This window comes from Micromonospora sp. DT81.3, from assembly GCF_049847225.1.
GTDB lineage: Bacteria > Actinomycetota > Actinomycetes > Actinomycetales > Microbacteriaceae > Microbacterium.
Genome location: NZ_JBNCNY010000001.1, coordinates 1 through 114,219, shown reverse-complemented (window position 1 = coordinate 114,219; position 114,219 = coordinate 1). Strand labels below are relative to the sequence as shown.

Below are 114,219 nucleotides of genomic sequence, written 5' to 3'. Positions count from 1 at the left end.
GCTCGTCGACGCTCGCGCACGGCTGCTCGACGTACTCGAGGTCGCAGTCCGCGAGCGCGTGCACGGCGTGCTCGGCCTCGTCCACGTTCCAGGCGCCGTTGGCGTCGATCCGCACGCGGCCCTCCGGACCGAGCGCCGCCCGGACGGCTCGCACGCGGGCCACGTCGTCCGCGAGCGACTGTCCTGGTTCGGCGACCTTGACCTTCACGGTCCGGCATCCGTCATAGCGCGCCAGCACCTCGGGAACGGAGGCCGCCGGCACCGCCGGCATCGTGGCATTCACGAGCAGCGAGTTCCGCAGCGGGGGCGGCTGGCTGCGCCACCCGAAGTCGAGCGCCGCCGCGAGCCACGACGAGGCTTCACGGTCGTCGTACTCGGCGAAGGGCGAGAACTCGGTCCAGCCCTGCGGACCCTCGAGCAGCAGCGCTTCGCGCGTATCGACCCCGCGGAACCGCGTGACGAGGGGGAGAGCGACCACGCGCGCGGTGGCGAGCAGTTCGTCGAGGGACGGGATGGATGCCGCGGCGTCGTTGCTCACGGATCCATCATGCCCGCTCGGCCCGCCCCCCTCGCGCACGCACCGGTAGTCCGCATATGCATCCCCAGAAGCCCGTCCCCTCTCGCGCGCACCGGCATCCGCCGGCACCGTCACTCGCCCTTCGACGGGCTCGCGCTGCTCTTTCCTGCACACGAGGCGCGAATCGACGCCGCGTCGTCTGGGAAGTGCAGCGCCAACACCGGCGGTGGTCACTGCGCATGCGATCCCGATAACAATGCGCGATTGACAATGATGTGCGACGCACAGTAATGTGACGGACATGAGCGATGACGACATCCTGGCGATGCACCTGCAGGAACTGCGCCGCGGCACCGTGGTGCTGGCGTGCCTGCAGCTGCTGCGCACCCCCGGTTACGGGTACGGGCTGCTGGAGACGCTCGATGCCGGCGGGTTCGCCACCGACGCCAACACGCTGTACCCCCTGCTTCGTCGCCTGGAGAAGCAGGGCTACCTCGAGAGCGAGTGGAACACCGACGAGGCGCGGCCTCGCAAGTTCTACCGCACCAGCCGGGCGGGCATCGCGCTCGCCGAATCCCTCACCGCCGAATTCCGCGCGATCGCCACGGCGATCGACACTGTCACCCCGGAGAACTGACATGACGAACCTCACCGAGCGCTACATCTACGCGGCGACGCGCAGCCTGCCCGAGAAGAGCCGCGCCGACCTCACGACCGAGCTCGAGGCATCCATCGGCGACGCCATCGACGCCCGCGTCCACGGCGGAGAGCCGCGCGCCGACGCGGAACGCGCCGTGCTCACCGACCTCGGGGACCCGGACAAGCTCGCTGCCGACTACACCGATCGGCCGACGTTCCTCGTCGGTCCCCGCTACTACTTCGAGTGGTTGCGGCTGCTGAAGCTGCTGCTGTGGATCGTGCCGGCGTGCGCGGCCTTCGGCATCGCCCTCGGCCAGGTGCTGAGCGGGGCGCCGGTCGGGACCGTCATCGGCTCGACGGTGGTCGGCGTGCTCGGCGTCATCGTGCACATCGGGTTCTGGGTGACGCTGGTGTTCGCGATCCTCGAGCGCAGCGTCGACGCCAAGAACGGAAAGCCGGAGCCGTGGGCGACCTGGACCCTCGACCGCCTGCCGGAGCTCCGCCCGAAGGGCCTGGGATTCTCCGACATGGTCGCCTCGCTCGTCTTCCTCGCGATCGCCGCCCTGGCGATCCTGTGGGACCGCTTCTTCGGCTTCGTCTGGGACGGCGACGTGCGGATGCCGGTGCTCAACCCGGATCTGTGGCCCTGGTGGATCGCCGGTCTCTTCGTCGTCATGCTCGGCGAGGCGGCGATGGCGATCGCCATCTACAGGAATGGCCGCTGGACGCCCGCGTTCGCCGTGGTCAACACGGTGCTGGCGCTCGCCGCGGCCGTGCCCGCGATCAGGCTGCTGCTGAACGACCAGCTGCTCAACCCCGCCTTCTTCACGACGGTCATCCCCGCGGATTCGTCGGCGGAGGTCTACACCATCGTCACCGTGCTGACCGGCTTCGGCATCGCGATCATCGCCGGCTGGGACATCATCGACGGCATCCTGAAGACCTACCGGCCGGCCCGCACCCCCGCCTGCCGCTCCTAGGCTGTTGCGTATGCTCACCGATACCCCCGTCCGGCTGGGCGTCCAGCTTCAGCCCCAGCACGTGCAGTACGCCGACATCCGAGATGCGGTGCGGCGCCTGGAGGACATGGGCGTCGACATCCTCTTCAACTGGGACCACTTCTTCCCGCTGTCGGGCGATCCGGACGGCCTGCACTTCGAGTCGTGGTCGATGCTCGGCGCCTGGGCCGAGCAGACCGAGCGCGTCGAGTTCGGGGCGCTCGTCAACTGCAACAGCTACCGCAACCCCGACCTGCAGGCCGACATGGCCCGCACGATCGACCACATCAGCGCGAAGGGCGGAGAGGGCCGATTCATCTTCGGCACCGGCGCCGGGTGGTTCGAGAAGGACTACGACGCGTACGGCTACGAGTTCGGCACACCCGGCACGCGGCTGAACGACCTCGCCGACGGGCTTGCCCGCATCACCGCCCGCTGGGAGGTGCTCAACCCCGCACCGACCCGGCGGATCCCGATCATGATCGGCGGCTCCGGCGAGCAGAAGACCCTCCGCCTCGTCGCCCGGCACGCGGACTACTGGCACAGCTTCGTGCCCGCCGAGCAGCTGCCGCACAAGCTGTCGGTCATCGAGAAGTGGGCCGAGAAGGAGGGGCGCGACACGTCGAACCTCGTGCTCTCCAACGAGCTGCACCGGCGAGGCCAAGACATCGCCGACGGGCTCTTCGACGCGGGGGTGCGCCTGTTCACCCTCGGCTTCGGCGGACCCGACTACGACTACGACCTCGTGCGCTCGTGGCTGCGCTGGCGCGACGCAAAGAACGGCACGGTCTGAGCCGCCGCGCAGCCATAGGCTAAGGCAATGGCTCATCCCGTTTCGGAGCTCTTCGACGCCGAAGAGTGGATGCCGGCACCCGGCGCCCTGGACAGCGACGGTGCCGACGCATACACCGACATCACGGCGCACGTCTCCACCGACGGCCGCATCGCGCGCATCGCGTTCCACCGGCCCGAGGTGCGCAACGCGTTCCGCCCGCACACGGTGGACGAGCTCTACCGAGCGCTGGACATCGCCCGGCAGGACCCACGCATCGGGGTCGTGCTGCTGACCGGCAACGGCCCGAGTGCGAAGGACGGCGGATGGGCGTTCTGCTCCGGCGGCGACCAGCGCATCCGCGGCCGCCACGGCTACCAGTATGCCCCGGCGGCCGACCCTTCGACGGGCTCGGGGACCGACCCTTCGACGGGCTCAGGGACCGACCCTTCGACGGGCTCAGGGACCGACCCTTCGACGGGCTCAGGGACCGATGAGGGGTCCACCCTCTCGGCCATGAGTCGCCTCCACATCCTCGAGGTGCAGCGCCTCATCCGCTTCATGCCGAAGGCCGTGATCGCGGTGATCCCCGGGTGGGCGGCGGGCGGCGGTCACTCCCTGCACGTCGTCTGCGACCTGTCCATCGCGTCCGCGGAGCACGGTCGTTTCAAGCAGACGGATGCCGATGTCGGGTCGTTCGACGCCGGCTACGGCTCCGCGTACTTCGCCCGGCAGATCGGCCAGAAGTTCGCCCGGGAGGTCTTCTTCCTCGCCGAGGAGTACTCGGCACAGCGGGCGTACGAGATGGGGGCCGTCAACCGCGTCGTGCCGCATGCCGAGCTGGAGCGCGAGGCGATCAAGATGGCCCGCGGCATCCTGACCAAGTCACCGACGGCCATCCGCATGCTCAAATTCGCCTTCAACGCCGTCGACGACGGCCTGGTCGGCCAGCAGGTCTTCGCCGGCGAGGCGACGCGCCTGGCCTATGGCACCGACGAGGCGGTGGAGGGCCGGGATGCCTTCCTCGAGAAGCGCGAGCCCGACTGGGCGCCATACCCGTGGCACTACTGATGCCCTCATGAGGCTGGAACCCGTCGCGGGCGATGACCCGCGCGACCTGCTCCGTGCGCTGCGGGCCGCCCTCAACGGCGGGGGACCGGCGGTGGGCCTCGGCATGCTCGGCGCCCAGGCCGCCGCTCCGCCCGAAGTGCCTGCCGGCACGGCGGTCGTCGTGGCGACCTCCGGCTCGACCGGCACGCCCAAGAACGTCGCCCTCAGCCGCAACGCCCTCACCGCGAGCGCCCTGGCCACGGCGGAGCGGATCGGCGAGGGCTCCTGGCTGCTCGCCCTGCCGGCCAGCTACGTCGCCGGCCTTCAGGTGCTCGTCCGCTCGCTCGTGCAGGGCAGGGAGCCGGCCCTGCTCTCCGGCACCTTCTCGGCGCAGGCGTTCACCGCCGCCGCCCTCACCATGGCCTCGAGCGATGGCGGCATCCGAATACCGACGTTCACCTCCCTCGTCCCGGCTCAGCTGACCCTGCTGCTCGATGCGGCCGAGCACGAGTCGGCCGTCCGTGCGGCCCTGCGGTCCTTCTCGGCTGTCCTCGTCGGCGGGCAGGCGCTGCCGCCGGTCGTGCTGGAGCGGGCGACACTCGCCGGCGTGCGCGTCGTGCGCACCTATGGGTCCACCGAGACCAGCGGCGGCTGCGTCTACGACGGCGTCCCGCTCTCGGGCGTCCGCGTTCGCGAGAAGGGCGGCGAGCTGCAGATCGCGGGCCCGACGCTCGCCGACGGGTATCTCGGGGATGAGGGGCTGACGGATGCGGCGTTCCCCCGTGATCCCGACCGCACCCGCTGGTACCGCACCGGCGATGCCGGCATCGTGGAGGACGGCGTCGTCCGCGTGCGGGGCCGCATCGACAACGTCATCGTCTCGGGTGGCATCAATGTGTCGCTCGACCGCGTCGAGCGCATCGTGCGCGCCGTTCCGGGGCTCGAGGCGGCCGTGGTGATCGGCGTCCCCGATCCCAAGTGGGGCGAGGCCAGCGTCGTGGTGGCGCCCCGGGGCGAGGCCCTGCGTCGCAGCGAGTCGACGCAGCTGCAGGAGGCGCGCGACGCGGTGGCAGCGGATGTCGGACCTCACGCGCGCCCCGGTCGCCTCGTGCTCGTGGACCGGCTCGACACCCTCCCATCGGGCAAGCCGGACCGCGAGGCCATCCGGCGCGCCGTCGCGGGCCTCTCCCGGCGCAATCCGTCTACGCGTTGACGTCCACCACGCAGAAGCGGTTGCCCTCGGTGTCTTCGAGCACCACGTAGTCGGCGTCCTCCGGATACCCGTCCCAGTCGACTTCCCGGGCGCCGAGCCCGAGCAGCCGCTGGATCTCCGCCGCCTGGTCATCGGCGTAGAGATCCAGGTGCAGCCGCGGCGGATAGTGCTGGGGATAGCCGGTCACCGAGAGCGCGATGCTCGTGCCCGGTCCGTCCCACGTGCCCTTCTGCGGCGGGTCGAGGATCACCCAGTCATCCGACGGCTCGCCCCGGTCGACGTAACCCAGGGCCGCACGCCAGAACTCTCCGGCGCGGTCGATGTCTTCGACGGTGAGCACCGTCGTCCCGATCGTCAGCATGCGTCCAGTGTTCTCGCACGAGCGTCGGCGGACAACCCCTCTGCACGCCGTGGCGCGGACGACCCCATCTGCGCCATAGGATCACTTCTCGTGGCAGGCAACCCGAGCAAGAACCGCAAGCGTCCCCCGGCGAAGAAGCAGAAGCCGCGGGGGAACCCGGAGAAGGCGCACGTTTCGCGCGACCCGCGCAAGATCGAACCGGCGACCTTCCGCGACTGGGTGGGCGCCGCGCGCCTGCGCACGCTTCCTCTCGCGTTCACCCCTGTTCTCATCGGCACCGGTGCCGCGGTGCTCACGACCGGCGAGCTCCACTGGGTCATCGCGCTGGCCTGCCTCGTCGTCGCGGTCTCCCTGCAGATCGGCGTCAACTACGCGAACGACTACTCGGACGGCGTCCGCGGGACGGACGACCACCGCGTGGGCCCAGCCCGCCTGACGGCGTCGCGGCGTGTGAAGCCTCGCGCGGTGCTCACGGTCGCACTCATCTTCTTCCTCATCGCGGCCCTCGCAGGGCTGGCGATCGTCATCCGCACGCAGCAGTGGTGGCTGCTGCTCGTCGGCGCACTGTGCCTGCTGGCCGGCTGGTTCTACACCGGCGGCAAGCGCCCCTACGGGTACTACGGGCTCGGCGAGCTCTTCGTCTTCGTCTTCTTCGGGCTCGTCGCCACGGTCGGCACGACCTGGGTGCAGGCCCTCATCATCCCCCAGGAGGCCTGGTTCGGCGGTGTGGCGGCGGGCCTGCTCGCCTGCGCTGTGCTGCTGGCCAACAACCTGCGCGACATCGACCAGGACCGCCTCGCGGGCAAGCGCACCCTGACCGTGCTGATCGGCAAGCGCGCGACGCAGTGGCTGTTCACCCTCTTCGTACTCGGCGCGTTCGTCATCGGCGTCTACCTCGCCGTGTTCTACCCGATCGCCTGGCTCACGCTGATGGCCCTGCTCGCCGGCATCCCCGCGATCCTCATCGTGTGGACCTACCGCGATCCGCGCGAGCTGGTCGTGGCGCTGGCGCTCACGTCACTGACGTCGATCGCGTACGGCGCCATCCTGTTCTGGGCGTTCGTCGGCTGACGCGCCCGCAGAGCGCCGGCTCGGGCCCCAACTCCGGCTCCAACTCCGATCAGCGTTCGCCGGATGCCTCGCCGCGGCGCGACGCGTCGACCGCGTCATCCTCGATGTCTTCGTCGGGGCGGGTATCCTCCGCCCGGGCGGGGCGTGCCCTGCGGGCGGCGACGGATGCCGAGACATCGGCGAGCGGGCGGCGGAGGAAGAGCAGCGAGAGACTGAACCCGATGAGCGCGGCGAAGATCGCGGTCAGCCAGTAATACTCGCGCATGATCGGGATCAGCATCAGCAGGCCGAACGGAACGAGGAATGCGAGCAGCCGCAGAACGGTGTAGACGACGACCGGTGGGAGCTTCACCCGTCCAGTTTAGGTCGCCGTCTGCGCGCCTCCGGGCGGGCCTGCTGTATACCCGCTCACAGTTCGGCAACGACCAGCCGAAGGCGAGCCGACGCGCCTAGGATGGGAGCGTGACACGGCTGCTCCTCATCCTCGGGTTGCTGGCGATCGCTTTCTGGGTCTACAGCATCGTCGACTGCGCCGTGCAGCCCTCCACCCGGCACCGTGGTGTGTCCAAGGGCGCCTGGATCGCCATCGTGGTCCTGCTTCCCGTCGTCGGCGGCCTCCTCTGGTTCGTGGTCGGCCGCAGCGGCAGACGCACCGCGAAGGCGATGCGAGCGCCCGACGATGATCCCGAGTTCCTCAACCACATCGGCACGGTGAGCGACCAGGACGAGCGCATCCGCCGCCTCGAAGAAGAGCTGGCTCAGCTCGACGCCGAAGACGACGACCCCAAGTGGAGCAATCCGCCCACCGGACCGACGCCCGCTGCGGGCGCGACGGGCGGAACGCCCTCGCCCGGCCCCGACCCCGACGGAGACGACACCCGGGGCCAGCGCGGCGCCGTCGGCTGACGCGTGACCGACCGCTCCCCGCGCGTCTCGTCACCCGCGACGGATGCCGCAGCCGCCCTGCTGGGCGAGCTCGTCTCCCTCGGCCTCCGGCACATCGTCCTCAGCCCCGGCTCGCGCTCCCAGGCGCTGGCCCTCGTCGCCGCCCGGCTGGAAGCCCGGGGCGACGTGCGCCTGCACGTGCGCATCGATGAGCGCGTCGCGGGCTTCACGGCTCTCGGCCTGGCACGAGAGACCCAAATGCCGGTTGCCGTGGTCTGCACGTCCGGCACCGCGGCTGCCAACCTGCTGCCGGCGGCGCTCGAGGCCCACCACGCGGGAGTGCCGGTGATGATCCTCACCGCCGACCGGCCGCCGGAACTCCGAGGCGTCGGCGCCAACCAGACCACGCGTCAGCCGGGGATGTTCGCCCCGAGCACCCGATGGGAGGCCGATCTTCCGGTCCCGGAAGAGGTGGACGACGTGGGAGACTCGTCATCCACTGCGATGCTCCGCGCCCTCGCCGGCGAGGCATTCGCCGCCGCGCTGGGCGCAGGCACTCGTGCCGCGGGGCCGGTGCATCTCAATGTGCCGTATCGCGAGCCGTTGGGCGGGCAGCTGCCGCCCTGGTTCGAGCGGGCCGAGCCTGCGCCGGAACCTGAGGTCCCCGCCGACGCCGAGGTCGTCTCGGGGGCGCTGTACCAGGGAGGCGGGGGCATCGGCGAGGCCGATCAGCCCGCCGAGCCGCAGGACGAGCCGTTCATCCTCGAGCGAGGGCCGCGCACGGTGGTCGTCGCCGGTGCTGACGCGGGGCCGGATGCCGAGGCCCTCGCGTTCGAGGGCGGCTGGCCGCTCGTCGCCGAGATCGTCAGCGGCGCTCGCTTCGGACGGCAGGCGGTGCGCGGCTACCGCACGCTCCTGCGCGACGCGGAGCTCGGTGGACGGATCGAGCGCGCGGTCGTCTGGGGCCACCCCACCCTCAGCAGGGAGGTGACCGCCCTGCTGTCCCGGCCGGAGGTCGAGGTCGTGGCGCTGCGCGGCCCCGGCGAGCCGCTGAACCTGAACGGCCTGACGATCGCCGCCGACACGGTGCGCGTTGCGACGGGGGAGCCCGATCGGTCATGGCTCGGCGCATGGCTGCGCGCCTCCGCCGCGGCATCCGTCGATCTCGACCCGCCCGCCCCCGACACGGCGGCGCTCTCGTCCTCCGACTCGGCCGAGCGGCTCGCCGCCGTGGCCGCCGAGCTGGCGGCCGTCCGGCGGCCACTCGATCGCGAGGGTCTCGTCGACGCTGTGTGGCGAGCCACCTGGCCGCACGACCGCCTCATGTTCGGGTCGTCCCGGCTCGTCCGCGTGGCCGACGACGTGCTGGCCGGCAAGAAGGTGCCGGTGCATGCCAACCGGGGTCTCGCCGGCATCGACGGCACCATTGCGACGGCCACGGGCGTCGCCCTCGGGAGCCAGGCCGGGGGAGCGCCCGGCGTGACCCGGGTGCTGCTCGGCGATCTCGCCTTCCTGCACGACATCGGGGCGCTGGCCTTTCCCCCGGGTGAGGACGAACCGCGCCTGCAGGTCGTCGTCGGCAACGACGGGGGCGGCACGATCTTCGACGGACTCGAGGTCGCCGCCGTCGCGTCGCCCGCCGACATGGACCGAGTGCTGTACACGCCCCAGGCGGTGGGGCTCGAGCACCTGGCGCGCGCCTTCGGCTGGGAGTATGCGCGCGTGACGACGCGCGCCGCGCTCGACCAGGCGCTCACCGCGCCGGTCGTCGGACGCCAGCTCATAGAGGTGCCGCTTTCGCGCTGAGCCCGCCACAATTGCTCCATGAGTCACGATGATGCGACCTCCTGGACGATCCATCCCTCCGACGCCCTGCGAATCGGAGACGGCTTCCGGCTCTCCGACCGCGACCCGGAATCCACGCCGGGGTACGAGGGGAAGAAGGCCGACGGCACGGCCGATCTCGAAGAGGGGACCCCGTTCCTCGACGGTATGCAGGAGCGGCTCTACGCCGCTTCGGTGGGCGGAGATTCAAAGGATGCGCTTCTCCTCGTCGTGCAGGCCATGGACACTGCCGGGAAGGGCGGCATCCTCCGCCACGTGATCGGATCCGTCGATCCGCAGGGCGTCCATCTTGCGGCGTTCAAGAAGCCGACGGAGGAGGAGCTCGCGCACGACTTCCTCTGGCGCATCGAGAAGCAGCTGCCGGCGGCAGGTAAGATCGGGGTCTTCGACCGGTCGCACTACGAGGACGTGCTGATCGGTCGCGTTCGCTCCCTCGTGCCGCCGGAGGAGATCGAGCGGCGATACGAAGCGATCAACGCCTTCGAAACGGATGTCGCCGGCCGAGGCATCCGCATCGTCAAGGTGATGCTGCACATCTCCAAGGACGAGCAGAAGGCGCGGCTGCAGGCGCGACTTGACCGGCCCGACAAGCACTGGAAGTACAACCCGGGAGATGTCGATGAACGGCTGCGGTGGGACGATTACATGGCGGCCTACCAGACGGTGCTCGACCGTACGTCGACCGAGGTCGCACCGTGGCACGTCATCCCGGCGAACCGCAAGTGGTACGCGCGGCTCGCGGTGCAGGGGCTGCTGCTGGACGCGCTGGAGAAGATCGACCCGCAGTGGCCAGCGGCCGACTTCGATGTCGAGGTGGAAAAGGCGCGGCTCGCCGCGTCCTGACCCGCTTTCTGCGCCGAGTGCACGGCAACCCGCCGAGCACACGGCCTCCGCGCGTCGCGATGCCGTGCACCCGGCGAGAGGCGGTCCACTCGTGCTGAGATAGATGTTGCTCATCCTCATCTTCAAGGCCGGCTGGTGGTGGGCGCCGCTTGCCCTGATCGGCGGATTCGTGGCGATGCTCACCACGCTGGCCCGCATGCTGTTCGCCCCGCAGTCGCGGGACTCCCGGGTGGCCTCGCGTGTGGGGGAGTAGCGGGCGTTCCCTCCTTCGGAGGATGTCGCGCACGTCGGCCCTTTCTCCGGTGAGGAAGCCGAGAAACGCGACATTCTCCGAAGTTGCTCGTCGGCCCCGTCACGAAGCGTCGAGCGGTCGCCCCGTAGGGTGGCCGGATGACGGGAAGGCGCGAGCACGACCAGGTGGGCGACCGCAGCGACCGAGACCAGGTGTGGGCGATCGCCGACGGGTATGTCGCGGCGCTCGCCGTGCACGAGCCGGATGCCGCGCAGGCGCTCGGTCGCGATAATGGGCCGCTGCTGGCCGACATCGGACCAGCGTGGCTGCTCGAGCGGTACGCGCTGCAGCGTCGCACGCTCGCCGACCTGGACGCCCTGCCCCCGGCGGCCGGGGATGAGACCCTTCGGGCGGCGCTGCGCGAGCGGGTCGAGCGCGAGCGGCTGCTCTTCGACACCGGCTTCACGACGCGCCTCGTCGCCGGGCTCGCCAGCCCCGTCCACCTCATCCGCTATTCATTCGAGGGTGCGCAGCTGACTCCGGATGCCGCAAGTGTGCGCCTCGTCGCGCGCCTTCGCGCCGTGCCCCGGGCGATCGGCCAGTACATCGACACTCTCCGGTGGTCACGCGCACAGGGGCTGGCCGGGCGCTTCTCCGGCACGGGCGTCGCGCCCGTCCGGCAGATCGACACCCTCGCCGCCCAGGTGGAGGCGTGGGCGGCGGATGACTGGTTCGGTTCGCTGACGGTTCTCGAGGGAGCGGATGCCGCGCATCGCGCCGACTTCCGGGCGGCGGCCGAAGAGGCGAACACCGCCTTGCGCGGGCTCACCGAGTTCCTTCGGGAGGACCTCCGGCCGAGCGCCCCAACCGCGGACGGGGTAGGTGAGGCCGTATACGGCGACCTTGCCGCCGCTATGCTGGGCGCGCGCATCGACGTTGCCGACACCTATGCCTTCGGGTGGAGGGAGCTCGAGCGACTGACGGACGAGGCGACGCTCCTCGCATCCCCGCTCGGCGGCACCGGAGCCGACCCGGTCCGCTCGGCGGCAGACATCTTGGACTCCGATCCGCGCTACCGGCTCGAGGGCATCGACGCCATCCGGGAGTGGCTGACGCTGCGCGTGCACGAGACGATCGACGCCGTGTCCGGCACCGCCTTCGACCTCCCGCCCGCGGTGCGCGACGTCGAGTGCATCGTCTCTCCGTCCTCCGCCGGAGTCGTCTACTACACGCCGTCGCCCCCCGACGGCTCCGAGCCCGGCCGCATCGTCTGGACGATCCCGAGCGGCGTGCCGGCGGCCGCGACGTGGCAAGAGGTCTCGAGCGTCCATCACGAGGGGGTTCCCGGGCACCATCTCGAGCACGTCATGAATGCGTCCAACCTCGGCTTGCACCCGTGGCAGCGCCATCTCTGCCACATTCACGGCTACGCGGAGGGCTGGGCCCACTACGCGGAGCAGCTCGCCGACGAGCTCGGCCTGATCCGCGACGACGCGGAGCGACTGGGACTCGTGCTCGGCCAGATCTGGCGGGCCGTGCGGATCGTCGCCGACATCGGTTTGCACACGGGATGGGGCATCCCGTCGAACACCCTCATCGACGACGTGGAATGGACGCCCGAGGTCGCCCGCCGGCTGCTCGTCGAGCGGGCCCTCGTCGAACCGGCGCTCGCGCGCTTCGAGGTCGATCGCTACCTGGGCTGGCCGGGGCAGGCGCTGGCGTTCAAGGTGGGCGCGCGCCTGTGGCACGACGCGAGGGATGCCTGGGCGGCCGAACGCGGCGACGCGTTCACGCTGCGCGACTTCCACCGCGAGGCGCTGGGCTTCGGCCCGATGGGGCTGGGACCCCTGCGCCGGCTGCTCCTGCGCGACTAGAGCGACGACCGGGCCGCGCGGCCGGCATCGTCGCGGACGATCACGCCCGCCTTCATCACGAAGTCGATGCCGCGCAGAGCTGTCGTCCCGCGAGTCGGGTCCTCTGTCATCGCAATGAGGTCGGCCGCGTAGCCCGGTCGCAGCGCGCCGAGTTCGTCCCCGACCCCGAGCCACGACGCGGGGCGGAAGGTGGCGGCGCGGATGGCGCCGACCGGGTCCAGGCCGCCCTGCTCCATGTGCTCCAACTCGCGGACGGTCGCCGAGGTGCCCTCGAAGGCCCAGAATGGCGGCATGTCACTGCCGAGCAGCACGTCGACGCCGGCATCCAATGCGAAGCGGTAGGACTCGAGGTGCCGATCCGCCGCGCCGAGCGCGCGCTCCTGCATCCACGCCGGCACACCGAGCTCGTCGAAGAAGGAGCCCGCGCGCGTGACCACGAGCGTCGGCACCAGCGCCACGCCCCGCTCCGCCATGAGCGCCGCGACCTCGGGCGTGAGCTCGTATCCGTGCTCGACGCAGTCGAGGCCCAGCTCTACCGCGTCGGCGATGACGGCCGCCGGACCGGCGTGCGCCGTGACCTTGCGCCCCCAGGCGTGGGCGGTGGAGATCGCTGCGGCCATCTCGTCCCGCGTGAGCTGCGGGGTGGTGATCTGCTCGTGCTCGCCGGCGATGCCGCCGGAGACCATGATCTTGATGAGATCCGCTCCGGCCCGCAGCTGTCCGCGCACTCCCCGGGTGAATTCCACGGGCCCGTCGCACTCGAGGGTGTCGTCCGTGTCGTGACCGTGCCCGCCGGTGCAGGCGAGCGCTCGACCGGCGGTGAAGATGCGGGGGCCCGGCACCAGACCGGCCTCGATCGCCCGGCGGAGGGCGAAGTCCGCCCCGCCCTTCTCCGCGACGCAGCGCACGGTCGTGACTCCCGACAACAGGGTGCGGCGGGCGCCGTCCGCCATGTACAGGGCGAGCTCGTGGTCATCGAGCGCGCTCACCGCGTCGCCGGACGGCCCCGGCAGCGACAGCGAGAGGTGCGTGTGCATGTTGATGAGCCCGGGCATCACGTGCGCGCCGCCGAGGTCGATGGCACCCGCATCGGAAGGAACGGAGCTCGCCGGGGCGATGTCACGGATGACCCCCTCCCGGATCACGACGGCCACGCCGTCCCGCGGTTCCGGGTCGATACCGTCGACGAGCCGCAGGTTCGTGAGGATCGCGTCGCCGTGGGGAAGGAGGCTGCGGACGGTGCCGGTCATGCGAGGGCGTCCACGATGGGGCGGAACTTCACGCGGGTCTCCAGCAGTTCGGCCTCCGGGTCGCTGCCGGCCACGATCCCCGCACCCGCGTGCGCGGTGACGGGGATCGTCTCCCCGCTGCCCGCGGAATCCTCTGACACATCGAACTGGGCGCACCGCAGGGCGATGGCCCACTCGCCGTCGCCGTTCCCGTCCACCCAGCCGACCGGCCCGGCGTAGCGACCGCGGTCGAACGGCTCGAGCCGCCGGATCACCTCGATCGCGGCAGCCGTCGGGGAGCCGGCCACTGCCGCCGTCGGATGCAGCGCTCCGACGAGGTCGAGCGAGGAAGCGCCGTCCGAGAGATCGCCCTCGACATCCGTCGCCAGATGGAAGACGTTCGGCAGCTTCAGCGTGAAGGGCTGCTCGCTCGCCGCGAGGGCGCTCGTGTGGGGACGGAGCGAGGAAAGCACGCTCTGCACGGCGTAGAGGTGCTCGTCCTGGTCCTTGGCGCTGGTGGCGAGGGCGAGGGATGCCGCGGTGTCCGCATCCGCGTCGGCTCCCCGTGGGGCGGTGCCGGCGAGCACACGGGCGGTCACGGTTCCGCCCGACACCGTGACGAGTGTCTCGGGACTGGCGCCGATGATGCCGTCCACGGCATACGTCCAGCAGTCCGGGTAGCCGATCGCGAGGGCACGCGCGAGGCGGCGCAGGTCGGCGCCTCTCGGCACGGTGCCGACGAGATCACGGGCGAGCACGACCTTGCCGACCTCGTGGGAGGCGACCGCCTCGAGCGCCTCGCGCACCGAGTCCTGGTACCCGGCCGGTCCCTGAGCACCGGGCCCCAGAGTCGCGGACCAGTAGGGCCCGTACGGGATGGGCTCGCCGTGCCTGGCGTCGCCGGAGGCGGAGTCGTCGAGCTCGATGCGAGTGATCCACGACCGGCCGGCACGTCGGCCGACGACGACCCTCGGCACGACCAGCACGCTCGGACGAGGCGATCGGTCGTCGAAGGCGAAGGCGCCGAAAGCCACGAGGCCCGTGCCGCGGAGCACCACCTCGTCATCGACCGTCGCGACGGCGGCGAGCTCCCGCCAACGCGCCGCGAACCGTGGCGCCCGCGGCATCCGCTCACCCGCCGGCGAGCCGTTGAGACGCAAGGTGAGCGCGCTGCCGATGCCGGCGATGCCGTCTCCGCGGCGCATCCAGTACAGCGGGGAATCCGGATCGGCGTACGCCAGCACATCGTCGATGGACTCGATCGCCCGCGTGGTGACCCGCAGCCGAGGGACGTCGGCGGAGGCGGGGTCGGTCACACCTCCAGCCTAGACTCGGAGGGTGACCCCAGAGCCGATGCGCCCCATCCCGGGCACCCGGCTGACGTTCCGCTGGCGCAAGTGGGACGGGTCCCCGCACTGGCAGCACGACTGCTACTACCTGGGCTCCGATCGGTGGGGCGACTGGTTCGGACAGCCGGCCGGATCGCACAGCTCCCGGCCGGGTCGCGATGTGGTGATCGAGCACGCCGACATCACGCTGCTGCCGCCCAGCGGCGACTACGCGCTGACCATGAACGCGCCGCCGAACCGGACGCGGATCTACATCGACATCGCGTGGGATCTCCGCTGGTCGGAGAACGGCGAGCCGACCGGGATCGACATGGATCTCGATGTCGTCGACCATGCCGTTCGCGGCATCTACATCGACGACCGCGACGAGTGGGACGAGCATCGCGTGCGGTACGGCTACCCCCTGCACATCGTCGAACGGCTCGAAGCGCTCGCGGTAAACTTGGAAGTGCGCGTGACGGCACACGAAGCACCCTTCGATGCGTCGACCGCCGAGCACTGGTTCGCCGTGCTGAAGGATCTCCCGCGCGCCCCGATGGGGCTCCGCCCCAAACCCCCGGCTTGCTGACGCGCGCCCTAGACTCGACCCCGTGACACCGCACGACGCTTCCGAGCCCAACCGCGCCGACCTCGGCAAGGATCCGGCGCGGGTGAGCGGCATGTTCGACCAGGTCGCGAAGAACTACGACCGCACGAACACGGTCCTCAGTATGGGGAACGATCAGCTGTGGCGCGCGGCGACCACGCGGGCTGTCGCCCCGAAGCCCGGCCAGCGGATCCTCGACCTCGCGGCGGGCACCGGCGCGTCATCCGTCTCCCTCGCGCGCAGCGGCGCCGAGGTGGTCGCGGCCGACTTCTCGCCGGGCATGATCGCCGAGGGGCGTCGCCGGCACGGCGGCATCCGGAATCTCACCTTCGCCGAAGCGGATGCCACGAACCTCCCGTTCGAGAACGCCTCGTTCGACACCGTCACGATGTCGTTCGGCCTGCGCAATGTGAACGATCCCCGCAAGGCGCTCGCGGAGCTGCTGCGGGTCACAAAGCCCGGAGGTCGTCTCGTGGTGTGCGAGTTCTCGCATCCTCCGTCGCGCGGCTTCAACGGGCTCTACGGGTTCTACAACAACCGGGTGCTGCCCGTCGTCGCCAAATCGGTCAGCTCGAACGCCGAGGCCTACGAGTATCTCAACGAGTCGATCCGGGACTGGCCCGATCAGCGCACGCTCGCCGGCTGGATCCGCGAAGCCGGCTGGGCGGATGTCGCCTACCGCAACCTGTCATTCGGCATCGTGGCCCTGCACCGGGCGACCAAGCCCTCCTGACCCGAACCCGTCTCCGCCCGGCACCCGGGTAGGCTGAGGGAGTGACACCGAGCCCCTCCGCGTCGGGCTCGCGCCTGGCGAGCAGACTCGGCCTCAGCGACCGCATCTTCATCGGTCCCCAGGCAGGGCGGCTGCTGTCGAAGGTCGAGGCGGGCCTCGACCTCGTCGAGGACGGGCTGGCGCTCGACCTGCGCGTCACCGATGCACTGGCCGACTCCGCGAGCCGGTATCTGTATGAAGCGGGCGGCAAGCGCGTGCGTCCCCTCCTCACGCTGCTCACGGCGCAGCTCGGAGACGGCAACATCCCGGGTGTCATCGACGCGGCGAAGGCGCTCGAGATGACGCACCTGGGGAGCCTGTATCACGATGACGTGATGGATGGCGCCGACCGGCGTCGCGGCGTGCCCAGCGCGCACGCGGTGTGGGGCAACAGCGTGGCCATCCTGACGGGCGATCTGCTCTTCTCCCGAGCGAGCCAGCTGATGGCGCACATGGGCGACCGCGCCATCCGCCTGCAGGCCGACACCTTCGAGCGCCTCGTGCTCGGCCAGATGCACGAGACCGTCGGCCCCCAGCCGGGCGATGATCCGATCGAGTTCTACCTCGAGGTGCTCTCGGACAAGACCGGGTCGCTGATCGCGGCATCCGCGCAGGCGGGCATCATCTTCTCCAACGCACCCGAGGAGCTCGAGGCGCCGATGGCCGTGTACGGCGACAAGGTGGGCGTGGCCTTCCAGCTGATGGATGATGTCATCGACCTTTCGCCCAATCCCGAGGACACCGGCAAGGTGCCGGGGACCGACCTGCGCGCGGGCGTGCCGACCATGCCGTATCTCCTGCTGAGCGCCCGGGATGACGCCGCGTCGCGCGCCCTCCGCAGCAGGATCGATCACGGCGTGGCGCAGATCGCCGACGGCGCGGATCCCCGCATCCTCGACCACGAACTCGACCAGCTGCGCGACGACGACGCCACCGAGAGCACCCGGGCGCTCGCACACGAGTGGTCGCAGGCGGCCGTCGAGGCGCTCGCTCCGCTGCCCCGCGGAGCCGTGCGCGACGCGCTCACGCGTTTCGCCGACGCTGTCGCCGACCGCACCAGCTGACCTTCGCGGGCTCAGCCAGACCACAGGCTCCGGGACCGCCGTACGGACCGGGGAACGGAAAGAGAAGACCCATGACCAAGCTTCGATTGGCCATCGTCGGCGCGGGCCCCGCCGGCATCTACGCCGCCGACATCCTGCTCAAGGCCGAGCGCAAGTTCGATGTCTCCATCGACCTCTTCGAGCAGCTCCCGGCGCCCTACGGCCTGGTCCGCTACGGCGTCGCGCCCGATCACCCGCGCATCAAGGGCATCGTCAGTGCCTTGAGGGAGGTGCTCGACCGCGGCGACATCCGCATCTTCGGCAACGTCCGCTACGGCGCGGACATCACCCTCGACGACCTCAAGCGCCATTACAACGCGGTGATCTTCGCGACAGGCGCCATCCGCGACACGAGCCTCGACATCCCCGGCATCGAGGCCGCGGGGTCGTACGGCGCGGCCGACTTCGTGAGCTGGTTCGACGGCCACCCCGATGTGCCGCGCACCTGGCCGCTCACGGCCGAGTCGGTCGCCGTGATCGGCAACGGCAACGTGGCGCTCGACGTATCGCGCATGCTGGCCAAGCACGTCGACGACCTGCTTCCCACCGAGATCCCCGAGAACGTCTACGAGGGACTCCGCTCCAGCCCCGTCACGGACGTGCACGTCTTCGGCCGCCGGGGCCCGGCCCAGGTGAAGTTCACCCCGCTCGAGCTGCGGGAGCTGGGCGAGCTGCGCGACGTCGACATGGTGGTGTACGACGAGGACTTCGACTACGACGACGCGTCGCGCGCGGCGATCGCCAGCAACAAGCAGGTCATGGTCATCGATCGGGTGCTCCAGGCGTGGCGCAAGCGCCCTTCGGCGAACAACTACGCCTCGGCCCCTGAGCCTGTCGAACGGGCATCCCGCCGGCTGCACCTGCACTTCTGGGCGAAGCCGCTGGAGGTGCGCAAGGACGCCGAGGGCCGGGTGTCGTCGTTCGTGTACGAGCGCACCCGCCCCGACGGCGAGGGTGGCGTTGTGGGAACAGGGGAGATCCGCGAGGTGCCGGTGCAGGCGATCTACCGGGCGGTCGGCTACTTCGGATCGCCGCTGCCAGGCGTACCGTTCGACAAGCGTCACGGCGTCATCCCGAACCACGAGGGCCAGGCCCTGCACAAGGACTCCAATGAGCGCGTGCCCGGGGTGTACGCGACCGGCTGGATCAAGCGCGGCCCGGTGGGTCTGATCGGCCACACCAAGTCCGACGCGATGGAGACGGTGCGTCACCTCATCAACGATCAGGGCTCGTGGTGGCAGCCCTCCGACCCGTCGGAGGAGTCCATCCCGGCGCTGCTCGACGCCCGTGCGGTGCGGTGGACCGATCTCGACGGCTGGCACCGCCTCGACCAGCACGAGGTCGCGCGCGGCCTGCCGCACGGCCGTGCCCGCGTGAAGGTCGTCCCGCGCGAGGAGATGGTGCAGGTCTCGCGCGCCGAGTAGCGCCAGCCGATTCAGTCCGCTCAGGTGCGGGCGCCGATCACGACCCGCGAGACCTCCTCGATGCGTGGATGCCGCTGGTCACCGTCGTGCACGACGCCCTTGTGCCACGTCAGCTCCAGGCCGTCCGGCGTATCCACGAGCACCGAGAGGTTGTTGTCGAACCAGGGTCCCTTGGTCGTGGTCCACTCGAACGGCGGATCGGGCACCTTCGCCGAGCGCGCTACGACGGCGCCCACGGGTCGGGCGAGGCCGTACGACATCACGACCGAGAACCAGCGCATGAGAATCGGCAGCGGGTTGCGAACCGGCGAGCACACGGCCTGCACGATGCGGCCGCCGCCGGATCGCTCCACCTCGGCGATATAGGAGAAGTGCACGTCGCCGGAGAGGATCAAAAGCGACTCCGGCGCCGGGCCGCGGCCACCGTCGGCGATCTCGGTGAGGGTTCGGGCCAGCGCCTGGAAGCTGTTCTGCCAGGCGGCCCAGTGCTCGAGGTCGACGATCTGCCGCAGGCGCTCACCGATCCGCGCGGGGAACCTCCCCCAGGCGCCCTGCGAGACGGCCTCGTCCCATGACTCCACGTGGTGCAGTCCGATGGGCAGCAGGAACGGGAGGGAGCTCGCGATCAGCAGATGCCGGAACCCACCCCGCAGCTGCTCATCCAGCCACTGCCATTCGGTGGAGTCGACCAGTGCGCGGGCGGTGGGGGTCAGATCGCGTGCGGCCCGCGAGTCGATGACCACCAGACGGATGCCGCCGAAGTCGCGGTGATAGCTGAAACGGTACGTGTCCGGCTGGCGGTCGATGCGATCGGCGAGGGCGTCGAGCGCGTCGCTCACATCCGCCTCGCCGGGACCGGTGTGAGCGACGATCCGCTGCCAGATCTCGTCGGCCGCGCGCTGCGCCGGCGAGAGGTTGCCGAGGTGCTGATACACCCAGTACGAGGCCAGCCCGGCGACGATGCGGCCGTGCCACCAGGACGTGGCATCCATCTGCTTCTTCCAGTCCAGCGAGGCGTTCCAGTCGTCACGCACGTCGTGGTCGTCGAAGATCATGGCGCTCGGCACCGTCGAGAGCAGCCACCGGATGCCATCGTCCGACCACGCGAGCCGGTAGAGGTGGGCGTACTCCTCGAAATCTTTGAGCTCCTTGCCGGGCGGCTCGCTGATGTCCCGCCGGCCGCGGATGAACTCCTGCATCGCCTCCGTCGTCATGTCGGCGTACACCTGGTCGCCCAGCAGGAGGATGAGGTCCGGGCGCAGCGACGCGTGCTCGGCCAGCGCCAGCGCGAATGTGCGCATCGCGTCGACGCCGTGTGTGCGGTTTCCCTTCGCATCGTGATCGACGCTCGTCCGGCACGAGCCCCATGCCATGCGCAGGGGCCGCTCGGCGGCGCGGGCGGCGATGACGGGCGCCGGGAAGGCAGAGTCCGGCTCGGGCCACACGCGCTCGCCGTCCAACCGCACCTCGTACGGCAGCACGGATCCCGGTACGAGGTCGTCCACGGCGACGAGCGCGTAGTGGTGACTGTGAACGGCGAACGTTCGGGCGCTCCACTCCCGCTCGCCGGCGTGCACGCTCACCGTGGCGTCGCGGTCAGTCTCCACCCACACGCTCGCACAGGTCTCGGCGGTGTAGCGCAGCATCGGACCGATGAGGAGCGGAGTGGATGCCATGGTCCATGTCTAGCGCCCCCGGCAAGCGCCTGCCACGGGTCGGGTCGTCGGCCGACCCGTCGCTAGGCTGGCCGGGTGACCGAGACCCCGGAGTGGCAGCCCGACGTTCTGGGGGAGCCCTTCCGGCAGCTGACGCTGCCGCTCGACGACGACAGCGAGGGTCCCGTCGTCGCGACGCTGGTGCGCGCGCTCGCTCATCACGAGTGGTGGCGGATGCCGCGGCCGCCGCTCGAGGACGTCGATGTGCTGTACGTGCACGGCTGGTCGGACTACTTCTTCCAACGCAGCCTCGCCAAGTACTGGACCGACCGGGGCGCGCACTTCTACGCCCTCGACCTGCGGAAATACGGACGCAGCCTGCGCCCCGGGCAGACCCCGGGCTACATCGCCGACCTCGACACCTACGACGACGACATCGCGGCCGCCCTCTCCGCGATGGGCCGACCGCTCGACGGCTCGAAGCACGAGAGGCGGCTGGTGCTCATCGGCCACTCCACCGGAGGGCTCGTGCTGAGCCTCTGGGCGGGGAGCCACCCGGGGGAGGCGGACGCCGTCATCCTGAACAGCCCGTGGCTGGAATTCCAGCTCAGCGCCGTCACCCGCGTCGCGGTGGCGCCGATGGTCGGGCTGCAGGCGCGGCTGCGACCGTTGGAGACCCTGCCGCAGGTCGACTTCGGCTTCTACACGCGCGCCCAGCGCGAGGCGCGCGGTGCCGACCTGGACGTGCGCCCGGAGTGGCGCCCCGAGCAGTCCTGGACGGTGCACAGCGCCTGGCTCAACGCCATCCTCGTCGGGCACTCCAAGGTCGCGCTGGGCCTCGGCATCCAAGCTCCGGTGTGCACGCTGCTTTCGGCCAAGTCGGCGGTGCCGACCCGGTGGTCCGACGACCTCACCCGCGCCGACACCGTGCTGGTCGTCGACGACATCGCCCGCGCCGCGCTCAAGCTGGGGGAATCCGTCACCGTCGAGCGCGTTCCGGGCGCGCTCCACGACGTCTTCCTCTCGCGTGCGGACGCGCGGGATGTGGCGTACGAACGATTGGACCGGTGGGTGATGGGGTGCCTGGGCACCAAGCGCCTGCCCCTGTCGCCCGCAACCTACGACTGAGTCGCGAGGGGCGATATCACCGGCCGTCGATGTAGCGGATCACGACCCCGCGTGAGTCCGCGTTCGGCCGACGATCCGCGTACATTGAGGTCACGTCGCGGAGGAACCCTCCCTCCGCGAAGGTCGCGATAGGCCTCGATCCCCACGCGAGTCGGTACGGTGCGCAGCGCCGAGGAGTCCCTCCGGACACTCGCGCAGCGGGCCTCAGCGGAAGTTGATGAACTGCAGGTCGACGTCGAGGTCGGCGTTCTTCAGCAGCGCGATGGTCGACTGCAGGTCGTCGCGGCTCTTGGACTGCACGCGCAGCTCGTCGCCCTGGATCTGCGACTTGACCGACTTCGGTCCCTCGTCGCGGATGATCTTGCCGATCTTCTTGGCGTTCTCCTGCGAGATGCCGTCCTTGATCGTGGAGGTGATGCGGTATTCCTTGCCGCTGGCCACCGGATCTCCCGACTCGAGGCTCTTCAGGCTGATGCCGCGTTTGACGAACTTGCTCTGCAGCACATCCAGCACCGCCTTCGCCCGTTCCTCCGAGCTCGCCTTGATCAGGATCGCCTCGCCGCTCCACTCGACCGACGCGCCGGTGCCCTTGAAGTCGTAGCGCTGCTCGACCTCTTTGCGCGCCTGCTGCAGGGCGTTGTCCGCCTCCTGGTGATCGACCTTGCTGACGATGTCGAACGATGAATCAGCCATGCGGAAAGTCTATCGGGGCGTGCGATGTCGGTGCAGGCGCCGGGGAGCGAGGGGTTCCAGAGTCGGAGTGCCGACTCGCGGCTCGGCCTGCGGGTTGGGTCACGAGTTGATATCGATGGCCCAGCGAGGTGAGGACGTTTCGGGCGGCGATGATAGAAATGTAAGCGCTTGCATAAATGCGAGCAGAGGAACGGCTGCAATGGCGCCCCCGGTGCCGCGACGGCTGCACTCATTCCCACACGTGAGGAAGGCAACACCGATGAAGGTGAACAGGAGCGGCGCGCTCGCACTCGGCGCGCTCGTGACAGGAAGCATGCTGGTACTCGCCGGCTGCGCCGGCGGCGGCGAGAGCGGGGACACCCCCTCGTCCGCACCCGAGATGGCTGGAGAGTTGACCGTCTGGGTCGACCAGAACCGCGCGGATGCGCTGAAGGACGTCGTCGCGACGTTCGAGGAGGAGACCGGCGTCGACGTGACGCTCGTGGTGAAGGACAACGCGAAGATCGCCGCTGACTTCACGGCTCAGGTGCCGACCGGCAAGGGTCCCGACATCACGATCGCCGCCCACGATGCGCTCGGCCAGTTCGTTCAGGACGGCCTCGTGGCACCGATCGAGATCGGCGACAAGGCAGGCGACTTCCTCGACGTCGCCATCTCGGCCTTCACCTATGACGACAAGGTCTACGGTCTGCCGTACGCGATCGAGAACATCGCGCTGATGCGCAACACCGCTCTCGCCAGCGAAGCCCCGGCGACGTTCGATGACATGATCGCTGCGGGCGCCGCGGCGGGAACGAAGTACCCCTTCGTCGTCGGACTGAACCCCGAGAACGCCGATCCGTATCACCTCTACGGATTCCAGACCTCGTTCGGCAACTCGGTCTTCGCGCAGAACGAGGACGGGACCTACGACGGTTCGCAGCTCACGATCGGCGACGAGGCCGGCCTCGCGTACGCGAATTGGCTCGGTCAGCAGGGTGCCGCAGGCACGGTGAACCTCAACCTGACGCAGGATCTCTCGAAAGAGGCCTTCAACTCGGGTGAGACGCCGTTCATCATCACCGGACCGTGGAACGTTGCCGACGCGCAGGCCAAGGGCATCGAGGTCGCGATCGACCCGATCCCGACCGCGGGTGGCGAGGTCGCCGCGCCGTTCGTGGGCGTGCAGGGCTTCTATCTCAGCGCGAAGTCGGAGAACACGCTCGCCGCGAATGAGTTCCTCGTGAACTACATGGCGCGCGAAGACGTGCAGACGGCCCTCTACGAGGTGGGAGATCGTCCCCCAGCGCTGAAGGCCGCCTACGAGGCAGCGCAGTCCGATCCCATCACCAAGGGCTTCGGTGACGTCGGAGCCAACGGCGCCCCGCAGCCGAGCATCCCCGAGATGGGCAGCGTGTGGGAGGCGTGGGGTGTCGCTGAAGCCGCGATCATCAAGGGCGCCGACCCGGCGGCCACGTGGACGAAGATGACCGAGGACATCCAGGCCAAGATCGACGGTTAGTCGGTCGGTGCGGGGCGGCGCCTGTACGGGCGCCGCCCCGCCCTCTACTCTCTCAATCACCAGGGCACAGCCCGAGACAGGAGCCGACCATGACCGGGCCCACGCTCGAGGAAGAACGCGTGGCGGGAACCCCTGCCGACAAGGCGATCCAGCGCAGACAGAGGCGCGCGGCCGCATACGCGGAGGCTGCCGGTGCGGGCTGGAAGGTCTGGCTGGTCAAGATCGCGTCGCTCGCGATCATCGATGCCCTCGCCGTCTACGGCATCTTCGTGCTGATCGCGCAGGACAACTGGCTGATGCCGCTCATCATCGCGATCGTGGTGATCGCGGTGAATCTCGTCTACCTGACGCCGGGACTGCTTCCCGCGAAGTACCTCACCCCCGGCATCCTGTTCCTGCTGGTCTTCCAGATCTTCCTGATCATCTACACCGTCTACGTCTCCTTCACGAACTACGGGTCCGGGCACAACTCGTCCAAGGATGACGCGGTCAATGCGCTGCTGCTGCAGTCGCAGACCCGCGTGGAGGATTCCGCTGCCTATCCCGTCAAGATCCTCGAGCAGAGCGGCGGCTTCTACCTTCTGGCGACCGACGAGGACGGAGAGGCGCTGCTCGGCGGAGCAGACCAGCCTCTCGCCGAGGTCGATGACGCTCAGTTCGAGGGTGAGCAGGCGGTCGGCGTCGACGGCTACACCACGCTCGACTTCGCGGGCATCCTGGCCAACCAGGATGCCATCGCCTCTCTCGCCGTCCCGCTCACCGACGACCCGAACGACGGGTTCCTTCGCACGACCGACGGCTCGACCGCGTACGTCTTCACCTCGACGCTCGCGTGGGACCCCGTCGCCGACACCATGACCGACACGGAGACGGGAACCGTCTACAGCGACATCGGCACGGGCGCATTCACCGCGGAGGACGGCACAGAACTGCTGCCGGGCTGGCAGGTGGCGGTCGGCGCCGACAACTACATCGCCGCGTTCACCGAACCGTCGATCCGCGGCCCGTTCCTCTATGTGCTCGTCTGGACATTCGTCTTCGCCATCCTGTCCGTGGTCACCACGTTCGCGCTCGGGCTCTTCCTCGCGATCGTCTTCAATGATCCACGGATGAAGAGCAAGCGCTTCTACCGAGTGATCGTCATCCTGCCCTACGCGTTCCCCGGCTTCCTGACGGCGCTGGTCTGGGCGGGAATGTTCAATCAGGACTTCGGCATCATCAACCAGTGGTTCTTCGGCGGCGCCGCCATACCGTGGCTGCAGGATCCGTGGTTGGCGAAGATCGCGATCCTCACCGTCAACCTCTGGCTCGGCTTCCCATACATGTTCCTCGTGTGCACCGGAGCGATCCAGTCCATCCCCGAAGATATCCAGGAGGCGGCGAAGGTCGACGGTGCGGGGGTGTGGGGCATCTTCCGATACATCAAGTTCCCGTTGCTCCTTGTCTCGGTTGCCCCCTTGTTGATCTCGTCGTTCGCGTTCAACTTCAACAACTTCGTGCTGATCTACTTCCTGACCCAGGGCGGCCCGCGTTTCCCCAACGCCTCCATCAACGTCGGTCAGACCGACATCCTGATCTCGATGGTGTACAAGGTGGCGTTCGTCGGCGCCGAGCGCGACTATGGGCTCGCCAGCGCGTTCTCGGTGATCATCTTCCTTCTGGTCGGAACCATCTCGTGGATCGCGTTCCGACAGACCAAGGCCCTCGAGGAGTTGAACTGACATGAGCGCAGAACAATCCGCCGGCACCGCTCCGGAGATGCTCGCCGTCGACTACGCGGCAGTCCTCGAGAAAGCCCCGAAGGAAGCGAAGCTTCCCCGTCGGCCATTCTCGAAGTACTTTCGCGAGACCGGATGGCGGCACATCGTCGGCATCGCCGTGCTGCTGTTCGCCGTCTTCCCGCTCGTATACGTCCTCTCGGCCTCCCTTAATCCCGGGGGCACGCTCCTCACCGCGAATTCGCTCTTCTCCAACATCAGCTTCGAGAGCTACTTCGCGCTGTTCCAGGACCCGAACTACCCCTACGCGGCGTGGTGGGTGAACACGCTCATCGTCGGCCTCGCCACGGCCGTCGGGACGGTGTTCCTCTGCGCCCTCGCCGCGTATGCGTTCTCCCGCATGCGGTTCACGGGACGGCGTTTCGGACTGCTCACTCTGCTTCTCGTGCAGATGTTCCCCCAGCTGCTGGCCTTCGTCGCGATCTTCCTGCTGATGTCGGCCATCTCCGACGTGTTCCCGGCGCTCGGCCTGAACTCGCTCATCGGCCTGATCATGGTGTACCTCGGTGGGGCGCTCGGGGTGAACACGTATCTGATGTACGGGTTCTTCAACACCGTGCCGGCCTCGATCGACGAGGCGGCGAAGATCGACGGTGCCGGACACGCGCGCATCTTCTTCACGATCATCCTGCGCCTGGTCGCGCCGATCCTCGCCGTCATCGGCCTGCTCGCCTTCACCGTAGCGTTCGGCGAGTACGTGATCGCCTCGGTGGTCCTGATCGACGTCGACAAGCAGACGCTTTCCGTCGGGCTCTTCCAGTTCGTCTCCAACGCGCAATCGAAGAACTGGAGCGTCTTCGCCGCGGGGGCAGTCGTGGCGGCGATCCTTCCTATGGCGGTGTTCCTGTCGCTGCAGAGATTCATCGTGGGCGGGCTCACGGCCGGCAGCGTGAAGTAGACGGTGCATGCGCGACAGGCTCGAACGCTTCGACGCGCTGAGCGCCGGTCTCGCCGATGGTGTGCGGCAGCGTGAGGGACTCTTCGGCCTCATGCTTCTGGGATCGGCATCCGATGAGGCCGCCGACCGGCGCGACGAGTGGTCCGATCACGACTTCTTCGCGCTCATCGAGAGCGGTCGCGGCGACGAGCTCCGCCCCGACCTGAGCTGGCTGCCCGACCAGGACCGGCTTGTCCTGACCGCGAGGGAGGGCGAGATCGGGTTCGTCGCCGTCTACGACGACGGGCACGTCTTCGAGTTCGCATTCTCGGATGTCGAAGAGCTGGCGGGGGCGGTCGCGGGGGAGGCCACGGTGGTGCTGGATGACGACGCGGGCTCGGTTGCGGGTCTTCTGGCTCGCGCCCGCTCGCGTGCCGCGGCAGCCGATTCATTCGATCCCGCCAACGACGCGAGCCTCGTGCTCGTCAAGCTCCTGATCGGTGTCGGGCGCGTGCGCAGAGGCGAGGTGCTGGGCGGCGGGCAGTTCGTGCGGGGTGCGGCCGTGCAGCACCTCGTGCGTGCCATCCGGGGGCGCTTCTCGGAGCGCTCCACAACCCTCCGCGACACGATCGACCCTCTGCGGCGCTTCGAGCGCGACTTTCCGGAGTGGGGAGGCCGGATCGCCGCGCTGCTCGACGCACCCGTCGAAGACGCGGCCCACGGACTGTTCGACTTCGCCCGCGAGATCCTCGAGCCCGGCTGGCCGGAGTTCCCGAGTCGGGCCGCCGATGCCGTCGCGGCGCGTCTGTGCTGGCGTCAAGCCCGACCCTAGGCCTCACCTCGCGCGCGCGACCGCCCAGCGGAACGCGTTGTGCAGCACGTAGCCGCCCGAGCCGTCGCCGAACGGCTCCGCGGCGGCGGTCACCACGGCTTTCAGCTCGTCGATCGTCTCCTCGTCCTCGCCGAGCAGGATGCCGCGGACGAGGGTGTCCTCATCGGCTGCGTGCCATGGCGCGTCGACGATGCCCGCCGCCACCAGCTCGAGCGACGCGGCGCGCAGGGCCGCCTCGAGTCCTCCGGCCGGCCGGAGCGGTCCGTCCGGCCGCGGCTCGTCCTCGAGTGCGGAGGCCACGGCGGCCTCGATCACGTCGACATCATTGCGGGCGCCCTCCGCCCAGTTCGAGACGGCGATCAGCCCACCAGGGCCGACTACGCGGGCGAACTCATGAAGGGCGTCCGTGGTGTCCGCGGCGAACTGCAGGGCGTTGACGGCGGTCACCACCTCGAAGACTCCGTCGTCGAAGGGAAGCGATTCGGCGCCCGCCACCACGACCTCGACTCCGGTGCGCCGGGCGAGCCCGACCATCGCGGGTGCGGGATCGGCGCCGACGACCGAGGCTCCAGTATCGCGCAGCAGTGCGAGGAACTCCCCGCTGCCGCATCCGACGTCGAGCACTCGCGTGCCGGGCCCGATATCAGCCGCATCCATCAGCGCGCGCCGCGCGGGACCCGCGAAGTCGCCCCACAGCTCGGCCCATCCGGCCGCGACATCCGACCAGCCCGATTCATCGGCACCATCCACCATCCCGCCAGCGTAGCGACGCCCACCGGGTCCTCCACAGGCGGTAGGCACGCGGTCCCGACGTACTGGATACTGAGTTCCATGTCAGCGTTGACCACCATCGGGTTGCCCGTAGCCCTCGGAATCATCATGTTCGGCCTGGGGCTCAGCCTCACGATCGCGGACTTCGCGCGCGTCCTCAAGCAGCCGAAGGCAGTGCTCATCGCCCTGGTCTGTCAGCTGCTCGTGCTGCCCGCCATCTGCTTCGGCCTGGTGCTCGCCTTCCAGCTCCCGCCCGTGCTCGCGGTCGGCATGATGATGCTGGCCGCCTCACCCGGCGGAACGACGGCGAACCTCTACAGCCACCTCTTCCGGGGCGACATCGCCCTCAACATCTCCCTGACCGCCGTCAACTCCGTGATCGCCGTGATCACGCTGCCGCTCATCGCCAACTTCGCCATCTGGTACTTCGAGCCCTTCGACGACCAGCTCGGTATGCAATGGGCCAAAGCCGCCGAGGTGTTCGCGATCGTGCTGCTGCCGGTCGCGCTCGGCATGCTCGTCCGCCGGCTGTGGCCGCGGTTCGCAGATCGGATGGACAAGCCGGTGCGCATCATCTCGGTCTTCGTCCTCGTCATCGTCATCGTCGGGGCGGTGGCGTCGAACTGGGCGCTGCTGCTGGACAACTTCGCACGCCTCGCCCTCATCACGATCGTGTTCTGCCTGATCAGCCTCGCGATCGGATACTTCGTGCCTCGCTGGCTCGGGATCGGGACCCGCCAGGCGATCGCGACGTCGTTCGAGATCGGCATCCACAACGCGACCCTGGCCATCGTCATCGCGCAGACCGTGCTCGGCTCCGTGGAGCTCAGCCTGCCGGCAGCCGTCTACGGCGTGCTGATGTTCTTCATCGCCTTCGGGTTCGGTTTCGTGATCCGCGAACGCAGAAGAGCGGATGCCGGCGCCGCCGCCGAGGCAGAGCCCGAGGCGTCCGCGCGTTCGTAGACTGGCACGCACCGTTCTTAGACTGGCAATGAGGTGATGCCCATGCGTCCGCTGACCGAGACCGAGTTGCGCGCGTCCTTTGTGAACGCCGATCCCGACGAGCTGCGACTGGCCGCACTGCCGCCCGACTTCCTGCTGACCGACTGGGATCACCTGGACTTCTTCGCGTGGCGAGACCCGCGCACGCGCAGCCGCGGCTACATCGTCACCGAACGTGACGGGCGACCGACCGGCGTCGTGTTGCGAGCGGCGGAAGGCACCTCGCGCGCGCGATCCGCACTCTGCAACATCTGCCACACCATGCAGCCGGCCGACCAGGTGGCGCTCTTCACCGCGCGCCGTGCGCGGCCGGCGGGAGAGGCGGGTGACAGCATCGGCACGTACATCTGCGCAGACCTCTCGTGTCACGAGAACGTGCGTCTGGCGTTCCCGCTCGCACCGAACGAGGTGCGGGGGAGCGTCGACCGGCGCATCGATGGCGCACGGCAGCGCTCCGAGGCGTTCGTCGAGAAGGTTCTGGAAGGGGCTGCCGTATGACCGAGCAAGGGCGGGTTGTCGTCGTCGGCGATGCCCTCATCGACGAACTGCGCGATGACCGAGGGGTCCGCGAGTTCGTCGGCGGCGCCGCACTCAATGTCGCGGTCGGTCTCGGCCGGCTGGGGGTGCCGACCTCGCTGATCGCGATGGTGGGAGAGGACGAGGACGGCGCTCACATCCGCGCATACCTCGGCGACTTCGGGGTCGAACTGATCGCCACGGCGTCCCCTCGCGGCACATCACGGGCGGTGAGCGTGCGCTCGCGAGCCGGTGAGCCCGAGTATGTGTTCAACGAGGCGGCCAAGTCCCGACGCATCCGGTTCGGCGATGCGGAGCGCTCGGCCATCGCGGTCGCGCCGTACGTGGTGATCAGCTGCTTTCCCTTCGACGATGTGGCGCAGACGCTCGAGCTGGCCGACGCGGTGCGCGGAGCGGCCCTCGTCATCGACCCGAATCCGCGGTCCGGCTTGCTGACCGACCGCGCAGAGTTCGTGCGCGGGTTCGAGCAGCTCGGGGCGGATGCGGCCCTGATCAAGGTCGGCGACGACGACGCCCAGCTGCTGTACGGGGTGGAGCTCGACGAGCTGCGCGCCCGGCTGATCGATCTCGGCGCGTTGGCCGTGCTCGCCACCCACGGGGCGGCGGGGGCCACGCTGGAGGCGGCCGATGTGCTCGTCACGCGCCCGGTATCGACGCTGCCTGGCGCGATCGTCGACACGATGGGTGCGGGCGATGCGACGCTCGCTGCGGCGGTGGCGTCGCTGGTCGCCGACAGACCGCAGGACGAGGATGCCTGGGCCTTGGCGCTGGAGCGGGCGATGGATGTCGCGGCCGCGACCTGCCGCTTCGAGGGTGCCCTGCTCCGCCTGCCGTCGCTGCTCGACGTCGATCTGGAGTCGCTGGGCACTTAGTTCCGCGCTGTCGATTCGCGTTCTGGCGGCGTTCACCGCCGTAGCGTGTGCAGATTGGGCAGCGCCGCGTTCCGCCTTCCGGCGCCGATTTCGGTACCCCCGGTTCACGGAGTAATATGGCTTCTCGCGCCTCCGATCGTCTGGAAAAGTCGGGCGGGTGCGCACTGGCGAGTTACCCAAGCGGCCAAAGGGATCTGACTGTAAATCAGACTGCTCAGCATTCGGGGGTTCGAATCCCTCACTCGCCACCATTGTCCTGGGCCGCGACAGAGAGGTCACCTGAGTCGCGACATAGGTTGACATTTTCTACGAGAGCCCGGCCATCGGCCGGGCTCTCGTCGTTGGTGCGCCACTGTTCGCGTCCAGGCTCGATCCAGCGGGATTGGGGCGCCGCAGTCTCTTCGGGGCGCACCTCTTCCGCCCCGAGGAGCGCAAAGCGCCCCAAACCCCGCCCCAGACTCGGGAGAACCGAGACCCTGCCGTCAGGGGACGGAGAACTCCTCGTCGCTGAGCAGCATGACCACGCCGCGATCGGCGAAGTTGCCGATGTCGGCGACCGCCGCCTGGCCCTCTGGTGAACCGAATCCGGCGAGTGCATCGTCCTTGGACTCGAACAGGACCTCGCCGAGAAGATAGAACTCCGGTGTGGATCCGTCGATGGAGTCTATGTGGCCCGCGGTGAGGCGGATGGCGCCTGGTATCCGACTGGCGATGGGGACGTGCGTGCTGCGGTAGTACTCGTCGAACGCCGCGGGATCGGTGGGCTGCCGGTAGGCGACGGTGATGCGATAGGCCATGAGTCACTTCCTCGTGCTCAGAATCGTGGCTGGATCTTCCCACGCTGTGCCGAGGGGCACAAGACGAGTCGTCGCGCGCACGCGGGCGCCGCCCAGGCACTCGGCGGGGTCGCTTCGCGCCGCTTCCCGGATGGGGGAGGCGGCACGAAGCGACCGAGGCAGCGGTCGACGACTACGCGGCCGACCAGCCGCCGTCCGAGGCGAGGATCACGCCGTTCACGTTGACGCCGTCATCGCTCAGCAGGAACGTGATGGATGCCGCGAGGGCATCGGGCTCGACGGGATCCGGCATCACCGACATGCCGACGCGTACGCGCTCGGCGCCGAGGGCCGAGGCGAAGTTCGCCTCGATGTTCGTGATGGTGGGTCCGGGCGCCACCGCGTTCACGCGGATGCCCGAGGGTCCGTACATGAACGCGCTGCTCTTCGTGAGCCCGGCCACCGCATGCTTCGACGCCGTGTAGGCCGCGCCGGCGGCGGAGCCGCGGAGCGCCGCCTCCGAAGCGGTGTTGACGATGGAGCCGCCGCCCTGGGCGAGCATCGTGGGGATGACGGCGCGCATGAGCTTCATGGTGCCCGTCACGTTGATCCGGAACACGCGGTCCCACACGGCATCCGTCACATCGCCGACGGGCGTCATGTCGTCCATGATCCCGGCGATGTTGGCGAGGGCGTCGACGGTGTCGCCCGCGGCCGAGACGATCTCGGCGATCGACGCGTCATCCGTGATGTCGCCCACGACCGGCACGACGTCAGCGCCGGCGTGCTCTGCGCGGAACTCGTCGAGGCGCTCCTGCGAGATGTCCACCGCGATGACGCGACCGCCTTCGCGTGCGATCCGGGATGCCGTCGCGCGGCCGATGCCGGATCCGGCTCCCGTCACGATCACGGTCTGCCCGGTGAAGCGGCCCGCGTCGATGCGCTCTTTCCACTCACGCAGGCGCACGCTGGCGGCGGCGGCGTCATTCGCATCGACGACGGACTCGGCCTCGACACCGGCGGGCACTTCGCCCGCGGCCGCGCGGCGCACGAGTTCGTCGAGCGTCTCCTGGCTGAACGCGCCCTTGCTCATGCCGACGAGCCGCTTGATCGCGAGGCGCCTCACCGGGCGGAACACGTCGGCCGACTGGCCGCCCTGGGCCAGCATGTCTCGCAGGATCGGACCGCCCACCGGGTCGGCGAGCCAGTTCGCGATGGAGGTATCGCCGGTGAGGCGCTGTGTGTTGATGGTGGTCATTCGGGTCTCCCTTTTCTACCGGACAGCAATGTCCGGTAATACGATACATCAGTGGACAGCGATCAGCCCAAAGCAAACCGAGGACCGAGTGCGGGCCCCGAGAATCGCCGCGCCATCATCGCCGCAGCGCGCGAGGTCTTCGCCGAAGAGGGGATGCGCGCGCCGCTGAACGCCGTGGCACGCCGGGCGGGCGTGGGGCAGGGCAGCCTCTACCGGCACTTCCCCGATCGGCTGGCGCTCGCCGTCGCGGTCTTCGACGAGAACATCAACGAACTCGAGGCGCTCGTCGGAGCCGAGCGCTCTGTCGATGACCTCTTCCTCAGCATCTCGGAGCAGGCGATGGCCTCGACGGCGCTCATCGAGATCATGACGGAGAACCAGCACGACGAACGGGCGGTCGCCCTGGCCGGGCGAGTGCGTGCGATCGTCGTGGCGCTCGTGGCCGGCGATCACGAGGCGGGTCGCATCGGCGGGGGCGCGACCGTCGACGACGTGCTGGTCGCCATCACGATGCTGGCCTACGCGGTGGCCTATACCCCCGAGCCTGCGCGCCCCCAGATCATCGAACGAGCTCGGCGGATGTTCCACGCCGCCTTCACGGCGCTGACCGCATGAGGATGCCGGCTGGGTAGCCTGTCGGGATGGAGTGGACAGCCACCGGAACCCTCACCGCACGGCCCGCGCTGGCGCATCCGGAGCTGCTCGCTGTACCCGTGACCGCCGCGCTGGGGGTCCTCGACCCCGCGCTCGCGGCATCCGTGGGAGTGGCCCCGATCGATCCGAACGTGGCGGACACCGCGGCGTTCTGCGAGCGCTACGGAATCTCGATGGATGCCTCGGCGAACTGCGTCGTGGTCAAGGGGAAGCGGGGCGGCGACGTGCGCTACGCAGCCTGCATGGTGCTCGCCTCGACAAGGGCGGACGTCAACGGCCTCGTGCGCCGTCACCTGGATGTGCGCTCAGTATCGTTCGCGCCGATGGACGAAGCCGTCGCCCTGACCGGAATGGAGTACGGCGGCATCACGCCGATCGGCCTGCCGGCCGACTGGCCGATCCTCGTGGATGCTGCGGTCGCGGCTTCCCGGGAGGTCGTGATCGGCGGCGGGGTGCGGGCGAGCAAGCTCTTCCTCCCCGGATCCGTCCTCGCTGCCCTGCCGGGCGCGCAGGTGATCGAGGCGCTGGGCCGCTCGGTCGGCTGATCCCTCCACAGGAACCCCGGCGCCACGGGTATCCACAGGGCACGGGGACCCTGTTCTCGGCCATCGGGCGCGTGTCAGGATGAGCACGCGGGGCATCCCGCCGCGAGAGAGGACCACGATGACCGCGCCCGGCCACGAACTGCATCCCCAGCAACCGGCAGCAGCCGCGAAGGGCCGCCCGACCCTCATGCGCGGCGCCGTCTGGATCGCGATCGGCGCCCTGATCGCCGCGGCCATCGTCTGCGTGATCTGGGTGCTCGTGGGCTCCCAGAACGACATCGTCGGCAGGGCGTTCCTGACGATCCTGCTGCTGGCGGGGTTCGCGTGTGCCGCGCTGTACGACTCGCAGGTCGCTCCGCGTCGGCCGGACTGGTACGTCATCGCCAGCATGGTCGCGTGGGTCATCGCGCTGCTCGCCGGTGCGCTCAAGATCTGGATGCCGTACTACAGCACCTACAACGATTTCGACAGGTACGGGTGGGACAACGGCGTCACCCGGTTCTTCGAGTTCCTGGCGATCGTCGTGATCCTTCGTCTGGCGCTTCTGCACGTGCGCCTCTACCTGAAGGCGCATTCGCGCTACGTCACGACGTTCACCACCGTGGTGACCATGGTGACGATCGCCCTGGTCGGCATCCTCGTCGTGATGCTGCTCGTCCCACTGTTCTTCCCGCGCGAGATCGACTACGCGGAGTTCTACTGGAGAGTCGTGGTGGCCCTGGCCATCCTCGCGGCCGTCGGCACCGCGCTAGTGCCGCTGATCAACGCCCTGAGTGCGCCGAAGAAGCCCGCGGCGCCCAAGGCAGCGCCGTTCCACTACCCCGCTCCGACCCAGCAGTGGCCGACGTACGCGGACGGCATGACCCCGTTGCCGGTGATGCCCGACGGGACGCCCGACTGGAACGCCTACTACACGGGGTACCCGACCTACGCGCCTCCGCCCGCCGCGGCATCCGCGTATCCGGCGGGGCCGCCTTCTGCAGCCGCGCACCCGGCACCCTCTCACCCGGCACCGGCGCACCCGGCACCGGCGCACCCGGCACCCGCGCCCTCCGCGGCGGTGCCCCCGTCATCCGCCCCGCAGACCGCGCCGGCGCAGGGCGAGTACCCGCCGCCCCCGCCCCTGCCCCCTCGGCCGCCGCTGCCCTGACGGCCGCTCGGCCGACCCGCTCGGCCGACCCGTTCGGCCGGCCAGTCAGCCGTCGCGATCGTCGCCCAGGATCTCCAGGGCGGCCATGGCGGCGTTGTGCCCCCCGATGCCGCTCACCGCGCCGCCTCGCCGCGCGGCCGATCCGCACATCAGCACCCGCTCGCGGCCCGAGGCGACGCCCCACCGGGCCGCCGGGTCGTCGAGGATGTCGGCCGAATCGACCCACGGCCACGAAAGGGGGCCGTGGAAGATGTCGCCGCCGGTCATGCCGAGCGAGTGCTCGAGGTCGAGCGTCGTGCGTCCCTCGATGCAGGGGGAGCCGTCGGGCGCCTCGTACAGCAGCGGGGACAGCGGCTCGGCCAGCACCGACTCCAGCGAATGCTGCGCGGCCGCCAGCAGGGCATCGCGCACCTGGTCGGGGTCGCCCTCGGCCGCGATGGCGTGCGGCACCTGCAAGCCGAACAGGGTCAGGGTCTGGGCTCCGGACGCCTGGAGATCGGGGCCGAGGATCGACGGATCCGTCAGGGAGTGGCAGTACACCTCGGCAGGGAGGGGTCGCGGGATGCCGCCGGCAGCGGCCTGCGCGTGAGCCGACTCCAGCTGCGTCAGCGTCTCGTTGATGTGGAAGGTGCCGGCGAATGCGGTCTCCGGCGACACGTCTGCATCGTGCAGTAGGGGCAGCCGACGGAGCAGCATGTTGACCTTGAATTGAGCTCCGGACGGGCGCTCGGCATCCGTAGGCGGCGCCCCACCTGCCCGCAGAAGTTCGGCCAGCACGGCGGGGCCGACTCCGCTCAGCACCAGCCGTCCCCGAACTGTCGCCGGAGCGGGACCGGCCGTTCGGACCTCGCCATCCGGCGAGACCTGAGTGACGGGGGAGTCGGTGCGCAGCTCCGCACCGGCCGAGCGCGCCGCGCGTTCGAGCTCGGCCGACACGCGACCCATGCCGCCGACCGGCACGTCCCAGTCCCCGGTGCCCCCGCCGATCACGTGGTAGAGGAAGCAGCGGTTCTGTCGCAGGGTCGCCTCGTCGGCGCTCGCGAACGTGCCGATGAGACCGTCGGTCATCACGATGCCCCGGGCGATGTCCGACTCGAGCGTACGCCGCACGAGGGCGCCGAGCGGGCGCTCGATGACCGACTCCCAGACCTCTTCGTCACCCAGGCGTGCGCGAGCCTGCGCCCTGGTCGGCAGAGGCTCGGTGAGCGTCGGGAACAGCGCACGGGCCAGCGGCGCCAGGCGGTCGTAGAAGCCGGCGAAGCGCCCGCCTTCTGCGTCGTCGCCCGTCACGCGGGCGAACGAGCGTGCCGTCGCCTCGGCATCCTGAGTGTCCACAAGGATGCCGCGCGACGGATCTGCCGGATCCGGCGTGTAGGAGGAGTACCGCCGCCGGCGCAGCTGGATGCCGAGCCCGAGATCGTCGATGATGCGGCGCGGGAGCAGGCTCACGAGGTAGGAGTAGCGCGAGAGGTTTGCGTCGACGCCACGCCACGGGCGCGCCGAGACGGCGGCCCCGCCGAGGTGGCCGAGGCGCTCGAGCACGACGACAGATCTGCCGGCCGAAGCCAGATATGCCGCCGCCACCAGCGCGTTGTGGCCACCGCCGACGATCACGACGTCGTGGGTGAAGCCCGCGCCGGTGCTGGAAACCATGACTTCACGGTACCCGGCTAGCGTTGAGTCAGTGTCAGGGTGACAGTGCCGCGTTGCGGTGGTTGGATCCTGATCACTTGGTGTCTGGCTCTTAGCGTCGTTGTCGCCTCCGGGTTGGCGTTCATGGGTTTTGCCGGCACCGGGTGTGATGGACCGGCCGGCGTGACTTGATAGGAGCGTGGCATCGCCCCCGACTGAGGTTTGTCCGCCGACCGGCCCAACCTGTCCCATTCGGATTAGTTGGAAGGAGACGATTTCCATGGTGATCGTCCTTGGCGCGGATGTCCACAAGGCCACGCACACGTTCGTCGCGGTCGATGAAGTCGGCCGCAAGCTCGGCGAGAAGACCGTGAAGGCGACCACCGTCGGTCACGACGGGGTGTTGCGGTGGGCGAGAGCCCGGTTCGGGGATGAGCTTCGGTGGGGTATTGAGGATTGCCGGCACCTGTCGGCCCGGCTCGAGCGGGACCTGCTCGCCTCAGGGCAGGAGGTGGTCCGGGTTCCGCCGAAGCTGATGGCCCACGCCCGCGCCTCCGCACGGGAGCGAGGCAAGTCAGACCCGATCGACGCCCTCGCGGTGGCCCGGGCGGTGCTGCGCGAACCCGACCTTCCCGCAGCTTCGCACGATGAGTCGACCAGGGAGTTGAAGCTGCTCGTTGATCGCAGAGAAGACCTGGTCGGTGAGCGAACCCGGCAGATCAACCGGCTGCGCTGGCACCTGCACGAACTGGACCCCGAGTTCGAGGTCCCCACCAAGTCGCTGCGGACTCGGGCGCAACGCGAGCGTGTCGCCGGCTGGTTGACCGCTCGCGAGGGTCTGGTCGCGGAGATCGCCCGGGACGTCCTCGCTGACATCACCCTGGTCAGCGTGAAAGCCGACGAGTTGGAGAAGCGGATCATCGCGCTCGTGGAAGCCCGCTACCCGCACTTGCTCGCGATCCCGGGGTGCGGCCCGCTGGCCGCGGCGAAGATCGCCGGTGAGACCGCGAACGCGAACCGGTTCCGGTCTGAGGCATGCTTCGCGATGAACGCGGGCGTCGCTCCCCTCCCGGTCTGGTCCGGAAACACCCGCGGCAGGGTCCGGATGAGCCGCACCGGGAACCGTCAGCTCAACGCCGCGCTGCACCGCATCGCGGTCACCCAGATCCGACTCGAAGGGCTCGGCCGGATCTACTACCGCAAACGTCTCGAAAGCGGCGATTCCACCGTCGAAGCACTCCGCTGCCTCAAGCGGCGTCTTGCCCGCATCGTCTTCAACGCCCTGACAGCGGACCAGCACCCCATCGAACACGCCGCGAATATCCCTCTCGCAGCCTGACACTTGACATAGGAGAAACCCATGACCCGCGAAGCAGACCTCCTCGAGCTGGCCACCGACATCGCCCTCGAGGCCGGTGCGCTGGCGAAGCGACGGCGCGCGGAGGGCGTCTCCATCGCGGCCACGAAGTCGGCGATCGCCGACATCGTCACCGATGCCGACCGCGAGGTCGAGGCGCTGATCCGCGCCCGGCTCGCCGCCGCTCGACCCGACGACGGCTTCCTGGGGGAGGAGTCGGGCGCCGAAGAAGGAGCATCCGGCATCACATGGGTCGTCGACCCGATCGATGGGACGGTCAACTACGCCTACGGCATCCCGGCCTACGCGGTCAGCATCGCCGCGGTCGAGGGTCCACCCGACCCGCAGACGTGGACGGCGCTCGTCGGCGCGGTCTTCGCCCCGGCGATGGGGGAGCTCTTCGCGGCATCGCGAGGCGAGGGCGCGTGGCTCGGCGATGAGCGCCTGCACGTGAACGATGAAGCACCAGCGGGCGCGCTGCTGGCCACGGGGTTCGGGTACGACCCTGCCACCCACGACGGCGACCTCGCACGGGTTCGCCGCGTGATGCCCGTCGCGCGCGACCTGAGGCGCATCGGCGCCGCATCCCTCGACCTCGCCTATGTCGCTGCCGGACGCCTCGACGGCTACTTCGAGCGCGGCTTGAATCCTTGGGATCACGCGGCCGGTGCCCTCCTCGTGATCGAAGCGGGTGGGCGGGTCGGCGGCTATCGTGGAGCGGCCGCCGGATCGGCGATGACCATAGCGGCCGGGGATGCCGTGTACCGGGCCATCGAGGAGATCATCGAAGGGTGACGCCGGGTCGCGCGCTGCACGGCACCCGGTTTCATTGCTCAATGAGACGGCGCGCCCAAGGGCCTTACATGGCATTCCCAGGTGCTCCCCTGTAGTGTTTACCGTATCGTTACATCGCCTCCCCCCCGATTGGCGACGTAGCTCCCCCCGACGGCCGATTGCCGCACCCGAAGCGGCACGACACGAGAGTTCCCTGCGCGTTGCCCCTTGACACACCCATGGCCGAGCCCGCGCCCACGCGGCGTTCGACCCGAGACAGAGCGATGCCCACGGCTCCTCCGATCGGCGGTGACTCGACCTCCCGCTCGGGGCTGCGCAAGCGATCGACCGGGACCGTGCCCACCGTCCAGGCCGGTTGGAACCGCCCGGCTGAGACGCCTTCTGTCCCTGCCCCTCGAGTGATCGTCGAGGCAGCAACTCCGGCTCTCGCCCCCGCCGCTGCCGTCACCCGGCGCAGCAGCCGTGCCCAGGCGTTCACCGCGCCGAGCGCGCAGGCCGCCGCTCCGACCGTCGACCCCGTCCGCGAAGCCGTTCACGAAGCCGCCGACGAGTTCGAGCTGCGCGAGCCGGAGGTCCTGCCCGAGCCCGAAGTCCTGGTCGAGACGGCCGCCGAAGCCGAAATCGACGAGTTCGCCCACGCCGCCAAGCTCTTCAGCTTCACCGGCGAGACGCGCGTCATCCCGCCCGTCGAGGCAGAGGTGGCTCCTCCTGTCGCGGCCCCCTCCGCGCCCCGCGTCGCCCCGACCAGCGCGCGCAATCGAGGCGCCTCGTTCCGACGCATTGCGACCGCATCGTTCTCCGTGGGCGTCATGGGCATCGTCGGGCTCCTCACGGTCGGCATGACCACGCCGGCCCAGGCCGTCGCCGCGGCTCGCTCGACGGTCGACGGCACGATGTCGATCGCCCCTTCACAGAACCCGACGCAGGTCTCCAAGGAGACCGAGGAGATCCAGGCCTACGTCGCGCCAGCCGAGGTTGCCAACGCCGAGCTCGACCGCACGGAGGGATACTCCGCGGTGTCTCTGGCCGAGATCGCGGCCGAGTCCGGTATCAACTACACGTCATCGGTCTTCACCAACGACCAGAACTCGCCTATCCAGTGGCCCTTCGCGGTCGGAGTCGGTCTCAGCAGCGGCTTCGGACAGCGGTGGGGCCGGATGCACGAGGGTCTGGACTTCACCCCCGGCGAGGGAGCTCCCATCCAGGCGATCGCCGACGGCACCGTGCGCATCGCGACCGAGTCGGGCGGCGCCTACGGAGTCACGGTCTACATCGACCACGTCATCGACGGGCAGCTCATCACGAGCCACTACGCCCACATGCAGTACGGGTCGCTCGAGGTCTCGGAGGGTGAGCAGGTCACCGTCGGAACGATCGTCGGGCACACCGGGAACACCGGGCGTTCCTACGGCGCGCACCTGCACTTCGAGCTGCTCGTGAACGGAACGACCCCGATCGATCCGCTCCCGTGGCTGCGGGCGCACGCGGGCGGCTGATGAGGTCCGTCTCGGTTTCTTGAGGACCGCCCCGCGGTGGTATTCTCTTGTGGTTGCCCGCTTGCGGGTGCGCCCCGATAGCTCAGTGGTAGAGCACTTCCATGGTAAGGAAGGGGTCGTCAGTTCAATCCTGACTCGGGGCTCGGACATCCTTCATCGGATGCCGCGCGGCAGGGTAGCTCAGTTGGTGAGAGCGCACGACTCATAATCGTGAGGTCGCGGGTTCAAGCCCCGCTCCTGCTACAACGAAACCTCGGTTGACCGGGATTTCTTGTCCCACAGTCAGGGACAGAGATTCGATGCGTCCAACGTTTATTCAACACTTATCGCTGCGCTGCCGCGCGTTGGTGGCCCGCACAGAACAGGTGCTCGGACCAGTTCGACCGACCTGGGTCGACCTGGCTCACCTCCTAGGTATGAACCGCGAACAGCTCTCCGGGCTGGGCCTGGAGCCGATGCTGACCACCAGCGAGCTCGCCGAATACCTCGGCGTGCACGTGCAAGCGATCTACGATCTGCGCGCGGACGGCCGTGGTCCGGCCGGCATCCGCGTCGGACGGGAACTGCGCTACCGCATCTCGGACGTGAAGAAGTGGCTGAACCGCCTGCATGAGCCGGAACCGCAGCGGGTCCCCATTGGAGGCGAGCTTTGATGGCCGGACGTCCACGTCTATCGATTGGGACGTTCGGTGACATCACGATCACCAAGATCGCTGGTGACCGCTTCCGGGCGACAACCCGCTTTCGTGACTGGGATGGAAAGGCCCGTCAGGTTGTCGCGACCGGGGCTAGCGGCAACGCGGCTAAGGGCGCGCTGAGACAAAAGCTTGCCGAGCGGATGCGCGGTGAGGACATGAGCGGCAGCCTCTCCGCCGACTCCCCGTTCACCGATCCGGCCGAGGCCTGGCTCGCGGATCTGCGCCTCGACACCGACCGGTCGGAGGGCACCAAAGAGGTCTATGAGCGGGAACTGCGCAGCCTCGTTCTGCCCACCTTCCAGCACTACACCGTGCGAGAAGTGACCGTCGGCCGGGTCGAGCGATTCCTTAAGGAGCAGCGGACCAGGTCCTTCGCGCGGGCGAAGCACTCACGCACGATCCTGAGCATGGTGATGGGCTTCGCGGTTCGGCGGGAGCTGGTTCCCCGCAATCCCGTGAAGGAGACTTCGCGGATGAAAACGCCGAAGCGAACTCCAAAGGCCCTCACGCGGGCGCAGATCCAGGCCATTCGGACCGCCGTTCGGGACTGGCGGATGGAGAAGGGGTCCCTAGGACCTCACCCGGACGGTCAGGTCCGCGACCTCATCGAGGTGATGCTCGGCACGGCCATGCGGATCGGCGAGGCGCTGGCACTGCGCAAGTGCGACGCGGACATGGCCGCGAACCCCCCGACCGTAACGGTGTCGGGCACCGTCGTCGTACGCCAAGGAATCGGTGTGCTGCGGCAGCCGACTCCCAAAACCGACGAATCAAATCGGGTCGTCGCCGTACCACCGTTCGCGGCCGCGATCATTCGGCGGCGGTTGGCTCTCCTTGGCACAGAGACGGAGGAGCACCTGCTGTTCTTCACCAGGAACGGCACACCCCTCGCGCCGCACAATGTGCGTCGCACCTTCCGGCAGATCCTCCAGCTGGCGGGACTCGAGGGAGCCGATATCACCCCTCATGCGTTCCGCCGAACCGGCGCGACGCTGCTCGCCAACGAAGTGAACATCGAGACGGCCGCCGCCGTACTCGGCCACACCTCCGTGGCCACGACCCGCGAGCACTACGCCGAACCTGATCGGACGGTGGACCCCGTGCCCGCTCAGATACTTCAGCGACTGGCGCCCGAGCCCTAGCTCCGGACTTCATGGCGGGACCCGGCCAGTCGATAACCTACTTGAGGGCGGTCAACAAGACGACCGATCGCGGCGTACCGTGGCGGCCACTCCAAGGGGCCGAATGGGACGTGGTTTGCGCCACGTGAGTAGGCCGCAGGCGCCTCGCGGACTCCCTCAGAGGCGATGCCTGCGGACAGACTAATCCGGGCGTCGGGCGCGCGTGCGCGCCGTCGCCTCTGCGATCTTCATAGCTCCCACCAAGGGTGCCAGTGGCCCGTGTGTTCCCGCCCGGATGGACAGGTGCTGGATGACCTGCGGGTGCACCAGGCTCTCCACTCGTGCGCGGACGCCTCTCACCAGGCTTTCCATGGGAACCTCGAGCGGACCGCCGATGACGACGTCTTGGGCCTGCAGGGCCGCCACGATGGGAGCGAGGGCAGTGCGGATCGACCGAAGTCAGGCAGATCTGCTTGGCGGGAGACGCTCAAACGTGAATTCCCATTCCGTGAGATTGCAATGATCCGCCTTCACCTGCGGGGCCAGGCGAAACCTTATGGCGCTTCACTGAGGAGGAAGGCGTCCACGGACGGGAGCCACGGGAGATTATTGCGCTGAGCGTCTCGTATCCGTGGTGAAGGGTGTCCTGATAGGGCACCCCAGAGCATCCGTTTGGCTTCTACAGTGGATCGCGTGACCATTCAGAGGCGCGTTCTCGGCACCGCCGCTCTAGAGGTGTCCGCCATCGGGCTCGGGTGCATGAGCATGACCGGCGGCTACAGCGGACACCCCGACCGGGCGCAGATGATCGGCGTCCTCCGCGACGCCGTGGACCGGGGGGTGACCTTCTTTGACACCGCGGAGATCTACGGGCCGCACGCGAACGAAGAACTCGTCGGGGAGGCCCTGGAGCCGGTGCGCGACTCGGTCGTCATCGCCACCAAGTACGCACAGGACATCGACCCCACACAGCGCACGCCTCGCGGTCGGATGCTGCTGCCCGGCGACATCAGCGCCGCGGTCGACGGCTCACTGCGCCGACTTCGAACAAGTTACATCGACCTCTACTACCAGCACCGGGTCAATCCTGAGGCTCCCATTGAAGACTTTGCGGGCGCCATCAGAGAACTGATGGATGCCGGCAAGGTCGGAGGTTGGGGCCTGTCGGAGGCGTCGGCTGAGACCATCGAGCGTGCAAACGCGATCACCCCGGTCACGGCCGTGCAGAGCGAGTACTCGCTGTGGTGGCGGCGACCCGAACAAGAGGTGCTTGCTGTCTGCGAGGCGCACGGGATCGGGTTCGTGCCCTTCAGCCCGCTCGGGAAGGGGTTCCTCACCGGAACCATCGACGACCGGACCACCTTTGAGGAGGGCAACGACCTCCGCGCGCAGATCCCCCGTTTCGCCCCCGAGGCGAGGGCGCACAACCTCGGGCTCGTCGAGAGCGTCAAGGACGTGGCCACCTCGCACGGTGCCACACCGGGACAGGTCGCGCTCGCATGGTTGCTTGCTCAACGACCCTGGATAGTCCCGATCCCGGGCACCACGAAGTTGCACCGCGTCGAGGAGAATCTCGCCGCTGCAGTCCTGGCGCTGTCGGAGGAGGAGCTGGCGCGGCTGACCTCCGCGTCAGACCATGCCGATATCCAAGGCGGACGCTACCCCGAGTTCCTCGAAGCGCAGACCAACCTCTGACCGCATGCTTCTTGAACGTACCGATCGCCCGCGCAGCCCTCAGCTCCTCGCCACCTGGAGCGCCGCGGAGCGTGCCGGCACCGGCGTCGGCGACCGGCCCTACCGGTCGAGCTGACCGTGACGCGCCCTACGAACAGCCCATCCGACGGCGCCCGCGCCGGCGCGGAATCTCAGAAGAAGGACAGGACCATGAACCCTCCCGTACAAGACAAGGAAATCGCCGCCATCATCGAGCGACTCGAGAAGCGGTTCCCCAATGTACCGCCGCCCGAGGTGGCGGCCGTGGCGCTCGAGGCCCATGACGCCTTCAACGGCCACCCGATCAAGACCTTCCTGCCGGTGCTCGTAGAGCGCCAGGCTCAGGAGCGCCTTCGAGGGCGATCAGGCGAACACTCATAGCCGGCGAGATTCGCCCGCAAGAGCAGCCGTCATCGCCACGGGAGTGGGATCGACCCACGGCGAGCGGATTGAGCTCAAACAGAATCGAGAAGATGCGACGGATCAACACGGCGTTGATAGCGTCGGGAACGGCTCTTCCCGTGCTCTCGCTGGTCGCCTGCTCTTCTCCGACCAAACCGCACCCCCTCCGATCGGACTCCCGGCACCGAAAGCGCCGAACCGGCACTCGTGTGGAGCGACGAGTTCGACGGCCCGGCCGGCTCGCCCCCGAACCCGGAGAGCTGGACCTACGAAACGGGGGGCGGGGGTGGGGGAAAGATGAGCTGCAGTACTACACCGACAGCACGACAACGCCTCCCTCGACGGCGACGGTCCCCTGACGATCACCACGCGTCAGATCGACCCGACCACGACTGATCTGCAGTGCTGGTCGGGCCCTGAGGGGAGCGGCATCTGGCCGGCGCTCTGGATGCTCGGAACCGACATTACCGAGGTCGGCTGGCCGCAGTCCGGTGAGATCGACATCATGGAATTCGTCGGCCGCTCACCCAACGAAATCTTCGGGACCTTGCACGGGCCGGCTATTCCGGAGGTCAGGCGTTCAGCGGCGTCCGCGATCTCAGTGGTCCCGTGGCAGCGGACTGGCACGATTTCGAGCTCGAATGGTCGCCCGAGCTCATCATGTGGTCCCTCGATGGCACCGAGTACCACCGGGCGGCCCCGGACGACATCGCGCCCGACGAGTGGGTCTTCGAGCATCCGTTCTTCCTCATCACGAACGTGGCCGTGGGCGGCAACTTCGGCGGAGCGCCAAGGCCTGCTAACGCACGTGCAAGCGGCGTCCGTCAGTGCGTTGTGCCTTCCGCCCCGAGCGGTACTGATCCTCGCCGAGACCGAGTCCGAGCAGGACCTGGAAGAGGCGTTGCGAGCCGGCGTGAGGGGTTAACTGTCTCGGTGGATCGTCGCACCGCAGTTGTTCCACGGCATCCGCGCCTTGTCCAAGACCGGGCTCGCCCTGGACTCCACGTTCGCCCGCCACCTCCTGCAGTCCCTGACCGCCCGACCAACCGGGGCGGCGGATACCCCCACCCAGCAGAGCGCTGTAACCCACCTCACCGAACGCCAACGGCAGTGGCCCTGCTTGTCGCCGAGGGGATGACCAACGGAGAGATCGCGGCCCGGCTCTTCGTCAGTAATGCGACGGTTAAGGCCACATCACCTCGGTTTTGCGGCGACTGGCCATCCGGAGCCGCACCCAGCTGGCCATCTTCGTCAACAACACCGCTCGGCAGACTTGAGTGCTCACGATCTCAGGTAACGTGCCATCCGGGCCCCAGTCGACCCCAAAAAGGGCGCCGGACCGGCCTTGTCGTCGCGCGACTGAACCGGACCGGCGATGTACCTTCCGGAAACGGTGACCGTGTAAAGTCACACGCGATTCCCCCCGAGAAGAACCCCTTGGGGGAGAGAGAACTCTCGGGGGGAATCTGAACCCGCGGGCCGCACCGCCGCTTCAGGGACGCGGGAATGCTCAGCCTGGGGACTGGCTCCGACGCGGCGGCGGGTCTGCGGTCAGGATAGCTGCGCTATACCGCGCACCACACCGTCCGAACGGACAGCTTGCCTGCGACGAAGTGTTGAGAGTGCGGGCTGCTGGTCGCTTGGACGGGGCGACTCTTGAGCGGGTCGGTGCCGTCGATGACACTGACCTCATGAGTCGCGAGCCGAGTTCAACGCCGATGTGGCGCTGCCCGTTCTGCGGACGAACCTTCGCTGCCCGGAACCAGGCCCACACGTGCGCTCCGCTCGGCGATCTCGATCGGCACTTCGTTTCATCCGCCCCGTCTGTCCGTGCGACGTTCGAGAGGATCGTCGTCGTGCTGACCGAAGTCGGACCTTTCACAGTGTTGCCTGAGAAGACTCGGATCGCCTTTCAGGTGCGGATGAGTTTCGCTGCTCTCGCGCCGCGGCGGAGTTGGTTGAACGGGCATCTGGTGCTCGATAGGCGCGTTGAGAGCTCGCGGTTCACGAGGATCGAAACCTACTCCCGAAGAAACGTTCTCCATGCCTTCCGGCTCGTCTCGCCGGACGAGGTGGATGAGGAATTCGCCGTTTGGTTGGCTGCCGCGTACCGGGTCGGCGAGCAGGGCCACCGAGCGCCCCGAGATGGCTAGGGCTGTCAATTGGGAGCGAGGACGATAGTGGTGCGAGTCCACCTCGAACCCGGACGCCCGCCCGATGCGGGATGCCCGCAGACCGAGCCAGGCGACGGTCTACCGGTGGAGTCGGATATCAAGGAGTCGGGTACCCGCTAACAAGCGCGGAGCGTCGACGGGAAAGACTCGCGACAGCCGAGCCCCTCCGGGTCGGGAGCATCTTGGACGCAAGTCGTCTAGGACCTGCGCGGACGACGACGAAGGAGCAGCCATCCGGCGACGAGTGAAATCGCTAGTAGCGCGGCGAGCCACACCCAGAGGTTGGTTTCTAGGCCGATCATCGAGCGCGGGCATCGTGCCACAGTATGTCTGCTCGGGGTCTGTCGAGTCCCGACAGTAACCGCCGATAGCTGGCGCGAGCGCGCAGCGAAACCACCAAGGCGGCCCTGAATGCACCGATGAGAGTGACCGCCGTGCGCTCAGGACTCGCCTCTGCGACCATGACCTCAGGCTAGATGGCTATGAGTTCGCGTCAGGAAATCGATACCAAGTCGTTTGTGCAAAGGAATCCGCATCTGGACGAGACACCTTCCTCGCGCGAGTGGCAGTGGCCTGCGGCCCACTGATTGAGCCGCTACGCGACACTGATTCCTAACAGGCGACGGTTCCGGAAACTCCGAGCCTAAGTCAGCTCCATCGGCTCCTTGCCCTCGCTCGCTATTTGCAGACTGCACCCTCCGCTGCGCTCCGGGCTCCACTTAGCTTTCGCGTCATGAGTCAAGGTGTGGGTTGGGCGTGGGTGATCGGCCCGGGTGCGTTGATGCGTCCGGGCTGGTGAGTGTGATGGACTGCGTCCGTGTGGCGGGGGGGCCGCCGGAGTTTCGGCAGGCTGATCAGGCGCCGTGATGCGGCAGGCTTTCGTGTTCGCCGTGGGAGGCGGCCCAGCGCGGAGGGGCGGCAAGCTAAGTTGCGCCGTCGAGCGGCATAGCAACCGTGGCGGTCACCGTCCGCGGCTGAGCCTCTCTTGACGGTACGCCTGTTCATCGAAGGGTTGTTGGGTGACGAGCATCCGGTAGATGAGGCGGCAGGCGTTGCGGGCCAGTGCGACGCGCGCCTGGATCGGGGCCATGCCGCGGGCGCGCAGCTGTGCGTGGCGTTCGGCGAAGGTAGGCGAATACATGGATAGCCCCCACGCGATGCCCATGAGTGCGTCGCGGTGCTCGGCCAGGCCTTGCCGGGAGATGCGTCCACGTCGTCGCAGTGTCGCAGACTCATAGAGCGCTGGGGGAGACCGGTCGCGGAGTAGAGGTGCTCCGCGTCGGGGAACCGTTGAATCGGCAGGCTGTGCGCTGCGACGCCGCCGCCCGGATCGGGCCGACGCCGGGCAGGCTGGTGAGGACTTGCCCGGCGCTGGGGGCGAGGAGCAGTGTGATGTCGGTGTCGTGGACCGCGATGTCCTCCTGCAGGCTTCGGTAGCGTTGCAGGTCGCGGCCAAGCCGCGCGGCTCGTGCCTGCGCGTCTGGCGGTGGGGGTAGGCAGCCGCGCCACCGGTCCTGCCAGTACTGCGCGGTGGGCTGTGTCAACCGGCCCGGTGCCCTGGCGGTCAGGGAGCGAACCGATGGCGACCGGCCCGCAAACGCGACGGCGCAAGCCAGCACGGCCTGCCCCGTCGGCGATCGCGATCGGTAAGGCGCGGCCGTGTGCTGCCGGCGCTGATAGGCCAGGTACCAGAGCGTTGAGCTGATCGTGCAGACGCTGCTGGGCCTTGGTTCGATCAGCGATCAGTCCCCGCCGGTGCCGGACAACGGCCCGCAGCTCGTCTACGGCTGACTGCTCAGCCTGCTCGAGCCCGACCTGGTCGTGGTGGGCGAGGTGGGAGACGTCGCTTCGGCATGCTCGCTGGCCGACCGGGTGGACCCACACGTTGTCGTCATCCGCCAGGGGCTGCTGCAGCACGTGCAAGCGGAGTCCGTCGGTGCGTTGTGCCTTCGCGACCGAGCGGTACTGATCCTTGCCGAGACCGAGTCCGAGCACGATCTGGCAGAAGCGTTGCGAGCCGGGGCGAGGGGTTACCTTTCTCGGAGGGTAGCCGCGTCGCAGTTGGTCGACGGCATCCGCGCCGTGTCCAAGGACGGGCTCGCCCTCGACCCAACATTCGCGCGCCACCTCGTGCAATTCCTGACCTCCGAACCGACCGGCCCGGCGGAGATCCCTGCGCAGCTGGGCGCTCTGACCCGGCTGACTGAACGCCAACGGGCGGTGGCCCTCCTTGTCGCGGAGGGGATGACCAACGGCGAGATCGCCGCCCGGCTCTTCGTCAGTGATGCGACGGTCAAGAGCCACCTCACCACGGTCTTGCGGCGCCTTGGCCTTCGGAGCCGTACCCAGCTGGCCATTCTTGTCAACAACACTGCTGGGCAGTCCTGAGACGTCGCCATCGGGCGGGCGCGCCGGGGTTTCCGACACTCCGGGGGATGCGTGTACCAGCAGGATCTGCTCCCGAACCGTTCGACTGGTGCACGTCTGGGCGCTGGTCGTCGATCGGTGCACCCCGACCGTGGTACCCGGAAAGCGGACACGGATGTGGACTCCCGGTGGATGTGGGAGCGACGCGAACGGATCTATCGTCGTACTGACGCCTCGCGCGCACTGCCGGGCGCATCGCCGGTTGGCCGACGACGGGAGTTCGTGTGTGTCAGATCCTCGTGCTGAGCCGTCCACGACGCCGGTTCAGGGTGCTGGTCTGCGACGACGATGAGGTGTATCGGACCGGTCTTTGCACATCCCGGAAGTCGCTGCCGCAGATTGTGGTTATCGGGGAGACCGCTGACCCTGCGCGTGCCCTCGAGCTGTCCGAGCTGTTCGCACCACACCTTGCCCTGGTCAGTTCCCGGCTCGGTGATGTCGCGCTGCTCATGGTCGCAGCGCTGAACCGAGAAGGTGTTCGCATCCGCATGCTGGGCTCCCGATCAGCACGCGAGCCCGATTGGACGACGCACCCCGATGCAGACGCCCGGATACCTTCTTCGCGAGGCGAGTTCCGTCGAAGTCGTGGACTGTGTCCGAGCGGCCATGGCCGCCTGAGGGCCGACGCCGGCGTGCCCGTCCATTGAATACGTGGCGACGTCTTGGATGTCCAGGAACTGCTCGTCGGGTGCTCCGGTGTCGCCGGCATTGACGACGCCGATCTTGCACCCAGGCCAACGTTCTCCTTCGCGAGGACCGAGCGGAGACGGTTGCTCGGCGAGACGCCGACCCAAGTGACCGACACTGCGAGGTGCGACAGCCCAGCCGGTCTCTTGCCCTGCGCGCTTGGACATCGTCAGGTGACTAGCGACCTTATCGAGAACTAAAGTTCCGCGGTGGTGAGCTCCTACTCGACCGTCACCGTGACGCGGTGTGGTCCCTCTGAGTCGTCGCTCTGTGCCTCGACGATTATGGGGTCCACGCCACGGACGAAGTGGATCTCCCGAAGTTGCGCACCGCGTGTCCGTCGTGGCGGGGCGGCGTGCGGGCTGAGATCCCTCAACGATCCACTCTCCCAAGGCGCCTGCTTTGGCGGACCGCCTCCCATCTCCGAAGGCGCGATCGCCGCGACTGGTAGCCCACCCGACGACCCCCACCGACTTCGGAAGTCCCCCTACCCGGCCGCGCTCTAGAAACTCCAGGCTCGACCTGGAAGCGATAACTCGACTGTTATCGAAGCCCAAATGCCGGGCGGGCGCGCTCAGCGGCTGCGGCACAGGGTAATCGACCCGACCACTCACGTTGGAGGAGGTGAAGCTTGCGGCGGCGAGGTGAACCCGAAATGCCCGTAGGACCCGCTAGCAACGATACGCCGCCCCTGTTGGACCTGACGTAACCAATCCACGATCTGCGCCCTCTCATCCTCGGTCAGACCGACGTTCGACACTTCACTGGCATCTGCTGTCGTCGGCGCTTGAATCCTGAACGCTTTCGACGTCTTGGTTTCCAGCGGTCATTGCAACGAGGGGCGGTTCTGGGGATGTAGCAGCCGGCTGAAGAGCTCGGCTGGGGTTCGGTCCCCGAGGGTGAGGCGCCGTCGACACAGCTGCACGGAATTGCCGGCTCGATTGATGTTCACGGGGTCGTAACACGGCTCCGGACCCATCCGCGTAGGCTCTGACGAACACGTTCGCAAACAGATAACGAGGCACTGCAGAAGGAGGATCGACCATGATCCGCACCGCCATGCCTCGCACGTCCCGCACCATTCGGGCCGGAGCCGCCGTCGCCGGCGTCGCAGGCATCATCGCGGTCGCCGGCTGCTCTGCGGCCGGCACAGGTTTGACCGCTGAGACCGACGCCGCCGACACCACGCCGTCGGCCGATGCCACGCCGTCGACCGATTCGGGCTCGACCGATTCGGGCTCGACCGATTTAGGGCCCGCTGACACCGGCTCGTCTTCGACATACGTCGACGGCAGTTATAGCGCCGAGGGCTCGTACCAGACGCCCGAGTCGATCGAGGCGATCAGCGTCACGGTGACGCTGGAGAACGACGTGCTCACGGCAGTGCAGGTTGTCGGAGACCCGAGCGCTCGCGAGTCGGAGGAGTACCAGAGCAGGTTCATTGAGGGCATCGCCGATGTCGTCGTGGGCGAAGACATCGACACGATCTCGGTGAGCCGTGTCGCCGGATCCTCGCTCACGAGCGGCGGATTCAACCAGGCGATCGAAGAGATCAAGGCCGAGGCGGCGGCCTGACGCCAAGGCGGCGGCTGTGCGCGCAATCTGGCCGTTCGAAACAACGGAACGGTGTCGGAGAAGGAGACCACCCAGCCGGTTCCGGCGGCAGCCCACGCCGCCGTCGATCGGTGCATCGCGGTATCCACGCCGACTGGTCACCGAGTACCACCACCCCGGCAACTCAACGCGCCTGGCGACGCTGGATCGAGATCAAACGATCCAGCCTTCTTCGACTGAATACGTTTGAGGCTCTCGCCGATGACACTCGGCGTCGGATCCCTCTCGCTCTCGCCGAGGAACGGCGCACGGTCGGCGCACTGGCTGCGAACGAGGCGCACAGCCGTCCGGCGGTGAGCAGGCAGCCGCGGGGTGCTGCGAGTGTCCGCGCTCGTACGCGCGCGGGCGAACGGTCGAACCCGAGTGTATTGGCTTGACCTCGCGGCGCTCACGCCGGTGCGGAGGGGGAGCGGCTCGATGAGTGTCTCGCCGCCGAGGAGCGGTTCCCGTCACCCGTCTCTCGGCCGCCGAAAGTCCCTCAGTGACTCGCGATGATGTCAGCCGCGGTACGGGCTCTAATCCCGTTACCGTGCAGAGCTCGGACGAGAACCGTTCCGGTCGCCGACGCGCGAGCCCCTCCCGTTGCTTCATGCCACTACCTCCGGGGGAGGAGGGGGGTAGTCGATGAGTCAACGCGCCCTCTTGACAACCGGTGGGGGGTTAGGGACGATCATCGCGAGGACGCACTCCACGCATCGAGTCATCCCGCGCCTCTGCAAGATCACCGGCAGCACTGGGGACTGCCGCTGTGCGGGCATCTCTCGCTGCCTGGAGGCCTCCTTGCCTCAAGACCATCCGGTCAGTTGACGCACCCTTGGCCCGCCGACGTGAGGCCTCTTGTGGAGGGGAAGCACGGCAATGACTCAGGAGCTTTCTTCGACGGCGCGCCGGCCACCCAATCGGTCCGGGAGGGCGATTGGCGGGGTCGTTGCATTCGGCGTTCTTCCGGCAGCTCTGCTGGTCTCCGTCGCACTGGGGGGCAGCGCCGCGGCAGCGGGACCGGGGGTGACATGTGGCAGCACGGTGACCACGGACGTGACCTTGACCGCGGATCTGGTTTGCCCGTCCGGTGACGGCCTCATCCTTGGCTCAAAGGTCACGTTGGATTTGGGTGGGCACAGCTTGATCGGAGGCCGATCGTCCGGGATTGGGGTGCAGACCAGCCCGGACTCTCAGGGTGGCAACACGATCCGCAACGGCACCATCGAGGATTGGGAAACCGGAATCTTTTTGCAGGACAGTACCTTCGGCAGCATGCTGCCGCACACCATGTCGGACGTTGATCTCCGCAGCGCGCCGATCGACCACTTCTTCGGCAACACGTTGTTGGACATGACAAGGGTCACGGCGGTCGATTCGAGCGTGCAAGGCCAACTCGGCGGCAACTTCGCTATTTCCCACTCCATGTTCACGCGTTCTCCCGTCCTGGTGTTCCTCGCCACCGCGACGATCAGGGAGTCGACCCTCGTGCAGAGCTACGTCAGCACCTCCGCTGGGGGTGAGGTGATCATCGACTCCTCCAAGCTGGACGGGAAGGGGACAGCCCGCCTGGGTGACATCAGCGAAACAGGGATCACCATCACCAACAGCCTCGTCAAGAACTACGCTCAGCCGATCAGCGGCTTTTGGGGCGGTGTGACGCTCACGGGCAACAAGTTCATGAACATGCCCAACGGCGTTCTGGGCAACATCAGCTCCAATATCGGGTCCGATGGAACATCGGTCATCACGGGCAATGCCTTCATCAGAAGCGGAGTCGCGCTCCGAGGTAACGTGCCCATGATCGTGGAGAAGAACATCTTCATGTTCGGCGACGTCGGGGTGGAGTTCACTCTCTCCGCCGGGCTTCCCGACACCCCACCGCGGACCGCTGAGGGCTCCCGAGCCGTGGGCAATGTCTCGGTGAAGAACACCGGAACAGGGATCCAGACGGACCTGCCCGGTCTCGAGGTGGGCGGCAATATCGCAACGAAGAACGGCGGATACGGGATCTATGCCCCGGGAGCCGTCGACCTCGGCGGAAACATCGCCTTCGGAAACGGGATCGGTCAGTGCGTGGGTGTCGTCTGCACCGGCAGGTAGGCCTCGAGTGCAGCCCGCCTGTACACGGATTCCAGAAGTTCCATCGACCTCGTCTACCCCGAGCTTCCGGACAACAACACCGACGCCCGGGGCTCGAAACGATGCAAGGCACTCAACGCCGGGTTGAACGGATCACGACGCCGGTGAACCACGCGCGGGGTTTCGGGTCGTAGAGATCCCAGGCGAGTGGGACCCCCCGCTTCTCTGCCCCGCTCCCCAGCTCGGAGCGAAATCCTCGATTCCGAGGGTGGCTCCTCTCGCTGGGGTACGAGTCGGATCCCTGCGGTCTGGTGAGTCGGCGACATCTGCGCGGGCGGCAACGTGAAATGCGGGCGGGCCGCCGGTGGCGGCCAAGCTTGGGGGAGGAGGGCGGCCTCCCGGCGGCACCTTGCCTCGAGAGTGACTTATGCATCGCCTGGGGTGAGCGATCCCGCATGATCAGAAGACTCGAAGCGTGTTGAACCTATCGCTGCCCCAGATCTGACCCCGGCGCTCGGTTAGCGCCAACGGGCGGTGGCCCTGCTTGTCGCGGAGGGAATGACCAGCGGCGAGATCGCCGCCCAACTGATTGTCTGCGATGCGACAGTCAAGAGCTACATCACCACTGTCTTGCGGCGCCTGAGCGTCCGCAGCCGCACGCAGCTGGCCATTCTTGTCAACAACACTGCTCGGCAGTCCTGAGTCGTTGCCAGCTGACGGGCGGCATTGGAAGATCTCGGCCGTACCCGGCGACCGACGAGCTCACCCAAGTACACCGTCACTTGCGAAGAGCCGCCATCGTGCTGGCCGTCGTCACGATGGCGACGAAGCTGCTGCCCGGCTACCCGGCGCGCGAGGCCGATATCGGCGAGGCCGGCCGATGGCGCGCCGGCTTCGTCCTCATGCCCCGCGGGGAGTTCTCGATCGTTATCGTCGGGGCAGTAGTCTTCCTCCGCGGCGGCGCCGTTCCTGCCCCTGAATCCACTGTTCGTTTAGCAGAGCGCCGTTCGCAGTGTCCCACATTTTGCCGAACGGGTGAACGCACGGGCGTGAGCCGACGTACACCCTTGTGTGTCGGGGCATCACCCGGCCTGGACTCAAGGAGTGATCATGGGATTCTCGATGAAGACAGCCCTGGTGGGCGCAGCCGCGGCTGCACTGGTTACCGCAGGCCTGACAGCTGGCAGCGCATCGGCGGCCGATGACCATTGGGGGAACTGGCGCGACAAAAACCTGACCGTCGTGGGTCTGGCCAAGCAGGGCACGTCACTGGTGACCTTCGACACCGACCGCCCGGGCCGCACCCGCAACGCAGTTCAGATCCTTGGTCTGGCCGGAGACGCGTTCCTAGTAGGCATCGACTACCGCGTCCAGGACACCAAGCTCTACGGCGTCGGCAACAATGGCGGCATCTACATGCTCGACCCGCGCAGCGGACGGGCCACCGCAGAGAACCGCGCCCGCATCCCGGTCGACGGAAGCGCCGCGTACGGCGTCGATTTCAACCCGGCTGCCGACGCGCTGCGGGTCATCACGGCGAACGGTCAGAACTTCCGCCAGCCGTTCGCGACCCCGTCCGCAACGGTCATCGACGCGGCGCTGACCCGGCCGGCGGTCCCTCCGGCCACCGGTTCCGTTCCCGCCACCGGCCTGACGGGTGCGGCGTACACGAACAACGACCTGGACCCCGCGACGGCGACCACGCTGTTTGACCTTGACACCGAGCGCGACCAGGTGACCATCCAGTCGCCGGCCAACGCCGGGACGACCTCGCCGACCGGCGCCCTCGGCGTCGACTTCGGACTCGACTCAGGGTTCGACATCTACAGCATGGTCCGCGGCGGAAAGGCCGTGGAGTTGTTCCCCTACGCCGTCAGCAACGGGGTCCTATACGAGATCGACCTGCTCTCGGGCGCGGCCTCCAGCGAGGGCCGTATCGGTGACCGCACGGTGACCGACATCGCGATCCCGCTGAACCAGCTCTGACGACCGACCCGGCCTGCGGGTCGCTCGACGGGGACCATTGGGCCCCGGCATCGCACCACGGTGTCGGGGGCTCAGTCGTCCTGTCGTCACGCCATCCGGAAGATGCAGCTGCCGCAAGACGGTTGAACGCAGGACGTATGCCCCGGAGGGGACATCAGAATCACTTACCCTGTTGAGGAAGCGAGATGCCGTGATGCGAGCCGCTCAGAGACACGGGAGACGCCGGATGAGTGAGCGGATCGACGGCGCCGACATACCGGACCGTGACGTCGGGGTCACCGGATCGGGCGGTTTCGACGCAGCTCGGGCATTCGACGCGCACGGCAGCGCCCTGCTCGGGTTCGCGGTGAACGCGCTCCGCGACCGGCCGTTGGCGGAGGACTGCGTGCAAGAGACGTTTCTGCGCGCATGGCGCTCACGCGAGCGATTCGACCGCGACCGCGCCTCCGAACGCACATGGCTGTTCGCCATCGCACGTAACGTCATCGCCGACGCCCTGCGCACGCGCCTGCGGATGCCTCGAATCGGCGGTGACGAGGACCTCGAGATGCGAAGCGCGCCCGTCCACGATCCGCTTGATCGCTTGCAGATCATCGAAGGATTGTCGCGCCTGAGCGACGCGCATCGGGAGGTGATCCTGGCCGTCCATCTCCAGGGACACACCTATCAGGAACTCTCCGATGCGAGCGGTGTTCCCGTCGCGACGTGGCGCACTCGCGCGTACCATGCGCTGAGAGCGCTGCGCGGATACCTGGAAGGAACGGAGCAGCCCAATGTCTGATCCTGTTGACCGCATCGACGAACTCATCGCGGCCGCCGTCGCCGGCCAGATCACTCCGAGCGAGCAGCACGAACTGGACCGTCTCCGACGAGAGCATCCGTGGATCAACGAGGAGATCGACGCCTTGCGTGCCGTCGCAGCCCGCTTGCAGGATACCGACGACGTGACGTGGGCGCAGCCCGCCTCGACGGACGCCTTACGCGACCGAATCCTGCGGGAGATCCCGACGCAGCACCCGCGGGATCGAAACCACGGTCCCGAAATCGGGTCCGCCCCTCTTCGTCGGACAAACCGGCGACCATGGCTGACACCCTTGATTGGCGCCGCCTGTCTGCTGATCGGGCTCGCGATCGGATTCGGAGCGCCCGCGCTGACCTCGATCGCGCCGTCAGGCCCGCCGGGTACGTTGGGTGCGATCGAACCCATCGACGTGCGTGACGCGGTTGCCGGAGTGCAGGTCGACGCCGAGCTGGTGGCCCACACGTGGGGCACCGAAGCCGTGCTCGACGCGACAGGCCTCGACATCGGCGCGACATACACGGTCGTGTTCATCGCGACCGACGGGACACAATTCCCTGCCGGCCAGATGCTCGGATCTCCCGTCCCGATCCACTGCCGCGTCAACGCAGCTGTGCTGCGAGAGGATGCCGTGCGCCTCGAAATCCGCGACGCCGAGGCGACCCTGGTCGCCCACGCTGACCTACCCGACGCGTGACCAAACCACGAAATCCTAACAACGGGCGTGTCCGACGCACCCCGCCATGAGAGTTATCGCCGCGGCAGCGGTGCTGGCGGCCGTCTAGAGATTCGCGCGAACCCCGCGGCGCGGGAAGCGTTCACTCGTGACGGGGTTCGGCTGATCTGCAACACAGGAGTCACGCCGTAGCTGGATGCCGGAGCCTCCCAGCGGAAGGACTGACTCATGCCCGTCGCTATCAGGGACCGCCACAGATACGACGTGGACGGCGGGGTCGCGTTGCCACCGATTGCGCAGTTGGTCAGCGCCCCGCCCGGTGAGATTTCGCTCGCGGAGATCGAGGCGGTGTCCCAGCGCCATGAAGCCACGTATTTCGACACCGCCGACCGTCGCCTTGCCCGGGCAGGGCTGATCGTTCGCCGTCGCACGGGTGGAGATGAGGCGGGGTGGCAGGTCGAGGTTCCGGGAGCGGATGAGGTGCTGCCCGTTCGGTACCCTGCTGGGCGTTCCGCGGTGACCGTGCCGGCCGCGATCCGCAAGCTGGTCTGGGCGAGCACGCGCGGGAGGCCCTCCGACCGGTGGCGCGGATCTTCACCGAACGAACCACGCGCCGCCTCGTCGACGCCGCAGGTCAGGTGGTCGTCGACCTAGCGGACGACAAAGTCCGTGGCGAGCGACTGAACGGCGTCCCCGCGGCGGAGTCCTCCACTGCGGAGTGGCGAGTGGTCGAGGTCGCTACCGCGGTACGCAAGTGGCAGGATTCCCTCGCCGGACGACTTCGTGACCTCGGTGCTCGAAAGGCCGACACCCGGACCGATGTTGCTCGGATCGGGGACGAGGGGCGACGATCGGCGCACGGCTGAAGCCGGCGGTCGTGCTTCACCGGAGTCGCCGGCGGGGGAAGTCGTCCTGCGCTACGTCCACCACCAGCTCGAGCAGATCATCACCACCGATCCGCTGGTCCGCCTCGATACCCCGGGGAGTGTGCACCGCGTGCGTGTAGCCACCCGTCGGCTGCGCAGCGCCCTGCAGACCTTCCAGCCCGTCCTGCGCACACAGGCGGACGTCCCGGTACGCTCCGAGCTCAGGTGGTTGGCGGGCGAACTCGGCGCAGCCAGGGACGCGGAGGTGATGCGCGCGCGGATGCTCACCGCTGTACACGAGGAGGACAGCCAAGTTCACCTGGGTCCGCTCGGAGATACGATCGACACGACGCTGGAAGAGGGCTACCGGACCGCGCATGCCGGGCTGCTGCGGGCGCTGGACTCGCAGCGCTACCACCGGCTCCTCGTTGCGCTGCACGACCTGGTGAGTGACCCCCCGGCTGGCCGGCAAGGCGGGACGGCCCGCGGGCGAGGTTCTGCCGCGCCGGGCCGCGCGCGCCTTCTCTCGTCTCAACGCCCTGATCAAGGCCGCGCACCATGCCGCCGCCCCCGCCGATCGCGACACAATTGCACGAGGCCCGGAAAGCAGCGAAAAAGGCACGTTACGCCGGGGAAAGCATGGCCGAGTTCTTCGGAAAGCCGGCCGCCCGCTTCGCGCGAGGCATGGAGGACGTTCAGGAGGAGCTGGGCGAACACCAGGACACCGTCGTCATGCGCTCGCGAATCGAGGAGCTCGCCCCCCAGGAATTCAGCACCGCTGCCACGTTCAACTACGGCCGGTTGCATGCTCACGAGGAGCAGCGTGGGGAGCTGGCGATCAAACGCTTCGAGTCCGCCTGGCGGAAGTCCAAGAAGAAGAAGAAGCTCCGCGGCTGGATCCACTGACCGTTCAGCCGTCGAGCCGCACGCGGCTGCGACGACCTCGCGATCGGTCATGGAGTCGACGTTCGCATGTCTTCACCGGTGCGGTTCGACGCGGTCGGCGACACATTCTCCTGGCTGTGGCGCAGTGGGAGCGGGATCGACTCCGACCCTGGGTGAACGGATGCCGAGGCATCCAGTATTACTCGATGGCGGTCTCGAGCTCCTCGAGAGAACCACGCACCGACAGCCGATCAAATGTGCCGGAGTCAGACCGTCACCGTGGCACCGAACCAAGCCGTCACAGACACACTCCACTCAGGTCCGCGGTGTGTCGGTCCGGTCCTGTAGATCGCGGAGCTCAGTGTCAAGGTCAGCAGGTTCGGGCATGACGTACAGGCCACTGTTGGCGTTGGCGGTGCTTGTGAGGTCCTTCAGCCATGCCGCATTCAGGGGTGGCCGGTTCCCGCTGTAAAACTTGTAGAGGATCGAACAGGTCGGGTGGATCCACACCGTGGTTCGTCCGTTCCCTACGCTGAGGTCGTCTTTCCAGGAGAAGTGGAAAGACTCGCCTCGGCGCAGCTTCGCGCCGATCACCCACTGAAGGTGCCACAGGGTGCGGTCCTCGAAATCGGCCCTAAGTGCCTCGCCGTACCGAAACAATCCCATGGCGGTGCTCCCAAGCATCAAGGGGTGTCCCCCCAGTCTGCGCCTCTCTTGCCATGGGCGTAAGCGCGCTGTCCCGGTTCGTCACAAGTGGGACGGCCACATCGACATGCTCAGGGTTGATCTAGGACCCCGTGCCGAACGCGGTTGCTCTCGAAGAGCGAACCCCACACGAGCCGCGCACGGTGAGGTCTGGACCAGCGGCTGACGCGCGCGTAGTCTCGGTGCCATCGAGCGGGTCCGTCGAAGCTGATGGGGAACAGTAGCCGATCTCGCTCTGAGTGGTTGATGCGCTCGGGCACCGTCCGAACCCCGAGCGCATCGCTGTGCGTGGGGGAGGTCCCCCCGAGAACGGCCTGCTGGGGGGTCGGGTTCTCGGGGGGAACCTTGACCGCTGGCGCCCGCCGCTCAAGATGCGTGGTGGATGCTCAGTCTGGGGAAACTGGCACCGACGCGCGCCGGGTCCATAAACAGGGTAGCGTCAAAACGCGGCTATCACAGATCACGTGTCATCGTGGGCCTGCACCTAAACGCCGTCGGAACCTTGGATGGGCCGCGAAGCGCGCCGAGCGGCATGCCAGCTAACGGCAGCATGGTCCTCGACCGGCGGGTCAGCCGTCGACATGACTTCTTCATGTGCGTTCCGAGGGCTCTGGCGATCTGCTGCGGACTCCAGCACTTCCTTATCTCGCGAGCACGACTAATCCGAATTCACCGTCGGACACCAGCTTGAGTGGGGGGTGCGTTGGCGTCGAGTCCCAGCCGCATAGTGCGCGTGAAACGGCCGATACTGCCCGGACGGATGCAGGTTGCGACGCAACTCGCGACTGATCGTCGAGGGCGCTCTCCAGAGCAGCTGTCCGATCGCGGTGGGACCAAGACCGCGGTTCACGAGATCGGCGATCTGAACGCGTTTCTCCTCTGGCAGGAACGAGACGAGATGACGCGGGCGATGAGCGGCTCGAGCGATGGCACGAACTTGACCGTCCCATCCTCATTGGAGACTACAGGCGTCGCAACGGCCTCATTTCGACCGTCGTCGACAGCCGCCCCGGCACGTCACGGGAGCAGCTGGACGGCTTCGGTCCGCTTCACCACCGCAGTAGGTGTCGATGTCGCCGGGATGAGGGACTTCTACCTGAACTCGCAACTGGTGGGCTGCGTGACCGTGGCGGCGGACGGACGGGCGTGCCTCCACGATCGGGCATCAGGCCCTCGGGCATAACCAGTGCGAGGACTGATGGCTGATCATCTGGAGTTCCTGTCCGACCGAAGGGGGCGCGCTCCGTGTGCGAACTGGACGCGCCGCGGCCGATAGAATTTCGTTCCCGAGCCCGAGAAAGGGGTCACGGTTTGAGCGTGATGCGCAAGTTGATCATTCAGCTGGACCGAGGTTTCGTCAACGGCCCGTTGGCGTCACCGCTCGTGCTCCGACCGATCCGTCGGTGGGTTCTCCGTGCGCTGCGCTACAACGTGAATGCGACGGCCTGCATCGCCGAGCGCTGTTATCTGGGAAGTCGGCGGGTGTCATTCGCGGCGGGCTCGTTCGCCAATGTTGGCTGCTACTTCGATGGCAATGCCGACATCCGTATCGGTGAGAATGTGCAGATCGGCATGTGGACGCTGATGGTCACGGCTTCGCACGAGATCTCGGCGTCCGATGTGCGACGCGCTGGATCGGATGTCGCTGCGCCAATCAATGTCGGGGACGGGGCCTGGATCGGGGCAAGGTGCACAGTGTTGCCGGGGGTGATTGTCGGAAAGGGCGCAGTTGTCGGAGCCGGCTCGCTGGTCACCAAGGAGTGCGAGCCGGACGGGGTGTATTTCGGCGCGCCCGCCAAGAAGGTTCGGTCGCTCATCGGGAACGCCGCCATGCCCTCAGCGGTCGGTCACGTGCGGTGAGATGATGCGCACGGTCATGATCGTCGCTCGACCTCGAAGGTCCGCCGGATGGGCGGTTTCGCCTGGTGGTGGCCACCGCCTCCATCCTGGTCCTCGTCCCGCACAGTTCGCTCCGTTACGTCACGGCAGCCCTTCTTCCGCCATGGGTGATGTATCTCGTGGCATTCGGAGGATCCACCCCATATTCTTCGATCGAAGGAGTCGCGGTCGCGAAGACGGCCGCAACCAACATGCGGCGACTTCGGCTCTACCGACCGTGCGTGGCCACCCGACCTGCCCACGATGACCCGAGCGTGACAGTGACGTTACAAGTAGTGGACCATGAGCGCCGTTCTACCGAACGGGCCTGCTGCCGCGGATAGGCTACCGAGCAGTCGCTGGGCGGTGTGCAGAAGTCGGGGCCGCCCTTGGGAGCCGAGGGGGGTGGGAGCGCTGAGCTTCTTCATGCGAGCTGGGATCCATGGGTCGGGGGCGGTCCGATGACCGGCACGACGGGCATCATCGGCGGCGGGATCGTCGGGATCGCGCTCGCCCGCGCGCTGGTCGCTCGCGGCGACGAGGTCACCGTGCTGGAGAAAGAGTGGCGGCTGGCGCAGCACCAGACCGGGCACAACTCCGGAGTCGTCCACGCGGGCCTGTACTACAAGCCGGGTTCGCTGAAGGCGACGCTCTGCGCCGCGGGTCGTTCGTCGATGCGTGAGTTCTGCGAGGAGAAGGGGCTGCCGTACCGGGAAGTCGGGAAGCTCGTGGTCGCCGTCGACGACTTAGAGCTCGGGGCGTTGGCGGAGATCGAACGCCGCTCGCTCGAGAACGGCGTCCCAGACCTCGTGCGGATCGAAGGCGTGTCCCGCCTCCGCGAGATCGAGCCGCACGTCACGGGCGTGGCGGCGATCCATTCGCCGCACACGGCGGTGGTGGATTACGCCACGATCACGGAGGCCATGGCGCAGGATGTGCGCGCCGGCGGAGGATCCATCCGGCTGGGACACGAGGTCACCGGCATCCGGCTCGAGAACGCCCAGGTTCGGGTCACGACGCCCGTCTCCGAGGACCTCTTCGACCGCCTCATCGTTTGCGCGGGACTTCAGTCCGACGTGGTGGCGACGTTCCTCGGAGCGGATGCGGCGCCGAAGATCCTTCCGTTCCGCGGGGAGTACTGGGAGCTGTCGCCGGAGCGCACCGACCTGGTCAGCGGCATGATCTACCCTGTGCCCGACCCGCGCTTTCCCTTCCTCGGTGTGCACTTCACGCGCGGCGTCTACGACAACGTACACGTCGGTCCCAACGCCGTCCCCGCCCTCGCACGGGAGGGGTACAAGTGGCGGTCGGTCTCACCGAAGGACACCTGGGACTCCCTCACGTGGCCCGGCGCTTGGCCGCTCGCCAAACAGCACTGGCGAATGGGAGTCGACGAGATCTCGGCGTCGCTGCTCAAGCCGCTGTACTACCAGAAAGCGCGCCGCTTCATCCCAGAGCTCAAGATATCCGACCTCACTCACAAGTCGGCTGCAGGTGTCCGCGCACAGGCGTGGGGTCGCGGCGGAGAACTCTTGGACGACTTCGCGGTCGACCAGGTGGGACCGGTCACCATGCTCCGGAACGCGCCGTCCCCCGCTGCCACGTCGTCGATAGCTATCGCGGAACACGTGATCGAGCATTTTCTCCTTCGGGCGCACGCGTGATTCGGGCCGCGGCTCAGTGACAGCACGGCGGCACCGAACGCTGCCTTCGCCGACCGCGATCGCTCGTCGGACCGCCCCTATCCGATCAGTCCCTCGGCTTTTGCGGCCCGTGCTCTGGCCACCTCGGTGCCGCCGACGTATGCGCGCTGGGTGACGGTGCCGCGGATGATCGCCCACGCTGCAGCGGCGCGCTCGCTACGGCCCCCGACAGTCAACACCACAGCGCGCCAGCTGAACCCGAGAACGTACAGCGCACGAATCGTCACTGACTGCAAGGGACCCGCGCCGTAGCGTTTGATGTACGTCGTGAACGACGCCCCCTGCAACCGACGCATTTCAGAGGATGGCGCACCCGAGCTGCCGGTGCCGTGCAGCACGAGGACGTCCTCGCGCAGCCGACTGCCCCAGCCACGCTGTCGGGCCCGGTGGCCCAGGGCGACGTCCTCGCAGTACACGAAAAACGCCTCGTCGAAGCCGCCGAGTGCGCGGAACCGCACCCGGTCCACCGCCATGCAGGTGCCCGTCACCCAGTCCACGTCGACGCGCTCACCCACCGCGGGGTGCGCGAAGAGGCCTGCCCGTTTCCAGATTTTGTGCAGTCCGAAGGCGTGCACAGCAGTGCGTCGGATGGACGGCTCCCAGCCGCCGACACCGATCTCGATAGCGCCGTCGTTCCCGATCGGGGTTGCCGCGTGAGTGATCGCGTGCTCGTCCGCCGCCACTCCTCTTGCCAATGCGAGCAGTTGAGCAAGGTCGGGGCGGCAGTCCGGATTGACGAAGACGACGTACGGCTTCTCGCTCGTGAACGCGCCCAGGTTCGCGCCGCGCGCGAAGCCCTGACCACGACCGGAGAGATAGCGAACGTGGGCAAGGCTCTCGACGAGCTGTTCGAGCCCGTCCACGTTGCCCGAGTTGTCCACGACGGCGACGGCGAGGTCCGGGGGCCACATCTCGAGCAGTTCCTCGAGATGGTGGCGGCTCCGGTACGAGACGAGCACGGCCTCGAGATCCTGCACGTTGATGCCGGAGTCAGTCACGAGGGCTCCTTCCTGTGGTGTCCGACGAGCGGATGTCATTCGCCATGACCTCCCGCGTCAGCGCATCGCACTGTCGAGGAGCTCATACTCGCTCTCCTGACTGCTCAGCCGACTCGGCTCTTCACGGCGACGTCTCCTGGGACCGCGTATGACAGCGACGAGGGTGGTGAGGACTACTGCGACCAGCAATCCCACGAAGGCGGACACGACGTAGAGGGTCGTCCCGTGCAGCTGATCGGGTACCGTCGCGGGCTGAGGGCTGGAGACCTCTGCCGCGACGAGTCGCGGTCCGCCGGTACGCACGTTCAACGCCGAAAGTTGGGCGCGGAACCGCGCGCTGACCACGTCGACGCGCTCGACGGCCTGATCGGGGGAGGCTCCGGATGCCGAGATCTCCAACACAACCGTCTCGGGGATGATCCCCACCGATACTGCCCGGCGCAGCGCATCCGGGCTGCTCTCCGTCGCCTCCGCGGCGGGATCGATGATCTCGTCGGCCTTCACGATCTGTGCGTAGGTGGCTACCCGTTCCCTGAGATACAGCGTGGCGCTCTGCACGTCGATGGTGGTGCCTGAGGTACGCACGCCCAGCAGGATCTGAGCGCTGGAGGTATACGTCTTCGGCCAGATCGCTCCCAGCGCGATGCCGCCTCCTGTGACAACGATGACGGTGATGACGAAAAGGGCGATTCGGCCGCGGATCGCCTCCCATACGAACGATATTCCCATCTGGTCCCTGCCTTCCAATCTGCGGGTCTTGCTGCTTGGGCTCGTCGCGATCCTGCGTCGAGCTATCACGATCCATAGCCCGACGGCCATGAAGAGCTGTGTTCCGCACACAGCCACGGCCACGCCGATCGCACCCCAGACCGATGCGGCGAACGCTGCCGTGGCGACATGCCACACGGCGGCCATCGCGATCACGACCGACGACGCCGTGAATCTGCCCAGGGAGACCAGGTGGAGCACGAGAGTGCGGGCGATCCCCGAGAGCACCACCGCCAGTCCCATGATCTGAACGACAGGGACGGCCTCGCTGAACTCATCCCCGAGGTACCAGGGGATGAGGACGGGAGCGATCACCGCCAGGGTGATGCCGGACACGGTGTAGCAGCAGATCAGGCCGCCAAAGATCAGCTTTCGCTGGTTCGGCTCCTCGGGCCGCCGGTCGGCGGAGAGTCTCGGCAGCATCGCCTGCTCGACCGCTACGAGGACACCGTGGATGGCGCTGACCAGCCGATCGGCGGGAGTGAACAGACCTGCCTGCCGATAGCCCGATACCTGCGAGAGGAGAAGCACCGAGCTGATGACGATGAACTGCCCGCTGATCAGATTGACGAACAACGGCAGACTGTCCCTCAACGCGTCCACTGCCCCCGCCGGCCGGCTCAACCGCAGACGAATATCACCCTGGGGGATCAGCACCGCCCAGCTGACGATGGCGCACAGCAGAAACGGCACGAACTGCCAGAACACCGCGAGTCCGAACTGCGCGGGGGAACGGACCGTCAGTACGAGTCCCGCGAGCGCCAGCAATCGGGATCCGGCGGTGAGACTCGCCAGCAGTCTGAATTGACCCGTGGCCTGCAGATACCACATCGGGTAGAGCGCTACGCCGATCGAGGCCAGCACCCCGATCATGACATACCAGCCATAGTCACGAAGCGAGGGAACGGTGAACGCGACGATCATCACCACGATCGATCCCGATGCCCACAGCGCGAGCTTGGCCGTGATCGTGGCCGCGGCCACAGCCTGGCGTCCTTCTCGGGCGCCTGCGGTCGACATCCGCTGCAGCGCACTGAAACCGAACCCGAAGTCCGTCCACACGTGCAGCAGCTGGATGATCACGAGGATGGTGGCGAAGACACCGAGGCCCTCGACGCCCAGTGTGCGGCTGAGAAGCGGAAGCGAGACCAGCGGGTAGGCGTACGAGAAGATCTGGCCCACGCTGACCAGCGCGGCATCCCCGCCCAGTCGACGTGCTTGCGGAAGCAGGCGGGACCGGCTCATCGAGGCACCGCCACACTATCGAAGGTCCAGCGATCCCGGCCCCGGAGCGGCAGCAGCGCGATGAACAGCGGCAGCGCGGGAGTCAGGTGCTTCACATAGGAGCCGTAGTCCGGCTCGAAGATCGCCTGCACGACTACGAGGGCGAGGAGGAGGGCGATCGAGCGCTCGATACGGGGCGCACGCTCGCTGAACGGCGCGCGCGCTGCTTCCGCAGCCGGCATGCCGGTCGGGGCCATGAAGTGCTCGGTCTGCACCCGGCGCAGGCCGACGTACACGAGCCGCCACAGCACTATGAGCACCACGGCGATCAACAGATAGGTGGGTGAACCGCCCAGGAGCAGGGGCCACGGTATGACGAGGCTGAGGAACACGAGGAACGCGTTGAGCCATTGAAGCCCTCCTGCATCCGGAAGGAAGTCGACGATGAGCGAGCCGACCGATATGTTGATGTCGGCGCGGAGTTCGTTGACCGAGATCCGAGCGTGCGAGAGCGGTAAACCGAGCATGGTGTTGAACACGAGCTGCAACCCCACATAGGCAACGACCACCAGGATCAGCGGCACGAGAATGCCGCGTAGCCGTGGCAGCAGCAGTCGACCCGCTACGTAGAGCACGGCCACGATGCCCCAGTAGGGCCGCATGGTACTGGCGTAGAGTGCCATGCCGACGACGATGGCGAGCTCGGCCCAGAGACCGGCGGGCAGCAGGAGGACTGCGACGACCAGGAGCAGGGACACGAACTCCTTGCTGTACTGAGCTATGTACAACAGGGCGAGCACGTAGCAGATGGTGATCAGGCCGAGGCCGAGCGGAGTGAGGCGCGTCATCTCGTGCCATCGGATTGCCGTAAAGGTCGCAACCCCGAAGACCGCCACGGCCAGCATCGCGGCGAGATCGGGGGATTCCGTCAGACCCAGGATGCGGTAGACCAGCGCGATGTTGCGGAACGGGTCCTCGGGCCTCAACCCGACGTCGGCAACGCGCAGGGTGGCTTGGATGTAGTCGGCGTCGAGGGTGAACCTCTCATCGAGGAACAGCCAGAATCGACTCGACAGCGCGACGGCGACACCGGCTAGCGTCAGCACGTACAGCTGACAGAACGCGCCCCATCGATCGATCTGCGGTGCGGGCGGCACGATCGGTCTCGCCGGGCGTGGCGGCGACGGCCTCATCGCGGTGCCAACGCGTGCATGATGTCGTCGAAGCCCGACTTGCGAGACCCGTCGCGACGGATGATCCCGAAGCCGGCGAGCGGAGTCAGATCTTCAACCCCGGCGTCCGGCGGTTCGGCGTCGCGCAACTCGTAGAGGCTGAGGCCCCACAGCCCGACGCTGCGCAACTGCTCGATGGCCGCTGGGACATACTGTTTCTGATCCTCCTCGGTCCACGTGTCCGGCCCCGTCTGCAGCCCTGTCTCCGCCACGAAGATGGGTTTGCCATAGCGCTCCTGGACCCGCTGCATCCGTTCGGCCAAGCGACCGATCTCGTCGCTGTTGTCCGCCGGATACACGGAGAAGCCGAGCACATCCACCTGAGCCGCGATGGCGTCGAGAACGAGATACCACTCCTGTTCTCGTTCGTCGTTCATGGGCCAGCCGGTGAGGTTGGTGGTGATGGGCCGACCGCCGTCGCCGCTCCCGAAGACGCGCTGGGCGGTTCCGAGCAGATCGGCGAACTCACCCAGATACTCGGCGTCTCGGGTCGCCGGTGTGAACAACTGGTAATGGGCGTGATCCGCCTCGTTGTAGACCTGCCACAGCTCTACCTGGTCTCCGAAGTTCTCGCGCATCTTCGTCCAGAACCACGTGCACGCCTCGACGTACTCGTCGAAGCCGAAGTCCTGGGCCCAATCAGGTGCTCCGGGAACGACGAGATTGATCTCCATCCCCTTGTCGCGCGCATAGGCCAGCGTCTCTCGATAGAAGGCCGTGGCCCGGTCATCCCAGCTGTTGAGCGCCGGCGCGACAAGCCAGGGGTACACGGCGGTTCTGAGCAGGTTCTGCCCAGAACCGGCGAGCGTATCGATGTCCGTGCGCCACCTGACCGCATCCTCCTCGTCGACGGGAGCGCCGACGTGAGCTCCCACCCGATCGGGGGGCAAAGGGGACTGCTCGCGGGACTCAGGCAACTGATCTCGCGACGAAGCCGAGGCGAACACGGCGGCACCGACGCCCACCCCGACCACTGCGGCAGCGGAACCGATCAGCAGCCCGCGCCGAGTGATCTTGGGGGAGCGCGCGGGTGTTTCGACTTCTCCGTCCTTCATCGTCGCGTCCCCAGGTGTTCGTAGGCGGCGACATACGCATCGGCGACGTTGTCCCATTCGAACCGCGGGTGAACCAGCTCGCGAGCCTCCCGCCGCTTCTGCGCAAGCGCGACCGGATCATCGAGCACGCCGATGATCGCGCGGGCGATGTCCTGTGGATCGGTGGATCTCGCGACGAACCCTTCGCCGAGACCCGCGACGACCTCGGCGTTGGCGCCCACCGGGGTGACCACGACGGGTGTCCCGCACGACATCGCCTCCACCGTGGACAGCCCAAACCCCTCCAGCGCGAGCGTGGGTGTGACCGCCAGGTCGGCTGCGCGGTACCACGCCAGAAGGTCCGCGTCAGAGACCCGCCCCAAGAGGTGGACAGAGCCGGCGAGTGCAAGATCGGCCACCTGCTTCTCGATGTGTGGCCGACGCGGCCCGTCTCCAGTCACGACCAGCTGCGCTGTCGGGTGCGCACGGACGACCGCGGCCATGGCGGCGACAAGAAGCTCGACCCCCGTCCGCTCGACGAGGCGACGGGCCGTCACGATCAACGGACGAGCCATCTTCAGCGGCGCCCCGGCTTGAGCCAGCGGCGTGAAGTAGTCGGTCCGCAGACCGCCCGGGATCTTCGTCCACCAAGTCGACCCGGGTCGTGTAATCGCGCGCATCTCGCCGGCGACGAAGTCGCTGAGCGTGACTACCATGTTCGCCTTCTCCAGCACACGGCGTTCGATGCGTTTCATCACCTGCACGCTGGCTTGCGAGACCAGCCGGTTGGCGCGATAGGCGTTCTGGCGTTCCCCCACGACTTCTCGGTAGACCGGCGCGTGAAACGTGTAGAGATACGGGATCCTCATCGTCGTAATCGGCAACATCGGAACCGGATAATGGCCGTGCAGTACGTCGAAATCCGCACTCAGGACCCTCCGCCGCACAGCGCTCGCGATGCTCACCGGTGTCTTCGCGACGAAGAGCGGATCCGATTTCGGTGGCGCTGAGAATCGCAGCAGCCGCACCCCGTCGTCACCGATCTCATGGCTCGGCTGCGCGAGATCGGTTCGCTTCGACAACGTCGTTACATCGTGACCCTTGCGTACCAGCGCTGCCGCAAGCTCACGGACGTATCGCTCGAGGCCGCCCAGCTTGTCAGGTGAGACGGCATTCGACACCATCAGAATCCTCATCGTGGTCCCATCCTCGTTACGGCTCGGCGGCGACGACTTTCAGGCACACGGCCCCTCACATCGTCAGCGCCGGCGTGGGCAGTTCGGCGGCCTGCTCCGCGCGGAGGCGATCGACGAGCCTTCCGGCGGGCAGCTCTACGTCGTCGTACGTCAGCACCGAGTCCTTCGGGATGAAGCGGAGCACTCGGCAACCCTCGGCCACACCGATCGGAAGCAGGTTCTCACCGGCCGTCACGTCCGCGCGTTCCGCGACGCCATAGGTGCAGTACCCGCCCAGCCCGTCGATGACGGTGCCTTCGGCGAGGTTCGTCTTCGCCACCGCCACCACCTCGACCGTCGGCGCCCCCAGCGGCTCGAGGGCGGCGTCTCGGAACAGCACCGCCCTCGCCACCGTGTTCGGCACCTCGAAATGGCAGAGATGGTAGGGCGTGTAGAAACTGTAGAGCGGACCCTCTCCCAGCTTGTACAGGTTGAGGTAGTGACGCTGCTTGGGATCGTCGTGGACGGCGAGGACGAAGACCCCGGGCCCGGGCTTCGCGCCGACGACGTAGTCGACGACGCCGCCGAGGCGTTCGAGCTCCTCGACGTCGTACGCCGTCGTCAGCTCGTCGACATGGCCCGCGTGATCGGCGCCCCGCATTCCACGGCGTTCGACGGTCATCCCGGTGGCGTTCGCGACAATCGCCTGCTCGAAGGACACCTTGGTGCCGTCGGCGAAGCTCGTCACCATGTAGGGATCCTGACCCCACTTGGCGGCGAAAGCGGCCTGGGTCGTCGGGGTGCGGTACTCGTCCTGCAGGCCCTTGATGTTCCCGCATACAAGAGGACGGAGCCCGAGCCCTCGCACGAAGCGCACGAGGTTCATCTGCACCCCGGGCTGGTCGCCGTCGCACCCTGTAATGATCACGCCGCCTGCCTTCGCACGCTTGCCGAGGATCGGACCCACCGTCCCGTCCACCTCGGCGTTCATCAGGACGATGTCTTTGCGCTCCGCGATCGCCTCCACGACGACATGACAGCCGTATTCCACTGCGCCCGTGGCTTCCACGACCGCGTCGACGGTGCTCGCGCCCGTCGCGGCGCGGAAGTCTTGCGTGATGGCGACGGCGCCCGCGGCCACCGCTTCGTCGACACCGGAGCCGTCCGTCACCGCACGGATGTCCCTGACACCGGCCTCGCGAAGCGCGGCTTCCGCCTTCTCGAGGGTCCGATTGACGACCACGCTGACCCGCATCCCAGGCACACTGTTCGTGATCTGATTGATCAGGCCGCGTCCCATGAATCCTGCACCTACTATCGCGACACCGATCGGGCGGCCCTCGGCCTCCCGCGCCTGCAGTGCGTTGTCGATGATGATCATTCGGTACCTCCCGATATCGCTGCGAGCTGTGCCGGTGACCATGTGTCGAGCAGTGGCCACGTCGCATCTTTGGGTGAGGTGTCCGACACCGGCATCGGCCATTCCAGGCCGAGGGCAGGGTCGTCGTAGCGAAGGCCGCGCTCGGCGCCGGGCGCATAGGCGCCGCTCACCATGTACAGCACCTCGGTGTCATCGACGAGCGTCTGATAGCCGTGCGCGAAGTAGGCGGGAACGAACAGCGCCTGCCGGCTGTCGGCGGTGAGTTCCACCGACACGTGCTGCAGCCGCGTCGGCGAGCCCCAGCGCATGTCGATGATCGTGTCGACGATCGCCCCCCGGATGCAGCGGATGAGCTTCGTCTCCGCATTCGGCGACACTTGGAAATGCATGCCGCGGAGCGTGCCCGCTTTGTAGTTGAAGGAGATGTTCGCCTGCTCGACGTGAGGGTCGAGGCCAGCCGTCGCGAACTCCTCCCGGCAGAACGAACGGGCAAAAAATCCCCGTTCGTCACCGCGCAGCTCGAGATCGATGATGCTCACGTCGGCGATCGGGGTCGGATGGAAGATCATGACGGCACCCTCCAGAAGAGCTCCTCGTCGACCTGCCCGGAGCGAATGAGGTATTCGAGTTGCTTCAGTCGAGTGAAGCCGCGTCCGAGGAACATCTCCTCGTCTAGCGCGATCGAGTCGAAGATCGCAAGCAGCTGCTCGACACCCCTTTGGGCGTTCCAGTCGCATTCGTACCCGGGCAGGACTTCGCGGATCTTGTCGAATGTCACTTTGTAACTGCGGTTGTCGCCTCCACTGGCACCGAAGCTCACCTCTGACCCGGGAAGCGCGTCACCGATGATCGCTGCGATCTCACGAACCTGGTAGTTCTGCTCATCCGAACCGACGTTGAAGATCTGTCCGTGCACCGCATCCCGCGGCGCGGCGAGCGTCATCTTGATCGCCTTGGCGATGTCGAGCGCATGCACCAGGGGTCGCCACGGCGTGCCATCGCTGGTCATGGCGATCTCCTTGGTGGTCCAGGCGAGCCCCGAGAGATTGTTGAGCACGAGGTCGAACCGCATCCGGGGCGAGGCACCGAACGCGGTGGCGTTGCGGAGGAACGTCGGGCTGAACCCGTCATCCGCCATTGCCAGCACGTCGCGCTCGACCATCGCTTTGCACTCCGCGTACACGGTCTGAGGGTCGATGGGCGATGACTCGTCGACAATCCCCTCCGCTACGCCGTACACACTGCAGGACGACATGTAGACGAAGCGCTCGACGCCCGCCTGCTTGGCCATGGTCGCCAGCCGCACGGAGCCGGTGTGATTGATGCCCCGGGTCAGCTCGGGATTGAACGCGCCCAACGGGTCGTTCGACAGTTCCGCCATGTGCACGATCGCCTCGATGCCGGCAAGGTCCTCGGCTTCGATGTCGCGGATGTCGCGCACGAGTGTTTGCGGCGTCGAATCGACGCCGTTGTACAGCCACCCCGCCTTATAGAAGCCCGTGTCGACCGCGAGCAGATCATGCCCCGCCCGAACGAGTTCGGGAGCGAGGACCGAACCGAGGTATCCCTCAGTTCCCGTCACCAGAACCTTCATGTCACCCCCACACTTTCCACGGCGCCTGGTTCGTGTCCCAGAGCTGGTTGAGCTCCGTCCAGTCGCGGTATGTGTCCATTCCCATCCAGAAGCCGTCGTGGCGGTATACGCCCATGCGTCCGTCGGCGGCCAGACTCTGCAGCGGCTTCTTCTCCAGAAGGAGGTCAGGGTCATCGTCGAGGTAGCTGTCGACCATCTCGCGCCGGAACGCGAAGAACCCTCCGGACACCCAGCCCTCGGCCATCGTGGGCTTCTCGTTGAACTCCGTCACCTCGTCGCCGGTGACGTGCATCTCGCCGAAACGGCTCGTTGGGTGCACGCCCGTGACGGTGCCGGTCTTCCCGCTGGCCACATGCTGGCGATAGAGCGCATCCAGGTCGACATTGCCGATGCCATCGCCGTAGGTCATCAGATAGTAGGGCTGATCCAGGTGCGCCTGCACTCGCTTCACCCTGGCTCCCGTGCCCGTCAGCAGACCAGTCTCCACCAGGGTCACATCCCAGTCCTCCTGCGGAGTGTGGCTGTGCCAGTCGACCGCCTCATCACCCTCGCCCAGCCGGACGGTGAAGTCGCGCTCGAACTTTCCGTAGTCGAGAAAGAACCGGCGAATCGAGTCGCCTTTGTACCCGAGACATAGGATGAAGCGTCGGAAGCCGGCGGCCTCGTACGTCTTCATGATGTGCCAGAGGATCGGCTTGCCGCCGATGTCGATGAGGGGTTTCGGTAGCTTCTCGCTCGCCTCCCTGATCCGCGTGCCCATGCCTCCGCACAGGATCACCACCGGAATTTCGGCCTTCGAGGGCACTTCTGATGTCGCTTCGATCGTCATGGTGGCGCTCCTTTCTCGGGTGGTCGCCGATGTCGACGACCACCTTTTCCATCGGTATGGCGGGATGGGTCTCAGTGAGCTGTGTCGCCGGGGGCGAAGACGGCTCGGAAGGTGCGGAAGAGGATGCCGATGTCGCCCATCAGCGTCCAGTTCTCGACGTAGTACAGATCGAGGCGCAACGACTCCTCCCACGAGAGGGCGGATCGCCCGCTGACCTGCCACAGGCCACTCATGCCGGGCTTGACGATCAGTCGGCGCTCCGCGGCGAAATCGTAGAACGCCACCTCGCCAGCGCGCTGCGGGCGCGGGCCGACCAAGCTCATGTCCCCGAACAGCACATTCAGCAGCTGCGGGAACTCATCGAGGGAGTGCTTTCGCAAAATGCGACCGATGGGTGTGATCCGCGGGTCGTTCTCGATCTTGAAGAGGGGGGTGCCGTCAGTGCCCTGTTTCGCGAGGAGGTCCTGAAGCTTCGCATCGGCGTCCGGAACCATGGTTCGAAACTTAATGAGCTCGAAGGGACGCCCGTCCTGGCCGATCCGCTCCTGGCGGTAGAAGACGGGACCGCGGCTCGTGCCCTTCACCACGCAGGCGAGGATGAGGAACGTCGGCGCCAGCACCAGCAGCAGCGCCGCCGAACCCACCACGTCGAATGTGCGTTTGATGATGCGCTGCGCGCCGGTGTATCGCGGAGTCTCCACATGCACAAGAGGCAGGCCGGCCACGGGCCGGGTGTGCATCCGAGGCCCGCCGATGTCGGTCAGGCTCGGCACCATTATGAGATGCTGCCGGCCGGCCTCCAGTCGCCAGCTGATCTCCCTGACCTTCTGGACTGGCAGCGCAGCGTCGCTCGCGACGATCACGGTGTCGGCATCCGTCATCGCCAGTACGCGACTCACGTCATCGACGGGTCCCAGGAAGGGCACCGACGCACCCCCGCACGTGAACTCGGTCCGCTTGCCGGGGCCGCTAACGGCGACGACGCGGTAGCCGGCTTCCGGCATCCGGTCGAGTTCGTTCGTGATGCGCGCGTTCTCCTCGTCATCTCCGATGAGGAGGGCACGGGCGAGACCGCGTCCCGCCCGCCGGGCGGCCCTCAGACGCTGGCGCCACAGGAATCGCGTGGTCAGCAGCGCGGCGGTGCCGAGCGGGAAGCCGAGGAGGAGGTAGCCGCGCGACACGGGGGTCGTCGTGAGATACGAGACGATGGCGAGGACGGCGAAGAGGTAGATCGCCGACGTGACCACCAGCCTGTATTCGCCCGTGCCCATTCCGATCACGCGCCCGCTGCGGGAGCCGGAGACGGCGAGAGCGACGAGCCAGCCCAGGATCAGCAAGACCGAAAGCCACGTATAGGTGAGCGGCGTGTCCTCGACGGGCTGGGCCACGCGCACGCCCAGAAACGTGAACCAGAGATACTGCGACCCAAACACGGAGACGATGATCACGATGGAATCCGATAGCCAAAGAGCGCGCTGGTAGGCGAGCTTCCAGCCGATGGCGGTGGTGTCGGAAGTGGATACGGAAGAGAGCGAGTTGATGACCATGTTGCTTCCCCAAGGTCGTGGTGCTCAGTGAGTGCGCCTCACCGTGAGGCGCGTTTACGGCAGCGTGTCGCTGCGGCTATCCCCCAATGGTGCTCGGGAACGGGACCGTGACTACTTGACCGCGCGCTGATTGCCGTCCCGGGTGGTGATTGCCCCGGGAACCGGCTTCTTCGGCTTCATCGGTGCCCTTGGTGGGATCGGGCGCGTCGGTCGTCTGCGCGGTCAGCGCTCGGTGCGTTTCGGCGAGGTGTTGGTGCCGACCGTGCGGCAAGCCGTATGTGGCCTCACGATCCGAATCGATGATGGAAGCGGTCACGATCGGCTCCGTGACAGGGTTCGCGTACGGGCCCATGCGTTGCTTCGTGAACACGTTGCGTGGGTGACCTGGTCCTGCGTGCCGCCGGTCTCGTTGGCGACGGACGGGACGTTCGTCGCCGGTAACACCCGTTCTATTGGCACGGCGAAGTCCGACGCAGCAAGCACGCCCGGCACGGCGATCACCCCGGATCGGCGTCTGCGAGCGCCGAAAAGCGCGCGCCAAATCAGAAGCATCCATCAGTTCCCCCATCGATTCGGCGGTTCATCGCGTCGAGCCACCCCACATCGGGCTCACCGTGTATCGCTGCCGTGAGTCATCTATAGCGGGGTTCCGGTCCGACATGCGGTGTTGGACCAATTTTTTCGGCGGTCGTAACCGGGCGTTAACAATCGATGGCATCAGGGCGTAGGTGCCGCCGCTAGCGTTTGTGGCCTGAACACTGGTGAGGGGACGAGTATGGGGCACTGGGGAAGTCGACGTCGTCGACCGATGCATGAAGTGGTTCCGCTGACGGTCGTGTGGGTCGAATCCAGGACCAACTCGGCGGCGGCGGACGCGCAGCTTCACGGCACTTTCGCGCGCCCGGAGAACCCCAGCTTCGAGCCGCGTGTGGTGAGCAGGTGGCAGGACGTGCCGGCATGGGTGCTCCTGCCCGGACGGGACGGGCCCTTCGTCGCGTACTCGCTCCTCGTGGAGCTGTTCGCGGTGACGACCAAGAGATGGCGGGGTGGGGTGCGGTGAAGATCGTCCATGTGACCGAGACGCTCGTGGGCGGAGTGCTCGCGGCCGTGCTCGCGCTGGCGACGCGCCAGTCGTTGCTCGGGCATGACGTCACGGTCATTTATCCGCGCAAGCCCGCGGTGCCGGTGGCGGCCGAGCTCGATGCTCGATTTCCCTCGGATGTTCGGCGGGTCGAGCTGACCTACCGAGGACGCGTCGCGACCCTCCGCGATCTGCGGGTCGCGATCCGAGGCGCCGATCGCGATATGGACGTCCTGCATCTGCATTCGACGTTCGCAGGGATCGCCGGCCGCCTGCCGTTCGTGCGGGTCCCCGACGGATGCGTCGTCGCATACTCCCCGCACGGGTTCGCCTTCCTTCGGGAGTCGTCGTCCGCCGTCAGCAACCTCGCCGCCCTCGCCCTCGAACGAGTCCTCAAGCCCAGGTGCGACGGTCTCATCCTGGTGTCGCCGTCGGAGGAGGCCGTCGCGCGCACCCGACTGGGAGAATCGCACTGCGACGTGCTGCAAAACGGGATCCCCGTCGACGGGCTCCCACGGGCGCACGGAAGCGGCAACCCGCGTCCCGTCGTGGTCGCCTCGGGACGACTCGGAGAGCAGAAGGGGCCTGATCGCTTCGCGGAGGTCGCCAGAGCACTCGGCGACCGCGCCGACTTCGTGTGGATTGGGGACGGGCCTAGGGAGGGACGAGAACGGTGGATGGGAGACGCACCGGTGCGCTTGACCGGGTGGCTTTCGCATGAGGACGTGATCGCTCAGCTCGCGGCATCCGACATCTTCCTCTTCCCGACGCGCTGGGAAGGTATGCCCATCTCGCTCATGGAGGCGCAGGTGATGGGCCTTCCGGCGGTCGCTACCGACATCGTCGGGAACCGCGACGTCGTCCTGAGCGGCGAGACCGGATACCTGTGCTCCGACGTGCCCGATCTCATCGCTGCCGTCTCGAGCCTCGTGGATGACCCACTCGAGCGTTCGCGGATGAGCGCTCGCGCGCTGGAGGTGCAGCGCGATCGGCTCTCAGACATCGACCTGGGCACCGCCTCGATCCAGGTCTACGACCGGATGGCCGCCCGGGTGTCCGACCCGATGAGTAGTTGAGAGTGAGCGCCGCGTCCGCCCGGGTGCACGGCCATCCGATGGCGCTGTCGGTGCCTGAGCGGCCGGGGGCGACGAAGTGCTCGTCGCCTGGGCGGGATTCGCTCACCTAGACGCGTTTGTGCCGCTCCCATGCTCACCGGATGTCTAGATCCGAGTCGCCTTTCCAGGAACCCGACGCGTCGGACACGCCGCCTGTCAGCTGGCGACGTCTCAGGACTGCCGAGCAGTGTTGTTGACGAGGATGGCCAGCTGGGTACGGCTCCGAAGGCCAAGGCGCCGCAAGACCGTGGTGAGGTGGCTCTTGACCGTCGCATCACTGACGAAGAGCCGGGCGGCGATCTCGCCGTTGGTCATTCCCTCGGCGACAAGGAGGGCCACCGCCCGCTGACGTTCAGTCAGCCGGGTCAGAGCGCCCAGCTGCGCAGGGATCTCCGCCGGGCCGGTCGGTTCGGAGGTCAGGAATTGCACGAGGTGGCGCGCGAATGTTGGGTCGAGGGCGAGCCCGTCCTTGGACACGGCGCGGATGCCGTCGACCAACTGCGGCGCGGCGACCCTCCGAGAAAGGTAGCCCCTCGCCCCGGCGCGCAACGCCTCTGCCAGATCGTGCTCGGACTCGTTCTCGGCAAGGATCAGTACCGCTCGGTCGCGAAGGCACAACGCACTGACGGACGCCGCTTGCACGTGCTGCAGCAGCCCCTGGCGGATGACGACGACGTGTGGGTCCACCCGGTCGGCCATCGAGCATGCCGAAGCGACGTCTCCCACTTCGCCCACGACGACCATGTCGGGTTCGCGCTCGATCAGCACGCGGAGTCCGATGCGGTAGATCTCGTGGTCTTCGCACAGCAACACTCGAACATGCTCCGACCCGGACATGGGCCAGACCTGTTCCAGGGATAGGTCTGGATGGGAAGCGGCACTTGACTCAGGTTGGAACGTCATCAGGATCCCCTTGACGTGGCACGACATCGCTCTTGCAATCGAACGGCCCGGTCCTGCAGGCGCGACGAATGCCCCCAGCGAACTGATAGTGACGGACACTTCAAGCTAGATATACCGCGAGCGCGGAAATGAATCCACACATCGTGGCGGATGGTAATAAATACGGCTACAGACTGTAATAAGCCGTCCCCTCGAGTCAGACGGGCGCTGCCCGTCCACAAGGGGACCTTCGCCCAGGGCCTCGCTCGGACTGGGCGTTCGGTGCTCATCCCTCTGCGACCGTCGAGTTTCAGGCACTCGCTTGGTTCCGACCTTGGGATTAGCCGCCTCAACCTTCGGATGGGAAGCCTTCACCGGATGGGCGGTGGCCTTCTTACCCCTTGGGGGGAGCGGAAGGCACGAGGTCGCTACCTGCGGTGGATGTGTATTGGCTGTGGGTTCCTTAGCGTATGGGTTGTCCTGACGCTGGAACTCCGCAAGGCAACCGGGACGACAATCGTTTCTCCCGCAACGTTCCCGATAGATGGAGTCAGTCATGCACCAGACCATGATCGTCGCGAAGATGCGCTCTGAGGATGCGCCAGCAGTAGCCGAGATCTTCAGCCGCTCCGACGCGACATCCATGCCTCAGGACATCGGCGTCATCGGTCGCTCCCTGTATCGCTTTCACGGGATCTACGTGCACCTGATCGATTTCGCACGGCCGGCGTCAGATGCGATGAGGACGGCGGCGCAATTGCCCTCTTTCCGTGCCGTGAGCGACGAGCTGCGCCCGTACATCGAGGCCTACGACCCGAATTGGACTTCACCCGCGGACGCCATGGCAGACCGCTTCTACCACTGGAGATCACAGGCGCACCAAGGCTGAATTCACCCTCGTAGCCGACCGGTTGGACGACCTCGATGTCGACGACGGGTTGGCAGACCCACCGCATCATGTTCCGTTGCGAATACCTGCGAATAGAGGGACCCGATGACACAGACACTGGAGCCGGTGGTGTTGCCCGCCGGTCGGACGGAATGGACCAAGTGCCCGGGCTGCGGGTGCCTTGTCTACCACAAGCGACTGGATCGAAACCTCCGGGTGTGTCCCGAGTGCGAACACCACGTGCGGATGGGGGCGCGGGCCAGGATCGAGCTGCTGGTCGACCCGGGAAGTTTCCGCGAGGCCGACTTCGATCCGCTGATGCCCGATCCGCTCGAATTCTCCGACTCCCGTCCCTATCGGGACCGGGTCGCCGGTGCAACCGCCAGTTCCGGCGAATCAGAGGCGGTCATCGTCGGCGCCGCGCTTCTCGGTGGCCGTGAGGCAATTCTCGCCGTCATGGAATTCGCCTTCATGGGCGGAAGCATGGGCCTGGAGGTCGGCCGACGGGTGAGCGAGGCGGCCAGCCTGGCCCTCCATCAGCGAAAGCCCTTGATCGTAGTGTGTGCAAGCGGCGGAGCACGGATGCAGGAAGGCGTCTTCTCGCTTCTGCAGATGGCGCGCACCGCGCTCGCCTTCGCTCAGCTTCGCGAGGCGGGCGTGCTGTCGGTGTGTGTGCTCACCGATCCGACGTACGGCGGTGTCTCGGCATCCTTCGCCAGTCTGGGTTCGGTGGTTCTCGCCGAAAGGGGCGCCCACATCGGATTCGCCGGCCCGCGCGTCGTGCAGGAGACCATCCGTGCGGCGCTGCCGGATGGCTTTCAGTCCGCCGAGTCGCAGCTCTCGCACGGCCTGGTGGACAGGGTGGAGAACAGGGCAGACCTCCGGCCCCTGCTGATTCGGCTGATCAATCTGCACGCCGAGAGAAGGATGACCACCGCAGCTGATCCCGTTCCCGAGCCCGCCGCGACGCGGTCGACCGGATCTGCGGCGATGCGCGACTCATGGGCCGCGGTCCAAGCCGCGCGCAACGTTGAGCGACCGACCACAGCGGATTACATTCGGCTTGTCTTCGACGATTTCGTCGAGTTGCACGGTGATCGTGCCTATGCCGATGACCCCGCGGTTGTCGGCGGGGTGGCATCCGTCGCGGGGCGGTCTGTTGTGGTCATCGGCAGCCAGAAGGGGCACACCGTCAAGGATCTCGTCGCCCACAATTTCGGGATGGCCCACCCAGAGGGGTACCGAAAGGCGATGCGCCTGATGGAGCACGCCGAGTCATTCGGGTTGCCGGTGGTCACTTTTGTGGACACCCCCGGCGCTCACCCCGGCCCCGACGCTGAGGAACGCGGGCAGTCCATCGCCATCGCCGAAACCATCATGCGCAGCTCGCGGCTGCGCGTTCCGGTGGTTGCCGTCATCACCGGTGAAGGCGGCAGCGGTGGCGCCCTCGCCCTGTGCACCTCGGATCGGTTGCTGGTGCTGGAGAACGCCTTCCTCTCGGTGATCAGTCCGGAAGGGTGTGCGGCGATCCTGTGGCGGAGCGCGTCGTCGGCGCCGGCTGCGGCCACGGCGTTGCAACTCGGGGCGGCGCAGTTGCTGCACAGCGGCATCGCCACCTCGGTCGTACCAGAACCGCCTGGCGGGGCCCAAGCGGATCCCGCTGCCTGCGCACGAACGCTCCGCGAGATCATCCTCCGTGAGATAGACGAGCTGAGCGACGTCTCTCCCGACGATCTACTCTCGGGACGGGAGCAACGTTTCTCCCAGCTCGGCGGCGGGGAACTGATGACCCCGATGACGACCGACATCGCCAGCTGAGGCGGCCCGAGATGACACCGAACAGCGAACTTGCATCCGCGAATGGTCAGGTTCCCGGGGCGGCAGCGCTCCTGCAGACGGCCGGCAAACCGGAGTCGATGCTCGAGCTGCGGCAGGAACTAGCCGAACTCGCGCGCACCCTGCCCGGCGATCTGCGCCGTCTACGAGTCCGCGGCGGCGACCGCGAGATCGAGGTCGAGTGGGCCGACCAGGTGAGAACCGTGCAGTCGGTCGTCGATCAACCGGGGACGGCTCTCGCCGGCGGGACGGGGGATATCGCCACCCCGGTTTCCGCGCCGATCGAGGATGCCGCGTCCACAGCGGTGCGGGCACCGCTGGTCGGCTGCTACTACGCCGCGCCGTCACCCGGTGCAGAACCGTTCGTGCGGGTCGGCGACGACGTTGAGGCCGACACCACGGTGGCGATCATCGAGGCGATGAAGATGATGAACCCGATCGTCGCCGGCGAGTCAGGCGTCGTCGCCGAAGTGTTGGTGAGCAACGGTGAATCCGTCGAATACGACCAGATCCTGCTTCGGCTTCGCCCTAAGGAGCACAGCGCATGATCCGGAAACTGCTCATCGCCAACCGTGGCGAGATCGCCGTTCGAATTGCCAGGACGTGCCGTGAACTGGGCATCGAGGTCGTCGCGGTGTACAGCTCCGCCGATCGGGAATCCGAAGTCGTTCGGTTGGCCGACATCGCCGTGAACATCGGTCCGCCCGCACCGCGGCGGAGCTATCTGAACATTCCCAACATCATCGAGGCGGCCCTGCAGACGGGTGCGGAGGCCGTCCATCCGGGTTACGGATTCCTCTCCGAGGATCCGGATTTCGCGGAAATCTGCGAGTCGGCCGGGCTCACCTTCGTCGGTCCTCCGCCGTCAGTGATGCAGGACATGGGCAACAAGGCCACGGCGCGACGGCTCATGCACGAGGCCGGGCTGCCGATGCTACCCGGAGTGGTCGAGCCGGTGCGCTCGGTACACGAGGGGCAGAGGATCGCCGCCGACATCGGGTATCCCGTTATCATCAAGGCTGCTGCCGGTGGCGGAGGGCGCGGGATGAGCGTCGTCCACAGCGCGGCCGACTTCAGCGAAGCCTATGTCAGCACCCGCGAAGTGGCCAGAGCGGTCTTCAACGACCCGGCTGTCTATGTTGAGCGCTACCTGGCCGGTGCGCGCCACGTAGAGGTGCAGGTGCTATGCGATCAGCATGGCAACGGCGTCTCTCTGGGAGAGCGCGATTGCTCGTTGCAGCGCCGTCATCAAAAGCTTTTGGAGGAGGCGCCAGCCGCCCACATGACGGTCGAGCAGCGCGAACACCTGGGAGCGTTGGCGGTGCGCGGTGCGCTGTCCGTCGGCTACACCGGCGCGGGGACCATGGAATTCCTGGTCGACGGCAGCGGCGAGCCCTACTTCATGGAGATGAATGCCCGAATCCAGGTGGAGCACCCCGTCACCGAGATGCTGACCGGAATCGACTTGATCCGCGAGCAGATCCTGATCGCGGATGGACTGCCGCTCGCCTTCGGGCAACAGGATGTCCGTTGCAGCGGAGCCGCCATCGAATGCCGGATCAATGCGGAGGATCCGGCGCGGGGGTTCGCTCCCACTCCCGGTCGACTGGACGTCTATAGAGCGCCGGCCGGGCCATGGACGAGGTTGGACACCGGGTACCGTGAGGGCGATCAGGTAAGTCCGCACTACGACTCATTGCTGGCGAAACTCATCGTGTGGGCGCCCACCCGGGATCAGGCACTCTCGAGGATGGACCGGGCGTTGGCCGAGATGGCGGTGTCCGGCCCGGGCCTGTCCACGACGGCGACCCTGCACCGGGCGTTGCTGCGGCACCCCGACATTCGCGCCGACCGGCATGACGTCCAGTTCCTCGACCGCGAAATGCCCAGCCTGCTCGCCAGTGCGGCGGAGATCCATCAGCTCGGGAGCCGCACCCCCGCCTTGACGGCAGATTTCGTGTCGGCCGTCCCAGCCCCCGCGCAGCCGACCTGGCCTCGCGGCCTACCCCCACGCCCCACCCCAGACGGAGGTCACCCCAACATGAATGACACCTTCACAATCAGCGATCTGATGACGCTGCTCAGCAAAAAGGCGGGTCTGCCAATCGCCGACCACACCGACAACCCATCCGGACGGTTCTCCGATGTCGGGCTCGACTCGCTGGCATTTCTCGAGATGCAGACCGCGCTGAAAAGCACCTATGGCGTCGAGCTGCCTGACGATCAGACGGAGCACTACACGTTCGGCGAGATCGTCGACGTGGTGCAGAGCCATCTCGCTATGCGTCCCCTCGAACAAGCCTCGTGATCGGGATGAACTCGATGAGCCGACCGGAGGCTGACCGATGAGCACGGACTCGACAAGCCCGCCACCGGAATCCGCGAACGTGGAACCGGAAGGGCATACCTACAACTCCATCGTGATTGATGCCCCGCTGGATCTGGTGTGGCAGGTGACCAACGACCTCGGCAATTGGCCGAACCTGTTCACGGAGTACGCATCGGTCGACATCCTCGAAAATCGGGACGACACCTACTTCCTGTTCCGGCTGACCATGCATCCGGACGCCAATGGGACGGTCTGGAGTTGGGTCTCTGAGCGGACTCTCGACCCGATCGCCCATCGAGTGACTGCACGGCGGGTCGAGCCGGGACCATTCGAGTTCATGAACATCGATTGGACGTACCGGCAGGTTGCGGGCGGGACCACGATGCGTTGGATGCAGACCTTCCGGATGCGCCCCACCGCGCCCGTTGACACCGCCACCATGACCAGGCGGATCGATGCCAATACCAAGATCCAGATGGCTGTCATTGCGCAGAAGGTGCAGGCAGTCGCCGAATCGAACGCGGCGCAGCCCGTCCCCTTGCCCACCACTGCCTGAGGAGTTCCGTTGACCACCACCGTGCACCCCCCCTCTGCCGTCACCTGCGTCCCGATCGTGCATCGCGATGAAACCCAGCCGAACCACCGGCGGGGCGGGGACATCCGCACCCTGCTGTCACCCGCAAGTGTGGGCGCAACTGCAGCCTTTATGGGAACACTCACGCTCGCGCCCGGCGAGGTCGTCACGGAACACTGGCATCCATACTCCGAGGAGTTCCTCTATTGCGTCTCGGGTGACGTCTTGATCACCGTCGACGGTGAGCAGCGCCGATTAGTGGCGGAGTCAGCCATCCACATTCCCATCGGGGTCCGTCACCGCATCTTCAACGATCGCGCGGTGCCTGCCTTCTTCGTCTTCACCTGCGGTCCGCTGGCGCCACGCCCGGAACTCGGCCACGTCGACACGGAACCGTCACCCGGATCGCTCGGCGGGGTCCGATGAGCACCGGAAGGAGAGTCGTCGTCACCGGTATCGGCGTTGTCGCACCCGGCGGCGTCGGAAAGCAGGCGTTCTGGAACCTGCTGACCGAGGGTCGTACCGCCACCCGCAGGATCAGCTTCTTCGACGCCACGCGGTTTCGATCGCAGATCGCCGCAGAAGTCGACTTCGACCCGCTGGCTTACGGACTGACGCCCCAGGAGATCTACCGCAACGACCGCTTCATCCAGTTCGCTGTCGTCGCAGCGGATGAGGCCGTTGCAGACAGTGGCCTGGATCTGCGCTCGGGCGGAGGAGTCGACCACGACCGCCTCGCGATCAGCCTGGGCAGTGCGGTAGGCGCGACGATGCGGCTCGAGGAGGGGTACGTCAACGTCAGCAACCACGGTCGGGACTGGCTCGTCGACCCCGCATACGGGTCGAAGTTCCTGTACAACTCGCTGGTTCCCAGCAGTGCAGCCACCGAACTTGCGGTCCGCTTCCACGCACACGGGCCTGCATCGGTCATGTCGACCGGTTGCACGTCCGGCATCGACGCCGTCGGATACGGGACCCAGCTGATCCAGGATGGCGACGCGGACATCGTCATCGCGGGGGCGAGTGACGCCCCCATCTCGCCGATCTCCGTTGCGTGTTTCGACACGATTCATGCGACGTCCGCGCGCAACGATGACCCAGAACACGCATCGCGGCCGTTCGACGCGACCCGGGACGGGTTCGTGATGGGCGAGGGCGCGGCGGTGCTGATCCTGGAGGAATACGCCGGCGCTCGGGCGCGGGGCGCCCATATCTACTGCGAGATTGGCGGCTTCGCCAACAGGTGCAACGCGTTTCACATGACAGGGCTGCGCCCGGACGGGGTGGAGATGAGCGCCGCGATCGATGCCGCGCTCGACCAGGCAAGACTCGACCCGAAGACCGTCGATTATGTCAACGCCCATGGCTCGGGCACCAAGCAGAACGACAGGCACGAGACCGCCGCGGTCAAGCGAAGTCTCGGTGAGCACGCCTACGACATCTCGATGAGCTCGATCAAGTCCATGGTCGGGCACTCGCTCGGTGCAATCGGCTCCATCGAGCTGGTCGCGTGCAGCCTCGCCATCGAGCACGGCGTCGTTCCGCCCACCGCAAACCTGGAGAACCCCGACCCCGAGTGCGATCTGGACTACGTGCCGAAGATCGCTCGTGAGATGCCAGTGGACGTGGTGGTATCGGTCGGCAGCGGCTTCGGCGGGTTCCAGTCCGCCATCGTGCTCGCAAAGCCCGAGGTGGCGGCGTGACAAGGGCGGTCATCACCGGTCTCGGCGTGATTGCGCCCAGCGGTGTCGGCGCCGACCAGCACTGGAAGAGCATCCTTGCCGGTGAACTGAATGTGCGTCGCATCTCGGCTTTCGACCCCACCCGCTACACCACCACGATCGCCGGCCAGGTCGAAGGATTCGACGTGAATGAGCAGGTCGACCCGCGGCTGGTGGTGCAGACCGACCGCTGGACCTGGATGTCACTGGCGGCGACGCAGTTGGCCCTCGACGACGCTCTGTACAATCCGGGTGACCATAGTCCTTATGCGACGTCGGTGGCTCTCGCAGCGGGTTCCGGTGGGAACGAGTTCGGCCAGCGCGAGATGACGGGTCTGTACACCAGCGGTCCACAAGCGGTCGGTGCCTACCAGTCCATCGCCTGGTTCTATGCGGCGAGCACCGGTCAATCGTCTATCCGGCACGCCACCAAGGGCCCGGCCAGCGTGCTGGTGACGGAGGGAGCCGGAGGCCTCGATAGCGTGGGTCATGCGCGGCGGGTGATCCGTCGCGGAACCACGGCAGTCATTGCCGGGGGAACTGAAGCCCCATTGTCCCCGTACGCCCTGACCTGCTACGGCACCAGTGGGTGGTTGACCGCGGCGGCTGATCCCCGTGCCGGCTACAAGCCGTTCGACAAGCAGGCCAACGGGTATGCACCCGGTGAGGGCGGGGCTGTGCTTCTGGTCGAGGACCTCCGCACCGCTGTGGAACGCGGAACTCCTCAGATCTACGGGGAGATCGCCGGATATGCCGCAACCCACGACGCGTTCGACGCCAATGCGCTGGCGCCGGACGCTACGCATATGGCCCGCGCGATGAGCCTTGCAATCGAGGATGCCGGCCTGACGGCCGATGACGTCGACCTGATCGTCGCCGATGCGGCGGGAGTGGCCGAAATGGATGCCCTCGAAGCGTCCGCGCTGCGGATGGTTTTCGGTGACCGGATCAGCGCCGTACCGGTCACGGCTCCCCAGGGTTTCGTCGGTCGGCTCAACGCCGGCGGTTCGGCGCTGAGTGTCGCCACTGCGCTGCTGGCCATCCGCGATGGTGTGGCGCCGGCGGTCGGCAACCTCGACGAGCCCGATCCGTCGTACGGACTCGATCTGGTGCGGGTGCCTCGCGAGCTCGACCTGAACGTCGTGTTGATCAACGCCCGTGGGTTCGGCGGCTTCAACAGCTCGATGGTGCTGCGAAGGATTGACCCCGCGAATTTGCAAGGCATGGCCGAGGAGGGGGCCTCATGACCGAACCCGCGATCAGGACGGTGCTGCGGATGCGCGCCCGCGAAGGGATGGAGGCCGAGTTCCAAAGGGCGTGGGAACGCGCGGCTGCCGAGATAAGTCGGGTGCCCGGCAACGTGCGACAAGAGCTCTCGCGCGACCTAGAAGACTCACGCACATTTGTCATCACCAGTGACTGGATCGACCGCGCAGCAGTGGACGCGTTCGGCCGCAGCGATCAGCGTGAGGCGCTGACCGCGGGTCTGCGTGACCTGCGCGAGGAGGCGGCCAGGAGCACGTACGAGTTGCTGACCATCGTCCCGGCGACGAAGCCGCTGCCGATCCGCATCGATCTCACCACCCGGGTCAGTCCGGGAGAGGAAGAGGCGTTCGAGCACGCGTACCAAATAGTCACGTCCCGGCTAGCGGACACGCCCGGCCTGGTGCGCGAAGAACTGCTGAAGGAACCGGGATCCTTCGTTTACCACATCTTCGCCGAGTGGGAATCGGAGCAGGACTTCATCAACTGGGTCGAGGATCCCTCGCACGCCGATCAAAGTGGTCCGCTGGCGCGGTGGTTGTCCGTCGAATTCGCGCGGCGGGTGTTCGAGATCCGCTACCGCCCCCCTCAGCACCGACGGACTTCGGACACGCCCGAGTTCCCTGCGGTGCAACGATCCTCCGCGCAGCCGTCCATCGCCGCGCCAGTGACGGCACCGGCGCCGGTGGTTGCCGTTGCGCCTACCCTTGCGGTCGACGCAGCGGCAACACCTTCGCCGGTGGCGGGGCCATTGCCGAAGCCGACAGCTGCTCCATCTCCTGAACCGGTGGCGGCAGCCGCTGCGACGTCAGCACTCCCCGCCACCCACGACACGGTGAGCCCGCACGGCAGCGGAATCTACGATGTCGAGGTGCTGGTGGTCGGCGGCGGGCCAGTGGGACTGACGTGTGCCATCGAGTTGGCTCGGCGGGGAATCGCGGTGCGGATCATTGACAAGCGGCCGGTGGCCGCCGCCCAGGCGGACAAGGCGATCGGCATCCATTGCCGGACGATGGAGATATGGGAGGACCAGGGCGTTGTCGCGGACGCGATCCGGGCAGGGGTCTGGTTGCACGGCCAGACGGTGTATGTGAATGGAAAGCTGACCCATCAGGTCGACTGGTCAGGACTGACCGATCTTCCCTACGCGCACCTCGGCCTGCCGCAATACGAAACGGAACGCATCCTGAGCGACCGCCTCGCCTCCCTCGGGGTCACCCTGGAGCGGGGCATCGAGCTGGTCGACTTCGAGCAGGACGTGGATGGGGTGTCGGCGACACTGAGAAGCGACTCCGGCGCCACAAGCGTGACCCGAGCGCAGTTTCTGATCGGATGCGACGGTGGACACAGCGCCGTCCGCGCAGGCCTCGGACTGAAGTTCGAGGGCGGCCTGTCGATGTTCCCGCAGCTGTTCATGCTCGGCGACGTCGAACTCGATTGGACGATGCCGCAGGGCCATCTCCTTCGCTTCGTCCGGATCGAGGACGACGGCGACTTCACCGGGATGCTGGTCTGCGTCCCGCTGCACGGCCGCGGTCGCTACCGCGTTGCGACCCTGGCGCCGCAACCGCTGCAGAAGACCATCGGGGCGGGGGTCGTTCCCGCGGGATTTTGGCAGGAGTACACACCCCCGACGCTCGCCGATATCCAAGCCGTGCTGGACGATCTGGCACCCGAGCCGACCACCGCCAGCAACCTGCGATGGTCATCGATCTTCCGCATCAAGCACGGCATCGTCGACAGATACCGGGAAGGCCGCGTCTTCGTCGCCGGGGACGCCGCACACCTGCATCCCCCAGCTGGCGGGCAGGGCATGAACACCGGCATCCAGGACGCATGGAATCTGGGCTGGAAGCTCGCGCTCGCCGTACGCGGAAACGCCGCGCCCGGCCTGCTAGACAGCTACGACGCCGAGCGGCGTCCGGCAGGCAAAGCGATCGTCGATCGGGCCGTCGCTCTCGCCTTCACCGACGAGATGGACATGGAGGACGAGAAGGCACAGTTCCTGCTCGAGATGCAGATGACCATGAATTACTCCGGAAGCGCCCTGGTCGGCGAGGACATCCGCACTGACGGGCTTCTCGGGGGGCCTGCGCCGGGGGCGCGGGCACCAGATGTGCACGGACTCACCATGTTTGGAGTAGGACACCCACTTCGCCTTTTCGAAGTCACGCGCGGAACAAGATCGACGCTGCTGCTCTACGCCGACGAAACAGTGACCGAGGACGACTTCATCGAAGCGGAAGAACTCGCCGCGGCGGTGTGGCAGCAGTCTTGTGGCCAGGTCGGTGCGTATCTGATCGCGAGTACGGGTGCCCAGGTCCCGGTGCATCTCGACGTTCCCGTCCTCCGGGACAGCGCCGGCAACTTCCGGAGAACCTACGAGGGCCAAGCACTCACGGCCTACCTGATCCGCCCGGACGGTCACGTCGGGTATCGCACCGCGAGGGCCACGCTCGCCGCAATCAACGACCACCTGCAGCAGATCTTCGTCCATAGCCAGCCGACGATGAGTCAATCGGCCGCGTAGGCGAATCGCCCCGAGCAACCCTAGCGAGAGGAAAAGCCATGACCTTCCGTCCCTTCCGCAACGTGATCGTCTGTCACCTGGTTCCCGGCAGCGAGGACAAGGTCGGTGCCGTCTTCGGCCACTACGACCAGATCACCCGACCGCAGGACCTGGGTGTCATCGGCCGCACCCTCCTGTCCCACGACGACCTCTACATCCACGTCCTTGACCGCAAACAGGACCCGGAGGTGTCCGGCCAGCGGCGAGGGCTGCCGGCGTTCCAGCAGATCGCGGAAGAGATCGGTCCGTACGTCACACCGTACCCGCGTTACTGGGAGAACCCGTCGCACTCCGTGGCCAAGCAGTTCTACCGTTGGGTTCCGGACGGGGATGTCCCCGAGGACCGGGCACTGACCGTCATCATCCAGCGAATGAAGACGGATGCAGAATCCGACATCGCTCGGGTGTTCGCTGACTCCGACGCCGGCCCGCTGCCGATCGAAACGGGCGTTACTGGGCGATGGCTGTACTCCATCGACGACGTCTTCGTGCACCTGCTGGAGCAGGACAAGGCCAAGGCGGCAGCCGTGCGGCAAAATCACGAATCTCACCGGCCGGCTTTCGCCCGCATCATGAACGACCTAAGCCCGTACCTCTCGCCGTACCGGCCGGACCACTGGCAGACCCCGAAGGACTCGGTCGCCAACGCGTTCTACCGCTGGCAGGCCGAGGACTGGACTCCCCCGACCGACGAATGACGCGTGCGGCCGGCGACGCCTGCGCGATGATGTCTGCGACGCGGGCGGGCGTGGCTCCGGCTCGGAAGGTTGAGGACGTGCGTGGTACGGCGGTGCGAATCATGGTCGGTCCTCCTTCTGCAGTGCCTCGCGGCAGGTTTCAGTCGTCTACTGCTCAGCCCTCGCCGACGGCAATGCCGCGCGGACACACTCTAAGGCGTTGGCTGAGCTCGCCTCGCGAGGAAGGTATCCGTGTGCGTCTGCCTCCGTGTGCTTCGTCGGACCGGTCTCGGATGCCGATTGGGGGCCCACCATGACGACACGAACACCTTCTCGGTTCAGGGCTTCGACAAGGAGCAGCGCGGCATCACCGAATTCAGAACTCACCAGGGCGATGTGCGGCGCAAACACCTCGGATAGCTCGAGGGCGCGCGCAGGTTCAGCGGCCTCCCCGACAATTTCGATCTGCGGTAGCAACCTCAGAACCGTACAAAGGCCGATTCGATACACCTCATCGTCGTCGCAGATCAGCACCCGGAAGCGGGGTCGTGGACGGCTAAGCACGAGGATCTGGCGCACACGAACTCTGGTCATCGCCGACCGGCCTCTGTGCGCGGCAGTGTGTGCGGTCCGTCCAGACGACGGTAGAACGGGGCCATAGGGCTTGTGCACATCCCTGACCGAGATGATCGGCGTGTTCATGAGGCTCCAGGTTGCAGGTGGAGTTTCATCCTCGCTCTTTGCGGCGCTCATCGCGTCATCCCTCCGCAGGCACTTCCAATACTGCGATCGCGGTACTCCGCATGCCGCGCGGGGTGGATGCCGGGGCTCCGCCCCGCCCCGCCCGATGGTCGGATGAGACGGGACGTGGGACGGCCGATCGGCCGGGCCGGGTGGCATCCCCGCATGCCCGCGTGGATCGGCGACGTCATCGCGGCCGCGTTCATCGTCGCCTCGGCGTACCTTCGGTTCTCGGGGGCGGATTTCCGTCCGATCGACGTGTTCACGACCGCCCTCGTGATCGCTCCGGCGCTCATTCTTCCGCTCCGGCGCAGGTGGCCGATCGCCGTTCTCGCGGCGTGCGTCGCGCTCTATGCATTGGCGGCGTTTACGGAGTCGCTTTGGCCCGGAATGGTCCTGGCCATCGCGATCGCGATGTTCGGCGTTGCCAACCGTTTGCGCCGGCGGGCGGCCCTGTTTGCGGCGCTCGTCACGATCGGCGTGATCGTCGGAATCAATGTTCTTGCTTCGCTCAGCACCCTCCTGGACGTGCGAGCATTCGCCTTGGTGGTCACGGTGGCTTTCGCTGCCGCGGCTGGGGAAGGAGCGAGATCGCGGCGGGATTACATAGTCGCGATCACCGAGCGCGCCGAGCACGCCGAAGAAACCAAGGAGTCGGAGGCGAGGCGACGCGTGTCGGAGGAGCGGCTTCGGATCGCACGCGACCTACACGACGCGGTCGCGCATCAAATCGCTGTCATCAACCTACATGCGGGTGTGGCGTTCTCGGCAATTCCCTCCCGGCCGGACGACGCGCAGGAAGCGGTCCGCACGATCCGTAGCGCCGCGCGCACGGTGCTCAGCGAAATCAGCGCGCTCCTCGAGGTCTTGAGGACGCACGATGATGAAGGCACGCGCGAGATCTCGCCGCAGCCAGGTATCGAACGACTCGATGAGCTGGTCGGCCAGTTCGAGGAGGCAGGACTCGCCGTGACGATCGAGATCGAGGGAGACATCACGAAGGCCGCAGTGGGTGCCCAGATCGTCGCCTACCGGGTCATCCAGGAGGGCCTCACCAACGCCCACAAACACGGTGCAGACTCTTGTGCTCACGTCCTGATCCGGGTCGAGCTTGACACACTCGAGATCGTGGTCACCAATCCGACCCTTCCCAGCGAGACGCCTCCCACGCTCGAGACGTCCGGGGACCGTAGATCCGGCTCTGCTCTCGGACTGATCGGCTTGCGGGAACGGGTGGCCGCGGCGCGCGGCACCGTGGAAGCCGGCCCCACACTCGGTGCGTGGCAAGTGGCAGCGACTCTTCCCGTGAGCACGGACGGGCGCCGATGACCACCGTGCTCGTCGTCGACGACCAGTTCCTGATCCGCGAGGCGGTGTGCCACATCCTGTCGCACGCGGACGGGATCGATGTAGTGGGCGAAGCGGTCGACGGGCACGAAGCGGTCGCCGCCGCCGCGCGTCTGAACCCCGATGTGATTGTGATGGACATCCGGATGCCGCGACTCGACGGCATCGCCGCGACAGCGGCCATCTGCGCCCACCCCGACCTCGCTTCGACACGAGTACTGATCCTCACGACCTTCGAGGAAGACGAATACATCGTTGCCGGTTTACGCGCCGGCGCAAGCGGATTCATCGGCAAGGGATCCGGGCCGGACGAGATCGTGCATGCCGTGCGGTCGGTGCACGCCGGCGACGCCCTGCTCTCGCCCACGGCAACCCGGAGCCTCATCATGAAGTACATCCATGCAGCTATCCCCTCCGACGCGTCGCACAGCATCCCGCCCGAGCTGGACAGACTCACCGAACGCGAGCGTGAGGTTCTCCTGCTCGTCGCGCGCGGCCGGTCGAATCAGGAGATCGCGGACGCCCTGCACATCTCGCCGTACACCGCGAAGACTCACGTGAACCACGTCATGACCAAGATGACCGCACATGACCGCGCTCAACTCGTCATCCTGGCCTACGAGACCGGCCTCCTGGCGCCGAGGTCACCCTGACACCCCGCGATGACGAATCTCGTGGACCGAAGCGCCGCGGTGGAGGATTGGCTACAGCGCAATACCCATCCTCCCTAGGATGAGTCGCAACAGGCCCTTTTCCCTCCCGTCTCGAAGTAAGGAGCCCCGTGTCCGCAATCGCCACTCCCAGCCGCCACCGCGTCCTCGCCGATGTCCTCACCCGCCCGTCGGCCCGTTCCCGTGCATTCGCAGTCGACGGCGTCCTCGTGCTCTCCGGCGTTGCCCTCGTCTCGCTGCTCGCCAAGGTTTCCTTCTTCCTCGGTCCCGTCCCAATCACCGGACAGACCCTCGGCGTGATCCTGGTCGGCGCCGCACTCGGCGCTAAGAGGGGTGCCGCCAGCCTGACAACGTACATGCTGCTCGGCCTCGCCGGGCTTCCGATCTTCGCGGGACCGGTCGCGGGGCCTGCGTATGTGCTTTCGCCCTCCTTCGGATTCATCGTCGGCTTCATCCCGGCCGCCTTCGTGGCCGGCTGGTTCGCCGAGCGCGCATGGGACCGCAAGCCGGTGCTCGCATTCGCCGGCTTCGCCGCGGCGAGCATCATCCCATTCGTCTTCGGCGTTCCCTACCTGGCGTTCATCTTGAGCACCGTGCTCGGCGTCGACATCACTTTCGCGTCCGTGATGGAGGCCGGCGTGCTGCCGTTCATTGCCGGTGGGGTCATCAAGGCCGCCTTCGCGGCGCTGCTCGTCCCCCTGGCGTGGCGCGGCGTGCGCACCCTCGACGCGCGCAAGTAGCACCAGACACCAACAGGGCCTCGCCGCCTGCGGTAGGTACCGTTGGCGTTCCGGCGTGCGCTGAGGCGAGCGTCGCAGCGACTGCAGATCGCGAACAGTACCCGGCGGAGAGCGTGATTCAAGATTTGGGCGCAGCTTGTCGGAGGCCAGGGTCTTACACGGAGAGATCATGCCCGCCCGAGGAAGTACGACGAGGAGACCAGGCTCACGCGGTCCGGTCCTTCAGGAGCGGTGCGATGAGGGAAAATCCGACTTCATCAAGAACGACCGGAGTGACACCACGAAAAGGAACTCGACCCCACCCCCTGGCTGTGTCGGGCGGGGGGTCCAGGAGTTCCGGCGCGCCCTGGGGGGAGGGGGCGGCTAGGATTGTCGACCGAGCCCACTCGGTTCGTCGGCAGGCCCGAAGGTGGTGCATATGGACGGTATCTCGGCGCTTGTCGTCCTGGCGATCACCTGGACCCTGCTCGGACTCGGTGCGGCGCTCGCGGTCGGGCGCATGGTGCGCCGCAGCAACGAGGAGAACGGACTCTTTGGGAGCTTGCATGCCCCGCCGCCAAGCGACAGGCCCCACCCGCGCATAAACCGCAGCGTCACTGATCGCGAGAGTCCTGGAACGACCGAGGACGGCGATCGGAAGCCTCTCTAAGTGCGAGCTCCGGGCGGCCGCGCTGATGCTCCCCGGTCCACAATGCGTGTCGAGGTCCTATCCACCCGCAGGTTCCGTTCGCTCAAGTTCGGGAGGTGGGCGAGCCGCGCGGCGCATGGTCCGTTCGGCCCACCCCGCGAGCCGCCGTGGAGGCGCATGGTCCGCTCGGCCCACGCCGCGAAGCCGCCGTGGAGGGCCACGGCAATGGCGATCAGCGCGACGAAACCCGTGCGGCGGTGTGTTCCCAGCGAACGTCGTCGTGGCGCACGATGATCGCCAGGATGAGGAACGCGAGGCTGACTCGTTCGCCCGCCGCGGCTCGGCCTTCTCCCGCTTCAGACGCTTGATCTCCGCCGCGGCGCCCGTCGTGCAACCCGGCCCGTCGCCGGCATCGATCTGGCCGCGGCGGATCCAGATCCGGATCGTCTCCGGCGGACGCCGTCGATGCGGGCGTTGGCGGACGACATGACCACATGCTGTCCAACGCTGAGTTCGCGACGGCCCGGGCTACGGGCGCCCAGTTCGCTCGGGATGGCTTTGGGAAGTGACTCAAGACCACGTCAAGATCGGGTGACGGAGAGCCGTGCTCATCACGAGACGGATCGCAATCGCGCGTGACGCGACGCTCAACCGGGCAACGATCGGAGGGGGCCCGGTCGCGGGCGTGGCCCCATTCGTCTTCCGATAGCGGGAAAGGAGCGCAACGGAACGGTGACCGCGAAGGGACCAGCTCGAGCAGCCCGCACGACTCTCGATGCTGGAGTCCAACGATGAACGCTGTCTTTCAATGGTCGAACGTACGAGACTATCGCTCCGCCCCGTTCTTGCGTGCCATTCCTCCCCGCGCCGCGGACCGGGCGCAAGGCTCGCGACCTGCGGACGGCGAAAGCATGGCCAGACGGGGACCGGCACAAATCCCTCGCCTCGCGGGCGTTGGGGTCTGGACCCTCGACATGCGTGGGCATAGTGTGACTATCGCAATCCCGGGTAGCGCGTCCAGATTTGGGCCGACCCGCCCGGTTATAGCTGGCGATGCATTCGTGAGGAGATTGGGCCGACATGTCGCGCAGCCGGATCGTGGCTACCTTTCCGTCGGACGATCACACCCTGGTCGTCCTGTTCGCATCGCCTGATGACGCGGCTTGGGCTGATGACGCCGGCGTGCAGCTGCTCAGTGGCCGCCTGGCAAAGGCGCAAGGCCGCAACCGGGACTCGCCGACGGAGATCGTGCTCGCCGTCGAGGCGCCTCAACGGGACGAGTTGGTTGTGGACCAGGTCGTAGTCGGCGACCGGGTGGTGGGGCCGCGCTTCGTCCATGGTGTGAGGTCGCCGATGGAGCTCAAGGTGCCGCATACAGAGGCGCGTTTCCCGTATGGCCCTACCCTCGCTGGCGTGCACGTCAGCGTGGCGTGCTGCACGGGCTGCAACGGCGGCATCCATGACCGCGGGTTGGTGGTTCTGAATACCCACACGGGCGGGGGCTGGTCTGGGATCTGGGTGCGCTCTGACATCGACATGCCCTCGGACTACGCGCGCTGGCAGAAGGTCGCCTTCCTGGGCGGGGTGCTGCGGGACGACTCCGGGTCCACAACGGTGAGCGATGAGGGGTGGATGCGGGTGCGGCTGGCCGGAGAGGAACCCCACGATGCGCCAGCCCCCACCCCCGTCAGCGCCGCAGACTTCCCCGCCGAAGGCACCCGCTCGCTTCTCGCGCGGAGCCTGGAGGCCAGCTACGTGGAGCTCGTCGACGCCCGGGTGATAGACGCTCGTCGGGTGGAACCGCCGGAAGCCGATCGCAGCAGCGGCATGCGCCTGCCTCGGATGGAGTTGCGCCTCACCGACGACTCCGGGGCAGAGTCCGTCGCGTGGCTCTACCAGGCGTCCGCCTTTGAACTAGCCAGCGGTGGCCGGATCGCCCGCCTCCGTGGTTTTCTGCACGCGGAGGCCCCGGGGCTCTACGTCCTCCTGGGGGACAAGGAGGAGGACCTCCTCACCAACGAGATTCGAAGTCACTGAGGAGGGAATCCGGCAGCTGCTGGATGAACGGGAGCTGGCCGCCCGAATGTACCGGGTCTCGCGCCAGCCTCTGCAGCGCGTACCCCTTGACGACCCGCGGCTCTGGCCACAAAGAACAAGGGGACGACCGACCTGGGCGACTACTGCCTTGACGACCCGGATAGCGGCGGCCGTGCGTGGTGGCGGGGCAAGCCCGGTCCGGAGGGATCGTGGACACGAGCGCTGGTGGAGTTCACCGGTCCTGGCGGCACGGTGTGTTTCGCGGTCGGGACCCGGAGGTCGATCTGATTCATCGTCTGGGACCTGCCTGTCGCGGCCGAGCGTCGCGCACTGCTGTCTGACGTGAGGTGCTACCGCGTCTTGCGGCAGCTATGAATTCTCCATCCTTGGCCCCAGGCCTCACCCGGTGGTCACGTTGTAGAGCTGTAAGAGTCCTTGGGTGGGACCGCCGAGGTACTCGGCCTCTGCGTTGAGTGTGTCCCCTCGTTGGAGCGGCAAGTTGAGATCGAAGGCGATGGCGTCAATCTCATCGCCGACCTCGATGAATCGACCGCCGTTCAGCACCTTGACTTCTTCCAACCGCAGGCGGCCAGACCATTTGCGCGGCGAGTCAGGGGAGCGGGTGGTCGTGAGGCAGTGGGCTACGATCTGCGCTCGATTTGGGGCTGCGGGTATCACCTATCCGATGGTATAGGCAGTGCCGCTACAGGAGGTAGGCGGCGTAGAGAAAGCTGGCGTCGACGTAGACGTGCACGGTACGCGTGCTCGACACGGCCGAATTGCACATGTCGAAGAGGTTCCCGACTCCGTCACTTGACCCGTCCTTCAACTGCCGCCAGCCGAGACCGCCGAGATGTGCCCAGGCGGACTGACTGACGTGGGAGGAGAACGTTGCGGTGATCAATTGGTTGTACAGCCACTCTGGCTCGCCTGGCCCTGTACTGCCGTTGCTCGCGTGCAGCGTGACCTGGGCGCCATTGACGGCGATGTTAGTAACGGAAACACCAGAGTCGCCTCCGCCATACGCGTCGCTACTCGGCGTGGAGTCGGCGGTTAGACCGTCGTTCCCACCCGAAGGGTAGACGTCTGTCGCGTCGCCCCGATTGGCGTTCAGATTGAGGTCCCGTTGTCCGTCGGCCTGTTCGATGTCGACCAAGTAGTGGTCCTCATCTGTGTTGTTCGCCTGGCTATCGTCGCAGTGCTCGACCAGCAGCCCGGCCGCCGGGAGTTGGTCGTCGTAGCCGGTTTGCTGACGGTTCGATAGCAGGAAGTATTCGCTAGCAGCCTGATTGCCGATCGGCAACTTGACTACTTGAGCGGATGTCTCATACGGGTCTAGCGTGATGTTCTGCGCGGCGTTGTAGATCACAGTCGGATTGACCCAGCCGGCTTGTATCTTGCACCATGCCGTCGGGTGGGCCGGTCGATCGCCTCCGCCGTTCCAACTACCCGCTGCCATGAGGTCCCAGGCACCAGTACCAGCGGAGGAGTAGTCGGTGTCGTACAGGTCCGGCCAGCCCATCAGCAGGTGACCGAGCTCGTGGGCCATGACGCCGATCCGGCCGTCTTCAGGCGCCATGAAGTACAGGGAGAGGTTCACTCCGTTGTGCGTCTGGGGTGTGATGCCCCACTTGTGTGACCAGATGTCATTGCTGTTTCCCGTTTGTTCGGCGCCGCTTCCCGCACAGATCAAAACGAGCGCTTCGACGTCGCCGTCGCCGTCGCCGTCATACAGAGAGAAGTCCACATCTTGGGCTGCGATATTGAGTACATCTTCGACGAGACCCTGCGCGTTCTGCGGGTGCGCCCCGAAGCCGAAGTTGTTGTTCGTGTAATAGCTCTTCGGGTTGGGGGCCCTATACCACCCGGCCACTTGGCCGTGGCCTCCGTTGACGGTACCTGTCACGTCGAGTGACCCGTATGAGACCTCGCTGAAAAAATCTCGCATACTTCCGCCCTGCAGCGTGCCCTGGGAGAAGAGCAGGTCTCTGTAGTGGTCAGCGGCCGTTTGTGCGGGTGCGTCAGGGAAGTCGACGAGCAGGACCACTACGTTGCGTTGGCCCACCACGGCAGCCAGGTTCTTTTTCGGGGCGCTCAGCGTATCTGGCCGCGTCCTCGATGGTCTCGTGAGGATCTTCCCGAGCGTTTCGACGTCGAGTAGGCCTCGCTGACGTTTAGACGGAAGGGATTCCCCGGAAAGAAGTGCCTCTTTTGATCGAACGATCTCGTCCAGCAACCGAGGTTCGGCCATCACGACGCAGTCGGGACGTGTTGAAGGATTGCGTTGTTGCAACATGATTCGCTTCCGATTGATCTACGGCTTTTTGGGGGTGCGTGGCGGGCGCCGTGCGGATGGTGCGGCGGCAGGGGCGGGCAGGTGCTCCAGCGGGCTTGGTGCCAGGCCAGTAGGAGCCGTGCCTCGGACAGAAGTGCTCCGAGTAATCTGATCGAGCGGCCGCGGGACCACGGCCGCCCCCGCGGCGGTGGCATCGCCCCCGAGGGGTTGTGGCAACCGGTTCATCGGGCGCGGGCGCAGTGGTGACGCGGCCTCCTCGGGCGAAGAGCGGAGCGCGCGCTCGGCGAGCTGATCCAGGTCGATGGGGGCCCGCGGGCCGTGGGCATCCACCATGCCGGCGGCGCTGACATCGTGTACCGCCACGAGCGGCTGCGGGGAGGGTGGCTCAGCCTCAACCCGGATGCCAGAATCGCTTCCAGTTGTCTCGCTCTGATCTAGTGAGACGGGAGGCGGGGAACCGGAAGCGCGATCTGAGAGAACTGGCGCCTCGGATTGCGCTTCGGGCATCCCTATATTGATAGTTTGCGGTGCGCCGATTTTTATGACTATGGGCTTCATTGTGTGCGTGTCCTTGCTGCCCGTTCTTGACAAGCAACTGCGCTTGCTCCATCTTCGTCATTGCAGAGGCAACGCGCCGGTCCGCGTTGCGTACCTCCATGAGGCATCACGCGGATCTCGGGGCTGTGCAATTTGGTTGCAGTGTGGCACTGCTTGGGTGGCGCGTCAACAGGTCGACGAGACGCACCCGAATGACCGGTGAGTCAACGTGCGCCATTGACGGATTCCGCGGTACGGGCTATCTTGCCGACTAACTGAGTAGGTTCCACACTGGTCGAATCTGGAGGAGCCCGATGGTGGCAGTCGCTCTGTACCAGTACACCCACTACACCGGCGTTCCGTTCAATCCCGGCGATGAAGTGACTTGGTGGTTCGGGCCGTGGGATTGGTGGAAGCACGGGGTTGTTGTAACAGCTCATCCGTTCAATGCCTCGTCATCCAATCGCTCACTGGAGGTAGTGCATACCCGTTCGGAGAGCTACCCGGGCGATCCTGAAGGACACAGACTCATCGTCGCCACTGTTCGCAACACTGGACCGGACCCGATCATGATCTTCTACCTGACTGTCACCGATATTGCTCCGTAGGAGACTCAATGCGATACATGGTTCAGCATCGATCCGGGCGGGTTGTCGCGGTGACGAGTGCAGAGGATGGGGCACCGCGGGCTGTAGTGAGTTCTGCTGATGGCGTCGAGGTGGTAGAGGTCGACATGTCGGATGATCCGTTCGATGCATCTCGTCTTCTCGGCGAAGACGTAGCTACGGTTCTCGGGCAGCTACGCATCAAGACCCACGCCGAGGTGGGCTCGGCAGAGAAAGACTGATCATCCCGCGGACCATCACCCGCTCCTCGGGTCGCTTTCGGGAAGATCTGTCTACCGTGATCCGGATCGTCAGCCCAAGCAGGTACGAAGAGAACGCGAGCCTTCATGTCAGTCTCAAACCATTTCACCTACGATCCGGCACAGGTGGTCACTCTCGAAGCGGCGCTGGATTTGCCTCACACGAAGCCTCTCGGCCAGAACAGCAACGACGACGGGCAGGCACGCGCGCTGGCGTACCCGGACTTCACGTACCGTCATGTTTGGGGTGACCTTCGCGGGTGGGTGCGACTCAACCTCACCAGTTCCGTCATCAGGAAGACCACCAACGTCTTTGCCTCGATCAGCGAGGCCGATCCGATAGTGACCTCCACGGACCCCATTCCGGCACCGTTCCTCGGTGCTGCCGTCATGACCGTTGCGAATATCGCCCCTTACAATGGAGGGGTACAGGTACTCGTTTCAGTCAGCTGGGACGCGCCGCTTTTCACGGTAGTCTCTTACGTTTTCGTGAACCCTTGAGTCCGTACTCGAGAGAATCACCTGCCGAACGCCTCCCGATCTACGCTCAGTCGCGGGGTCCACGTGGATCTTGGACCGACCATCCGAAGTTGCGTGTCCACGGCGACCTGCGGGACTCGTTTCCCTAGCTAATATCGACTCGATCCGAGCGACGCCTCGATTCCGCAGCTGCACGCACGCTCATAAGCGGGTCGTCATCCGCGCGGCGGTCCGGCGGCGATACTACGGTCGATCTGAGACCTCCTCGGATGTGGATTGAAGAGGACCGGTTGTCCACAGGTTTGACTCGCTGGTTGGAGTGCGTCCTGCTGACGTGTCAGAAGGATCCGGTTTGTCGGAGGGATTTTAACGTGGGTTTCGTCGGGGACGTTCGGGCCAGAGTCGGGCATGGTCGCCATGAACTTCTTCGCAAGCGCGTGCCTTGCCGGACTCGCGGTGATGCTGATGCTGCTCGGGTTCAACGAACACAACTTGTGGCTGCTGCTGCCGACACTCGCCGCGGCATTGGTCGGCGCGTGAGGATGACCGACGACTTTCGCCGCTCCGCTGTGAGCCGCGCTCGACTCTCCGCCGTCGGACTGCCCGAGAAGCTGAGATCCCTAGACAAGGAGGCGTCCGGCTGGGATTCCCTGTTCAATCTTCTCCCTCGTGACCGTGGTTGCTATTACGCGACGGGGGCGTCGCTGCACGTCGGGGTCAAGGGCAGACGGAGATTCCTGCGACCGTAGCAACGCCACACTCAACGCACACCCGAGGACCGAGACGCCCGGCCGCCGGTCCGTTACTGACCACGAGTGCTGATCTCCATCAGTGCCGCCAGTTGCGCCCCAGCAGCTTGACTTGTGACTTGACGGTCCCCTCACTCCAGAGCATGCTATCGGTGACCGCGAGTGGGGGATCCTACGGGCGGAGCGACCTTGCGAAGCGGACAAGACTCCAGCAGGAGGTTCGGATGCCCCAGCAGGTAACAGGATTGCTTGAAGTCCTCAACGATGCTGGCCAGGTTGTTGTCACAATCGATCCCAATGAGCCGGCGGCGATCACGATCAGCACACCCGACGGCAAGACTCAAGTCACGGGTGGCGGTTACGTCACCGATGGGACGGTGACAGCGGAGCGTGATCTTGTTCTCGGCTCACCGAGCTTCGGTGCCCGGCCTTCGTCGTTCAAAGTAGTCGCCGCCGGCGGAGGGACGATACTCAACTTTGACGGTCAATTCGCCGTGCTGGATATCGGCGGTGCCGGCAACGAGGGCGATCTTCGAGTGCGGGACAACGACAATCGTGTCCGTCTGCACATCGACAGTGGGCGCGGCTCGCTCTTCATGACCGACGCCTCGGGCAACCTTGTGTTCCGATTTGACAGCGACCATGCAAACCTCGACGTAGGCAACGTACTTGGTGGAGGGGGCGCAGGAGATGTGCGCGTGCATGATGCTGCAGGCAATGTGCGCATCCACTTGGACGGCGCGTCGGGAAACGTCATAACATCTGGAGCCGACTGCGCAGAGGATTTCTCAATAGATCCGTCTGAGCAGCTGGGGCCGGGCACCGTCGTCTCCCTCGATGAGGACGAGCTGTTGCGGGCCAGCATGCATCCATACGACCGCCGCGTCGCTGGAATTCTTTCGGGCGCGAATGGTGTAAGCCCGGGTGTCATCCTTGGTCGCGAGGCGGGTGTACCGAACCGTCTCCCACTCGCACTTGCCGGCAAAGCCTGGTGCAAAGTTGACGCTTCCTATGGAGCCATCGGCGTGGGTGACCTCCTCACGACTTCCGCCACACCGGGTCACGCGATGAACGCAACCGATTCATCGCGGGCGTATGGCGCTGTCATCGGCAAGGCGCTACGCCCCTGGCGCGACGGGCTCGGCCTGGTTCCTGTGCTGGTCGCCTTCGGATAGACATCCCTAAGACTTAGGTCGAGTCGCTCGCGCCGCACGAGTAGTCTCGCGGTTCCGGCACAGATCGGCTGGTGACTTCGGCAAATGAACGAAATCGCACAGGTTGGCTTGAATCTGTCTTGTCGAGCCATGTTGTTCCCCAACCGATCCGCGCGCGGTCACGCGGCAATCGCCCGCATCGTGCCGGGCAGCCGACAGATCTACTCCGCCACTTGGCGGTGCGCACCACGCCGATGGGCGATCTCATGACGGGAGTTAACGTTCTCGGCTGGCGGTCAACGCGCCGCCAGTTCCTCGTTGGCGCGTGCGCTGCGGGCGTGGCTACTGCGCTTGTGGGCTGTGACAACATCCCTCCCTCACCCGACCCGGCCCCGCTGCCTAAACCGCCGGATTCGAACTCCGTCGGCTTTTTCGACGCCATGGCTGAGCTGCGCGAAGCGGTCCGGGGCTCCCCTGATCACTTGGTCGCCGCGGCCGCCGCAGCCGTCGCAGCAAAGGATGCCGAAGCGCTGTTCCGGCTCGTGCGCGATCGCGTCGCGACGTACCCGGCCGGGTCCCGCAGTACCGGCGACCTCGTCCGAGGAATTCGTTGGGGCACTCGCGCGACCCTTCGCGGCGGTGCTGGGACGCCGCGCGAGAAAGCAGACCTCCTGGCAGAGCTGTGCGTAGAGGCAGGATACGAAGCTGAAGTCGTTCGAGTTGCTGTAACTAGTGACGGCTCGGCTCGAATGTTCGAGCCGCTGAGGCGACCGGTCTTCGAGCCCGCGATCGAGAGGAGCCGTCTCGCGATCGTGCGACGGTCGCTCGGGCTAACCGAGGCGGTTACCGTTCCGCCTCCGCTGGACCCCGGCGGGACCAACTCGAAGTCACTCGCGAACCAGCTGCTCCGCTTGCTACCAGCCCAACCGCAGGCGCAGGAACCGTTTTCAGTGGCGGCGGTGAGCGCACTTCCAATGGTCCGGGTAGTCCGCGGGGGTGACACGTTGCTCGCCGATCCGACCGGAGACCTCGGCTTCGCCCCCCTAGGTGCTCGCGGGTACGGCAATCCCCAAGCCGCGGAGGGCCTGCTTGACATCGAAGTTCTTGTCGAGGCAGCGCGCTCGGATGCTCCGGACAGGCGATTCACCCTCGTTAGAGGCCAATGGAGTGCTGCGGACGTCGCTGGACGCCGCCTCTATGTCGGATTTGTGCCGCCGGCGGAAAGTCTCGAAGAGTTCACGGCAATTCGGCCGCGAGACGTGGGTGTTGTGGTGCCGGTACTCACCGTACGCGGCAACGAGATGGAGCCGGAAGAGAGCCGCGCACTCTCGGTGCAAGGAACACCGGTGACGCTGGGGGGTCAACTCGTCGACATCGGCAGCGCCGACGGTAAGACCCGTATCGACGGCGAGGTAGTCGGCGCGGCCGGCACCGATCCCACCGTCGTTGCTCGGGTTGCGAGCGTAGAGATCAGTATCCGCGCGGCGGGTTTCCCCACGATCGACGCTGCACTGCGCGTCGTCGACGGGGACGGCCGAATGGTTGAGGGCCTGAGTGCCGCCGCTTTCCAGATCGTGGAGGAGGGAACGCCCGTCGGACACACGCTGACGCGCTCAATTGCGCCACCACCGCGGATCCTCATCCTGCTTGACGGCTCCGGCAGCATCCCGGAAGAGTTTCGAGAGTCGGGTGCTGCTGTCGTTATTCGCCAGTTGGCCGAGCGCCTGCTCATCGCGGATGCCCGGAGCACTTTCCGTGTCGCGATGGTCGACGGTGAGGACGCCACCGAGTCGGGGGATTGGACCTCAAACCTCGACGAGCTCGCACAACAGGCCACTCGTCGTTCCGGGTTCGGCTCGCAGCTCTGGGAATCCCTCGCCGACGCGCGCAGTCTGGGCGCGACAACGATCGTCTTCATCACAGACGGCGCAGCGACCGACGGTACCGACCCGATCACCGTCCCGCCCCGGGAAATCGCCGCACGGGTCCGCACTGGCCCGCCGACGATCGTGATCGGCGTCGGTGACGTCGACGAGGCCGGCCTAGACCTGCTCGGCGACGCCGGGGGCCTCGGGGCTTTCCCGGTCGCAGACCAGGCAGCGGCGGTAAACGCGGTCCTGGACGCGCTCGCCAAGAACCCCGAACCGCCCTACCGGCTCCGCTACGTCGCACCGGTCACCGGTCCGGAGACGCGCCGCGTCGAGGTGCGGGTAGTCGGGACGCAGGTCCTTGGTCGAACAACATACGAGGTCCCGGCATTGGAGGATCGGGCGGCCCTGCCTGCGTTGTCCGGCCTCTACCTAACCGTGAAGGTGGGGCGATGGGAGGCCCGTCGAGTTCTCGCCGGAATCGACACGGACAACGACAAGCAGGTCATAACACCGCGGGACACGGAACGAGTCCACCGGGCGCTATTCGGCACGCACATCATCGGGTTCGAAGCATCAGCGCCCTCGGTCGCCGTCGTTCTGGATGATGTTTCCTCATCCACCCTCGCGCTCCGGCCGCTCACGGAAGCAACCACCCGCACCCAACGTCTAACCGCGCTCGCGGCATTGCCGAACATCGAGACTCCGCTACTTCATGCCGTGACGGTTCCACTAAGCCAGAGCGGCGACATCCTCACATACGAGGCCGGCCTTCGGGCGACTCTGTATCGCGACATCCAGATCCCGCTCGAGAATGATCGAGCGCAGCGTGTCCGCGGAGTGGACATCCTCCAAGTCACCGGATTCATGACGACCGACCCCGACCCGACGACGGCGTTCGCAACAACCGCCCGGCGGACCGCTCGGCTCGCGCTCTTTGAGGCGCACAGCTTCCCCGTCAGCACCGAAGCAGGGCTGACGGGTAAGCAGCTCGTCCCAGCGGGAAGCAGCATCTCGACCGCGCTCGCCGGTTCGGACCGCCGTGCTATCGCAGCGATGATCGCCATGATTCAGCCATGGGGATCCCCTCGCCACCTTCTAGTACCGGCAGACGCGACCCCCACCGCGGCGTGGCTGCTCGACTCAGCAAACGGCTCCGTGTTCGGGTTGCTCGCGGACGGATCCGGGGGCGGGTCGGATGTGCAGGACATTGAAGACACATTCAGCGCAGCCGAGGACTTACTTTCCGCGGCTGACCTCGCCGGAGACATGGCGTCATTGCTCGGATTCGGTGGGTTCTCATTTATTGGCGGTGTTTGGCTGCAACTTGAGAGCGCGAAGGTCAAGAAGCTCAAGGAAGCGACGCTGATGATCGCAACGCTGCAGCCGCCTGCCGAAGACATCACCGACCTGAGCGACCTCGCTTGCAACCTCGCCCAAGGGACCGCCTTCGAAGCGGCCGGCAAGCTCGCGGAGCGATACGTGACCGAGACGATCAAGGATGCGCTCACCGCCGTCGAAGTCGCCGATGGAATGACACAGCTGAACACTGGCGAGGGGTTCTTCTGCGGAGAGGACGAGAGCGGATAGATATCCCCATGGGCGCACCGGTCGCACCGGCCGATCCCTCAACGGGCCACCGCGGTCAGCCCGCTGACCCCAACGAGAGCGCAGGGAGCGTGATCACTCTGGGCGCCCATTTCCCCTGCCACTCGACAGGGATCAGACACATATCTGATGCTGGTGGGCAGATCACCGGGGGTGCCCCGTCGTATCAGGACTGTTCATACCGCACTCTAAGTAGGATGACCGATCCGCCGCGGCAGCCGACGAGTAGCCTGGCGCGCATGCGCACCCGCGCGAACGCCTTCTCTCGTCTGTTGCGTATTCTCATTGCCGCTCTGGTTGCCGCGGCCCTTTGGTCCACGCCGGGGCCGGTGTTCGCCGCCGAGGTGGACTGCGCGCAATTGGCTGACTCGCCGGAAGTCTGGACCGGGGACGGCGGCGATAGAGAGGACTTCTCGCCTCCGAGTGAGGTCGTCCCACCGCCCCTCCTCCCCTTCTGGGATCAGCAAGACTGCGCTACCAAAGCCGTCGATGCCGACATTCCGGGGGCCGACGGGGCTTCCACATATGCCGTCCACTTCGTCGACGTCAGCTATGCCCTCTTCATCGACATGTTGCGGGCCTTCGAGGCGGAGGGGTGGACGATCCTGGGAACAAGGTGGGGTATCGGCGAAAGCCTTCGGGCCAACGACGATCTGAGCGTTGATGAGATAGCGGCGGTGCCAGATACATCGCGGGTGTGGGTTGGCCCTATCAGCCTTCAGCGCGAGGTCACGGAGCTCCAATTCGACAGCACCGGCGCAGGCGCTGGAGCAGATGTCTCATCGATAACGGCGAAGATCTTCCTCCAGAATACCTTCGGCCCGCAGTCGGCGACGGGGACCAGCATCGCCGATCCCAGCGTGCTGAGTTCTCTCCGAACGATTCAGGAGTCGATCCCTAACGCGACGCAGCTCGTGGTGGTGGGTGCAGGTGCTCTCATGCTCATGCTCGTGGTCGGGTACCCGGGCGCGCTGCTGGACTCGGTGATCACATCCCGCTACGCACGGGTCTCGGCCTGGGTGAAATCTCGCCTGCGTGCGCGACCAACGAGCTCGGCCGGCCATCGCGGCCTGACGCGCGGAGGCGCGGCCCCTCCCGGCGCAAGCCTGCGGACCGCAGCACCGACAAAAGCGATCCCGCCGTGGCTTGTGTGGCCTGGCTTCGCGGCCGCCGCGGTCATCGGCGGGTTCGTCGACCCCCAGTTCGGTGTCAACGGCATGTCGATTCGGGTCTTCCTGACCGGGTTGCTGAGCTTCGCCCTGATTAACGTCGCGGGCTGGATGCTCGTCGTGCTCGTATTCCGGCGTAACAAGAGTGAGTCCGCACCCCACATCACATTCCGCTGGGAGTCGCTCCTGCTGGTCGCGCTGACCGTTCTAATCGCTCGGCTGTTGCACTTTCAGCCCGGCGTCATCTTCGGGCTCGTGGCGGGACTTGCCTTTGCGATCGAGCTGACGGCGTCGCGCGAAGCCTTCGTTGTGCTGCTCGGTACGGGATTCGGCCTGATCATCGGACTGCTGGGATGGGTCGGCTTCTCGCTGGTTGCCCCAGTCGCAGCTGAATCGCCCGGCAACATCGTCGCTGTCTTCGTTGCTGAGTTCTTCAGCGGCGTGACGATCGAGGGCATCTCGGCGCTGCCGCTCGCGATGCTCCCCTTATTTGCGCTCGACGGCGCCACACTATTCGCCTGGAAGAGGTGGGTCTGGGCGCTCGCGTACATCGTGGGAGCAGCCGCCTTCATCCTTGTAATGGTGACGATCCCCGACTCGTGGGGCAAGGTCGACGGAGACTTCGCTAGATGGATGCTCCTGTTCGCGTCGTTTGGCGTTCTCGCGACCGCGGTGTGGGCCATCAACTTCGCCATCGCACGGCGCGAGGAGCGTGCCCGGTCGACTCCGCCAAACAGCGCCGCTAAGTAGGCGGCTGCCGACGATCCTGTTGTATAACGTGTGGCTTGGTGAGGCGAACATTCTCCCGTCGTTGCGAGTCGCCTTCGCGTTGTCGACGACGCTCGCAACCTTGCGGGCGCGATGAGTTCCGGACACTTTTCGTCGGTGCGATTCTCTGGTCGGATCACAGCGCCGTCCTCGCACGATTCTTCCCCAATGCTTAGCCAGGCATGATGGACGAGGCTGCAGGTGATGCGACCTACTCAATCTACAAACGAGCCCCCGTTCATCGATCGTGTTGGAAGCCTCAACAGCCAATCACCCAACGATCGGCGTTTGGGAGCGCGAGTGGCGCGTGCAAGGCGATCTCGAGTTTGAGCTCACTGACGTGGCCATGATCGTCGCCGATGACGCACGCGCGCCTGCATTCTTCGATGAGGTCTCGATCGGTGTTCCATGGGTCTCGCATGACGATTTCACCCTGCGTTGGTCGGGTGAATTCTGGGAGGCATGGGAAGACGACACGGGAGCATACTCGGACGCGATGGAGGAGGCGTTCGGGTACCTCAGCTCTGAACTTTCGGAGGCGATCGCCGACGCACTCAGTGGAACGAGCGGTTTGCGGTGCCGGGTCTACGATCTCGAGCACGCACACGAGTGAGGAGAAGACCGCTGCGCCTTTCGTCGATGTCCGGCGGCGGTCAGTCTTGGAAGGTCAGACACCCCGCGCGAAAGCCGGTCCTTCAGCGCAACCGCAGGCGCCTAAGGTGACGTCCCGGCGTGTCACACCGGATCGGTCAGCGGGCGGCTCGACTCTTTGACTGCGAGCGAGATGTAGGAAGCCGAATCCGGGTCGATCCCCGTTCGTTGCGGCCCGGATCCGCGATCGACCGGCAGCGTTCGTGCTTGCTATGGGGCCCAGAGGAACGCGCGAACGTTTTCCTGGTCCGCTGTGAGAGAGGCGTCTCCGACGACCTGGCCGCGGATGTTGATCGCCGCCGGGGAGCTGAATTCGCCCGGGGGGCCCAGGTCCACCATCCCTGTGGACTGTGTCCACCGGAACGCGTGCCGGGACCCGTCCGCTGTGTCGGATTCCCCGATAACGTGGCCAAGGTCATTGATTCCCGTTGCGGCGCTCTCCGCACCGCCGAGGGTGCCGAGATCCTGTACTCCTCCCGACGCCGTCCACCGCACCGCGTGTTGGATTGGATTCTCGACAGTGATTTGTGTCGACCCGGTGACGTGGCCGAGCGCGTTCATCGCGGCCGGTTGGAAATCCCCCAGATACTGAATTCCGCCCGACGGTGTCCACCGGAACGCTTGACGTGGTACCTCGCCGGCGCCTTCCCAGAACCCCATCACATGCCCCAGCTCGTTGATTCCATAGGCGGCGCTCTCTCGCGTGCCCAGGGGATCCAGCTCCTGCATGCCACCTGCTGCCGTCCACCGGTACGCGTGATAGTCCCGTCGGCTCTCTCCGCGGACCCCGCGACGTGGCCGAAGGCATTGATAGCTGACCCGAAGCTGCCGGGGCCGCCGAGAGTGCCGAGATCGCGCATGCCGCGTGACGGTGTCCACAGGAAAGCATGGGCTTCCTGGTTCCCGGCGAGGTAGGACCATCCCGTAACATGCCCCGCAATGCTGATGTCTTCGGGGAACACGAGGCTACCGCCGAGCGTGCCGAGATCCTGCATACCCCCTGACGGTGTCCACCGGAACGCACGCGACTCGCCGTCCACGCCCGTGTCAGAGACGCCCATGATCTGACCCCGTGCGTTGATGGCCTCCCCATAGCTATTGGTTCCGCCGAGGGTGCCCAGATCCTGCATTCCCCGTGCCGGCGTCCATCGATAGGCGTGATCACTCCCTTCCGGCGTTTTGGCATCCCCGGTGACCTGGCCCAGCACGTTGATGTCGTAACTGCGACTGGTGCGGCCACCGAGTGTGCCCAGATCGCGCGGAGCGCTCGCTTGCGCAGAGACCGGCAGGAGCGATGTCGCGGTGGCTGGAAGCGGCGCCACCCCGGCAAGTGCCGTTACAAGCACAGCGACTACTACCCAATTGCGGCGAACGGTCATAATTGCTCCTCGTTAGGTGGACATGTCCTCGGCATAGCGGTGAACGGTGTCCGCTCCCGTGTCCGATGTGGGTGAATGCATCAGCGGATGCGGCCCGCGGTCACGTCGCGGCTGCATCGGGCGTAGCGGGCGAGGTCGGCCGAGTCGACACGGCACTCGGTAGGCCGCAGTGCTGCAGGATGAGCGCGGCGCAGCCGCGCATATCGGCGAGCGAGCAGCGAGCCGCTGGGGGCGGGGCGATGCCAGTGAGGCGGCGGGCCGAAGCCATGATGCAACCATTCCGTGAATGACGGAGGAGCGGAGTGCGGGCACGGGCGGGTGCCCTGGTTCGACGGACACCGCACGGTAGCAGTCCGGCGCCGAGGCCGTACAGACGCCGGTTGACTGAACGAATCCTCGCACGCGAACTTTGGACCGCGGTGCGCCCCCTTCCGCAAGCCTGCACGGCTGCTGAATCGCGGGTCGAGAGGGGAGAATGAACGCCATCGCGGAGACCGTTGTCGGGCCGCGCCAGACGGGTGCGTGAAGATCGACGGTCCGTTCCGTAACGTCGATGGGCTCGAGCTCGCTTTCCAGCCCTGAGTGCAGTGATTCAACGGGATCCGACTGGAATTATCGATTGGATATGTTCCCATCGCGAAGGCGAAGGGGTACTACGACCGTGAACGAACCTCCAGCAGCACCGCGGCTGGAGCACTCGCTCTCCATTGAACCCAGGGCTGTCAATTGAGTCGCCGCGGAACTCAACGACCGATCCGGCGAACGGATCGGCATCCGGGCACCATGCGGGATCGGATCATCGCGCACCCGACTCGATCGATGAATGCGTTGCTCGCCGCGGTCCGGCCATTGCCACCGATCCCGCCGGGGGAGCACACTGACCGTATCCACCCCTCCGATAAAGACCAGGACGACGCCATGCCGCCGATGGCACACAACCGCCGCACCCTCGCGCGTGCCACCATCGCTGTCGGGGCGGTGATCTCACTCGTCGCCGCTGCCTCCCCCGCGATCGCTGCCGAACCGCCTACGATCGTTATCCCGACGGTGAACGGCAGGACCAGCCACTATTGGTCTCACCCGTCCGACGCGATCTATTCGAGCGCGACATCGCTCATCATTCATAGCTACGTTCCGGCTGAGGGGGAAACGGTCGACTGCACGGTCAGCCTCGGGGTTCCGCTGGTAACCGAGACGTTCACCGTCGAGGAGTGGGACGCGCCCGGACCGGTCGAGATGGCCATTCCGGACGGCGCGCTCTCGAACGGTGTCAACGCTCTGACCTGCACCTCAGTCGGCGCCGACAAGTACTGGATCATATCGTGGTCCCTCGGCACGTCGGGCACCACGAATTATGTCACCCAGGACGACCTGACCGCCTACGTGGTGGACACGACGTTCGACCCCGGTCCATCGCATGTGATCTCGCCCGGCGCGACGGTGCTGCTGGAAGGACCGTGGGAACACCCCGACCCGGAACTGAACGGCTACGCTTCCGCGACTCTCACCTCGAGCGACCCGCGAGTGGCCCCGATCGATCTCCCGGTGACGTTCCCGGAGTCGGGGCCGCGCGGCTTGTTGGTGCAGGTTCCTCCTAGCCTGCCCGCGGGATTCACTGATGCACCGGCGACTCTCTCGGCACTCTCCGGCACGAGCACGGAGGCCGGCGGCATCTTCAACCGCACGACGGGGTGGAGCGGCCCGGTCGCCTTCGAAGCGGCCGCGCGATCGAGCACCTTCCTGGCACTCGAACGCAGCGTCGGCACATCACGGGAGCGGCTGACCGCTTCCGCCCGTGTGACGACCGCATTGGCCGCCAGCGCCGCCGGGACGATCGATTTCTACGTCGACTCGAAGCTGGTCGGCAGCGTCGCGGTCGGCGCGGACGGGCGGGCATCGCTCCTGCTCCCGAAGCTCCTGCGCGGAAAGCACTCCGTGATGGCGACCTTCCGAGGCTCGGAAGCGGTGAAGTCCTCATCCAGCGCGACATCATTGCTGCGCATCTTGATCTGACGCCGAACATCCGCGTGGCACCCAACGCTGCCGCGCAACAGTGCCACGACGCGTGATTCACTCGGGACTGATCCACTAAACGTGCGGGTCTGCACGGAGCTGCGCATTGTTCCGCGCGGTCCGGAGATCCATGATCACCGTTACGAAGTAGTCCCCAAACCTGGTGTGACGCCCGACATGTCCCTCAATACGACCGAAGTGACACGGTCGAACCGGTTCGGCCCCCGAAGGCCGCCGGGACTCAAATCCAGTTTCGCTTCGCCCGCAAGGGATCCCTTTACGCGCGGTCTAGTTGAACACTTAGGGTCGTCAGGACTGGTCGGAGGCTGCCGACTGATTGGGTCGTCCATTCCTCTGTTCGGATCGGAACTGCGGGGTCTCAACGCGTATGGTGCAGGGGTCGAGGGTCTAAAGGTGTTGTGCTGTGCCGGTTTCGTGGGAGGTGACGGCTGCGTCGATGATGCGTTGGACCTGGTGCCCGTCGTTGAAGTCCGGAGCGATCGGCAGGTTGTGGATGATCGCGTCGATGAATAGTCTCGGGCCGACTGATTGCTGGCGGAACACGGCGAACGCATCCGCAGGGTCGGTGTCGCCGTAGTACTCCTCGGGAACCGGCAACGCTTCGGCCATGTCGACGCCGCGCCGCAGGCCGATGATCTCGGATACAGCAGGCGCGGGGGCTGTCCAGGGATCTGCCCGTGTGTCGATGGTGCCCGCGCTTCCGCTGATCACGGCGGTCTGGCCCGTGCGCAGTCCGGGACCTGCGATATTGCGGAGTCCGACATGGATGACGGCATGGGCGCCGGAAGCGAAGTCCAGCAACACGAAAGCGGAGTCGTTCGCCTCCGCCATCGGGGTACCGTCGGGAACATCCGGGTGTACGAACATCCGCATGCTCCCGGTGACGCGCACCACGTCACCGAATAGCCAGCGGGCAACATCGATCAGATGGGCTCCCAGTTCAGCGACCGCGCCCTTGGAGCGTCGGGCGTCGAAACCCCAGTGATACGGGTTGATGTCTTGCGCCGGATTCCAACCCGTAGGCCATGTGAAGTAAGCGTGGTACGGATCGCCGATGTACCCATCGGCGATCAGCCGTTTCAGATATCGGTAGTGCGGCAGCCCGCGGTTCGTGAACTGCACCATATGCTTCACACCTGCCCGCTCGGCAGCGATCAACATGTCCTGCGACTGAACGGCTGAGAGCGCGAGGGGTTTCTCGCAGAGCACATGCAGCCCCGCGTGCAGCGCGCTCATCACCATCGGGTGGTGCAGATCTTCAGGAGTCGCCACGACAATCGCATCCAGGCCGGCCCGATCGATCATCTCCTCATAGTCGGTGAAGACCTGAGAGACACGGTGCTTGTGGGCAAGCGAAGACGCGCGTTCCGGGTCCCGTCCACAGATCGCCGTCAGCTCGGCACCCGGGTGCGAAGCGAGCGCCGGCAGATGGAAGTCATCAGCCCAATAGCTGGTCCCGATCATACCGACACGGACTTTCGCTGACATTGCGACCTCCGAACGCCCCGCAGCCCTGATCGTAGACCGCGATCATCAGCGGCACAGCACACTCGCCTCGCTGCCCGCCACGATCCGTACCCGGGCATCGATCGTGAGGTGGTCCCCAACCGCCTTCCGCGTCGTCCAGAGTCGCCGGCCGGTGGGGTAAGGCGTTGACGGTGGGTCGGCCAGCCGACATTCTGATTACGGTGGCCCATGAGCGCTGCGTTCGGGACAGCAGTTTCACTGTCCGATTTCCTTCGTGAAGGAGTCCCCTGATGGTTGCGGCCGCCCGTCCAGCGATCGAGATGCTCCGCGAGAGCATCGACGGCTCGATCATCACCGTTGAGAGCCCCGGTTACGACGAGGCCCGCAAGGCTTGGAACGCCGACATTGATCGGCGACCTGCGGTTATCGTGCGGTGCGCCTCTGGTGGGGACGTCGCCGCGGCGGTGCTTTTCGCACGCGAGGCCGGGCTGGAGATCGCGATTCGTGGTGGGGCGCACAGCTTCCCGGGTCACTCGGTTTGTGACGATGGATTGGTCATCGATCTGAGCCGCATGAAAGCGGTCGTCGTCGATCCGGGGGCCAAGCTGGCCCGGGTTCAGGGCGGCGCGCTGCTGCGCGACCTGGATGCCGCCACTCAGGCTCACGGCCTCGCGGTCCCGGCCGGAATCGTCGGTCACACTGGGGTGGGCGGTCTCACGCTCGGTGGGGGCATGGGTTGGCTGACGCGGCAGGCGGGTCTGTCCATCGACAACTTGGAGTCCGCGGAGGTGGTCGTCGCCGATGGTCGAGTGCTGCGTGCGAGCCAGGACGAGAACTCCGACCTGTTCTGGGCGATCCGGGGCGGCGGCGGGAACTTCGGCGTCGTCACCGAGTTCGAGTTCCGGCTGCACGAGGTCGGACCGATGGTGCAGGTCGGATTGTTCTTCTGGGGTCAGGAGGATGGCAAGGCCGCCTTGCGGCTGATGCGAACGGTGATCGGTGAGTTGCCTCGCTCAATGAACGCCCTTGCGATCGCTGCGATCACCGCTGCTCCGGCCCCGTTCGTGCCCGTCGAGCATCAGGGCAAGATTTGCTATGCCCTCGTCCTCACCGGCTTCGGCGACTCGGGAGAGCACCAGAAGATTGTGGATCACATCCGCAGCGTGCAGCCGCCCTTGTTCGACTTCGTAACGCCCATGCCCTACCTCGCGCTGCAGCAGATGCTGGACGAGCCGAACGCGTGGGGGTTCTACGGCTACGACAAGGGCGCCTACCTCGAGGAGCTCACCGACGAGGTCATCGACGTGTTGACCGAGCGCGGACCCGAGAAGAACTCGCCCCTCTCGCTGCTGATCTTCTACCGCCTCGACGAGGCCTACAGCGAGGTCGGGGAGGACGAGACTGCTTACGGTGGCGGCCGATCTCCCCGCTACTTCGGGACGTTCGTGGGACTCTGCCCGACTCCGGAACTGTTGGGCCCGGAACGGGCATGGGTGCGATCGGTGTACGACGCACTGCGACCGCACTTGCTCACCAGCGGCACGTACGTCAACGTTCTGGTCGAGGAAGACGATTCGCGGATCCGGGAATCCTACGGCGCCAAATACGACCGTCTGCGCGAGATCAAGGGCAAGTACGACCCCGAGAACGTCTTCCATCGCAACGCCAATATCAAGCCGGCGGAGGCCAGCCGGCCAGCCCTTGCGGGGTGAGCCGAACGCCCCGACGCGTCCACCAACGATCCCTCCGCGGGCAGTGCACGGAAGGCATCGCTCAGCGGGCACCCCCCAATTTCCGAGGCCAGCCTGGGCGCGTCCTCGGCGATCCACTGGTCGAGCACTTGTC

Annotated in this window: 103 protein-coding genes, 3 tRNA genes and 2 pseudogenes (1 of these 108 only partly in view); 76 read left to right on the top strand and 32 right to left on the bottom strand. The window is 66.8% G+C overall.

Annotation, left to right across the window (positions count from 1 at the left end; all coding sequences use genetic code 11):
• Positions 1-538: the 5' portion of an o-succinylbenzoate synthase gene (locus ACPW96_RS00540; protein WP_425881625.1), read on the bottom strand. Its footprint begins 470 nt before the window's first position; only the first 538 of its 1,008 coding nucleotides appear in the window; the start codon lies at positions 536-538; its stop codon lies beyond the left edge, outside the window.
• A 280-nt stretch (positions 539-818) separates the two neighbouring features.
• Between ACPW96_RS00540 and ACPW96_RS00535 the strand changes: the two genes are divergently transcribed.
• From ACPW96_RS00535 to ACPW96_RS00515, 5 genes are read left to right on the top strand one after another with little or no spacing between them, the layout of a single operon-like run.
• Positions 819-1,154, top strand: coding sequence for a PadR family transcriptional regulator (locus tag ACPW96_RS00535; RefSeq protein WP_425822709.1), 336 nt, complete (start codon positions 819-821; stop codon positions 1,152-1,154).
• A 1-nt stretch (position 1,155) separates the two neighbouring features.
• Positions 1,156-2,136, top strand: a complete 981-nt coding sequence (locus ACPW96_RS00530) for a permease prefix domain 1-containing protein (RefSeq protein ID WP_425881624.1) — start codon at positions 1,156-1,158, stop codon at positions 2,134-2,136.
• Between the two features lie 10 nt (positions 2,137-2,146).
• Entirely contained in the window at positions 2,147-2,947 is an 801-nt protein-coding gene (locus ACPW96_RS00525; protein ID WP_425881623.1) for an LLM class F420-dependent oxidoreductase, read from the top strand.
• A 27-nt stretch (positions 2,948-2,974) separates the two neighbouring features.
• A complete protein-coding gene (locus ACPW96_RS00520; RefSeq protein WP_425881622.1) occupies positions 2,975-3,997 on the top strand; it encodes a 1,4-dihydroxy-2-naphthoyl-CoA synthase in 1,023 nt (340 codons plus the stop codon).
• Between the two features lie 7 nt (positions 3,998-4,004).
• Complete coding sequence (locus tag ACPW96_RS00515; protein ID WP_425822717.1) at positions 4,005-5,189, top strand: AMP-binding protein; 1,185 nt, start codon at positions 4,005-4,007, stop codon at positions 5,187-5,189.
• Here the strand turns inward: ACPW96_RS00515 and ACPW96_RS00510 are convergent.
• The gene (locus ACPW96_RS00510) at positions 5,179-5,550 is read right to left on the bottom strand and encodes a VOC family protein (protein WP_425822719.1); all 372 of its coding nucleotides are present in this window, start codon (positions 5,548-5,550) and stop codon (positions 5,179-5,181) included. The two genes, ACPW96_RS00515 and ACPW96_RS00510, sit on opposite strands and share 11 nt — an antisense overlap.
• Positions 5,551-5,640: 90 nt before the next feature.
• On the opposite strand from ACPW96_RS00510, the gene ACPW96_RS00505 reads away from it, so the two are divergent.
• Positions 5,641-6,621, top strand: a complete 981-nt coding sequence (locus tag ACPW96_RS00505) for a 1,4-dihydroxy-2-naphthoate polyprenyltransferase (protein ID WP_425881621.1) — start codon at positions 5,641-5,643, stop codon at positions 6,619-6,621.
• Positions 6,622-6,670: 49 nt separating this feature from the next.
• Here ACPW96_RS00505 and ACPW96_RS00500 read toward each other — a convergent pair whose 3' ends face one another.
• Positions 6,671-6,973 carry a hypothetical protein gene (locus tag ACPW96_RS00500; RefSeq protein WP_425881620.1) on the bottom strand — a complete coding sequence of 101 codons (303 nt, stop codon included), beginning with the start codon at positions 6,971-6,973 and terminating at the stop codon, positions 6,671-6,673.
• Between the two features lie 110 nt (positions 6,974-7,083).
• On the opposite strand from ACPW96_RS00500, the gene ACPW96_RS00495 reads away from it, so the two are divergent.
• The 5 genes from ACPW96_RS00495 (at position 7,084) to ACPW96_RS00475 (ending at position 12,300) form a co-directional block, all read left to right on the top strand.
• Positions 7,084-7,527: a PLD nuclease N-terminal domain-containing protein gene (locus tag ACPW96_RS00495; protein ID WP_425822726.1), complete on the top strand. Its 444-nt coding sequence runs from the start codon at positions 7,084-7,086 to the stop codon at positions 7,525-7,527.
• Between the two features lie 3 nt (positions 7,528-7,530).
• Positions 7,531-9,312, top strand: a complete 1,782-nt coding sequence (gene menD / locus ACPW96_RS00490) for a 2-succinyl-5-enolpyruvyl-6-hydroxy-3-cyclohexene-1-carboxylic-acid synthase (protein WP_425881619.1) — start codon at positions 7,531-7,533, stop codon at positions 9,310-9,312.
• Positions 9,313-9,330: 18 nt separating this feature from the next.
• Positions 9,331-10,194 (top strand): polyphosphate kinase 2 family protein, encoded by an 864-nt coding sequence (locus ACPW96_RS00485; RefSeq protein WP_425881618.1) that lies wholly within the window; start codon positions 9,331-9,333, stop codon positions 10,192-10,194.
• Positions 10,195-10,297: 103 nt separating this feature from the next.
• The gene (locus tag ACPW96_RS00480) at positions 10,298-10,447 is read left to right on the top strand and encodes a hypothetical protein (RefSeq protein WP_425881617.1); all 150 of its coding nucleotides are present in this window, start codon (positions 10,298-10,300) and stop codon (positions 10,445-10,447) included.
• 137 nt (positions 10,448-10,584) lie between these two features.
• Positions 10,585-12,300: a DUF885 domain-containing protein gene (locus tag ACPW96_RS00475; protein WP_425881616.1), complete on the top strand. Its 1,716-nt coding sequence runs from the start codon at positions 10,585-10,587 to the stop codon at positions 12,298-12,300.
• Here the strand turns inward: ACPW96_RS00475 and ACPW96_RS00470 are convergent.
• Together ACPW96_RS00470 and ACPW96_RS00465 are read right to left on the bottom strand one after the other, a co-directional pair.
• Complete coding sequence (locus ACPW96_RS00470) at positions 12,297-13,550, bottom strand: amidohydrolase family protein (RefSeq protein ID WP_425881615.1); 1,254 nt, start codon at positions 13,548-13,550, stop codon at positions 12,297-12,299. The genes ACPW96_RS00475 and ACPW96_RS00470 overlap by 4 nt on opposite strands.
• Positions 13,547-14,845: an isochorismate synthase gene (locus tag ACPW96_RS00465; RefSeq protein WP_425881614.1), complete on the bottom strand. Its 1,299-nt coding sequence runs from the start codon at positions 14,843-14,845 to the stop codon at positions 13,547-13,549. Before ACPW96_RS00465 ends, ACPW96_RS00470 begins: the two co-directional genes overlap by 4 nt.
• Positions 14,846-14,867: 22 nt before the next feature.
• Between ACPW96_RS00465 and ACPW96_RS00460 the strand changes: the two genes are divergently transcribed.
• The 4 genes from ACPW96_RS00460 (at position 14,868) to ACPW96_RS00445 (ending at position 18,763) form a co-directional block, all read left to right on the top strand.
• Positions 14,868-15,446 carry a DUF402 domain-containing protein gene (locus ACPW96_RS00460; protein ID WP_425822740.1) on the top strand — a complete coding sequence of 193 codons (579 nt, stop codon included), beginning with the start codon at positions 14,868-14,870 and terminating at the stop codon, positions 15,444-15,446.
• A 22-nt stretch (positions 15,447-15,468) separates the two neighbouring features.
• Positions 15,469-16,197, top strand: a complete 729-nt coding sequence (locus tag ACPW96_RS00455) for a demethylmenaquinone methyltransferase (RefSeq protein ID WP_425881613.1) — start codon at positions 15,469-15,471, stop codon at positions 16,195-16,197.
• Between the two features lie 41 nt (positions 16,198-16,238).
• Positions 16,239-17,300 (top strand): polyprenyl synthetase family protein, encoded by a 1,062-nt coding sequence (locus tag ACPW96_RS00450; RefSeq protein WP_425881612.1) that lies wholly within the window; start codon positions 16,239-16,241, stop codon positions 17,298-17,300.
• 71 nt (positions 17,301-17,371) lie between these two features.
• Positions 17,372-18,763 (top strand): FAD-dependent oxidoreductase, encoded by a 1,392-nt coding sequence (locus ACPW96_RS00445; protein ID WP_425881611.1) that lies wholly within the window; start codon positions 17,372-17,374, stop codon positions 18,761-18,763.
• A gap of 20 nt (positions 18,764-18,783) precedes the next feature.
• Here the strand turns inward: ACPW96_RS00445 and ACPW96_RS00440 are convergent, their stop codons facing one another.
• Complete coding sequence (locus ACPW96_RS00440; RefSeq protein ID WP_425881610.1) at positions 18,784-20,439, bottom strand: alkaline phosphatase D family protein; 1,656 nt, start codon at positions 20,437-20,439, stop codon at positions 18,784-18,786.
• A 75-nt stretch (positions 20,440-20,514) separates the two neighbouring features.
• Between ACPW96_RS00440 and ACPW96_RS00435 the strand changes: the two genes are divergently transcribed.
• Positions 20,515-21,546, top strand: coding sequence for an alpha/beta hydrolase (locus tag ACPW96_RS00435; RefSeq protein WP_425881609.1), 1,032 nt, complete (start codon positions 20,515-20,517; stop codon positions 21,544-21,546).
• A 204-nt stretch (positions 21,547-21,750) separates the two neighbouring features.
• Here the strand turns inward: ACPW96_RS00435 and ACPW96_RS00430 are convergent, their stop codons facing one another.
• Entirely contained in the window at positions 21,751-22,239 is a 489-nt protein-coding gene (locus tag ACPW96_RS00430) for a YajQ family cyclic di-GMP-binding protein (protein WP_425881608.1), read from the bottom strand.
• Positions 22,240-22,498: 259 nt separating this feature from the next.
• Between ACPW96_RS00430 and ACPW96_RS00425 the strand changes: the two genes are divergently transcribed.
• The 4 genes from ACPW96_RS00425 (at position 22,499) to ACPW96_RS00410 (ending at position 27,227) form a co-directional block, all read left to right on the top strand.
• Positions 22,499-23,740 carry a sugar ABC transporter substrate-binding protein gene (locus ACPW96_RS00425; protein WP_425822754.1) on the top strand — a complete coding sequence of 414 codons (1,242 nt, stop codon included), beginning with the start codon at positions 22,499-22,501 and terminating at the stop codon, positions 23,738-23,740.
• An 89-nt stretch (positions 23,741-23,829) separates the two neighbouring features.
• A complete protein-coding gene (locus ACPW96_RS00420; protein WP_425881607.1) occupies positions 23,830-25,461 on the top strand; it encodes an ABC transporter permease subunit in 1,632 nt (543 codons plus the stop codon).
• 1 nt (position 25,462) lies between these two features.
• Complete coding sequence (locus ACPW96_RS00415) at positions 25,463-26,416, top strand: sugar ABC transporter permease (protein ID WP_425881606.1); 954 nt, start codon at positions 25,463-25,465, stop codon at positions 26,414-26,416.
• Between the two features lie 7 nt (positions 26,417-26,423).
• Positions 26,424-27,227: a hypothetical protein gene (locus ACPW96_RS00410; protein ID WP_425881605.1), complete on the top strand. Its 804-nt coding sequence runs from the start codon at positions 26,424-26,426 to the stop codon at positions 27,225-27,227.
• Positions 27,228-27,230: 3 nt separating this feature from the next.
• On the opposite strand, the gene ACPW96_RS00405 is transcribed toward ACPW96_RS00410, so the two are convergent.
• The gene (locus ACPW96_RS00405; protein ID WP_425881604.1) at positions 27,231-27,980 is read right to left on the bottom strand and encodes a class I SAM-dependent methyltransferase; all 750 of its coding nucleotides are present in this window, start codon (positions 27,978-27,980) and stop codon (positions 27,231-27,233) included.
• Positions 27,981-28,058: 78 nt separating this feature from the next.
• Between ACPW96_RS00405 and ACPW96_RS00400 the strand changes: the two genes are divergently transcribed.
• The 4 genes from ACPW96_RS00400 to ACPW96_RS00385 all read left to right on the top strand — a co-directional run bounded on the left by ACPW96_RS00400 (position 28,059) and on the right by ACPW96_RS00385 (position 30,660).
• A complete protein-coding gene (locus tag ACPW96_RS00400) occupies positions 28,059-28,961 on the top strand; it encodes a bile acid:sodium symporter family protein (RefSeq protein ID WP_425881603.1) in 903 nt (300 codons plus the stop codon).
• A 42-nt stretch (positions 28,962-29,003) separates the two neighbouring features.
• Positions 29,004-29,498, top strand: a complete 495-nt coding sequence (locus ACPW96_RS00395) for an FBP domain-containing protein (RefSeq protein WP_425822894.1) — start codon at positions 29,004-29,006, stop codon at positions 29,496-29,498.
• On the top strand, positions 29,495-30,409 hold the full coding sequence (locus tag ACPW96_RS00390; protein ID WP_425881602.1) for a PfkB family carbohydrate kinase: 915 nt from the start codon (positions 29,495-29,497) through the stop codon (positions 30,407-30,409). The genes ACPW96_RS00395 and ACPW96_RS00390 overlap by 4 nt, the downstream gene beginning before the upstream one ends.
• Positions 30,410-30,575: 166 nt before the next feature.
• A tRNA-Tyr gene (locus tag ACPW96_RS00385) sits at positions 30,576-30,660 on the top strand.
• A 231-nt stretch (positions 30,661-30,891) separates the two neighbouring features.
• Here ACPW96_RS00385 and ACPW96_RS00380 read toward each other — a convergent pair.
• Positions 30,892-31,206: an EthD family reductase gene (locus ACPW96_RS00380; protein WP_425822767.1), complete on the bottom strand. Its 315-nt coding sequence runs from the start codon at positions 31,204-31,206 to the stop codon at positions 30,892-30,894.
• Between the two features lie 172 nt (positions 31,207-31,378).
• Entirely contained in the window at positions 31,379-32,443 is a 1,065-nt protein-coding gene (locus ACPW96_RS00375; protein ID WP_425881601.1) for an SDR family NAD(P)-dependent oxidoreductase, read from the bottom strand.
• Positions 32,444-32,494: 51 nt separating this feature from the next.
• Between ACPW96_RS00375 and ACPW96_RS00370 the strand changes: the two genes are divergently transcribed.
• The 3 genes from ACPW96_RS00370 to ACPW96_RS00360 all read left to right on the top strand — a co-directional run bounded on the left by ACPW96_RS00370 (position 32,495) and on the right by ACPW96_RS00360 (position 34,792).
• Entirely contained in the window at positions 32,495-33,058 is a 564-nt protein-coding gene (locus tag ACPW96_RS00370; RefSeq protein WP_425822771.1) for a TetR/AcrR family transcriptional regulator, read from the top strand.
• 26 nt (positions 33,059-33,084) lie between these two features.
• Positions 33,085-33,642 carry a YbaK/EbsC family protein gene (locus tag ACPW96_RS00365; RefSeq protein ID WP_425881600.1) on the top strand — a complete coding sequence of 186 codons (558 nt, stop codon included), beginning with the start codon at positions 33,085-33,087 and terminating at the stop codon, positions 33,640-33,642.
• 118 nt (positions 33,643-33,760) lie between these two features.
• On the top strand, positions 33,761-34,792 hold the full coding sequence (locus ACPW96_RS00360) for a hypothetical protein (RefSeq protein WP_425881599.1): 1,032 nt from the start codon (positions 33,761-33,763) through the stop codon (positions 34,790-34,792).
• Between the two features lie 45 nt (positions 34,793-34,837).
• On the opposite strand, the gene ACPW96_RS00355 is transcribed toward ACPW96_RS00360, so the two are convergent.
• The gene (locus ACPW96_RS00355; protein ID WP_425881598.1) at positions 34,838-36,445 is read right to left on the bottom strand and encodes a phytoene desaturase family protein; all 1,608 of its coding nucleotides are present in this window, start codon (positions 36,443-36,445) and stop codon (positions 34,838-34,840) included.
• 259 nt (positions 36,446-36,704) lie between these two features.
• On the opposite strand from ACPW96_RS00355, the gene ACPW96_RS00350 reads away from it, so the two are divergent.
• The 7 genes from ACPW96_RS00350 (at position 36,705) to ACPW96_RS00320 (ending at position 41,912) form a co-directional block, all read left to right on the top strand.
• Positions 36,705-37,763, top strand: a complete 1,059-nt coding sequence (locus ACPW96_RS00350) for an IS110 family transposase (RefSeq protein WP_425881597.1) — start codon at positions 36,705-36,707, stop codon at positions 37,761-37,763.
• A gap of 21 nt (positions 37,764-37,784) precedes the next feature.
• Positions 37,785-38,576 (top strand): inositol monophosphatase family protein, encoded by a 792-nt coding sequence (locus ACPW96_RS00345; protein ID WP_425881596.1) that lies wholly within the window; start codon positions 37,785-37,787, stop codon positions 38,574-38,576.
• A 263-nt stretch (positions 38,577-38,839) separates the two neighbouring features.
• Positions 38,840-40,072 carry a M23 family metallopeptidase gene (locus ACPW96_RS00340; protein WP_425881595.1) on the top strand — a complete coding sequence of 411 codons (1,233 nt, stop codon included), beginning with the start codon at positions 38,840-38,842 and terminating at the stop codon, positions 40,070-40,072.
• Positions 40,073-40,143: 71 nt separating this feature from the next.
• Positions 40,144-40,215 (top strand) — tRNA-Thr (locus ACPW96_RS00335).
• 26 nt (positions 40,216-40,241) lie between these two features.
• Positions 40,242-40,315 (top strand) — tRNA-Met (locus ACPW96_RS00330).
• A gap of 173 nt (positions 40,316-40,488) precedes the next feature.
• Positions 40,489-40,725 carry a helix-turn-helix domain-containing protein gene (locus ACPW96_RS00325; RefSeq protein WP_425822783.1) on the top strand — a complete coding sequence of 79 codons (237 nt, stop codon included), beginning with the start codon at positions 40,489-40,491 and terminating at the stop codon, positions 40,723-40,725.
• Positions 40,726-40,925: 200 nt separating this feature from the next.
• Positions 40,926-41,912, top strand: a complete 987-nt coding sequence (locus ACPW96_RS00320) for a tyrosine-type recombinase/integrase (RefSeq protein WP_425881594.1) — start codon at positions 40,926-40,928, stop codon at positions 41,910-41,912.
• 180 nt (positions 41,913-42,092) lie between these two features.
• Here ACPW96_RS00320 and ACPW96_RS00315 read toward each other — a convergent pair whose 3' ends face one another.
• Positions 42,093-42,317, bottom strand: a complete 225-nt coding sequence (locus ACPW96_RS00315) for a hypothetical protein (protein WP_425881593.1) — start codon at positions 42,315-42,317, stop codon at positions 42,093-42,095.
• A gap of 267 nt (positions 42,318-42,584) precedes the next feature.
• On the opposite strand from ACPW96_RS00315, the gene ACPW96_RS00310 reads away from it, so the two are divergent.
• The 3 genes from ACPW96_RS00310 (at position 42,585) to ACPW96_RS00300 (ending at position 46,159) form a co-directional block, all read left to right on the top strand.
• Positions 42,585-43,586: an aldo/keto reductase gene (locus tag ACPW96_RS00310; protein WP_425881592.1), complete on the top strand. Its 1,002-nt coding sequence runs from the start codon at positions 42,585-42,587 to the stop codon at positions 43,584-43,586.
• A gap of 189 nt (positions 43,587-43,775) precedes the next feature.
• Entirely contained in the window at positions 43,776-43,985 is a 210-nt protein-coding gene (locus ACPW96_RS00305) for a three-helix bundle dimerization domain-containing protein (RefSeq protein WP_425822868.1), read from the top strand.
• Between the two features lie 1,712 nt (positions 43,986-45,697).
• Positions 45,698-46,159 (top strand): DUF5655 domain-containing protein, encoded by a 462-nt coding sequence (locus ACPW96_RS00300; RefSeq protein WP_425881591.1) that lies wholly within the window; start codon positions 45,698-45,700, stop codon positions 46,157-46,159.
• 982 nt (positions 46,160-47,141) lie between these two features.
• Here ACPW96_RS00300 and ACPW96_RS00295 read toward each other — a convergent pair.
• Positions 47,142-47,345, bottom strand: coding sequence for a hypothetical protein (locus ACPW96_RS00295; protein ID WP_425881590.1), 204 nt, complete (start codon positions 47,343-47,345; stop codon positions 47,142-47,144).
• Positions 47,346-48,013: 668 nt separating this feature from the next.
• Between ACPW96_RS00295 and ACPW96_RS00290 the strand changes: the two genes are divergently transcribed.
• From ACPW96_RS00290 to ACPW96_RS00240, 11 genes and pseudogenes are all read left to right on the top strand, one after another.
• On the top strand, positions 48,014-48,568 hold the full coding sequence (locus tag ACPW96_RS00290) for a LuxR C-terminal-related transcriptional regulator (RefSeq protein ID WP_425881589.1): 555 nt from the start codon (positions 48,014-48,016) through the stop codon (positions 48,566-48,568).
• Positions 48,569-50,338: 1,770 nt separating this feature from the next.
• Entirely contained in the window at positions 50,339-50,869 is a 531-nt protein-coding gene (locus ACPW96_RS00285; protein ID WP_425881588.1) for an FMN-binding protein, read from the top strand.
• 1,062 nt (positions 50,870-51,931) lie between these two features.
• The gene (locus tag ACPW96_RS00280) at positions 51,932-52,990 is read left to right on the top strand and encodes a hypothetical protein (RefSeq protein WP_425881587.1); all 1,059 of its coding nucleotides are present in this window, start codon (positions 51,932-51,934) and stop codon (positions 52,988-52,990) included.
• 513 nt (positions 52,991-53,503) lie between these two features.
• On the top strand, positions 53,504-53,671 hold the full coding sequence (locus ACPW96_RS00275; protein WP_425881586.1) for a helix-turn-helix domain-containing protein: 168 nt from the start codon (positions 53,504-53,506) through the stop codon (positions 53,669-53,671).
• Positions 53,672-53,763: 92 nt separating this feature from the next.
• Positions 53,764-53,916 (top strand): annotated as a pseudogene (locus ACPW96_RS00270) (cation:proton antiporter); the annotation flags it as partial.
• A gap of 163 nt (positions 53,917-54,079) precedes the next feature.
• Positions 54,080-54,955: a DUF4394 domain-containing protein gene (locus ACPW96_RS00265; protein WP_425881585.1), complete on the top strand. Its 876-nt coding sequence runs from the start codon at positions 54,080-54,082 to the stop codon at positions 54,953-54,955.
• A gap of 193 nt (positions 54,956-55,148) precedes the next feature.
• The gene (locus ACPW96_RS00260) at positions 55,149-55,736 is read left to right on the top strand and encodes a sigma-70 family RNA polymerase sigma factor (RefSeq protein WP_425882132.1); all 588 of its coding nucleotides are present in this window, start codon (positions 55,149-55,151) and stop codon (positions 55,734-55,736) included.
• Positions 55,729-56,451, top strand: a complete 723-nt coding sequence (locus ACPW96_RS00255) for a hypothetical protein (protein ID WP_425881584.1) — start codon at positions 55,729-55,731, stop codon at positions 56,449-56,451. The genes ACPW96_RS00260 and ACPW96_RS00255 overlap by 8 nt, the downstream gene beginning before the upstream one ends.
• Before the next feature lie 207 nt (positions 56,452-56,658).
• Positions 56,659-57,084, top strand: coding sequence for a hypothetical protein (locus ACPW96_RS00250; RefSeq protein WP_425881583.1), 426 nt, complete (start codon positions 56,659-56,661; stop codon positions 57,082-57,084).
• Between the two features lie 165 nt (positions 57,085-57,249).
• A pseudogene (locus ACPW96_RS00245) lies at positions 57,250-57,711 on the top strand (CHAD domain-containing protein); the annotation flags it as partial.
• Between the two features lie 143 nt (positions 57,712-57,854).
• Positions 57,855-58,202, top strand: coding sequence for a CHAD domain-containing protein (locus ACPW96_RS00240; RefSeq protein WP_425881582.1), 348 nt, complete (start codon positions 57,855-57,857; stop codon positions 58,200-58,202).
• A gap of 294 nt (positions 58,203-58,496) precedes the next feature.
• On the opposite strand, the gene ACPW96_RS00235 is transcribed toward ACPW96_RS00240, so the two are convergent.
• Positions 58,497-58,847, bottom strand: a complete 351-nt coding sequence (locus ACPW96_RS00235) for a hypothetical protein (protein WP_425881581.1) — start codon at positions 58,845-58,847, stop codon at positions 58,497-58,499.
• Between the two features lie 697 nt (positions 58,848-59,544).
• Positions 59,545-59,772 carry a helix-turn-helix domain-containing protein gene (locus tag ACPW96_RS00230; RefSeq protein WP_425882131.1) on the bottom strand — a complete coding sequence of 76 codons (228 nt, stop codon included), beginning with the start codon at positions 59,770-59,772 and terminating at the stop codon, positions 59,545-59,547.
• Positions 59,773-60,206: 434 nt separating this feature from the next.
• Between ACPW96_RS00230 and ACPW96_RS00225 the strand changes: the two genes are divergently transcribed.
• Together ACPW96_RS00225 and lhgO are read left to right on the top strand one after the other, a co-directional pair.
• Entirely contained in the window at positions 60,207-60,746 is a 540-nt protein-coding gene (locus ACPW96_RS00225; RefSeq protein ID WP_425882130.1) for an acyltransferase, read from the top strand.
• Between the two features lie 479 nt (positions 60,747-61,225).
• A complete protein-coding gene (gene lhgO, locus ACPW96_RS00220) occupies positions 61,226-62,428 on the top strand; it encodes an L-2-hydroxyglutarate oxidase (RefSeq protein WP_425823803.1) in 1,203 nt (400 codons plus the stop codon).
• Positions 62,429-62,505: 77 nt separating this feature from the next.
• Here the strand turns inward: lhgO and ACPW96_RS00215 are convergent, their stop codons facing one another.
• The 10 genes from ACPW96_RS00215 to ACPW96_RS00170 form a co-directional block, all read right to left on the bottom strand.
• Positions 62,506-63,465 (bottom strand): glycosyltransferase family 2 protein, encoded by a 960-nt coding sequence (locus ACPW96_RS00215; protein ID WP_425823801.1) that lies wholly within the window; start codon positions 63,463-63,465, stop codon positions 62,506-62,508.
• A 57-nt stretch (positions 63,466-63,522) separates the two neighbouring features.
• Positions 63,523-65,478, bottom strand: coding sequence for an oligosaccharide flippase family protein (locus ACPW96_RS00210; protein ID WP_425881580.1), 1,956 nt, complete (start codon positions 65,476-65,478; stop codon positions 63,523-63,525).
• The gene (locus tag ACPW96_RS00205; protein WP_425881579.1) at positions 65,475-66,614 is read right to left on the bottom strand and encodes a hypothetical protein; all 1,140 of its coding nucleotides are present in this window, start codon (positions 66,612-66,614) and stop codon (positions 65,475-65,477) included. Before ACPW96_RS00205 ends, ACPW96_RS00210 begins: the two co-directional genes overlap by 4 nt.
• A 32-nt stretch (positions 66,615-66,646) precedes the next feature.
• The gene (locus ACPW96_RS00200) at positions 66,647-67,744 is read right to left on the bottom strand and encodes a glycosyl hydrolase 53 family protein (protein ID WP_425881578.1); all 1,098 of its coding nucleotides are present in this window, start codon (positions 67,742-67,744) and stop codon (positions 66,647-66,649) included.
• On the bottom strand, positions 67,741-68,907 hold the full coding sequence (locus ACPW96_RS00195; protein WP_425882129.1) for a glycosyltransferase family 4 protein: 1,167 nt from the start codon (positions 68,905-68,907) through the stop codon (positions 67,741-67,743). Before ACPW96_RS00195 ends, ACPW96_RS00200 begins: the two co-directional genes overlap by 4 nt.
• 67 nt (positions 68,908-68,974) lie before the next feature.
• Complete coding sequence (locus ACPW96_RS00190; protein ID WP_425881577.1) at positions 68,975-70,279, bottom strand: NAD(P)H-dependent oxidoreductase; 1,305 nt, start codon at positions 70,277-70,279, stop codon at positions 68,975-68,977.
• A complete protein-coding gene (locus ACPW96_RS00185) occupies positions 70,276-70,848 on the bottom strand; it encodes a dTDP-4-dehydrorhamnose 3,5-epimerase family protein (RefSeq protein ID WP_425823789.1) in 573 nt (190 codons plus the stop codon). The genes ACPW96_RS00190 and ACPW96_RS00185 overlap by 4 nt, the downstream gene beginning before the upstream one ends.
• Complete coding sequence (locus ACPW96_RS00180) at positions 70,845-71,861, bottom strand: NAD-dependent epimerase/dehydratase family protein (RefSeq protein WP_425881576.1); 1,017 nt, start codon at positions 71,859-71,861, stop codon at positions 70,845-70,847. The genes ACPW96_RS00185 and ACPW96_RS00180 overlap by 4 nt, the downstream gene beginning before the upstream one ends.
• Before the next feature lie 13 nt (positions 71,862-71,874).
• Positions 71,875-72,702, bottom strand: coding sequence for a sugar phosphate nucleotidyltransferase (locus ACPW96_RS00175; RefSeq protein ID WP_425881575.1), 828 nt, complete (start codon positions 72,700-72,702; stop codon positions 71,875-71,877).
• Positions 72,703-72,773: 71 nt separating this feature from the next.
• Positions 72,774-74,249 carry a sugar transferase gene (locus tag ACPW96_RS00170; RefSeq protein ID WP_425881574.1) on the bottom strand — a complete coding sequence of 492 codons (1,476 nt, stop codon included), beginning with the start codon at positions 74,247-74,249 and terminating at the stop codon, positions 72,774-72,776.
• An 808-nt stretch (positions 74,250-75,057) separates the two neighbouring features.
• Here ACPW96_RS00170 and ACPW96_RS00165 point away from each other — a divergent pair.
• Together ACPW96_RS00165 and ACPW96_RS00160 are read left to right on the top strand one after the other, a co-directional pair.
• On the top strand, positions 75,058-75,309 hold the full coding sequence (locus tag ACPW96_RS00165) for a hypothetical protein (RefSeq protein WP_425823781.1): 252 nt from the start codon (positions 75,058-75,060) through the stop codon (positions 75,307-75,309).
• A gap of 11 nt (positions 75,310-75,320) precedes the next feature.
• Positions 75,321-76,406, top strand: coding sequence for a glycosyltransferase (locus ACPW96_RS00160; protein ID WP_425881573.1), 1,086 nt, complete (start codon positions 75,321-75,323; stop codon positions 76,404-76,406).
• 210 nt (positions 76,407-76,616) lie between these two features.
• Here ACPW96_RS00160 and ACPW96_RS00155 read toward each other — a convergent pair whose 3' ends face one another.
• On the bottom strand, positions 76,617-77,258 hold the full coding sequence (locus ACPW96_RS00155) for a LuxR C-terminal-related transcriptional regulator (protein ID WP_425881572.1): 642 nt from the start codon (positions 77,256-77,258) through the stop codon (positions 76,617-76,619).
• 625 nt (positions 77,259-77,883) lie between these two features.
• Between ACPW96_RS00155 and ACPW96_RS00150 the strand changes: the two genes are divergently transcribed.
• From ACPW96_RS00150 to ACPW96_RS00105, 10 genes are all read left to right on the top strand, one after another.
• Positions 77,884-78,216 (top strand): TcmI family type II polyketide cyclase, encoded by a 333-nt coding sequence (locus tag ACPW96_RS00150; protein WP_425881571.1) that lies wholly within the window; start codon positions 77,884-77,886, stop codon positions 78,214-78,216.
• A 117-nt stretch (positions 78,217-78,333) separates the two neighbouring features.
• Positions 78,334-80,034, top strand: coding sequence for an acetyl-CoA carboxylase carboxyltransferase subunit alpha (locus tag ACPW96_RS00145; RefSeq protein WP_425882128.1), 1,701 nt, complete (start codon positions 78,334-78,336; stop codon positions 80,032-80,034).
• An 11-nt stretch (positions 80,035-80,045) separates the two neighbouring features.
• On the top strand, positions 80,046-80,600 hold the full coding sequence (locus tag ACPW96_RS00140; protein WP_425881570.1) for an acetyl-CoA carboxylase biotin carboxyl carrier protein: 555 nt from the start codon (positions 80,046-80,048) through the stop codon (positions 80,598-80,600).
• Positions 80,597-82,360 (top strand): acetyl-CoA carboxylase biotin carboxylase subunit, encoded by a 1,764-nt coding sequence (locus tag ACPW96_RS00135; RefSeq protein ID WP_425881569.1) that lies wholly within the window; start codon positions 80,597-80,599, stop codon positions 82,358-82,360. The genes ACPW96_RS00140 and ACPW96_RS00135 overlap by 4 nt, the downstream gene beginning before the upstream one ends.
• 37 nt (positions 82,361-82,397) lie before the next feature.
• Entirely contained in the window at positions 82,398-82,937 is a 540-nt protein-coding gene (locus ACPW96_RS00130; protein ID WP_425881568.1) for an SRPBCC family protein, read from the top strand.
• 54 nt (positions 82,938-82,991) lie between these two features.
• A complete protein-coding gene (locus ACPW96_RS00125) occupies positions 82,992-83,381 on the top strand; it encodes a cupin domain-containing protein (RefSeq protein ID WP_425882127.1) in 390 nt (129 codons plus the stop codon).
• Complete coding sequence (locus ACPW96_RS00120; protein WP_425823763.1) at positions 83,378-84,658, top strand: beta-ketoacyl-[acyl-carrier-protein] synthase family protein; 1,281 nt, start codon at positions 83,378-83,380, stop codon at positions 84,656-84,658. The genes ACPW96_RS00125 and ACPW96_RS00120 overlap by 4 nt, the downstream gene beginning before the upstream one ends.
• A complete protein-coding gene (locus ACPW96_RS00115) occupies positions 84,655-85,923 on the top strand; it encodes a beta-ketoacyl synthase N-terminal-like domain-containing protein (protein ID WP_425881567.1) in 1,269 nt (422 codons plus the stop codon). Before ACPW96_RS00120 ends, ACPW96_RS00115 begins: the two co-directional genes overlap by 4 nt.
• Positions 85,920-88,469: an FAD-dependent oxidoreductase gene (locus tag ACPW96_RS00110; protein WP_425881566.1), complete on the top strand. Its 2,550-nt coding sequence runs from the start codon at positions 85,920-85,922 to the stop codon at positions 88,467-88,469. The genes ACPW96_RS00115 and ACPW96_RS00110 overlap by 4 nt, the downstream gene beginning before the upstream one ends.
• 38 nt (positions 88,470-88,507) lie before the next feature.
• Complete coding sequence (locus tag ACPW96_RS00105) at positions 88,508-89,206, top strand: TcmI family type II polyketide cyclase (RefSeq protein WP_425881565.1); 699 nt, start codon at positions 88,508-88,510, stop codon at positions 89,204-89,206.
• A 147-nt stretch (positions 89,207-89,353) separates the two neighbouring features.
• On the opposite strand, the gene ACPW96_RS00100 is transcribed toward ACPW96_RS00105, so the two are convergent.
• Positions 89,354-89,938, bottom strand: a complete 585-nt coding sequence (locus tag ACPW96_RS00100) for a hypothetical protein (protein ID WP_425881564.1) — start codon at positions 89,936-89,938, stop codon at positions 89,354-89,356.
• 114 nt (positions 89,939-90,052) lie between these two features.
• On the opposite strand from ACPW96_RS00100, the gene ACPW96_RS00095 reads away from it, so the two are divergent.
• The 4 genes from ACPW96_RS00095 to ACPW96_RS00080 all read left to right on the top strand — a co-directional run bounded on the left by ACPW96_RS00095 (position 90,053) and on the right by ACPW96_RS00080 (position 95,349).
• On the top strand, positions 90,053-91,255 hold the full coding sequence (locus ACPW96_RS00095; protein ID WP_425881563.1) for a sensor histidine kinase: 1,203 nt from the start codon (positions 90,053-90,055) through the stop codon (positions 91,253-91,255).
• Positions 91,252-91,926 (top strand): response regulator, encoded by a 675-nt coding sequence (locus tag ACPW96_RS00090; protein ID WP_425881562.1) that lies wholly within the window; start codon positions 91,252-91,254, stop codon positions 91,924-91,926. The genes ACPW96_RS00095 and ACPW96_RS00090 overlap by 4 nt, the downstream gene beginning before the upstream one ends.
• A 128-nt stretch (positions 91,927-92,054) precedes the next feature.
• Entirely contained in the window at positions 92,055-92,684 is a 630-nt protein-coding gene (locus tag ACPW96_RS00085; RefSeq protein WP_425881561.1) for a biotin transporter BioY, read from the top strand.
• A 1,708-nt stretch (positions 92,685-94,392) separates the two neighbouring features.
• Complete coding sequence (locus ACPW96_RS00080; RefSeq protein ID WP_425881560.1) at positions 94,393-95,349, top strand: hypothetical protein; 957 nt, start codon at positions 94,393-94,395, stop codon at positions 95,347-95,349.
• A 399-nt stretch (positions 95,350-95,748) separates the two neighbouring features.
• Here ACPW96_RS00080 and ACPW96_RS00075 read toward each other — a convergent pair whose 3' ends face one another.
• Positions 95,749-95,913 carry a hypothetical protein gene (locus ACPW96_RS00075; RefSeq protein ID WP_425881559.1) on the bottom strand — a complete coding sequence of 55 codons (165 nt, stop codon included), beginning with the start codon at positions 95,911-95,913 and terminating at the stop codon, positions 95,749-95,751.
• A 139-nt stretch (positions 95,914-96,052) separates the two neighbouring features.
• Positions 96,053-97,645 carry a M6 family metalloprotease domain-containing protein gene (locus ACPW96_RS00070; protein ID WP_425881558.1) on the bottom strand — a complete coding sequence of 531 codons (1,593 nt, stop codon included), beginning with the start codon at positions 97,643-97,645 and terminating at the stop codon, positions 96,053-96,055.
• Between the two features lie 851 nt (positions 97,646-98,496).
• Here ACPW96_RS00070 and ACPW96_RS00065 point away from each other — a divergent pair.
• The 8 genes from ACPW96_RS00065 (at position 98,497) to ACPW96_RS00030 (ending at position 107,456) form a co-directional block, all read left to right on the top strand.
• The gene (locus tag ACPW96_RS00065) at positions 98,497-98,790 is read left to right on the top strand and encodes a hypothetical protein (protein ID WP_425881557.1); all 294 of its coding nucleotides are present in this window, start codon (positions 98,497-98,499) and stop codon (positions 98,788-98,790) included.
• An 8-nt stretch (positions 98,791-98,798) separates the two neighbouring features.
• Positions 98,799-99,029 carry a hypothetical protein gene (locus ACPW96_RS00060; protein ID WP_425881556.1) on the top strand — a complete coding sequence of 77 codons (231 nt, stop codon included), beginning with the start codon at positions 98,799-98,801 and terminating at the stop codon, positions 99,027-99,029.
• Between the two features lie 105 nt (positions 99,030-99,134).
• The gene (locus ACPW96_RS00055; protein ID WP_425881555.1) at positions 99,135-99,548 is read left to right on the top strand and encodes a hypothetical protein; all 414 of its coding nucleotides are present in this window, start codon (positions 99,135-99,137) and stop codon (positions 99,546-99,548) included.
• Positions 99,549-99,935: 387 nt separating this feature from the next.
• Complete coding sequence (locus ACPW96_RS00050) at positions 99,936-100,067, top strand: hypothetical protein (protein WP_425881554.1); 132 nt, start codon at positions 99,936-99,938, stop codon at positions 100,065-100,067.
• Between the two features lie 433 nt (positions 100,068-100,500).
• The gene (locus ACPW96_RS00045; RefSeq protein WP_425881553.1) at positions 100,501-101,451 is read left to right on the top strand and encodes a hypothetical protein; all 951 of its coding nucleotides are present in this window, start codon (positions 100,501-100,503) and stop codon (positions 101,449-101,451) included.
• A 212-nt stretch (positions 101,452-101,663) separates the two neighbouring features.
• Positions 101,664-104,888, top strand: coding sequence for a twin-arginine translocation signal domain-containing protein (locus ACPW96_RS00040; RefSeq protein WP_425881552.1), 3,225 nt, complete (start codon positions 101,664-101,666; stop codon positions 104,886-104,888).
• A gap of 215 nt (positions 104,889-105,103) precedes the next feature.
• Positions 105,104-106,825 (top strand): hypothetical protein, encoded by a 1,722-nt coding sequence (locus tag ACPW96_RS00035; RefSeq protein ID WP_425881551.1) that lies wholly within the window; start codon positions 105,104-105,106, stop codon positions 106,823-106,825.
• A gap of 358 nt (positions 106,826-107,183) precedes the next feature.
• Positions 107,184-107,456, top strand: a complete 273-nt coding sequence (locus ACPW96_RS00030) for a hypothetical protein (RefSeq protein ID WP_425881550.1) — start codon at positions 107,184-107,186, stop codon at positions 107,454-107,456.
• Between the two features lie 248 nt (positions 107,457-107,704).
• On the opposite strand, the gene ACPW96_RS00025 is transcribed toward ACPW96_RS00030, so the two are convergent.
• Both ACPW96_RS00025 and ACPW96_RS00020 read right to left on the bottom strand, forming a co-directional pair.
• Positions 107,705-108,055, bottom strand: a complete 351-nt coding sequence (locus ACPW96_RS00025) for a hypothetical protein (protein ID WP_425882126.1) — start codon at positions 108,053-108,055, stop codon at positions 107,705-107,707.
• Between the two features lie 98 nt (positions 108,056-108,153).
• On the bottom strand, positions 108,154-108,873 hold the full coding sequence (locus ACPW96_RS00020; protein ID WP_425881549.1) for a hypothetical protein: 720 nt from the start codon (positions 108,871-108,873) through the stop codon (positions 108,154-108,156).
• A 918-nt stretch (positions 108,874-109,791) separates the two neighbouring features.
• On the opposite strand from ACPW96_RS00020, the gene ACPW96_RS00015 reads away from it, so the two are divergent.
• Positions 109,792-110,886, top strand: a complete 1,095-nt coding sequence (locus ACPW96_RS00015; protein ID WP_425881548.1) for an Ig-like domain-containing protein — start codon at positions 109,792-109,794, stop codon at positions 110,884-110,886.
• Between the two features lie 408 nt (positions 110,887-111,294).
• On the opposite strand, the gene ACPW96_RS00010 is transcribed toward ACPW96_RS00015, so the two are convergent.
• Entirely contained in the window at positions 111,295-112,395 is a 1,101-nt protein-coding gene (locus tag ACPW96_RS00010) for a Gfo/Idh/MocA family protein (RefSeq protein WP_425881547.1), read from the bottom strand.
• Positions 112,396-112,664: 269 nt separating this feature from the next.
• Between ACPW96_RS00010 and ACPW96_RS00005 the strand changes: the two genes are divergently transcribed.
• Positions 112,665-114,086 (top strand): FAD-binding oxidoreductase, encoded by a 1,422-nt coding sequence (locus tag ACPW96_RS00005; RefSeq protein WP_425820597.1) that lies wholly within the window; start codon positions 112,665-112,667, stop codon positions 114,084-114,086.
• Positions 114,087-114,219 lie beyond the last annotated feature (133 nt).

Excerpts from the sequence above, each read along its gene's own strand:
- ACPW96_RS00535 (WP_425822709.1), top strand. The coding sequence starts at position 819 with ATGAGCGATGACGACATCCTGGCGATGCACCTGCAGGAACTGCGCCGC.
- ACPW96_RS00530 (WP_425881624.1), top strand. The coding sequence starts at position 1,156 with ATGACGAACCTCACCGAGCGCTACATCTACGCGGCGACGCGCAGCCTG.
- ACPW96_RS00525 (WP_425881623.1), top strand. The coding sequence starts at position 2,147 with ATGCTCACCGATACCCCCGTCCGGCTGGGCGTCCAGCTTCAGCCCCAG.
- ACPW96_RS00520 (WP_425881622.1), top strand. The coding sequence starts at position 2,975 with ATGGCTCATCCCGTTTCGGAGCTCTTCGACGCCGAAGAGTGGATGCCG.
- ACPW96_RS00515 (WP_425822717.1), top strand. The coding sequence starts at position 4,005 with ATGAGGCTGGAACCCGTCGCGGGCGATGACCCGCGCGACCTGCTCCGT.
- ACPW96_RS00510 (WP_425822719.1), bottom strand. The coding sequence starts at position 5,550 with ATGCTGACGATCGGGACGACGGTGCTCACCGTCGAAGACATCGACCGC.
- ACPW96_RS00485 (WP_425881618.1), top strand. The coding sequence starts at position 9,331 with ATGAGTCACGATGATGCGACCTCCTGGACGATCCATCCCTCCGACGCC.
- ACPW96_RS00480 (WP_425881617.1), top strand. The coding sequence starts at position 10,298 with ATGTTGCTCATCCTCATCTTCAAGGCCGGCTGGTGGTGGGCGCCGCTT.
- ACPW96_RS00475 (WP_425881616.1), top strand. The coding sequence starts at position 10,585 with ATGACGGGAAGGCGCGAGCACGACCAGGTGGGCGACCGCAGCGACCGA.
- ACPW96_RS00470 (WP_425881615.1), bottom strand. The coding sequence starts at position 13,550 with ATGACCGGCACCGTCCGCAGCCTCCTTCCCCACGGCGACGCGATCCTC.
- ACPW96_RS00445 (WP_425881611.1), top strand. The coding sequence starts at position 17,372 with ATGACCAAGCTTCGATTGGCCATCGTCGGCGCGGGCCCCGCCGGCATC.
- ACPW96_RS00440 (WP_425881610.1), bottom strand. The coding sequence starts at position 20,439 with ATGGCATCCACTCCGCTCCTCATCGGTCCGATGCTGCGCTACACCGCC.
- ACPW96_RS00430 (WP_425881608.1), bottom strand. The coding sequence starts at position 22,239 with ATGGCTGATTCATCGTTCGACATCGTCAGCAAGGTCGATCACCAGGAG.
- ACPW96_RS00425 (WP_425822754.1), top strand. The coding sequence starts at position 22,499 with ATGAAGGTGAACAGGAGCGGCGCGCTCGCACTCGGCGCGCTCGTGACA.
- ACPW96_RS00420 (WP_425881607.1), top strand. The coding sequence starts at position 23,830 with ATGACCGGGCCCACGCTCGAGGAAGAACGCGTGGCGGGAACCCCTGCC.
- ACPW96_RS00415 (WP_425881606.1), top strand. The coding sequence starts at position 25,463 with ATGAGCGCAGAACAATCCGCCGGCACCGCTCCGGAGATGCTCGCCGTC.
- ACPW96_RS00410 (WP_425881605.1), top strand. The coding sequence starts at position 26,424 with ATGCGCGACAGGCTCGAACGCTTCGACGCGCTGAGCGCCGGTCTCGCC.
- ACPW96_RS00405 (WP_425881604.1), bottom strand. The coding sequence starts at position 27,980 with ATGGTGGATGGTGCCGATGAATCGGGCTGGTCGGATGTCGCGGCCGGA.
- ACPW96_RS00400 (WP_425881603.1), top strand. The coding sequence starts at position 28,059 with ATGTCAGCGTTGACCACCATCGGGTTGCCCGTAGCCCTCGGAATCATC.
- ACPW96_RS00395 (WP_425822894.1), top strand. The coding sequence starts at position 29,004 with ATGCGTCCGCTGACCGAGACCGAGTTGCGCGCGTCCTTTGTGAACGCC.
- ACPW96_RS00390 (WP_425881602.1), top strand. The coding sequence starts at position 29,495 with ATGACCGAGCAAGGGCGGGTTGTCGTCGTCGGCGATGCCCTCATCGAC.
- ACPW96_RS00380 (WP_425822767.1), bottom strand. The coding sequence starts at position 31,206 with ATGGCCTATCGCATCACCGTCGCCTACCGGCAGCCCACCGATCCCGCG.
- ACPW96_RS00375 (WP_425881601.1), bottom strand. The coding sequence starts at position 32,443 with ATGACCACCATCAACACACAGCGCCTCACCGGCGATACCTCCATCGCG.
- ACPW96_RS00365 (WP_425881600.1), top strand. The coding sequence starts at position 33,085 with ATGGAGTGGACAGCCACCGGAACCCTCACCGCACGGCCCGCGCTGGCG.
- ACPW96_RS00360 (WP_425881599.1), top strand. The coding sequence starts at position 33,761 with ATGACCGCGCCCGGCCACGAACTGCATCCCCAGCAACCGGCAGCAGCC.
- ACPW96_RS00355 (WP_425881598.1), bottom strand. The coding sequence starts at position 36,445 with ATGGTTTCCAGCACCGGCGCGGGCTTCACCCACGACGTCGTGATCGTC.
- ACPW96_RS00350 (WP_425881597.1), top strand. The coding sequence starts at position 36,705 with ATGGTGATCGTCCTTGGCGCGGATGTCCACAAGGCCACGCACACGTTC.
- ACPW96_RS00345 (WP_425881596.1), top strand. The coding sequence starts at position 37,785 with ATGACCCGCGAAGCAGACCTCCTCGAGCTGGCCACCGACATCGCCCTC.
- ACPW96_RS00340 (WP_425881595.1), top strand. The coding sequence starts at position 38,840 with ATGCCCACGGCTCCTCCGATCGGCGGTGACTCGACCTCCCGCTCGGGG.
- ACPW96_RS00325 (WP_425822783.1), top strand. The coding sequence starts at position 40,489 with ATGAACCGCGAACAGCTCTCCGGGCTGGGCCTGGAGCCGATGCTGACC.
- ACPW96_RS00320 (WP_425881594.1), top strand. The coding sequence starts at position 40,926 with ATGAGCGGCAGCCTCTCCGCCGACTCCCCGTTCACCGATCCGGCCGAG.
- ACPW96_RS00305 (WP_425822868.1), top strand. The coding sequence starts at position 43,776 with ATGAACCCTCCCGTACAAGACAAGGAAATCGCCGCCATCATCGAGCGA.
- ACPW96_RS00300 (WP_425881591.1), top strand. The coding sequence starts at position 45,698 with ATGAGTCGCGAGCCGAGTTCAACGCCGATGTGGCGCTGCCCGTTCTGC.
- ACPW96_RS00295 (WP_425881590.1), bottom strand. The coding sequence starts at position 47,345 with ATGGGCATCGCGTGGGGGCTATCCATGTATTCGCCTACCTTCGCCGAA.
- ACPW96_RS00285 (WP_425881588.1), top strand. The coding sequence starts at position 50,339 with ATGATCCGCACCGCCATGCCTCGCACGTCCCGCACCATTCGGGCCGGA.
- ACPW96_RS00265 (WP_425881585.1), top strand. The coding sequence starts at position 54,080 with ATGGGATTCTCGATGAAGACAGCCCTGGTGGGCGCAGCCGCGGCTGCA.
- ACPW96_RS00260 (WP_425882132.1), top strand. The coding sequence starts at position 55,149 with ATGCGAGCCGCTCAGAGACACGGGAGACGCCGGATGAGTGAGCGGATC.
- ACPW96_RS00255 (WP_425881584.1), top strand. The coding sequence starts at position 55,729 with ATGTCTGATCCTGTTGACCGCATCGACGAACTCATCGCGGCCGCCGTC.
- ACPW96_RS00250 (WP_425881583.1), top strand. The coding sequence starts at position 56,659 with ATGCCCGTCGCTATCAGGGACCGCCACAGATACGACGTGGACGGCGGG.
- ACPW96_RS00240 (WP_425881582.1), top strand. The coding sequence starts at position 57,855 with ATGCCGCCGCCCCCGCCGATCGCGACACAATTGCACGAGGCCCGGAAA.
- ACPW96_RS00235 (WP_425881581.1), bottom strand. The coding sequence starts at position 58,847 with ATGGGATTGTTTCGGTACGGCGAGGCACTTAGGGCCGATTTCGAGGAC.
- ACPW96_RS00225 (WP_425882130.1), top strand. The coding sequence starts at position 60,207 with ATGCGCAAGTTGATCATTCAGCTGGACCGAGGTTTCGTCAACGGCCCG.
- lhgO (WP_425823803.1), top strand. The coding sequence starts at position 61,226 with ATGACCGGCACGACGGGCATCATCGGCGGCGGGATCGTCGGGATCGCG.
- ACPW96_RS00210 (WP_425881580.1), bottom strand. The coding sequence starts at position 65,478 with ATGAGCCGGTCCCGCCTGCTTCCGCAAGCACGTCGACTGGGCGGGGAT.
- ACPW96_RS00200 (WP_425881578.1), bottom strand. The coding sequence starts at position 67,744 with ATGAAGGACGGAGAAGTCGAAACACCCGCGCGCTCCCCCAAGATCACT.
- ACPW96_RS00195 (WP_425882129.1), bottom strand. The coding sequence starts at position 68,907 with ATGGTGTCGAATGCCGTCTCACCTGACAAGCTGGGCGGCCTCGAGCGA.
- ACPW96_RS00190 (WP_425881577.1), bottom strand. The coding sequence starts at position 70,279 with ATGATCATCATCGACAACGCACTGCAGGCGCGGGAGGCCGAGGGCCGC.
- ACPW96_RS00185 (WP_425823789.1), bottom strand. The coding sequence starts at position 70,848 with ATGATCTTCCATCCGACCCCGATCGCCGACGTGAGCATCATCGATCTC.
- ACPW96_RS00175 (WP_425881575.1), bottom strand. The coding sequence starts at position 72,702 with ATGACGATCGAAGCGACATCAGAAGTGCCCTCGAAGGCCGAAATTCCG.
- ACPW96_RS00170 (WP_425881574.1), bottom strand. The coding sequence starts at position 74,249 with ATGGTCATCAACTCGCTCTCTTCCGTATCCACTTCCGACACCACCGCC.
- ACPW96_RS00165 (WP_425823781.1), top strand. The coding sequence starts at position 75,058 with ATGCATGAAGTGGTTCCGCTGACGGTCGTGTGGGTCGAATCCAGGACC.
- ACPW96_RS00150 (WP_425881571.1), top strand. The coding sequence starts at position 77,884 with ATGCACCAGACCATGATCGTCGCGAAGATGCGCTCTGAGGATGCGCCA.
- ACPW96_RS00140 (WP_425881570.1), top strand. The coding sequence starts at position 80,046 with ATGACACCGAACAGCGAACTTGCATCCGCGAATGGTCAGGTTCCCGGG.
- ACPW96_RS00135 (WP_425881569.1), top strand. The coding sequence starts at position 80,597 with ATGATCCGGAAACTGCTCATCGCCAACCGTGGCGAGATCGCCGTTCGA.
- ACPW96_RS00130 (WP_425881568.1), top strand. The coding sequence starts at position 82,398 with ATGAGCACGGACTCGACAAGCCCGCCACCGGAATCCGCGAACGTGGAA.
- ACPW96_RS00120 (WP_425823763.1), top strand. The coding sequence starts at position 83,378 with ATGAGCACCGGAAGGAGAGTCGTCGTCACCGGTATCGGCGTTGTCGCA.
- ACPW96_RS00110 (WP_425881566.1), top strand. The coding sequence starts at position 85,920 with ATGACCGAACCCGCGATCAGGACGGTGCTGCGGATGCGCGCCCGCGAA.
- ACPW96_RS00105 (WP_425881565.1), top strand. The coding sequence starts at position 88,508 with ATGACCTTCCGTCCCTTCCGCAACGTGATCGTCTGTCACCTGGTTCCC.
- ACPW96_RS00100 (WP_425881564.1), bottom strand. The coding sequence starts at position 89,938 with ATGAGCGCCGCAAAGAGCGAGGATGAAACTCCACCTGCAACCTGGAGC.
- ACPW96_RS00090 (WP_425881562.1), top strand. The coding sequence starts at position 91,252 with ATGACCACCGTGCTCGTCGTCGACGACCAGTTCCTGATCCGCGAGGCG.
- ACPW96_RS00080 (WP_425881560.1), top strand. The coding sequence starts at position 94,393 with ATGTCGCGCAGCCGGATCGTGGCTACCTTTCCGTCGGACGATCACACC.
- ACPW96_RS00070 (WP_425881558.1), bottom strand. The coding sequence starts at position 97,645 with ATGTTGCAACAACGCAATCCTTCAACACGTCCCGACTGCGTCGTGATG.
- ACPW96_RS00065 (WP_425881557.1), top strand. The coding sequence starts at position 98,497 with ATGGTGGCAGTCGCTCTGTACCAGTACACCCACTACACCGGCGTTCCG.
- ACPW96_RS00060 (WP_425881556.1), top strand. The coding sequence starts at position 98,799 with ATGCGATACATGGTTCAGCATCGATCCGGGCGGGTTGTCGCGGTGACG.
- ACPW96_RS00055 (WP_425881555.1), top strand. The coding sequence starts at position 99,135 with ATGTCAGTCTCAAACCATTTCACCTACGATCCGGCACAGGTGGTCACT.
- ACPW96_RS00050 (WP_425881554.1), top strand. The coding sequence starts at position 99,936 with ATGGTCGCCATGAACTTCTTCGCAAGCGCGTGCCTTGCCGGACTCGCG.
- ACPW96_RS00045 (WP_425881553.1), top strand. The coding sequence starts at position 100,501 with ATGCCCCAGCAGGTAACAGGATTGCTTGAAGTCCTCAACGATGCTGGC.
- ACPW96_RS00035 (WP_425881551.1), top strand. The coding sequence starts at position 105,104 with ATGACCGATCCGCCGCGGCAGCCGACGAGTAGCCTGGCGCGCATGCGC.
- ACPW96_RS00025 (WP_425882126.1), bottom strand. The coding sequence starts at position 108,055 with ATGAACGCGCTCGGCCACGTCACCGGGTCGACACAAATCACTGTCGAG.
- ACPW96_RS00020 (WP_425881549.1), bottom strand. The coding sequence starts at position 108,873 with ATGACCGTTCGCCGCAATTGGGTAGTAGTCGCTGTGCTTGTAACGGCA.
- ACPW96_RS00015 (WP_425881548.1), top strand. The coding sequence starts at position 109,792 with ATGCCGCCGATGGCACACAACCGCCGCACCCTCGCGCGTGCCACCATC.
- ACPW96_RS00010 (WP_425881547.1), bottom strand. The coding sequence starts at position 112,395 with ATGTCAGCGAAAGTCCGTGTCGGTATGATCGGGACCAGCTATTGGGCT.
- ACPW96_RS00005 (WP_425820597.1), top strand. The coding sequence starts at position 112,665 with ATGGTTGCGGCCGCCCGTCCAGCGATCGAGATGCTCCGCGAGAGCATC.